Here is a 111,852-nt window from a genome sequence, read left to right as displayed (position 1 = left end):
GGCGGGGCGGTGGTAGAGGTCGGGCAGGTCGAAGACGTGGCCGGTCTCGTGGGCGAGGACGAGACGGTCCGGGGGGTGCTGCTCGAAGACCGTGACGACCCGGCGGATGTCCTTGCCGTCGGCGTTCAGCGGGGTGTCCAGGTTGACGACCTTCGTCGCGTCCGAGTCGACACCCGGCGCGTCCGGGTCGGCCACGAAGTAGACGAGGTCGTAGCGGGAGAAGTCGACGTGGGGGTCGGCGGCGGCAAGCGCGTCGTGCAGGTAGGCGGCGCGGCTGTCGGCGTTCCAGTCGCGCTGTATGGCGTACGCGGTGGACGGCTTCGGCATGCGGATCCAGCGCTTCAGCGGATGCGCGCGCAGCTCGAACTTGCCGTAGGAGGCCTGCCGGAAGTAGCGGCTGGTGGCCGGGAAGTGGTCGGCGGTCAGTTCGTCGGGGGAGGTCGTCGGGAACCGGTCCGGGAAGGACAGGAAGACCATCACCGCGTCGAGGGACCGGGTCGGCCGGGGGTAGGCGGTGTTCCAGGTGTCCACGCCCTCCGAGTGGTGGGCCGCGGTGCGGGTCAGGGCGCACGGGGCGGGCGAGAACGGCTCGGCGACCGAGGGGCCGCCGATGAGCGAGTTCGCGACCAGCGCCGAGAAGGTGGTGAACACGGCCGCGGTACTGCGCAGCGGGGGGCGCGGAAGCAGTCGCACACGTCGCGGCAGTCGCGGCAGTCGCGGCACAGGGGACCTCCGGAAGGCGGTTCACGGGACACCGCCACCCAGCCTGTGTGAATTTGTCGTACTACGCCCTGTTTGTCTGCCCCAGACGAGTGAGAAGGCGGAAAGCGGGCATCACCTCGACACCCCCGGAATTCTCACGGAACGTCACAAGCGGTCGTCCCCCCACAGAACCGGGCCAGGTGCGGGCAGAAACGATCTGTCAGAAAGGCGGGTTGTTCGGGGACACTGGGCAGTGGCTGCGCGGGTCCGGGGGCAGCCTCTATGATCGGCAGACTTTCCTGCACGGACAGCGATCGAGTGCACTGCGGGAGCGAGCGGTGAGCGGAACGTCCGAAGGGCCGACGCCCGCGGCAGACCTCGACCGGTCAGCCGTCACAGAGAGTGACATCGACAGCACGGAAAGCGGGCTCCTGGTCAACCGACCACCGGCCTACCGTTCCGTCTTCGCCGTGGCGCCCCTCGCCATGGCCGTGGTCGACGGCGAGGGTCGCGTCGTCGACGCCAACGACGCGCTCGGCACGCTGCTCGGCGTCCGGAGCGCGGACCTGGTCGGGCGGGCCGCCTCCGACCTGCTGGACCTCGTCTCCGACCCGCGGACCTGGCACGCCTACCGCGAGGTGCTGCGCGGCCGCCAGGCGAAGCTGCGCTGCACCCGGCGCCTGAAGCAGCCGGACGGGCGCTCGCTCTGGGCGCAGGTCACCGTCTCGCCCCTCGACCCCGACACGCCCGGCGTGCTGCTGTCGGTGGCCGACGTGAGCGCGCACCGTGACCTCCAGGCGAGACTGCGGCATCTCCAGATGCACGACCCGGTGACCCGGCTGCCCAACCGGACGCTGTTCTTCGAGCGGGTGTCCGCCGCGCTGGAGGCGGAGGCGTACGAACAGAGCGGGACCGGCCGGATCGGCCTGTGCTACCTGGACCTGGACGGCTTCAAGGCGGTCAACGACACCCTCGGTCACCGGGTCGGCGACCTGCTGCTGGCCGCCGTCGCCGAACGGCTGAACGAGTGCGCCGAGCAGGCCGGGCGGAACCGGCCGAGCGTGCCGCTGGTGGCCCGGCTGGGCGGGGACGAGTTCGCGCTGCTGGTCGAGGACTCCACCGGCACCGAGCAACTCGCCGACCTCGCCGAGTCCGTGCTCAAGGCGCTCCAGGCGCCCTTCGACCTGGCGGGGCACCGGTTGAACGTCTCCGCGTCGATCGGGGTCGTGGAGCGGCACGCGGCCGGCACCACGGCGACCGGTCTGATGCAGGCCGCCGACACGACCCTGTACTGGGCGAAGGTGGACGGCAAGGACCGCTGGACGCTGTTCGACCCGGAGCGCAACGCGCATCTGATGACCCGGCAGGCACTGGCCTCCACTCTCCGCCCGGCCATCGAACGCGGCGAGTTCCGGCTCGACTACCAGCCGCTGGTCGGCATGTCGGACGGCCGGCTGCGCGGTGTGGAGGCGCTGGTGCGCTGGGACCACCCCCGGTTCGGGCTGCTGTCGCCGAATCGGTTCGTCGCGCTGGCCGAGGAGGACGGTTCGATCGTGCCGCTCGGCCGATGGGTTCTGGCCACCGCCTGCCGCCAGGCACGGCGGTGGCAGCTGGACAATCCGGACGATCCCCCGCTGTTCGTCAGCGTCAACGTGGCGGTGCGTCAGGTGTGGGACTCGGACCTGGTGGCGGACGTGGCGGAGATCCTCGCCGAGACCGGGCTCGCGCCGCACCTGCTCCAGCTGGAACTCACCGAGTCGGCCGTGATGGGCTCGGCGGGGCGGCCGCTCCAGGCGCTCCAGGCGCTCAGCGACATGGGCGTGGGCATCGCCATCGACGACTTCGGCACCGGCTACTCCAACCTCGCCTATCTGAGCCGGCTGCCGGTGTCGGTGCTGAAACTGGACGGGTCCTTCGTGCGCGGCTTCCAGTACGAGGGCGCGGGCTCCCCGCCGAACCCGGCCGACCAGGTGGTTGTCGAGGCGATGATCGACCTCGCCCACCGGCTGGGGCTGACCGTCACCGCCGAGTGCGTGGAGACCTCCGCGCAGGCGACCCGGCTGCGCAGCATCGGCTGCGACACCGGGCAGGGGTGGCTGTACTCCCGTCCGGTGTCGCCGGACCGTATCTCCGAGCTGCGCGGGACCGAGACCTACGCCGTCGGCAACCCGTAGGCGTCCGCGACGAGTTCGTAGGAGCGCAGGCGCAGCTCCCCGCGGTGGGCGTGGCTGGTGAGCATCAACTCGTCGGCGCCGGTGCGCTTGTGGAGGTCGTCGAGGCCGGAGCGGACCTCGTCGGCCGTGCCGTGGATGATGTTCGCGCCCCAGGATTCGACGAACTCCCTTTCCAGGGCGCTGAATTCGTGCGCCTCAGCCTCCTCGGGGGAGGGGAACAGCCCGGGGCGGCCGCCGCGCAGCCGGACCATGTTGAGGCCGGTGGCCAGGACCTGGCGGCGGGCCTCCCGCTCGTCGTCGGCCGCCAGCACGGAGACGCCGATCAGCGCGTACGGCTCGGCGAGCACCTCGGACGGCCGGAAGGACTCCCGGTACAGGTCGAGGGCCGGGACGGTGTTCTGCGCCGAGAAGTGGTGCGCGAAGGCGAAGGGCAGGCCGAGCACGCCGGCCAGCCGGGCGCTGAAGCCGGAGGAGCCGAGCAGCCAGATCGGCGGCCGGTGCGACGACTGCACCCCGCCGGGGGACGTGCCCTGGACCGGGCCGGGGATCGCGTGGATACGGCCGTAGCGGTGGCCGTCGGGAAAGTCGTCGTCCAGGAAGCGGGTGAGCTCGGCGAGCTGCTCGGGGAAGTCGTCGGCGCCCTCGTGCAGGGTCGCCGTGCGGCGCAGCGCGGCGGCGGTGGCGCCGTCCGTGCCAGGGGCGCGGCCGAGGCCGAGGTCGACGCGGTGCGGGGCCAGCGCCTCCAGGGTGCCGAACTGCTCGGCGATGACGAGAGGCGCGTGGTTGGGCAGCATCACGCCGCCCGAGCCGAGCCGGATGCGGTCGGTGTGGGCGGCGAGGTGGGCGAGGATCACCGCCGGCGAGGAGGAGGCGACGCCCGGCATCGAGTGGTGCTCGGCGACCCAGTAGCGGTGGAAGCCACGCGACTCGGTGAACCGCGCGAGCTCGACGCTGGTGCGCAGGGCGTCGGTGGCGGTGCGACCGGAGCCGACGGTGACCAGGTCCAGTACGGAGAGCGCCACCGGCGCACTGCCCCGGGCCGCCCCTCGGATCTCGTCCGCCGAGGCCGTCACATCGCTCGCCGTCTCGTCTGCCGCCACGGGGGTCCTCCTGTTGTCGGCCGTGTCCTGTCCCGCTGTCCTCCGGCCGATAACAGGAGGGTGTCCCCGTTTATTCCCGGTCCCGACCGTGGCGACCGGCTCGCCGCCCGGTTCAGACCTGCACGATCGGTTCCCGGGTGAAGAGGGCGCCCAGGCCCGGGGCGTTCACCCGGCGGTCGGTGAGGCGCAGGGCCTCCCAGACCGTGACCTGGTTGGCGGTGAGGACCGGCTTGCCGAGCTCCTTCTCCAGGGCGGGGAGGAACGCGGCCGTGTGCAGGGCGGTGTCGGGCAGCAGCACCGCCCCGGCGTCGGGCGCGTCGGCCGCCCGCGCGAGGGCGAACAGCTCCGCCTCGCCCCAGGCGCCGACCTCGGCCGCGGTGACGATCCCGGCGCTGTGGACGCCGGTCACCTCCAGGCCGCCCGCGCGCAGGAACTCGGCGAACAGCCCGGCCACGTCGTCCGGGTAGGTCGCCGCGACGGCGACCCGCCCCGCCCCGATCTCCCGGGCCGCGTGCACGAACGCGAAGGAGGTGGAGGAGGCCGGCATCCCTGCGGTCGTGGCCAGAGCGCGCACCTGCTCCTGGGCGCCCTCCCAGCCGTGCACGAAGCCACCGCTGGTGCAGGCCCACACGATCGCCTCGGCGCCGGCCAGCCGCAGCTGCTCGACGCCCTTCGCCAGCCGATCCGGCGCGCCCATCTGGCGCAGCGCGTCGACCCGGTGCGCGTCCTCGCCGATGTCCGTGTGGGCCAGGTCCAACCGGACGTCGCTGCCCAGCAGCTGCTCGATACGGGGGTAGTCGTCCTCGGCCGATCGGCCCGGGTAGAGGAATCCGAGTGCGGTCATGTCCAGCCTTCCTGCTGCTCTTCTTCCGGCAGGACCGGGGGCTCCTGCGGCACGGGAAGTTCCCGCGGTACCCGGGTGTCCGGCAGCCCGGGGGGCCACACGCGTGCCGAGGTGTCCAGCAGCGCTTGATACGGTCCCACCGCTCGGGTACCCAGTCGGCGCAACGCCGCCCACATGGTCACCTGGTTGGCCGAGATCACCGGTATCCGCAGCTCGGCCTCCAGTTGGGGGATGACGTCGTACGTCGGCAGGTTGGTGCAGGAGATGAACAGCGCGTCGGCGGTCGCGGGCGGGCGCACCGCACGGTGGGCCATCTCCACCACCTCGCGGTACGGCACCTTCCAGATGTGCCGGGTCAGGCCCATGAACGCGCGCCCGGTGACCGTGCCGCCCGCCTCGGCCACGTACGCCTCCAGCGACCGCGTCACCGACTCCGTGTACGGCGTCACCAGGGCCACCCGGCGGGCGCCCAGCTCCGTCAGGGCCTCGACCAGCGCACCCGAGGTGGTCACGGACGGCGTCGCACCGGCCCTGGTCATCGCCTCGCACATCGCCCGCTCCCCCGCGAGCCCGCCGACGAAGCTGCCCGAGGCGCAGGCGTAGGCGACGGTCTCGGGGGCGACCGCGATCAGGGTGCGGACGGCGTCCTTGAGGGTCTCGTGCTCGCTCACCCGGCGGGCGAGATCCAGGCTGACCTCGACGGGGACGTACGGGGTGCGGGTCAGATGGAGCGAGACGTCGTCCGGCGTCCATCGCCACAGCTCACGATCCAGCGCGAAGTCGAAGGGGGCGACGACACCGAGGCCGCGCTGCGCGCGGGGGCCGCCGAGAAAGGTGACGTCCATTGCGGGCACCGCCCTCACGGGAGTCGGAATGCGCAACGAGCCGCACGAACGGCCGTGTTGACGACGGTAGGTTCGGGTGCGAACGTGGTCAATCCGCGCACGTCAGGCACTTGGTCACGGACGGAGGGGACATCGGATGGCCGTCGTCCCCGCAGCTCTGCCCACGCTCCTCGTGCTGGACGCCGATCCCCTCCCCCGGCTCGGGCGCCTCACCGGGCGGGCCCGGGTGCTGCACACCGACGAGGCCTCCCTCGCCGCCCGGCTGCCCGCGGCGGACGTCCTGCTGGTCTGGGACTTCGCCTCGCACGCGGTGCGCGCCGCCTGGCCCGGCGAGGGGCCCCGGCCTGGCTGGGTGCACACGGCGAGCGCGGGCGTGGACCACCTGATGTGCCCCGAGCTCGCCGCTTCGGACACGGTGGTGACGAACGCCCGCGGGATCTTCGACGAGCCGATCGCCGAGTACGTGGCCGCGCTGGTCCTGGCGATGGCGAAGGATCTGCCGCGGAGTTGGGAGCTTCAGCGGCGGGGCGAGTGGCGGCACCGCGAGAGCGCGCGGGTCGCCGGGACCCGGGCCGTCGTCGTCGGGTCCGGGCCGATCGGACGGGCGGTCGCCCGCACCCTGAAGGCGCTCGGCATGACCACGGCCGTCGTCGGCCGCGTCCCGCGCACCGGCATCCACGGCCCCCAGGACCTGGACCGGCTCCTCGCCCGCGCCGACTGGGTGATCGCGGCCGCCCCGCTGACCGAGCAGACGCACGGCATGTTCGACGCCCGGCGGTTCGGCGTGATGCAGCCCTCCGCCCGCTTCGTGAACGTCGGCCGCGGGCCGCTGGTCGTCGAGGACGCGCTGGTGCGGGCCCTGGAGCGGCGGTGGATCGCGGGCGCGGCCCTGGACGTCCTGACCACCGAACCCCTCGCCGCCGACAGCCCGTTGTGGCATGTCCCGGGGCTGCTGATCTCGCCCCACATGAGCGGCGACACGGTCGGCTGGCGGGACGAGCTCGGCGCGCAGTTCGTGGAGCTGTTCGAGCGGTGGGCGGCGGGCCGGCCGCTGCGGAACGTGGTCGACAAGCAACGCGGATACGTGCCCGGACACTGACGTCCCCGGCCTCGGGAGGGTGCATGACCGACCTCACCACACTCACGGCGACCGAACTCCTCGACGGTTACCGCAAGGGCGGGTTCAGCCCCGTGGAGGCGACCCGGGCGGCCCTGGACCGGGCCGAGCGGATCCAGCCGGAGGTGAACGCGTTCGTACGGCTTCTCGGCGACGAGGCGCTCGCGCAGGCGGAGGCCTCGCGGGAACGGTGGCGGCGCGGGGAGCCGGCCGGGCCGCTCGACGGGGTGCCGGTGACGGTCAAGGACATCCTGCTGCTGAAGGGGCACCCGACGCTCAAGGGCTCCAAGTCCATAGACACCGTGGGTCGTTGGGACGAGGACGCCCCGTCCGTCGCCCGGCTGCGCGAGGCGGGCGCGGTCTTCCTCGGCAAGACCACCACTCCCGAGTACGGCTGGAAGGGGGTGACGGACTCCCCGCTGACCGGTGTGACCCGCAACCCGCACGACCCGTCGCGCACCGCGGGCGGTTCCAGCGGCGGCAGCGCGGCCGCCGTGGCGCTCGGCGCGGGGCCGCTGTCGCTGGGGACGGACGGTGGGGGCAGCGTCCGTATCCCGGCCGCGTTCTGCGGCATCTTCGCGCTGAAACCGACGTACGGCCGTGTGCCGTTGTACCCGGCGAGCGCCTTCGGCACGCTGGCGCACGTGGGCCCGATGACCCGCGACGCGGCGGACGCGGCGCTGCTGCTCGACGTGATCGGGGTTCCGGACTCGCGGGACTGGTCGGCACTGGGCCCGGCGGACGGGTCGCTGCGGGCGGGGCTCGACCGGGGTGTGCGCGGGCTGCGGGTGGCGTACTCGCCGTCGCTGGGCGGACAGGTCGCGGTACAGCCGCAGGTCGCGGCGGCGGTACGGCGGGGCGTGGAGCGGCTGGCGGAGCTCGGCGCGTACGTCGAGGAGGCCGACCCGGACCTCACCGATCCGGTGGACGCCTTCCACACCCTGTGGTTCGCCGGGGCGGCCCAGGTGACCCGGCGACTGCGGGCCGACCAGCGCGACGCGCTCGATCCGGGGCTGCGGGAGATCCGCGCCGCGGGCGCGCGGTACACCGCCCTCGACTATCTGGCCGCGGTGGACGTCCGGATGGAACTGGGCCGCCGCATGGGCCGTTTCCACGACACCTACGATCTGCTCCTCACCCCCACGCTGCCGATCACGGCGTTCGAGGCGGGGGCGGAGGTGCCGGCGGGGTCGGGGCATCGGCGCTGGACGGGGTGGACGCCCTTCACCTATCCCTTCAACCTCACCCAGCAGCCCGCGGCGACGGTCCCGGTGGGGACGGACGACGACGGGCTGCCGGTGGGCTTGCAGATCGTGGCCGCCCGGCACCGGGACGACCTGGTGCTGCGCGCGGGGCACGCGTTGCGCCACCGGTCGTAGCCCTCGCCCACACAACCCTCGCGAGCGCGCGCCCTTGCAGCCCTCCCCCTATGGCCCTCCATGACCCTCGCCTCGGCCCGATCGCCCGGCGGGATCGCCCCCGGGCGGGCCGGATCGGCGGAACCGGAGCGTCTCCCCCGCCGCGCCCGTCCGCCACAGGTCGTTGCACGCCACCGCCATCTCCTCCAGGCCCGTCACGATCCGGCCCCAGACGATGCCGGGCACCCAGCCGACGTCGCCGTTGAGGAGCAGGTTGTTGCGTTCGTAGAAGAGGGCCAGGTCGACGACCGTCGTGTCCGGGCGGACCTCGCGGTCGTAGCCGTAGGCCTGGGTGCCCAGTTCCGTTCCGGCGAAGGAGAAATAGCAGAGATCTCCCGGAATGGGGGTCACCGTCGGGTTTTCCAGCGGTGGCTCCGATGCCGCGAATCCCGGAAAGAGGGCGTAGATCTCGTTACGCGCGTATTTGGCGTGATAGACGTCTCCGGCGAGCGGAAGGGAATCCCAGACGGCCGCGCAGGTGATCGGCGCTCGATCGTCGAGGAGCTGCGCCGTGGCGGTGATCCCGCGCTTGACCAGCGAGACTTCGATGTATCGGTCAGCCATGCGTTCCATCGTCCCCCCGTGGTCAAGGCGGCCTCGGTGACGGCCGGGGCCGAAAGTGGTCCGTGTAACTCGCATGAAGTCGGGTAGCCGCGCGCCCATGGCTCGACCACACGCATATCGATCAGGAACCGACAACGGACCCCACAGAGGACTCAGCCGCCGCTCGCTGCTCGCCGGAGCGGTGTCGCTGAGCACGGCGGGAAGTCTCGGGGTGGTCGGCTGCAGCCGCGTCCCGGATGACGGAAAGGTGCTGGGGGGAAGCCTCCTGGACACCTTGCGGGATCAGGGATCCGTGAAGATCGGCATCGCCAGCGAGCCACCTTTCGGATATGTCGGAGACGACGGACAGGCCACCGGGGAATCACCCGCGATAGCGAAGGTGATCTTCAAGAAGCTCGGCATCGACGAGGTCAAGCCGGTGCCCGTGGACTTCGGCGCCCTCATACCCGGGCTGAAGGCCCGGCAGTTCGATGTGGTGTCCGCCGGGATGTACATCAATCCCCTGCGGTGCGAACAGGTGCTGTTCGCCGACCCGGACTACCTGATGCTGGACGCCTTCATCGTCAAGAAGGGCAACCCGCACGGCATCAGGACGTATGCGGACGTCAGGAAGAAGGGCCTCAAGCTCGCCTCCGGGAAGGCCTACGCCCAGATCGACTACGCCAAGGCCGCCGGCATCGACGACGTCCTGATCCTGCCGGACCAGGTGGCCGGGCTCGACGCGGTGGCCCAGGGCCGGGTGGACGCCTTCGCCGGCACCCGCATCACGGTCAAGGCGGCGGTGGCGGATTCCGGACGCGTGTCGGCGACCGAACCGTTCCAGCCCATGGTCGACGGCAAGCCCGCCTACGGCGCCGGCGGATTCGCCTTCCGGCAGTCCGAGAAGAACTTCCGGGACGCGTTCAACAAGGAGCTGCTGAAGCTCAAGGAGAACGAATACGAGCAACTCCTCCGCATCGTCGGCCCCTTCGGCTTCGCCAGGGCCGACATGACGGACCTCACGGCGAAGGAGTTGTGCGGCTGATGATGAGTTCCGAGTTCTTCACCACCTGGTTCCTGCCGGGTATCTGGGTGACCGTGCAGGTGACGGTGTACGCCGCCGCCCTCGGCGCCGCCATCTCGTTCGGCATCGGGCTCGCCCGCGGTTCGCGGTACTGGATCGTCCGCTTCCTCGCCGGAACGTACTTCGAGGTCTTCCGCGGCATGTCGGCGCTGGTGCTGATGTTCTGGATGTTCTTCGCGCTGCCCCTCTTCGGCTGGCAGCTGGTGCCCATGTGGGCCGGCGTCAGCGCGCTCGGCCTGACGTACGGCGCCTACGGCTCCGAGATCGTGCGGGGTTCCCTGGCCGCCGTCACCCCGGCGCAGAAGGAGGCGGGCATCGCCCTCAACTTCACCCGCTGGCAGCGGCTGCGCCTGATCGAACTGCCCCAGGCATGGCCCGAGATGGTGCCGCCGTTCAACAACCTGCTGATCGAGCTGCTGAAGGGCACCGCTCTGGTCTCGGTCATCACGGTGGCCGACATGACGTTCGCCGGCAGTCTGCTCCGGCTGGGCACCAACGAGACCACCCCGGTCTACAGCCTGTTGCTGGTCCTCTACTTCGTCCTCGCCTTCCTCATCACCCGCGGTATGCGGCTGCTGGAGCGCAGGGCGAAGGCCGGGATCGGGCAACTGCCGGAGAAGAGCGGCGGCACCACCACCAGGAAGCTCGGCGCGCGCGGGGAAAGCCTGCAGGCCGGTTCGCAGTCCGCGGGAGGTATGGGATGAACTGGGACTGGAACGTCGTGGACGACTTCATGCCGCGGTTCTGGGACGGCGTGCTCGTCACCCTCCAGGCCCTGGTCATCGGCACCCTGATCGCCTTCGCGCTGGGTCTGGTGTGGGCGCTGGCCCAGCGGTCCGCGCGGGTCTGGGTGCGCTGGCCGGTCGTCGCCGTCACGGAGTTCATCCGCAACACGCCGCTGCTGGTGCAGCTCTTCTTCCTCTTCTACGTGGTCCCCACCTTCGGCCCGTCGATGTCGCCGCTCACCACCGGCATCGTCGGCCTGGGACTGCACTACTCCACCTACACCGCCGAGGTCTACCGCGCGGGCATCGACGGCGTTCCCGCCGGCCAGTGGGAGGCGGCGACCGCGCTGAGCCTGTCCAGGGGCCGCACCTGGCGGGCGGTGATCCTTCCGCAGGCGATCCGCCGCGTCGTCCCGCCGCTGGGCAACTACGTCGTCGCCATGCTCAAGGACTCGCCGATGATCGCGACCATCGGCGCCTTCGACATGCTCGGCGAGGCCCAGGCCTTCAGCAACGAGACCTTCACCACGGAGGCGCTCACCGTGGTGGGCGTGGCCTTCATCGTCATCGCCTACCCCGCCTCCCTCCTGATCCGAGCCCTGGAGCGACGCCTTGTCCGCTGACACCCAGCCCACAGAGAACACCGACCTCCTCGCCAATCCGCCGGTGGACGGCAGCGAACTGATCCGCTTCGACAAGGTCACCAAGCGCTTCGGCGACAACACCGTCCTGGACCGGCTCGACTTCTCCGTCGACTCCGGCAAGCACGTCACGCTCATCGGCCCGTCGGGCTCGGGCAAGACGACCATCCTGCGGCTGCTGATGACCCTGGCCACGCCCGACGAGGGCACGATCAGGGTGGGCGGGGACTATCTGACCCACGAGGAGCGCAACGGCAAGCTGGTCCGGGCCGGCGAGAAGCACGTCCGCGAGGTCCGCAAGAACATCGGGATGGTCTTCCAGCAGTTCAACCTCTTCCCGAACATGAAGGTGCTGCGCAACATCACCGAGGCCCCGGTCACCGTCCTCGGCCTGTCCAGGGACGAGGCCGAACAGCGGGCCCGCGAGCTGCTCGAACTGGTGGGCCTGACCGAGCACCTCGACAAGTACCCGAGCCAGCTGTCCGGCGGTCAGCAGCAGCGCGTCGCGATCGCCCGCGCGCTGGCGATGCGGCCGCAGATCCTGCTCCTCGACGAGGTCACCTCGGCGCTGGACCCCGAGCTGGTCGCGGGCGTCCTCGACGTGCTCAGGGACATCGCCCGCACCACCGACATCACGATGCTCTGTGTGACGCACGAGATGAGTTTCGCCCGGGACATCTCGGACCAGGTCCTGATGTTCGACTCGGGTCGCGTCATCGAGTCGGGCCCGCCGGAGAAGATCTTCAGCGAGCCCGCGCAGGACCGGACCCGGGAGTTCCTGAGCGCGGTGCTGTGAGCGCTTTCCCTGTTTCCGGTCCGGCCCCGGGCCGGAAACAGGGCCGGCTTCGGGAGGTGAATCCGCTCAAGACCCCAGCTCTCGGCGACGGGGCATGACCTTGGCATATGCCACAGTGCCAGCGCCGCAGTTGAGGGCGGCGAAGGTGGAACACATTCTCGCCGACAACCCCTCCCATCGGCCCCCTTGGCCGTTATCGTGGAGATGATTCACTGCCAGGATCAGGGATCACGGCCATGAAGCGACCAGGGGGGAAACCGTGGCGCTGAAGCACGAGCCGACCGCGCCGTACCACTCGGCACAGGAAGCGTTACGCGTCCTGGAGACGGTGGCACAGCACTCCACCGGTGTCACCGATGCCGAACTCGCCCGCCAGACCGGACTCACCGCGGAGCGGCTGACCACGCTCCTGCGCATGCTGCGCCGCGAGGGCTACGTCGAGCAGATCGCCGACGGGGCGTACGTCACGGGCGACGCCCTGACCCGGCTGGGCTCCGCGCACCACCGCGAGCAGGCCCTGCGCGACCAGCTCCAGCACACCCTCGACCGCCTCCGGGACTCCGTCGGCGCCGCCGTGTACATCAGCCGGTACGTCGACGGCGAGGTCACGATCACCCAGTACGCCGACGGCCCCGCCACACCGTCCGTCAACGAGTGGGTCGACTTCCGCTCCTCCGCCCACGCCACCGCGCTCGGCAAGAGCCTGCTCGGCCAGCTCGACCACAACGGCCGGCGCGACCACCTCTCCCGGCACCGGATGGCCCGGCTCACCTCGCGCACCATCACCAGCGACAAACTGCTGCTCTCCCGCCTGGAGGCGCAGCCGCCCACGGTCCCGATGCTCGACCTCCAGGAGTACGCGATCGGCACGGTCTGCGCGGCCGTCCCGATCACCGCCGGCTCCATGGCGGGCTGTCTGGCCCTCTCCCTGCCCGTCGAACACGCCCACCGGCTCCGCCAGGCCGCCGAGACCCTGAACAGGAACGCGGCCCCGGTACTGCTGTCACTCGCGATCTGAGAGCCGCCCCACGGGTGGTCCGGAGCACCCGCGCGGACCAGGTAGTATTTTCTCCGTCGTCAGCCGCCGAAAGCGGAGGGCGGGAGTCATGCGCCGCTAGCTCAGTTGGTTAGAGCAGCTGACTCTTAATCAGCGGGTCCGGGGTTCGAGTCCCTGGCGGCGCACCGAAGAAGGGCCCCTCGTGGACACGAGGGGCCCTTCGGCTTCCCCGGCCCTGAGTCTGCGGTACGTCGCCTCTCCCGGGGGGCGCCACCACACCGGATCGGCGCACCGGACCCCCTCCCGCCGCAGCAGCGCCCGGTGGATCTTGTTCGTGGCGGTGACGGGCATCGACTCCAGCACCCGTACGAACCGGGGCGCCATCTTCGTCCCCAGATCGGGCTGGGCGAGCAGGAACTCGGCGAAACCGAGCGGCTCGAAGGAACCGGCCAGCGCCGCCATCACCTGGTCCCCGGTCACCGGATCCGGCACCGCGTAGACGGCCACCGCGGCCGCCCCCTCGTACCGGGCGAGGATGTTCTCGATCATCGCGGCGGCCAGATTCTCGCTGTCGACGCGGAGCCGGTCGTCGGTGCGGCCCGCGAAGTACAGGAAGCCCTCGCCGTCGCGGTAGAAGAGGTCGCCGGTCCAGTACTCCCCGTCCTCCCTGCGCCGCTCCGCCTCCGCCGCCGGGTTGCGCCAGTACCCCTCGAAGGGGTGGGGGCCCCGGTTGACCAGCTCACCGATCGCCTCCTCACCGTTCAGCAGCCGGCCGGCCGGGTCGAGAACGGCCGGCGGACACTCGGCGCGTGTCTCCTGGTCGAGGACGACGAGACCGGGCCCCGCCCGCCCGACCGCCCCCGCCGGTGTCCCCGGCGACCACTGCACGGCCGCCCCGCCCTCCGAGGAGCCGTACCCCTCCACCAGCCGTACCCCGAAGCGCCGTTCGAAGGCGGCCGCGTCCACCGCCCCCGCCTCGGTGCCGAAGCCGAGCCGCAGCACGTGATCCCGGTCGTCGGGTCCCGGCTCGGTGGCCAGGACGTACTGGATCGCCCGCCCCACATAGGTGAAGTACGTCGCCCGGTAGCGCCGTACGTCCGCGAGGAACCCGGACGCCGAGAACCGCCGTCGCAGCGCCACCCCGGCGCCGGCCGCCAGCGCGGGCGCCCAGTCGGCGATCACCGCGTTGCCGTGGAACATCGGCATGCAGACGTAGTGCACGTCGTCCCGGCCCACGGCGAACTGTCCGGCCAGGGAGCGCCCCGCGGCGGCGAGCCGCCCCTGGGTGCAGATCGCGGCCTTGGGCGCGCCGGTCGAGCCGGAGGTGAAGTAGAGGAGGAGCCGGTCGGCGGGGGTGGCCCGGGAGGGGTCGGGGCGGGCGTCCGCGTACGGGGCGAGCAGGTCGTCGTACTCCGGGGTGCCGGTGACGAGCAGGCGGACTCCGGGCAGGTCGAGGCCCCGCAGGAGGGCGAGGTGGGTGTGCTCGGTGATCAGCAGCCGGCATTCGGTGTGCAGGATGTCCCGGGCCAGTTCGGGGCCCCGCCGGGTGGGGTTGATCCCGGCGACGGCCGCGCCGGCGAGGGCGGCGGCCGACAGCCAGAGCGGGAACTCCGGGGTGTTGTCCAGCAGGACCCCGAGATGCGGCGGGCCGCCCGAAGGCAGCAGGTCGGCCAGCAGCGCCGCCCGGGCGGCGGCACCGGCGGCGACCTCGTGATGGGTGAGGACCGCGTCCTGCGGGCTCTCGGCGTGCCGGCACCACAGCCCCGGACGGTGGTCGCCCCACCGGGACGCGACGAGTTCGGCGACGGACTCCATGGCGGCGCACGGTAGTTGACATACCGTCAGATGTGGAGGGCTACGGCATGAAGTCGTCCGCCTCCGCGAACATCGCGTGGGCGGTGACCATGAAGAAGACGCAGAAGGCGATGGCCACGCCGAGGAAGAGCAGCAGAGCGCCCGACTCGGCGAAGAGCCTGTTCCGGGCGGGCGTCCTGGCCGTGGCCTCCTCGGGGTGCTCGGCCGCGTAGTGGACGGTGACGATGTCGCCCTCGACGGTCGTCCCCGGGCCGTTCGCCTCCTCGAAGCGGACGACCCGGCCCGCACGGGTGCCGAACTCGTAGACGTGGTGCAGGGTCGTGCCGACCGCGGTGTCACCGCCGCCGCTGGTCGTCGTGTAGGCCCGCAGGCAGCGCGCCTGCGCGGTGAGGCCGCCGTCCCAGGCCCGGACCACCCGCCGGGAGCGTCGGACCAGCCCGAACACGCCGAACAGCAGGCCGGCGATCATGACCGACGGCACGAGGTAGAAGAACGCTTCCATGAGCTCCCCCGAGGTCCAGGCGCCGGCCTGGTCGTGCCGGCGTGCAGGGAACGTACCCGCGCGCGGACCCGGGGGAGCTCAAGCGATGCTCAGAACGTGACGTCGGAGCAGGCGTAGAACGCGTTGGTCGTGTCGGCGACCGTCCACACCGCGACGATCACGTGCCGTCCGCTGAGCCCGGACGGCAGCGTGCCGCTGTGCGAGAGGGTGGACGGGGGCCGCTGACCGCCGTAGGGCACGGTCAGGAACGGGGTGAGGTCGAGGTCGGAGCGGGCCAGGTTGTGGTTCTGGTTCCAGCCCTGCCTCGTGACGTAGTACTTGAAGTCGGTCGTGGCGTGCATGGCGGTGAACTGCCACCGGAAGGTGTAGCTCTGACCACCGGTCACCTTGGTGGCCGGCCACGCCGTACCCGAAGGGGTCTTCGGGCTGTCGAGCTGGGCGAACCGGGTGTTGTTCGCGGAACAGATCCTTCCGTCGGCCGCGCCGGACGCCGGGAAGCCCTTGGGGCCCTCGACGCTCTGCGGCTCCCACTGGATGTCACCGCAGTTGGCGACGGAGCCGTTCTGGCAGAGCTTCTGCCGGCTGATGGGGAGGTCGGTGTAGCCGTGGCCGCTCGCACCCCCGGCGGTGAGCACGAAGGCTCCCGCCGTGGTGAGTCCGAGCGCGGCGGCGTACCACTTGGTCTTTTTGCGCATGCTGCCGCTCCTGGAGAACGTGGGGAGTTCACTGAGCCGAGCTGTGCAGGTCTAGACCAAGTTCGAGATTATTGCCGATTCTTGGCTGTGTCCATATCAAAGACGTCTCCGAACCGGTACGGCCGCGCCGTCACGGCCCCTGTTCCCCGCGCCCCGAACAGAACGCGACGGTCAGGTCCTTCACCAGCGCCTTGCGCTCGTAGTCGTCGAGTTCCACGAGTCCGCGCATCGTCAGCCGGGTCACCGTGTCCTCCACCGAGTCCACGACCGACGTCAGCATGCTCGCCCGGTGCTGGGCGTCGAGCGCGGCGATCCGCCGACGGTTCATCGCGGCGGCCACCTCGGGGGCGTACTCGATCCGCAACGGCCGCACCGAGAACACCTCCAGGCCGATCGCGCCCGCGTCCTGCGCGACCCGCCTGGTCAGCACCTCGCTCGCCGCCTCCACCGAACCCCGTCCCGCGCCCGGCGTCTCCACCGGGATCCGGGCCAGGGCCGCCTCGACGCACTCGCGCAGATACGTCTCGTGGTCCTCCACGCCGAGCGTGGCCCGCGCGGTGTCCCGCACCCGCCACACCACGAGCGTCACCACCCGCAGCGCGACCCCGCTGCCGTCGGCGGCGGGCATCGGTTCGCTGCGCCAGTGCCGCAGCCGTACGTCCACCCGACGCCGCAGCAGCAGCGGGTTGACCCACAGCAGGCCGGTGCGCCGCACGGTCCCCCGGTAGCGGCCGAACAGACCGAGCACCCAGGCCCGGCCGGTCCGCCCGCGGGCAAGACCGCCGAAGCCGAACAGCCCCAGCGCGCCCGCCCCCGCGTACACCGCCCACTGAGCCGGACCGAGCCCGGCGCCGGCGAACTCCGGCAGCCGCAGCACCTGCGCCGCGTGCGGCGGCAGCACCCCGGCCCACCACGAGGCGGCCACACAGCCCACCGCCCCGCACATCCCGGCGAAGACGCCCACCACGCCGGGCAGCACCCGGCCCGGCCGCTCCACCAGGTCCGGGTCGACCTGCGCCACCGGCCGGGGCTTGGCCGGCGTCGGCCGGCGCAGTCGCGGCTGCTCGCCGGTGCCCGCCCGGCTGGCCACCACCGCGGGCCCGAGCGGCACGGACCGCGGCTCGGGCTCGTCGCGGAACAGCAGATGGACGGGGATCTCGGTGGTCGCCTCGTTCTGGATGAGCCGGGTGGGCCTCGGTGGCCCCTCGGACTCGGGTGTCGGTGAAGAAGTGGTCGTGTTCATTGCGTGCCTCCAGCCTCCGCGCCAGATACGCCATGACAGTGGGAGAGGATCCCCTTCCGGTGAGAAGGGGATCAGGCGAGCGAGTGGTCCCGAGCAGGTCCCCTGGCGGGGCCCGAGCGGGTGGTGTGCAGGTCCCGCGCCGCCGGTCTACGAGAAGAGCCGCCGCCAGGTCTCCGGACCCGGGTAGCCGTCCGCCGCGCCGCCGCGCCAGCCCTGGGCGCGCTGGAAGGCCTCGACCCCGCGCCGGTCCGCCTCGCCCCAACGCGGCCCGGGACCCGTCGCGTAGTACCTGCCGAACCCCTTCTTCACCAGCTGCCTCCCCAGCCGGGTGACGTGCGCGTTCTGCGCGCCGGGCCGGAACATGCCCCGGCCGGGGTAGGCGGGGACGCCCGGCACCGAGGGTGCGGCGGGCGCGCCGGCCGCCCCGGTCGCGGGATACCCGCCGCCCCCGCCGCCGGAGCCCATGCCGGTGCTGCTCGCCGGGGCCTGCCCGGGCGTGATGTCCCTGCCCCGGCCGGAGATCAGCAGGGCCCAGGTGCTCGGGCCCGGGATGCCGTCGGCGTCGGCGCCGCGCCAGCCCTGGGCCTCCTGGAAGGCCAGGGTGGCCCACCCGTCGGACGCCGACCACCTCGGGCCCGGACCCGAGGCGTAGAAGCGTGCTCCGCCGCGCTCGACGAGGAGCCGGCCGAGCTGGGTGACGTACGGGTTGTACGCACCGGGACCGAAGGCCGACCGCCCCGGGAACGACGTTGTCGCGGCACCCCCGGCCGCGGGCTCGAAGCCACCGACGGCGTCGGAACCGACCTGTTCCGCGGAGCCGGCGGCGACCGCCGTGAGGCCCTTGTACCGGTAGGGCACGTAGCGGTCGGAATGGCTCCAGTAGGCGTAGGGAGTGGGCTGCCGGCGGCTCGTCGGACGGGTCTGTTCGTAGACGAGGTAGGAGCTGTGCGTGTAGTCCGTCCAGCCGCCGAAAAGCACGACGTGCGAGCCTTTCTCGGGGTTGGACGGATTATGGAACAGCAGAATGTCGCCGGGCTGGAGCTCCTCCTTGGTAATCCGTGTCCCGTACTGGTGGAGACTGCCCGTCCACTCGTTCCCGGGCAGGTTCCAGGCCATGGAGACGAAGCCCGAGCAGTCCTGCCGGTAACCGTCGTACCAGTAGGTGCTCATGCTGTACGGCACTTCCGCCGAAACCCATTGCTTGGCCCGTCTGATGATGTCCGCCCGGGTCGTGGGCGGTGTCTTCACCGGCCCCGCGAGTCCCCCCGGCCTGGCCGGCTGCCCGGCGGGACCGTGCAGCGGCGCCTTGCCGCCCTGGGGGGTCTCGGGTTCGTCACCTGCGGGTACGCCGGGCCGGTCGGCGGTCTGCGGGGCCGCGACGGCGGGCACCGCGTGGGCGGCGCCGAGGGTCGCGGCCGCCGCCGCGGCGACGACCACGACGCGATGGGCGGCCGGGCGACCGCCGAACGGGGCGGGCGGGGAATGCGACCCCGCCCACCGTCGGGATACGCATCCTGGGCACTCGCAGTCGCTCTCGGGATCGAATTCCTCGAATACCGGAGAGCCCATGCGATTCCCCTCACACTCCAGCTGGAAATGTCCGCGACTGTGCACGTTCGCCAGTTTCTCAACTGTCTTCCCGACGCGCATGCTGACGGTCCGAATGATGTACGCGGCACCCGCCCGGCCCAGTGGTGCGGCGGCCCGGCGGCCGGGTGGTCCGGCACACCCTCGGAGGTCCTGTAGAGTTATGACGTCAGCAGGCGCCGCTAGCTCAGTTGGTTAGAGCAGCTGACTCTTAATCAGCGGGTCCGGGGTTCGAGTCCCTGGCGGCGCACAGACACCGAAGGCCCTTCGCGCGAGCGAGGGGCCTTCGTCGTACGGTCGGGCCGGTCCCGGACCGCGTCGCCCGCGTGCGGCGGACTCGGTGAACAGAGTGCCGGAACGCGGTCGTCACCACCGTTCACGGGGTAGGTGAACCTCACAGCCTCCCGCGCCGGTCGCCGGGCTACTCCCGCAGCCCGGGCGCGCGCGGTCGAGGACCGGCCCGGTCGGCGGTTTCGGGGGAGCGGGCCGTCGACCGGGCCAGGTGACGTACGGTCAGGCGCCCGTGCCCGTCAGATACGCCGAGACGATCACGTTCGCCGTGTAGCTGCGGCTCACCCGGTCGAAGGTGCCGCCGCAGGTGATCAGGCGCAGTTCGGCGCGGTCCGGCTGTCGGGGGCCGTAGGCCTGGCGGGCGTCGAAGCGGTCACGCCGGACCACCTCCACCTCGTCGACGGTGAACTCGGCGACCTTCCCGTCGTCGCGGACCACCCGGATCGTCTCGCCGGCCCTGAGCGTGCTGAGCTTGTAGAAGACGGCGGGCCTGGTCTCGGTGTCGACGTGTCCGACCAGCAGGGCCGTGCCCCGGGCGCCCGGTTTCGCGCCGTCCGCGTACCAGCCGACGACGCCCGCCTGGTCGAAGGGCGGTGGGTCGATGCCGCCCTCGGTGTCCAGCCCGCGGGCGACGACCGGGGCCTGCACGCCCAGCTCGGGGATGTCGACGCGTTGCGGCAGCGCCTGGCCCAACGGCTTCGCGGCGGGCGGGAGTCCGGCGTCCGGTGGGCGGCCCACCGCGGCCATGTCACCGGTGGCCGGGGCGGATATGCCGTGCCGTACGTCGGTCACCTCGCGTCCCCACAGCCACAGCCCGAGCAGCAGCACCGCCCAGGCCAGACCGGTGAGGAAGCGGCCGGAAGCGCGTTCGCGGTCGGGCATCGCTCAGTCCGCCCTGCGTCTCCGGTGCACACCGCGGAACACGACGGCGGCCGCGGCGACACCCGCGAGCACCAGCCCGACGACCGCCTGCGCGGCACCCGGGCCATGGCCTTCCAGCTCGGCCTCACCGGCGGCGGCCAGGGGAGCCGGCGGGGCGGCGCCACCGCCGCCGGCCTGGACCGGGGCGACGGGAGAGGCGGGCGCGGACGGCCGGTACGGCTCCGCCGACCCGAGGTCCGACGGCTCCGACGGTTCCGAGGACTCGGCGGACGACGAGGCGACGACCTCGATGTGGCCCTTCACCTTGAAGTCCACGCAGGTGATCCGTACGTCGTAGGTGCCCGCCCCGATCGACGAGCGGACCCGGGTGTCGCCGACGAGCGTGCCGCCGACGTCGGCGAGCCGCGCGTCCGCGACGAAGGCGTCCGAGGCCGCGGTGGCCGTCCTGCCGCCGCAGCCGCTGACCTTCAGGGTGACCTCGGCGCCGGGAGCGGGCCTCGACGGCGTGATCGAGACGCTGCCGCCCTTGTTGCCACTGCCTTCGTCCGAGGCGTACGCCGTCGGGATGAGTACCGCGGCGACGACCGCGGTACCCGCACAGAGTGTGATTTTCAGTGAACCCATCGTGAACCTCCAGCTAGATGGAGACTCCCCCGCCGGGACCCGGCGCGCATCCCCGGGCGGGGATCACTGCTCCGTACGAGTGGCTCACGCCGTGTAACGGGTTTCAGATCCGGTCGACGAGATCCGCGATCGAGTCCACGATCTTCGACGGGCGGTAGGGGAAGTTCTCGACCTGCTCGGGCCGGGTCAGACCGGTGAGCACCAGGAACGTCTGCATACCGGCCTCCATGCCCGCGAGGACGTCGGTGTCCATCCGGTCGCCGATCATCGCGCTGTTCTCGGAGTGGGCGCCGATGGCGTTCAGACCGGTGCGCATCATCAGCGGGTTCGGCTTGCCCGCGAAGTACGGGTTCTTGCCGGTCGCCTTGGTGATCAGCGCGGCGACGGCTCCGGTGGCCGGGAGCGCGCCCTCGGCGGAGGGGCCGGTCTCGTCCGGGTTGGTGCAGATGAAACGGGCGCCGTCGTTGATGAGCCGGACGGCCTTCGTCATCGCCTCGAACGAGTAGGTGCGGGTCTCACCGAGGACCACGTAGTCGGGCTCGTGGTCGGTGAGGATGTACCCGATGTCGTGCAGCGCGGTGGTCAGACCGGCCTCGCCGATGACGTACGCCGTGCCCTCGGGCCGCTGGTCGTCCAGGAACTGGGCGGTGGCCAGCGCGGAGGTCCAGATGTTCTCGATCGGCACGTCCAGGCCCATGCGGCGCAGCCGGGCGTGCAGGTCGCGCGGGGTGTAGATCGAGTTGTTGGTCAGGACCAGGAACGGCTTGCCCGAGTCGCGCAGCTTCTTCAGAAAGGCGTCGGCCCCGGGGATCGGTACGCCCTCGTGGATGAGCACACCGTCCATGTCGGTGAGCCACGACTCGATGGGCTTGCGGTCTGCCATGTGCGGGATCTCCCTGCCGTACACGAACGCGAGTACGCGGTTGCCGCGCCTGTACGCGGTGCTGCGCCTGCACGCGGTTGCTGCGTGCGCCCCAGCCTAAGCACAGGCCCGATCTTGAGGGAATGGCCGGTGGCCGGGCGTCCACCGGCTGGGATGCGGCCGCGGTTCAACGGCGTCGCCGGGCCAGTCGGCGGGCGAGCAGCAGGAGGGTTCCGGCGGCCAGGAGACAGGCGGTGGCGCCGACGAGCACCGCGGGTGAGGTGAGGCCGGTGCGGGCGAGCTCCTCGGCCTCGTCGGCGAGGGAGAGCCGGCCGGTGTCCGTGGCGGAGGCGTCCGGGGCGGGAGAGGGGACGGAGGTGGCGCCGGTGCCGGCGGTGGCGGTGGCCGTGGCGTGGCCGGGGTCGGAGGTGGGGGCGGCCGGGTCGTGGCCGGGGGCGGTGCCGGCGTCGGCGTCGGCGTCGGGGCGCGGATCGGTGCGGGGGGCTCGCTCGGCCTCGACGGCGAAGCGGTAGTCGTTCGACTGTCCGATCCAGTCGCCGTCGTCACCGTGCCTCTGGACGACCGCCGCGTTGGCGGTGACGTCGTTGGGCGCGGTGTCCGAGGTGAGGGCGAGGCGCAGCTTGACGGTGAGGGTCCGGCCCGGCCCCACGGTGAAACCGGCGAAGCCGTCGGCCCGCCCGTCGCCCGGTCCGTCGGTCCGCCCCTCGGCCTCTCCGTCGGTGGTTCCTTCGGTGGGCCCGTCGGTGAAGGCACCGACCAGTTCGTCGGCGTCGGTGGATTCGAAGCGGACGGGGTGCGGTCGGCCGTCGGCGTAGAACTCCAGACGCGCCTGGGACGGCTTCAGGGAGCGTCCGGCGTCGACCAGGACGACGACCGGATGGATTCCGTCGCAGGTGAGGCGGGTGGTGTTGGTGAGGTCGAGATACCAGATGCCGAATCCGCCCCCCGCCCGGTAGGAGGTCGGGCCCCCGCGCAGCCGGGTGGTGAGGGGGAAGTCGGCGCCGTCGGCAACAGCGCAACTCGGGCCGGCTTCCGCGTGGGCGGGCACGGGCAGGAGGGCGGCGGCCACGGCGAGGCAGAGGGAGACAGGCGGGCACAGTCGCATGAACACGTGAGCCTGTACGACGGAACGCGCCCCGTGGGGACGGCACACCGTACGACCGTACGTATCCCCTCGTTCGGGTCAGCCGTCCCCCCGCCCGAAGACCGGTGCCAGCAGCAACTGGGCCGCGCCCTCCGCGACGCCCCGGGCTCCGCCGGGCGCGAGGCGCACCGGAACCGCGCCCTCCCGCGAACCCTCGCGGTGCGCACGGGCCTCGAGCACGGCGGCGACTCCCCGTACGAACGGCTCCGGTGCGGCCGCGATCGTACGGCCTCCCAGCAGCACGGCGTCGATGTCGAGCAGGCCGACCAGGTTCCCGGCCCCCTCGCCGAGCACCCGCGCCGCCTCGGCCAGGTCCCCCCGGTGGATGGCCGTCAGGCACAGCGCCTCCACACAGCCCCGGTTGCCGCAGGTGCAGGGCGGCCCGTCCAGCTGGATGACCTGGTGGCCGAACTCCCCCGCCCCGGTGCGGGCACCGCGGTGCAGGGCCCCGCCGATCACCAGGCCGGCGCCCAGACCCGTACCGAGGTGCAGGCAGGCGAAGGAGCCGCGTTCGCCGCCGACGGCGAGACCGAGCGCGGCGGCGTTGGTGTCCTTGTCGACGACCACCGGCACCCCGAGCCGTGCCGCCACCACGTCCCGCAACGGGAAGCCGTCCCACTCGGGAAAGCCGGTGACCCGGTGCAGCACCCCGCGGGCGTGGTCGAGAGGCCCGGGAAGCGCCACCCCGACGCCGAGCAGCGTCGCCGCCGTACCGCCGCCGAGGACCTGCGCCACCTCGTCCACCAGTGTGTCCGTCACCTCCATCGCCCCGGCGCCCAGGGACAGTTGGCAGCTTCGCTCGCCCATCACGCGCCCGTCGAGGTCGACCAGAACGACCCTCAGCTCGTCCCGGTCGAGATGCACGCCGATCGCGTGGCCGGCCTCGGGGACCAGCCGGAGGACCGTGCGCGGCTTGCCGCCGGTCGACGCGCGCTGTCCTGCCTCGGCCGCGAGCCCCTCCTCCCGCAGCCGAGCGGTGATCTTGCTGACCGCCTGCGGGGTGAGGCCCGTGCGCTCGGCGAGCTCCAGCCGGCTGATGCCGTCCGGGCCCGCGGTGCGCAGCAGGTCGAGCACCAGCCCGGTGTTGTGGTTGCGCAGGGCGAGCAGGTTCACCCCGGCCGTGCCACTCGTCGGGCGGCCCGTCGTGGGGTTCGTCGCGGGGTCCGGGCTGCTTCCGCCGTTCGTCCTGTTCACTCCTCCATTGTCTCGCGCGCTTGCACTTTAGCAACAGCGTTGCCAAAGTGGGCGGCATGACTGGACGCACCACTGGCGAGACCGACTCCGACACCGGGGCCGGCGCCCGCACCGACCCGGCCGCCCCACCGCTCCGCGTGGGCCTGATCGGCTACGGCCTCGCGGGCTCCGTGTTCCACGCCCCGCTGATCGCCGTCACCGAGGGCCTGGCCCTCGACACGGTGGTCACCTCGAACCCCGAGCGGCAGGAGCAGGCCCGCGCCGAGTTCCCGGACGTACGCCTCGCCGCCACCCCCGAAGACCTCCTCGCCCGCGCCGGCGAGCTGGACCTGGTCGTCATCGCGTCCCCGAACAAGACGCACGTCCCGCTCGCGACCGCCGCGCTGAAGGCCGGCCTGCCGGTCGTCGTCGACAAGCCGGTCGCCGGCACCGCGGCCGAGGCGCGCGAGCTGGCCGCGCTCGCCGAGGAGCGCGGTCTGCTGCTCTCCGTCTTCCAGAACCGCCGCTGGGACAACGACTTCCTGACGCTCCGCAAGCTGCTGGACGAGGGCGGACTCGGCGACGTGTGGCGCTTCGAGTCCCGCTTCGAGCGGTGGCGGCCGCTGCCGAAGGGCGGCTGGCGGGAGTCCGGCGACCCCACAGAGATCGGAGGTCTGCTGTACGACCTCGGCAGTCATGTCGTCGATCAGGCGCTCGTGCTGTTCGGTCCGGCGGTCTCCGTGTACGCCGAGGCGGACGTCCGGCGGCCCGGCGCGGAGACCGACGACGACACCTTCATCGCGCTGACGCACGCGAGCGGAGTCCGCTCCCACCTCTACGCCTCCGCGACGACCTCGCAGCTCGGCCCCCGCTTCCGGGTCCTGGGCTCGAAGGCGGGCTATGTGAAGTACGGCCTGGATCCGCAGGAGGCGGCCCTGCGGGAGGGCGAGCGGCCCGACGGCACTCCCGGCTGGGGCACCGAGCCGGAGGAGCTGTGGGGCCGGGTCGGCGCCGGGGAGTCCCCCCTGACCGGCGGCGGACGACCCGAACGAACCCTCCCGGGCGACTACCCGGCCTACTACGCTGCGGTGGCCAGGGCACTGATCGACGGCGGACCCAATCCGGTGACCGCCGCCGAGGCGGCCGCCGCCCTGGACGTCCTGGAGGCGGCCCGCCGTTCGGCACGAGACAAGGTGGCGGTGACGCTGTGATGGGAACCCACCAGATGACCCCGAAGTTCACCCCGGAGATCACCCCGACCCTGGAGGAGCTCCAGGCGCAGGAACGACGGCTGGTCTTCCGCCAGTTCACGAACGACGACGCGTGGGAGCTCGGCTCGCTGCTGGTGGAGCTGGCCCGTGAGCGCCAGGCGCCGGTCGCCGTCGACATCCACCGGGCCGGCCAGCAGCTCTTCCACGCGGCGCTGCCCGGTTCGACGCCCGACAACGACGCCTGGATCGCCCGCAAGCGCCGGGTGGTGGAACGCTTCGGCGCCTCCTCCTACCTGGTGGGCTCCCGCTTCCGCGCCAAGGGCACGACGTTCGAGGACTCCTCCCGCCTCGACCCCGACGAGTACGCGGCGCACGGCGGTTCCTTCCCCGTCCACGTCGAGGGCGTGGGCATCATCGGCGCGGTGACGGTGTCGGGCCTGCCCCAGCTGGAGGACCACCGCTTCGTGGTCGGAGCCCTGGAACAGTTCCTGGAGAAGTACCTGGACTGAAACGCGCCGAAGGGGGCGCGGGACCGTGACATGGTCGGCTTCGCCGCGTGGGCGCGACCGGCCACGGACCGGCCCGCAGCCGACAACCGACAACCCACCCCGGTTCCCCGCCCCCGGCGGAGCGCTTACGCGTCCTTGAACTCCTGGCGCTGGCGTCCGAGCCCCTCGATCTCCAGTTCCACCACGTCCCCGGCCCGCAGGTACGGCTTGGGCTCCGGCTCGCCGAGGGCGACCCCGGCGGGCGTCCCGGTGTTGATGACGTCCCCCGGGTACAGGGTCATGAACTGGCTGACGTACCGGACGACCTCCCCCACCGGGAAGATCTGTTCGGCCGTGGTCCCGTCCTGCTTCAGCTCCCCGTTGACCCAGAGCCTCAGGGAGAGGTCCTGCGGGTCGGCGACCTCGTCGGCCGTCACCAGCCACGGGCCCAGCGGATTGAACGTCTCGCAGTTCTTCCCCTTGTCCCAGGTCCCGCCCCGCTCGATCTGGAACTCCCGCTCGGACACGTCGTGCGCGACGGCGTACCCCGCGACATGCGCGAGCCCCTCCCGCGCCGACTCCAGGTAGCGGGCCGTGCGCCCGATGACGACCGCCAGCTCCACCTCCCAGTCGGTCTTGGTGGACCGGCGCGGCACGAGGACGGTGTCGTAGGGCCCCACGACCGTGTCCGCCGCCTTGAAGAAGACGACGGGTTCGGCGGGCGGCTCGGCCCCGGTCTCCCGGGCGTGGTCGTGGTAGTTCAGCCCGATGCACACGACCTTGCCGATCCGGGCCAGCGGCGGCCCGATCCGCAGCCCGGCCGCGTCCAGCACCGGAAGTTCCCCGGACTCGACGGCGTCCCGGACCCGGCCGAGCGCCTCGTCGTCGGCGAGCAGCGCCCCGTCGATGTCCGGGACGATCCCCGAGAGGTCCCGCAGGGACCCCTCCGGGTCGAGCAGCGCGGGCCGCTCCCTGCCCGCCGTACCGACTCGCAGCAGCTTCATGGTCACTCTCTCCCTCGATCGCGGGGCACCCGCCCGATGGGTGCAGCCATCGGAGGACTGGTCGATCCTCCAAGCTCGCGATGCGGTCCGCAAGCCCCCGTTCACGGACTGGACCGCCCCCTGCGCGGGACGGTCCCGGTGTCCGGGACGGTCACCTGTAGAGAACGGCCCGTTCGAGCGCGCTCCAGGTCGTACTCGTGATCACGTACAGCGCGGCGGCCAGCGGTACGACGGCCACCGTGACCAGCGTGAAGAAGGACAGGAACGGCATGGCCTTGGCGATCGTGCCGACCCCGGGCACCTCCTCGCCCCCGCCGACCTGGGGCAGCGGCACCCGCTTCGCGCGGACGAGGTTGAAGGAGGCGACGGCCGCGACGACGGCGAACAGCCCCAGGTAGACCAGTCCGGCCGCGCCGAACATCCCGCCCCCGGCCAGCGCGTCCGTCCAGCGGTCGCCCAGCGGCGCGGCGAACAGCCGATGTCCAAGCAGGCCGTTGCCCTCGCCGCCGATCGAGGAGCTGGAGAAGAGGTGGTAGAGCAGGAAGAAGGCCGGCATCTGGCAGAGGCTCGGCAGCAGTCCGGACAGCGGTGACACCTTCTCCTCGGCGTGCAGTTCCAGCACCGCCCGCTGCAGCTTCTCGGGGTTCTCGGCATGCTTCCTGCGCAGTTCGGCGATCCTCGGCTGCAATGCCGTACGGGCTTTCTGGCCGCGGGCGGCCGCCCGGGACAAGGGGTGCACGAGGAGCCGTACGAACGCGGTGAACAGGATGATCGCGGCGGCCGCGGCGGTGGCGCCGAACGCGGGATGGAGCAGGTCGGCGAGTCGCTCGACCAGGCTGGCGAAAACGGACATGGGTGGTGAGCCCTCCGGGGGTCTCGTCGTGCCGGGAAAACGGACGGCGGCATGACGACCCGCGTGGGTCACCCACGTGACGGTGGAGAGCGGCCCTACGCGACGGTCGTCGGGAGGGCGCGGCCGGGTGCCCTGGGGCGGCGGCGGCCGGAGGCGTCGGGATCGCGTTGCGGCAGGAAGGCCGTACGGCGCGCCCGGTCCCTGATGGCCGTACGCACCCGGGTGGGCGGGACGGCGGGGGCGCTGCGCGCGGCGACGAGGGTACAGACGGCCAGCGCGGAGCCGGCCGCTGCGGTCGCCGCGAGTGCGACGGCGGCGGAGAGGCTGCCGGCGTCGAGGAGCACGACGTCGAGGAAGAGGAGGAGGAGCACGAGAGCGGGACGCGGCACGAACCGACTACGGATCACGCTCATTCCCCCCCGTTCCCTTCCGCCCGCCTCTACGTGTGGTCGGTTCGGTTATACCTGACCGACCTCGATCGGCTCCAGCAGTCTTCTCGGCTTCAGCAGCGCCCGGCTGACCGGATCCGCCGGGTCGGGGTCGAGCCCCGGCCCCGGCACCATGAGGACGTCCGGGACCGGTACGACAGTTCCGCAGGCGGGACATTCGCCGTAGGGACCGAGTTCGGTGCCGCAATCCGCGTGCCGGAAGATCCGCAGCCTGGCCTCCCCGAAGTGCTCGCGGCCCCAGAGGCCGAGCGAGCGCAGGGTCGGCCACAGGGCGATGGCGCGGTCGGTGACGACGTACTCCTCGCGCGGCGGGGACTCCTGGTAGCGGCGCTTCTCGAGGATGCCCTCGGCGGTCAGCGCCTGGAGGCGGGCGGCCAGCACGGCGCGCGGGATGCCGAGATGGACGAGGAAGTCGTTGTAGCGCCGGACTCCGTAGAGCGCGTCGCGGATGACGAGCAGCGTCCAGCGTTCGCCGACGACCTCCAGTGCCCGAGCGATCGAGCACTCCTGTGTCGCGTAGTCCTTGCCGAGTGCCATGCCGCCCACTGTAGCCATTTACCCTCGGTTGGTTCAATGACCGAACCAAGGGTGCTAGCGTGCGGAGACATGAGCAGGTTCATTGAACGAACTGACACGCGTGCCGAGCCGGTCCCCGCCCTCGACGCGAAGCCGCCGGCACCGGTCCGGCCCCGCGCCACCCTCGCCGTGACCAGCGCGGCCACCGCCCTCGCCCTGATGACGTACACCGCGCCGGCGGTCACGCTCGTGGACACCGCCGCCGCCCTGCACACCGCGCCGTCCGCCCAGGCCTGGCTGCTCAACGGCACCCCGCTCGGACTGGCCGCGCTGCTCCTGGTCGCCGGCAGCCTGGCCGACGACCACGGCCGCCGCCGGCTCTTCGTGTCGGGCACCCTGGCCCTCGCCCTCACCACCCTGCTCGGCGCACTGGCGACGACGACCTGGCAGTTCACCCTGGCCCGGGTCGCGCAGGGCGCGTCCAGCGCGGCGCTCCTGGCGAGCAGCCTGGGCCTGCTGGTGCACGCCTTCCCCACCCCGCGCGGCCGACTGCACGCCACCGGGGTGTGGGGCGCGTTCGTCAGCGCGGGCATCGCCGTGAGCCCGGTGCTCAGCGGCGCGCTGCCCGGCTGGCGCCTGGTCTACGTCCTGCTCGGCGTCGCCACCCTGCTGGTCGCCGCCGTCGCGCCCCGCGTACTGACGGAGTCCCGCTCACCGCGCGGCGGCCGTCCGGACCTGCCCGGCGCCGCGGCCTTCGGCGCGGCGACCGTCGCCCTGATCGCGGCCCTGACCCTGGGCAGGGACGGCTGGCTGCGGGCGCCGGTGGGGCTGCTGCTCCTGGCGTCGGTGGCCCTGCTGGGGCTCTTCGTGGTCGTCGAGCGCCGGGTGGCCACCCCGATGATCGACCTCTCCCTGCTCCGCAACCCGGCCTTCCTGGCCTCCTCCACCGGCGGACTGGTGACCGGCCTCGCGGTGATCGGCCTGTTCAGCTTCCTGCCGACGGTGCTCCAGACGTCGCTCGGCATGTCCCCGATGGCCACCGCCTGGCTGTTCCTCCTCTGGTCCGGCCTGTCCTTCGTGGTCGCCCTCCAGGCCCGCCGCCTGGCCGGCCGCGTCCCGACCCGGGTCCAGCTCGCCCTCGGCTTCGCCCTGCACGCGGCGGGTGTCCTGACCCTGCTCGGCGCGGTGCACGCGGACTCCTGGCACCGGATGCTGCCGGGGCTCGCCCTCGCCGGCGTGGGCAGCGGCCTGCTGAACGCGGCGCTTCCTCTGCTGGCGGTCGAGTCGGTTCCGGCGGCGCGAGCGGCGATGGGGTCGGGTGCGCAGCAGACACTGCGCTACGTCGGCTCGTGCGCCGGAGTGGCCCTGACGATCGCCATCGCCACCGGAACGGGCGGCGGTCTCGCCCACGGGACGGACGTGGCGATGGCGGTGTCGGCGGGACTGGCCGTCCTCGGCGCCGTGGGCGTACTCGGCGCCCTGGGCCTGGCCCGAGGAGCGTCCGCCGCGAGGGGCCTGGCGGCCACGGCGGATTCCCGGGGCCGGAACTGACCCGACGGGACCGACGGGACCGACGGGAGTGAGGGGACCGACGGGAGTGAGGGGAGTGAGGGAACCGACGGCACCACCGGGGCCACGGGACCGGTGGATGCGTCGGACGATCGCTCCGGCAGGGCACTTGTATCAACCGATTGACACAAGATCCGGCTCCCGGCATCTTGTACTCACCACTTGATACAAGTACGCACCGGGGGACCCGACATGCTGGACACCGTTCCACCTGAGCGACTGCTCGCCCGCGCCGAACTCTGCGCCCGCTGGGCCGGCCTGACCCTGGGCGTCGTCGTCGCCCAGCAACTGGCGGTGCGGGACAGCGACGACGGGGCGATGACCTTCCTCAGCGCGGTCACCGCGTTCGGACTGTGCGCGGTCGGTGGCGTGCTGCTCGGCGACTCCCTCACCCCCGCTCCCCTCGAAGCGGTCCGCACCGCCAGCCTCGCCCCGCGCCGGGTCCGCGACCACGTACCGCCCCGGATGGCCCCGCTGCTGCTGTTCCAGACCGCGTGCCTCGTCGCCCTCCTGGCGATCGGGGCCGCCGCGGCCTCTCCCGACAGCGTCGGCCGGGCAGGCCGGGCCGTCACCGTGACCTGCAAAGGCGTGACCAGACCCCTCGGCCCCTGGCCCGGCATCTTCTACGCCACCCCGATCCTCGCCTCCATCGCCTTCGGCACCGCCGCCTGCGTGTGGGCCCTGCGCCGTATCGCCCACCGCCCGGGCGAGAACCAGCGACGCCACGACCGCTCGTGGGCGATCACCGCGGCCTGGGGCCTGCTGGTCTCCAGCCAGCTGCTGCTCGTCCTCGGCATGATCGGCAGGGTGCTGTCCCGCACGACCTGCGCCGGCATGCTGGGCAACATCACCGCCCTGGTGATCTACCCCTTGGGCCTGCTGAGCCTGTTCACGCTGGGATGGTGCCTGTTCACCATCGTGATCCCCCGGGCCGTCGGCGATGAGTGAACCCGCGGTCCGCGTCGACACCTCGAGCCAGGTCCCGCCGTTCGAGCAGATCCGCGCCCAGCTCGCCGCCCTGATCGTCACCGGGCGGCTGACGGAGGGCGAACGCCTGCCGACCGTGCGCCAGTTGGCGTCCGACCTGGGACTGGCCCCGGGGACCGTGGCCCGCGCCTACCGTGAGCTGGAGGCCGCCGAGCTGATCCGCACCCGGCGCGGGGCGGGCACCCGGGTGGCGGCGCCCCCGTCGGAACCGGCCCGTCCCGATCCGGACCAACTCGCGACCCTGGCACGGGACTTCACCGCCTCCGCCCGCGCCCTCGGCGCGGACACCGAAACCGTCCTGACCGCCGTCCGGGAGGCCCTGGAGGAGGGCTCGTAGACAGAACCGACAGGATCAGGCGCCGTGCGCGACGGGTCGGCGCGCTACCCCCGGGGCAGGGTGGCGACGAGCCTGCCCCAGACGACCAGGCGGTACCGGGAGGTGTACTCGGGCGTGCAGGTGGTGAGGGTGAGGTAGCGGCCGGGGGCGTCATAGCCGTAGGCGGGCTCGGTGAGGGAACGGGGCACGGGCCGGATGACGCCCGAGTCGCGGGGTGAGGTCTGCGGCAGGGTCTTGTCGACCAGGTAGGTGTAGGTCGCGTCGCGGGTCTCCACCTCCACCTTGTCGCCCTTCCTGAGGCGGTTGAGATACCGGAAGGGCTCGCCATGGGTGTTGCGATGCCCGGCGACCGCGAAGTTGCCTTCCTGGCCCGGCTGTTGGGATCCGGAGTAGTGGCCGACATACCCCTTGTTGAGCACGTTCTGCTTGCTGGTGCCCTCGGCGACGGGGACGCGGAGACCGAGCCGGGGGATGCGGAGCACGGCGTACGCCTGGGAGGAACTCGGGTTCGAGGACGACGACTTCGTCCCGCCCTCGGATCCGGTGCCGGTGCCACCACCGGCACCGGAGGCAGCACCCTCGGTCCCGGCGGCCGGGCCGGCCCCCGGTTCGCCGGCATCCGTCCCGGTGAGGCCGCCGTCACCTGCGCCGGTCCCCCACTCCCGCTGCAACGCCTCCACTCTCCGCTCGGCGCCGTCCTTCGCCTCCCGGTTGGTCCACCACAGCTGATGCGCGACGAGGAGCAGCAGCAACACCCCGACGGTGACGAGGACTTCGGCTCCGCTCCAGAGCACTCGCCGGTACCGGGCGCGTCGCCGCCGGGTGCTGTGCTGCACGAGGGGGATCCGCTGCCCGAGGACACTCCGCTGCACGAGGGGAATCCGCACGCGGGCACGATAGGCGGAGAGGGTCGAGGTCTCCAGACGTTCGCCCCCTCGAACCCTTCCCCGCCCTTTCTCCATTGGTTTGAGAAAGGGCTGTCGGAACTTCTGTCAGAACTCTCGACAACACCACGGAGCACACCCGATGCTTCGTGACGCACCGAGCACGAAGGCATGAACGCACGAAGGCGTGGACGTACGAAACCACGAACGTACGGAAGCACGGACGCATTGACGCACTGACGCACTGACGCACTGACGCACGCACCGGTGCACTGCCGCACACACCCACCCGTGCACCGACGTATCCGACGACGCCGATCGGGACGACCGGCGGTCGATCGCTGTCACGAAGCGGAGAAGCCATGATCCGACGCAGAACACTGCTGGCGGCCACGGGCGGCGCGCTCTTCGGGAGCGCGCTCGCGACGGGCACCGCCCACGCCGACGCCACGATTTCCGTCAACCCGTCGACGACGTACGGAACCTGGGAGGGCTGGGGCACTTCCCTCGCCTGGTGGGCGAACGTGTTCGGCGCGCGGGACGACTTCGCCGACATCTTCTTCACGACCAAGTCGGTGTCCTACAACGGCAAGACCCTCCCCGGTCTCGGCCTCAACATCGCCCGCTACAACCTCGGCGCGTGCAGCTGGAACACGGTCGGCGGCGCGAGCATGGTGGCCTCCGCCAACATCCCGGCGTTCAAGCAGATCGAGGGCTACTGGCAGGACTGGAACAACGAGGACCCCACCTCCTCGGCGTGGGACTGGACGGCGGACGCGGCCCAGCGGGCGATGCTGCAGAAGGCGACCTCGCGCGGGGCCACGACGGAACTGTTCGCCAACTCCCCCATGTGGTGGATGTGCTCGAACCACAACCCGTCCGGGGCCTCGGGCGGCGGCAACAACCTCCAGACCTGGAACTACCGTCAGCACGCCTCCCACCTGGCGGCGGTCGCGCTGTACGCGAAGTCGAACTGGGGCGTGAACTTCGCGACCGTCGACCCCTTCAACGAGCCCTCTTCGTCCTGGTGGACGGCGACCGGCACGCAGGAGGGCTGTCACATGGACGCGACCGTCCAGTCGGCCGTCCTGCCCTACATGCGCAGCGAGTTGGACAAGCGCGGCCTGACGGCGACGAAGATCTCGGCGTCGGACGAGACGAGCTACGACCTCGCCCGCACCACGTGGAACTCCTTCTCCTCGACGACGAAGGGGTACGTGAACCGGGTCAACGTCCACGGGTACCAGGGCTCGGGCGGCCGCCGCGACCTGCTCTACACCGACGTGGTGACCACGGCCGGCAAGGCGTTGTGGAACTCGGAAACGGGCGACAACGACGGCACCGGCCTGACGATGGCGAGCAACCTGCTCTACGACTTCCGCTGGCTGCACCCGACGGCCTGGGTCTACTGGCAGGTCATGGACCCGTCGACGAACTGGGCGATGATCGCGTACGACGCGAGCACGCTGGCGGCGGGCGCGGTCACCACGAAGTACTACGTGATGGCACAGTTCAGCCGGCACATCCGCCCCGGCATGACGATCCTCGACACGGGCGTGAGCTACGCGGCGGCGGCGATCGACAAGGCGTCGAAGCGCCTGGTGATCGTGGCCGCGAACACCTCCACCTCGGCCCAGACCCTTACCTTCGACCTCTCCCGCTTCACGACGGTGACGGGTGGCTCGTCCGGCCTGGTCCCCCGCTGGAACACCGTGACGAACGGGTCGGGCGACCTCTACACCGCCCGCTCGGACACCTACCTCAGCGGCAAGACGCTCAGCGTGCCGTTCGCGGCGGGCGCGGTGCAGACGCTTCAGGTGGACGGGGTGACGATCTAGGAGGCGCGCCAGGGGGCGGCCCCTGGCCTGCACCTATCTCCTTTTTGTCAGCGGCGGGCAGTACGGTGTCGTGCATGCGCCCCGACACGCCCGCCGAGAACGTCGACCACACCGCCGAAGCGGCACGCCTGGAGCGGACCGCCGGCCTGTATCCCGAGGACGCGGAAGCCCTGCTGTTGCAGGCCGCGGCCCACCTGGAACTGTCCGGCGACCGCCCCGCCGCGACGACCCTCTACGACCGCCTGCTGTCGGCGCCGGGTGGGCTGGACAACCCCCACCTGGTCCGCGCCCTGAAAGCCTCCAACCTGTGGGAGTACGGCCACGAGGCCGAGGCCCGAGCCATCATCGACGGCATCCGGGCCGCGGCCCCCCGCGACCCGGCCCCCTGGGTGATCGTCGCGGAGTCGCTGGAAGCGCACGACGAGCTCGAAGCGGCGCAGAAGACGTTCACGGAAGGGGTGACCCTCCTCCTGGCGGACGTACCGGAGCCCCCGCCGCACGCCGCCCACCCCCTGCTCTTCGGCCGCCACCGGGTACGCCGCATGCTGGGCGCGGGCCACGACGACTGGGACGTCCTCGCCGACACCCTCCACTCGTCCCCCGTCTCCCTGGACGAACTCCACGACCCGAAGCGCGTCTGGTCCCTGGGCTCGGACAACCCGGCGGAACTGGCGGCGGAGATCTCCCGCCTCCGCGCCGAACTGGGCACCTACCGCGAGGAGCTGTCCCGCCCGTTCCCGGTGGCCGTCCTCCACTGGCCGGCGGGCGAACTGGCGGAACTGGTCGCCGCGTACCCGTCCCTGTCCGCGGAGTACCCCTCCCACGAGGAGCACCTGACAGGCATAGAGGCGTCCCTGAAGGAACTGGCCGCCTCGGGCACGGCCAACCTCGGCATCGTCACCGGCACGGTCCCGTCCTACGAGGCCTTCGCAGCCTCGGAGGGCACGTCCCCGGCAGACACGGACCTGCTCCCCCAGTACGCGACAACACTGGCGGCCCGAGGCCGCGCGACGGTCTGGCCTCCGGAGCGGGGGGCGGGGTGCTGGTGCGGGTCGGGGCGGCTGTACTCGGCGTGCCACGGGGCGAGTGTCTGAGGGACCGGCGGCACGCCCGTCCGATGGGAACCAGGTGTGAGGTTGCCGGGTTCGGCAACCGAGCCCACGAAGAACGAGAGGCTCGACGGAAGGTGCAGACCACCCCCGAGACCCGTGCGCGGATGAGTCGGCAGAAGAGTCGCAACACGGATGTCGAGATGGCATTGCGACGAGCTCTGCACGCGGCGGGTTTGCGGTACCGGGTACACCGCAGGCCGCTGAGTAAGGTGCGGCGCGAAGCCGACATCCTTTTCGGCCCGGTGAAGGTCGCCGTATTCGTGGACGGGTGCTTCTGGCATGGGTGCCCGGAGCACGCGACCTGGCCGAAGAGCAACGCCGAGTTCTGGCGTACGAAGATCGAGGGCAATCGACTGCGGGACCGCAACACCGACGATCTACTGGCCGCGGCTGGTTGGTTGGCGGTGCGAGTGTGGGAGCACGAGGATCCGATCAAGGCAGCCATCCGCGTACAACGGCTCGTGATGGCACGGCGTGCGGAGATCGCGAAGGCCGTCGGCCTGTGAGGAAGACCAGGCATCCCTACCACGCCGATCGCGGGTGTCAGATCCTTTTTGACACCCCCTTGTCGGTCAAAGGTGCCTGCTAGCCTGAGCGATCAACACCACCACACACCTCCCAGGGCCCAATCCTGCGACAGGAGGCACGACTCGCGATGCCCGAATCCTCGGATTCCACGGCCCATGGTGAGGCCTTCGGCCCTTGGCTGGGACGTCAATTGCGACGAGCCGAAATGTCTCAGGCCGAATTGGCCGCCAAACTGGGCAAAACCCGCGCCGCCGTTTCTGCGTGGATCACCGGTCGCGCCGAGCCTCGTGAGGAAACGAAGGCGCGCATCGCCGAGATACTGGGCACCGACCTCGCATCCGTCGTCACACGTACCGTCGACGTGCCGACCGGTCGTCCCGTGCGCTGGCACCATCGCCCCGCACACGCCGACGGCGGTCGCGAGTACGGCAACGCCGCCGCGTTCGCCTTCGATGCCGACTTGTCGGTTCTCGCGCGTGAGGCGACCCAGAACTCCCTGGACGAGCGCTGCGACCATCGTTCTCCGGTACGGGTCCGCTACACGTTGCAGGAACTGGATGGCGAGCACCTCGACTCCTTTCTCGAGGCCCTGCGTTGGGACGAACTCCTGCCCCACTACAAAGAGGCCTCCCAGGGCAACCAGAAGGTGTCCCGCAGTCTCCGGGCCGCCTTGGACGACCTCTCCCAGGAACGCCGTCTGCGCCTGCTGCGTGTCGACGACTACAACGCCGCAGGGCTGACCGGCCCCGAATACAGGGATGGCCGTTTCGCCGCAGTGGTCCGCCGCCAGCTCGACAGCCACAAGGTCACCGACGGTCGGGCCGGCGGCTCGTACGGTCTGGGAAAGGCGACCCTGTGGGCGACAAGCCGCCTCGGCCTCGTACTGATCAACTCGACACTTTCCGAGCCCCACGAGGGGCGTACCACCGGGCGCATGATCGGGCGCCTGGACCTTCCCTGGCACGAGGTGGACGGGGAGGCATACGCGGGGCCGGCCTGGCTCGGCGAGCCCGACACCGAGCCGGAGCACGAAGGCGTCTCCCGCTCCTGGTGGGCAGACGACAATGCCCTGGAAAGCCTGTACCTGGGCCGTGCCGGTGACGAACCCGGCACGTCGTTCCTCATTGTCGGCGCACACGACGCCTCGGGAGCGGCGGAGTCCCTGGAAGAGATGCACGACAAGCTCGTGCGGTCGCTCGCGGACGACTTCTGGGCGGCGATGATCGGTGGGCGAACAGCCGGACCGCTCCTCGAAGCGCGTGTCACCACCCTGCGCAACGGCGACGTCTACATCCCGGAGCAGCAAGTGGACCCGCACGCCCACCACCCTTCTCTCAGCCGGGCTCTGCAGGTCTACCTGGACGGGGACACCGTCGCCGAGTTGACCGCCGCGGGCCAAGTGGTCCAAGTCGACGTCCCTCTGGTGGTCACCCCTCTGAAGGATCAAGGCCGCCCTCGCGACAAGGGACGCGAACACCGAGCCGTACTGCTGGTCACCCCCGCCGACGACAACGACGTGCAGATCAACCACGTCATCTGCATGCGCGGCAACCGCATGACCATCACCCGGCAACGACCGCGCGACCTGCCCCTGGGCACTCCACCGTTCCAAGCCGTCCTGCTCGCCGGCTACGCGACCGGACGGGACGGTGAGGACGTGGCACTCGCCGAGGCGTTCCTGCGTGCCTCCGAACCGCCCGAACACGATCGGTGGGATCGCACGGAGGAACTGACCACGGCCTACCAACGCGGCGCGCTGACGAGGCTGAAGGAGTTCCGCGGCGAGATCGACAGAACCCTCCGCTCGCTTCTGGGCAAGCGCGATGTCACACGCAACGGTGGCCCGGCGGTCCTTCGAGAGCTGTTGAGACTCGACTCAGGAACCGGTGTCGGCGGCGGGCGTCGTGCCCAGTCGTTTCCCACCGTCCGGAAGGTCGAGGCGCGGATCGACGATCGAGGTGCCTGGCACGTCACCGTCCACCTGCGACTCCCCGACGCGGACGATCCATGGGTACTGAGCCCCGTGGCCAAGTTCGATGTGCGCTCGGGTGGCCGTCCCTCCGTGGCCTGGGATCTACTCGTCGGATCGGAGACCTGTCGTGCCGACAACGGCAGGATCATCGTCGAGGCGGGTGTCCGCACCGCTGTGTTCAGCGGTGTGACCGACCCTGCGACCCATCCGGTCCGGGGCGGTTATGCCCGGCTGACGGTGGATGTGCCCAAGGCACGAGGAGGTGCGGCGTGAAACCGGTGTTCCCCTACCCGACGCTTCTCGGTGACGTGGTGTGCGACGTCGTCTCCGTCCGTATCGACGGCAGGCCGCTCCCGTACACCAATGTGTCGCCCACCGAGCGTGTGGTCGCGCTGCACCGGTCCGGACGCACCGAGTGGGAGGAAGCCGTACTGGAACTCCGCGCCACCCTCCCGGAGGATGAGCTGAGGAGCGGTCCGTGGCAGGACGTGACGTGCCTCGCCGTCCTGACCGAGAAGGCGACCAACGCCCGCACGACAGCCCCTCTGCGCCTCACACCGGACGGCTCCCGAACCGGCTCGATCGCTTTGACCCGCGTGTCCCACCTACGGCGCGCGACCCTTGCGCTGTGGGTCGTCGCGACCGTGGACGGTACCCGGGGCCGACTCGTGGGCTCCGACGAGCAGGACTGGTACATCGATCTCGAGGAGGCCACGCCGGTCCGCCAACGCGAGATCGAGATCGTGGAGGTCGACTTCCGGGACGGTCCCCACAAGTGGCTTCATCAGTACAAGGAGTCGTCGTGGATCGTGGAGACCTCGGGTGGCATGCCGACCGTCTACCTCAACACCACTGCCGTCGATGGCCTCATGGAGGTACTGAGCGGACGTGGCGGCAGCCCCACCGAGAAGGTGGTGCGGGAGATGACGGCCTCTCAGGTCGCACAAGACGCCTGGACGGCCATGTTCCACACCGCCGCCGGGGACCTCGACACCGACGAGGACGGCACACCGGTGATGCCCTCCGGTTGGCGCGAAACCGTCCTGCGCTCGATGTTGCCCGACGTGCTGCCCGGACGACAGCTCACCGATGCGTTGTACGAGATCAACGAGCGGCGGGCGAAAGGCTTCGGCTGGTCGGAATTGCAGACCGGCATCCAGTACGCGGCGGGTCGCCGCGCACAGATCACCAAGAAACTGACCCACGCGGTACGTGCCGCCGACCGTGTCGAGAGGAGCGTCGACTGATGCCCCGCCACGCGCCGTTCGACCATCCTCCCGTACTCGGCCTGCTTCCCGATGCGGCTGTTGCCAAGCATCTGAGCCGCGGCATGCAGTCCGGTCAGGAGAACCCGCCCCAAGTCGCACTTCGCAAGGCGAGCGTTCCCCTCCCCGAGCACGAGGCACGCCGGCGCACCGCTCCCATCCGGGAGCTCCTCGGCCAGGCGATGACACGGTTCGACGATGAACGCACGGCTGCCGACGGCTGGCTCGCCCCGCGCCTGCACGCCACGTTGCGCATGACGCGTTCCGAGGCAGGGGACAGCGGCCTCTGGAACCACCTGGCCATGCTCGTCGCACCCGACTACGTGGTGTGGCGCCACAAGGGCGCCGAGATCGCACAGAGTTCCCGCTTCTCCGGCCCTCACTACACCCAGTGCTTTTCGCGTTTGTGGTGGGCCGCCGAGCTGTTCCGCGACGGGCTCGACTACCGCCCGGTCGAGGTCGCCTGCAGAGTGCAGGACGTCCTCAACACCACGCTCCGTCTGGACGTCATCGACCATCGCCCTACCGCGCAGGCACTGCTGCGTGTCCTGGAGAAGTTGATCTCGAGTGGCAGACCGCGCCTCGGTGACCACGTGAACGCGCTGTCCTCCGCGGTCAACGCTGCCGGCAGCACCCTCGTCTACGACGTGCTCGCCCCCGATTCCCCGCCCCTGGTGGAAGAACTCCAGGATTGGATCGCCCAGGCCGAAGAGGCCCCGCCCGTCGGCTGGGAGAGCCTGCCGGAGGGCCCGGACGACGGCCGTGTCCCCGTCGCCGCCATCGAGGCCTTGGTCCCGCTCTTCGACAAGCTCCTGGCCGAGGCCCCTCTGCGGCACCGCAGCCATCCGCCCGAGGAAGAGGCCGAGCCTTCGCCCGATGCGCAGGTGCCACGGCAGGGAGTCACCCTGGAGAAAGACCTGCCCGCTTGGATGAGGTGACCGAGCCGGGAGCGACGGGTCTCAGGCGGGAGTTTCGGCGCCCGCGGTCGCCGGGTCATCCTCCTCGGCCTGCTTGGGCCGCCAACACAGCAGCCTCTCCCACACGTCGTCGCCCGGAGGATCAAGGGCGAGTGCCGCGCTCAGGACGTGCACGCCGAATCGCGGCGGTACGGCATTGCCGATCTGCTGGGCCTGGTCGTTGCCCCGCCACGGATAGCGGTACGGGAAGCTCTGGAAGACTCCGGCCTCCTCGTTGCTCAGGCGTTCCATCTCCGTCTCGCGCGAGTCGGCGCTGACGATCCGGTTGCGCTTCCATTTGCCGGTGATGGTCGCGGATGGCTGGTCGGAGACGCGTCGACCTCGCGCCTTCGGGTCACCGCCGCTTCCATAGTTGGAGACCACGCAGAACGGAACGGCGCGCCGATCGGCCTCGTCCACGTGCTTGTACACGTCGTCGAGGGCATTCTCCATCGAGACCCACGCCCCGCGACCGCCGGCGAAGAGACCTTCCACAGGCGCCGCGCCCTTGCGGTATTGCTGGTGCGTTGCCGACAGGAAGTGCTTGGGAAACTCGTCGTACCGCGCCACCAGCACGGCGCGGCGACGCGTTTGAGGGACGCCGTACTGCTCCGTGTGGAAGACCTTCGCGTAGGTCTTGTAGCCGACCGCGCGCAGCACCTTCTCGTACTCGTGCCACACCTCGATGACCGCGGGGACCTGTTCGAGGACGATCACCTCGAAAGGCTCGGGGGTCTCCCTGCCGTGGCGAGGTCGGAGCATCGCTTCGAAGACCCACCGCAGAGGCTGAAGGACCAGCCCCGTGCGTACGTCGTCGAGCTTGTCCAGCGCCTGCTGAATGTCCTCCCAGGTCTCACCCCTTTTGCCCGCCTTCTCCCGTTCGTACCAGGCGTGCATGCGATGGATGAAGCCCGTGACCAAGTCGAGCGCCTTGCGCCCGCTGCCGCTGCCCGCGATGGAGAACGTCTGACACGGCGGCCCCCCGGCCAGCACATTGCAGTCCTCGAATCCCGGATTACCCGGCCCGAAGAGGCGTACGTCACCGGGTTCTGTCGGCAGGCCTGCGGCCAGCCTGGTGGCCACGGCGTCGTCATCCCACTCGATACCGATCGACGGAATATTCAGGATTTCGGCCGCCAGATCCAGTCCACCAGGACCGGCAAATAGGTCAACAAGGTGGAAATGACCACGTTGTGGCTGGTCGGACGGCGCATTGCTCATGGTGCGGAAGTCTATCGGCCGCCCCGGGGCGATGCGCCGCGCGATCATTTCCCCGTCACTCGGATCGGGTCCTCGTTCGCCTTCCGCAGGACAGATCCGATCGCCTCCCCCAACGCCCGCGCGAGGGGAGGCGGCGTGGCATTGCCCACCTGCCGGTAGCGTGCCGTTTTGCGTCCCGCGATCCGCCAGTCCACGGGAAAGCCTTGCAACAGTGCCACCTGTTCGACGGTGAGCGGAACGAGCCCCGCGCGCCCGAGATTCGGGTCCCACACGAAATCGGCGTCCGGGACCTGGTCGGCCACCGTCACACCGTCGACGCCGACACGAGCCCACTTCTGCTTGGCCCCCGTGGGCCCGAGATCCGCTCCACCCCGATCCCAGGAGCCTCCGACGATCGTCGGAGCGATCACGTCGGCCTGTGCAGCCCACTTGGCGGCATCGCGCCACCCACGACCCCTCATCGACGGCAGCAAGGTCTCCGCCACGCTACGGCGTGCACCGGCCTGCGACCGCGGCCACTCGAACCGGTCCATCAGGTCACCCTTGAACGCGACGAGCAGCCCGACCTCTCGGCTCTGGGGCACGCCGTAGTCCTTGGCGTTCAGGATGTGCCACCGAAACCGATAGCCGAGATGGCGGAGTTCCTCGCCGACGACCTTGCGGATCGGTTCGTAGTCGCTTTTCCTGACCAGGTCGGGCACGTTCTCGAGAAGGACCGCCTGCGGTTGAACACCGTAGACGAGATCGACAGCGGCTTTCAGGACGGATAGTTCGGCATCGTCTCCGCGAGTGCGCGCGACCGTGGCAGGCGACTTCACGCGAGGCAGACCGCCGGAAAGCAGGTGGACGTCGTACACCTGTTGATGGTCGACGGGATCGAAGTCGAGGACGTCGAGCTCACGCACATCCCATCGCGGGCGGTTGGTGCGCACCGTCTCACAGGCGATCGACCGGTTGTCGAGGAGCAGCACGGGATCGAAGCCGGCCTGCTCGAGACCGAGGGCAAGACCGCCTGCACCCGCGCAGATCTCCAGCGAGGTGAACCGATGCGGCGCCCCGACGGCCCCCTGATCCTGCTCCACGGTGGATCCCCCGCTCCCCCGGATCATTTGCCGAGAGTCTCCCGTCGTCCCGGCGCGCAGCTCGCCGAGACGGTGTCCGGCCCGGACGACCTGCAAGATCAACCCTCATCGAGGGTAGTGGTCGGCCGGGCGGGACGGCGGTGAATTTCCGGACCTACCAGGCGTCGATGATCGCCTTTCCTTCCTTGGCCGAGTCAACGGTCGTGAAGCGCAGGACACGGCCGTCCGATCGGCGGGCGGTGGCGGGAGCCACGAAGGAGAACGCCATGACGATCTTCTCGGGTGCGAGGCGGCCATCCGCGGTGATGTCGGGTCGGTGCTCGGCTTCGACCACGGGATAAACGATCACCGCGCCCCTGCGGGCGGCCACCAGATTCTCGGTGCCGGGGTCGCTCGAATCGGTGAGGGCACCGGCGATGCGCAGTGGCACGCCACGGTGTTTGGGTTCGCTGATGGCTCCGAAGAGCGGTCCACGCCGGCGCTCTCGGCCGAACCAGGCGAAGGTGCGCTCCCCATTGCCCAACACCAGGCGTTGTCCGCGCTTCGTATGTTGGGGGGCGATGACCAACCAGTCGTCGATCTCGGATGAGTCGGCCGTGATCTGTGCCAAATAGGCGAGGTTGGGCGCGAATTGGGAGGGAGCCTCCCAGCGCGCTTGACGAACGAGGTCGAGGAAGTCCGTCGGGGCCAGCCGCCCCACCAGGGCTTCGAAGCTGTGGGTGACGGTTGCCCGCCCGCCCTCGGCGGGGAAGTGGTAGGCAAGTGGCGTGGAGGACTCGGGCAGTGCGGTGAGGACGGGAGTCCACAGGTTGGTGTTGAACCGAAGGTCGGCGACCTTGGTCGGATAGGCGGTCGGCTCCTGCCACTGGCCGGGCGAGTGGATTTCGACGAGCTTCGCGTTGTACATCTTGTTGGGGCTCGTCGGCTTGAGCCACGGCAGATGTTGGGAGACCAGCGGCGGTACCTGAGCCGGCGTCACCTGGGGCTTTCCGTCGACCATCGTGGCGTACTGCTTCAGTTCGGCCCGGAAGTTCTCCTCGTCCAGACAGATCGCCTCGAACGCCGCGTACAGGTCGATCTCCTTGGCCCCCAGCTTCTCGGCCCGGCCGAGGAAGAGACGTACAAGATCTCGATAGCCCTCACGGAATCCGAACCAACGGCCCATCTGCATCAACGTGGAGGCGTTACCCGCGCGGCGGCGGAAGTAGGAGACGGTCAGCCCTTCGACCGTGAATCCGCGGGCCAACTTCTGACCGCCGATGAGGATCTTCCAGATGGAACGCTTGTCGAAGTCCGCCTGGCCGGTCTCGATGTCCTTGTCACTGTTGACGACGATGATGGGATTGTCATCCCCGCCGATCCGGGTGACGGCCGGACCGACGTAGGGGGCCAGCGCCTCGTACGAGGGTGGAACGGCGTGACCGTCGGCGCGCACCGCCGACACGCAGGCAAGGTCGGTCTCGAACAGTTCACGCAGACGTTCATGGCCACTCGGCCCCATGTATCCCGCGTTCCACCACATTCGGGACACCTTGCCCAGGAGCTCGCGTTGCTCGTGGGTGCGAACGGACTCGTGGACGAGCATGGTGTGATGCTGGAAGTACCTGTCGCCGAGCCCCCCTTCGGCTTCCCGATACAGCTTCATGGCCCCCGTGAGCACGAACGTGTCCATGGCCCGCTGCAGGCAGATGTCATCCGCCTCCTCGCCGTCCAACGTGATGCTGCGCACGTGAGCCAATTCGTTGGAGTTGGCGACGGTGGCGCCCTCGTCCGGGATGACCGAGTCGAGATCGTGGAAGTCGCGGGCCCCCATGTATCCCTGCGGGCGAGGCAGCGAGACGATGAAGTCCTTCGGGAAGATGTCCTCTGCGTCGCTCGGGTCGACGAAGACGTTGGCGAACGGAGTGGCGGTGTAGCCGACGTATTGGGCGCGGGGAAGCATCCGAAGCAACTCCGAGATCTTCCCGTTGATCGCGGGGCGCTCGGCGTCGGGCTTGGCGAGGTTGGCGGTGTTGACGGAAGCCTCGTCCGATTCGTCGTCGATGATCAGTACGGGGATTTCGGCGAGCGGCGTCTTGAGCTTCTTGAGGTCGTTCACCAGCTTGGTGAGGACGCTCTTGTTCTTCTTGACGATCATGAGTCGAGCCGCCGAGCGATGCAGGTTCCTCGGATCGAAAAGCGGGAGCGCGGGCTCCTGCTTTTCCTGTTCGAGTGCCGTGATCCCTTGGAGCAAGCTCTTGTAGTCGTCGTCGAAGGTGGTGAGACGCACGATGTCGAACGCGCCGAGCGACGACGGCAAGGCTCCGAAGGTCACGAACTTGCCCTGGGCCCATGCCGGGTCGGAAGCGTAGTCGGATTCGTACTCGCTCGCTCCCCTGAGGATGTTCTCGCGACCGACTAGTTCCATGTCGAGGCGACGCTGGGTCTGCGCGCGGAGCATGTTGAGGGTGCCGCCGAGGACGATGACCAGTCGGTAGCCCGCGTCGACGGCCTTGGCGATCACGCCGGTGAAATTGGCGGTCTTCCCCGACTGTACGTAGCCGACGACCAGCCCCTTCGCCTGGTACGTCACCGTTTGGGTCGGATCCGCGAGGCGCTCGACGACCGCATCTGTCGCCACATCGAGGCCGGCTACGGCCTCCGGAGTCCACCCCTTGCCCTCCAGATGGGAGCGGTACGACGGCCAATACCAGGGACGGCCATGCTGTGACTCCGGGGTGTACCACGGCGTGAACTCATCCGTGATGACGACCGGAGCCTCGACCTTGGACACCGGAATGAGGTTGTCCAGCAGCTTGCGGGATTCCTCGGAGAGGCCGAGGAGGTCGTAGACATGCCCACGTCGCGCCTCGGTCCGCTCGGCACTATCCGACCAGGAAGGAGTCGGCGCGAAGTCCCAGTCCGTGAGTTTCTTGCGCCACATCTCGACCAACCGGTCCGTCGGAAGCGCCCTCTCCAGTGCCTCCCTCAAGGCACCTTCGGTGGCCGACATCGCCGCTTCCGGCGCCAGTTCCTCCGCTTGATAAGCCAGCGCTCTCGTCAGGTTCTTGGGACGGCTGGTCTGCATGTCCGAGAGGGCGGCGTTGTGCAACTGCAGGAGTAGCTCGTCAGTGGAACTGCTGGTCATGGTCTTCCTCAGGGTGCCGAACTGTGGACGAAGGACGTGCGGGCCGGGTCAGGGAAGCTCGAGGTCGGACAGATCCATGATCGGGGATTCCTCGGCCGGCGACAGCCCGGTGACGTCGACGACGTAAGTGACGTCATCGATACGTCCGACCGAGCCGTCTGGCAGGTCTTCCGACCTGAGGCGTGGCATGTCGGAGGCTCGCAGCAACAAGGGGCTGTCGCGGGGCGTCCAGCGTTCGTCCTCGGGCTGTTCCGGATCCCAGCCCGCAGCCGCGAGGAGCCGATCCACGCGCCGCCCCTGAGCGATGTTCTCGGCAGCGGCGGCGTCGCGCGTGGCCTTGATCGACTCCCCCAGACTGCGGCCTCCTGCACCGCCTCGGGTGAGACGCAGCGAAGCGAACCACAAGGGACGCCCAGGAGTTTCCGACAGCTGACCGAGGCCGTGGACGGTGTGTCGTCTGAGTTCGGAGGCGGTCGTCTTGACCTCGAGGTCGGCATTGCCGAGCGCGAAGTCATGTTGCTCACCCACCGGCCCGACCCATGAATCGAGTGCGGCACGCCATCCGAGGAGTTGCGCCAGCCTCCCGAGCACGGCAAGTTCACCGTGGAGGCCGATACGTTTCTGCGGCGACATGCCCCGGGGCCTGCCGAGCAGGGCACTCCAGCCGTGCACCGTCTCGTCGAATGCGTGATCCAAGTCCTGACCATCGACGACGATGCGGTCCGCCACTGCCAGCAACAGGTCGTGGAAGTCGCGGAGGAACTCCGGCTCCGGAGTGGTGAGGCGTGCCAGACGCCGCCCGGCATGAGCGATCTGATCGATGCGTACGGCGGGCAACGGCGAGCGGGGGAGGCGGTGACGGCCGCTCAGCTCTACATGCAAGGCGATACCCCGCCCACCGCCCGCGATCTCATACGAGACGAGCGGACCGTGGGCTGCGGAGAGCCGATAGCTCGCGCCGAGGTTGCGGCCGAGGTAGTGCTCGACCGTGGTCCACGGCAGGTCGACCGGCTGATGCGGCGAGGCCGCGGTGCCACCGGTCGAGGGATCCGCGCCGTTGCCTTCAGACACATTCATCAGTCGGCCACCCGATCGAGTTCGGCACGGGCGGCGGCGACGAGGACGGATTGCCACAACTCGATGTTGTCCTTGAGGCGGCTTCCCACGCGTTCACTCTGAAATGCGTCCTTCATGAGGAGGTACATGAGCGACTTGACCATCGGAGCATCGTTCAGCGAGCCGTCGCGGCCGCCGAGCAAGGCCGCCCGGTAGTGCTGGTTGAGCAGGAGTACGTGGGCGTCCTGGTCGATTTCGAAGAATTTGTCGTTGGACAGCTTCTGCCAGCGAAAATTCAGTGGATCCGCATGCGCGAGTACCGGCAGTTCCTCCTCGATCACCTGGCGAACCTGGGGATCGATACCATGCCCTGGTGGAACAACGGCCTTACGTGCCACGCCGGCGCGCTTGCGTGCCTCCCTGTAGACACGTTCCGCATCGTCCACATACCGGGCGAAGGTTCGACCTTGGTCGTCCTTGGCATCTTCGAGGGAGCCGATGAACTCCGGGGATGCCTGCACCCCTTCCTTCTTCACCGTCAGCCGGAAAACCGTGGCCTCGGGATCGTTGGGCAGGTCGATGGCCACACGAGCCAGGGCCAGGTGTTGTTCGGGCTGTCGGAAGTTGTTCCAGCCTCCGGCCTGAACGAGGCGGTCGTTGCGATAGAAGTAGAACCCCTCGCGATCCAGGACCGTTCCGAACGCCTTGTACTCGTCGAGCGAGGAGCGAGGAGGCCACACATGGGCGTCGAGCCGCACCGGGCCGAGATCGGCGACATCGGCGGTAAAGGTGCTCGGATAGGTGGAATCTCCGGAGACCGGGTAAGCGAAGGGATCGAGCGACTCCACCCCGTAGTTCGCGTATTCGACGCCAGTACGGACATCCTGGACCGAGATCGTGATGTGGAAGTCGTCCCTGGCGAGAAATCGGTGCAAGTACAGCCCGAGGTGCAGACCCAGCTTGTTGACGCTCCGATGCAGATAGCGATCCGTCTGACCGCCACCGCCATGCCTGGGGAAATCCTTGACGCCGTCCCACCGAACGATCGTGCCCTGGAAGAAGATCGGGCAGCCCTGGTAGAAATCGACGAAGTCCTGCGCGTAGTCCGCGTCGATGATGTCGCACTCGAATCCGTGTTTCGCGCGCTCCATAAGCCAACGCCTACCGACCGGGCGGGTCCGCTTGGTCCGACTCACCACGGTGAGGGAGTTGGCATGGCTCAGCGACGCGGACTTCAGACCGGTGCCGAACATGCCGAGGGACTTCTCGTCGTAACCGCGGCGGCCTCCGACCGTCATGGCTACATCGAGATCTTCCTCACCCATGCCCTTGCCGTCGTCGACGACGACCAGGCTGACCAGTTGCTCTCCATCGCGCAAAAAATGGATGAGCACATTCTCGGCTCCGGCGTCGATGGAATTGTCCACCAGGTCGGCGATGGCGACTTCGAAGCCGTACCCCTGACTGCTGAGCGCCTCCATGTAGCGCCCATCGGGAGGCAACAGCTTGCTGCCGGCCGTGGGAACCTCGAACTGCCACTCGCTGACCATGACCTGCCTTTTCGGTGCACACCCGCTCGCGTACGGATCCAGAGCCTCCCCATCATGCGATGGGGACATGACCGTAGTCGACAGCGGTGACAGCGCCGCGGGCAACCGAACAGAGTCGGGTCGAGGAGCTGCTGCGCTCCCATGAGACGTTCGTCGAGGACCTCTTCGACGCGCTGCTGGACGCGTTGGGATTCCCTCAGGCCGTCGTCCCGTCGTCCCGTCGTCAGCGGAGTCGTGACGGTCAGTGATTCGAGCGTGCGCGACCCGTCCGGAAGGTGGGGGTCTCCCGGTCCGGGGGCGGGGCCGACCGGCCCTCCTCCGCGAGCGGCTGTGGACCCAACACCGCCAGGAGTTCCAGGCGTTGTGCGTCCTGCGTGTCCGGTTCGGCTGTGTAGATCATGATGCGGAGGTCGCTGCCGGCGACGGTGAGGACGTCGCAGTCCAGGGTGAGGGTGCCTACCTGGGGGTGGTCGATCGTCTTGCGGGAGGCCTCGTGGTGGCCCACGGCACCGGAGTTCCAGAGTTCGGCGAAGCGGGTGCTGTGGGTGCGGAGGTCCGCGACGAGGTCCCGTAGGCGCCGGTCCGCCGGGTAGCGGTTCGCCGCTGTGCGCAGGTCGGCGGCCACCGCGGCCTCCAGGGCCCGGCGGGACTCCGGGGTGTGGCGGACGCGGTCGCCGGTTCCGAGGAACGCGCGCCAGGCGCCGTTGCGCTCGCGGCCGTGGCGTTCGCCCATGAGCGCCGTGTAGAGCGGGTTGGTGAGGAGGAGCGTCCAGGACGCGTCCGAGACGGCTACCGGAGTGCCCGTCAGGCGGTCCAGCATCCGGTGGACGCTCGGTGCGATGTACGCCGGGACCGTGCCCCGGCCGGGCGGTACCAGGCCGGCCGAGTGGAACAGGTGCTCGCGCTCGGCCGGGGAGACGCGCAGCGCCCGCCCGAGGGCCTCGACGACCTGCTCCGACGGGTGCTCGGCCCGGCCCTGTTCCAGGCGGGTGACGTAGTCGACCGAGATGCCCGCCAGCATCGCCAACTCCTCCCGGCGCAGCCCGGGGGCGCGCCGGTGGCCGCCCGACGGCAGTCCCGCCGCCTCCGGAGAGACCCGGTCGCGCCACCGTCGTACCGTGCGTCCGAAGTCGGTGCCCCCGTCGCCCGCCGTGCTCGCCATGCTCGCCATGTCCCCACTGTGCACCGCTCGGCCCCCGTCTTCCTGGTACCGGTGATCCCAGGAAGACGGGGCTCCTGGCTGCCGACCGCCACCCGCCGCAGCCTGGAGGCATGACAACCGACTCCGGAACGACCACGAGTACGAGTACGACCACCAGCACGACCACGACGCTCATCACCGGGGCCAACAAAGGGCTCGGGTTCGAGACCGCTCGGCGGCTCGTCGGCGCCGGGCACATCGTCTACGTCGGGAGCCGTGACGCCGAGCGGGGACGGCGGGCCGCCGAGCGGCTGGGCGCGCGGTGGGTCCGGCTCGACGTCACCGACGACGTCTCCGTCGAGGCCGCGGTCAAGGCGGTCGAAGCCGACGGCGGGCTGGACGTGCTGATCAACAACGCGGGTATCGAGAGCCGGGGCGCCGGCAACAGCGTGATCGGGGCAGCCGAGGTGACCGCCGACCACGTGCGCGAGGTGTTCGAGACGAACGTCCTCGGCACCGTGCGGGTCACCCACGCGTTCCTGCCGCTGCTGCGCCGCTCCTCCGCGCCCGTGATCGTCAACGTCAGCAGCGGTCTGGCCTCGCTGAGCCGCGTCGCGGACGCGGAGACCCCGGCGTACGCCTATCCGGGCGTCGCCTACCCGGCCTCGAAGACGGCGGTCAACATGATCACCTTGCAGTTCGCGAAGGCGTTCCCGGACATGCGGATCAACGCGGTGGAGCCCGGTTTCACCAGGACCGACCTGAACGGGAACATCGGCGTCCAGACCGTCGAGGAGGGCGCCGAGATCATCGTCCGGATGGCCCGGGTGGGCACCGATGGGCCGACCGGCCAGTTCCTCGACGCTGCCGGACCGCTTCCCTGGTAGGAGGAAGGGGCCCAAGCGGCCAGGGTGGCCTAGGAGACCCAAGCGGCCCAAGCGGCCCGGGTGGTCCGGGTGGCCCAAGCGGCCCGGGTGGCCCGGGTGGCCCAAGCGGCCCCCCAAGCCCGGTAGACCCGGTAGGCCAGGTGGACCCGGCAAATCTTGCGTCAGGCCCCGCGCGCCCCCTCGACAGATAGTCTGCGCGCAGATAGTCTATGGACACATCATCTGGTCGAGGAGGCCCCGCATGTGGGAGTACGAGCACAGCATCGAGACCAGTGCCACGCCTGAGGCGATCTGGCGGCTCTGGGCCGACGTCGAGAACTGGGGGGCCTGGAACGCCGAGATCGAGAAGATCGAGATCAGTGGCCCGTTCGCGGCAGGGAGTCGGATCACGATGACGCCGCCCGGGGACGACCCGATCCTGCTGCGGATCGCCGAGGCCGTCGAAGGCGAACTGTTCGTCGACGAGGCCGTCTTCGGCGACCTGCTGCTGCGGACCACGCACCGGGTCGACCGGATCGATCACCACCGGAACCGGGTGGTGTACCGGATGGAGATCACCGGCAAGGGTGCCGAGGAAGTCGGGCCCCAGATCGGTCCCGGCATCACCGCCGACTGGCCCGACACCATGGCCTCGCTGGTCGAGCTGGCTCGGCGCTGATGTCCCTCAGCCCCGGCGAGAGTCCAGGATTCCTCCTGTGGCACGCCACACTTCGCTGGCAGCGCGACATCGCGGCGACCCTGGCCCCCCTCGGTCTCACCCACGTGCAGTTCGTGCTGCTCGCCTGCGCCTGGTGGCTCAACGGCCAGGGTGAGCGGCCCAACCAGCTGACCCTCGCCCGCCAGGCCGGCACGGACGTCAAGATGACCTCCCAGGTGCTGCGCGCTCTGGAGGGCAAGGGACTCGTCGAGCGGGAAGTGGACCCGGCCGACACGCGCGCCAAGCGGCTTCGCGTCACCGAGGCCGGCGCCGAACTGGCCCCGCGCGCGATGGCCGCGGTCGAGCGCGCGGACGCACGGTTCTTCGAGCCGGTGCCCCTCGACGACGCCTTGGCACTGCTCGGCCGGCTGGCCCATCCGCAGCAGTGAAGGGCCCGCCGATCGGGGGCCGTACCGCCTCGCCTCGTGCCGATGAGCGCGGCGGCCGGTCCCGTGCGGTGCGGTGCCGGTGTGAGCCATGCCACGGGAACTCTCCGTGTGGCCCGGAGAGGTAGAGGTGTGAGGTCCAACAGAGAGAGCGCAGAGGCCGACGGCGATGGCGATGGCGATGGCGACGGCCGTGAACACGACCGCGGCCGCGGCGACGACCGGGACCACGATCGGTTGCGCGGGCGGGTGCGGGGCGGGGAGCGGGCGGCGTTCGCCGAGCTCTACGAGTTGTACGCGACGGCCGTGTACAACCATGCCCTCCGGCTGACCGGGGACTGGTCCGTCGCCGAGGAGGTCATGTCGGAGACGTTTCTCGCCGCTTGGCGGGGGCGGGGTGAAGTGGCCGTCGAGGGTGGGTCGTTGCGACCCTGGTTGTTCGGGATCGCGACGAACAAGGCACGTAACGCCGACCGGAGCCTGCGACGGCGGCTCGCCTTTCTCGCCCGGCGGGCGGAGGCGGGGGCCGGGTCGGGCACGGGGGCCGACGAAGCCGTCGGCGATTTCGCCGAGGAGGTGGTGGGGCGGATCGACGATTCCCGCCGGCTCGCCGAGGTGCGACGGGTGCTCGGGCGGTTGCGGCGGCACGAGCGGGAGGTCATCGCCCTGTGCGTGTGGGGCGGGCTCGACTACACGCAGGCCGCCGAGGCGCTCGGGGTTCCGGTGGGCACCGTCCGGTCACGCTTGTCCCGGGCGCGGGCCCGCCTTCGGGAGATCGTCGAGCGGGAGACGCGGCAGTCGGGGCGCGAGGAACGGCGTACGGAACGGCGTACGGAACCCCGCTCCCGTCGCGGAGAGGTAGAGAGTGAGGCCGCGTTCGCGGTCCTGCCCATTCAGGAGGAAGCCCGATGAACGCCACTCCCGCCGGGTCCAAGCAGGAGGAGCGCGCGGAACTCGCGGAACTGGAACGGCTGTTGCCGACCGGCCCCGGCGAGCAGGTGCTGTCCCCCGGGCGTCGCTCCCATCACAAGGACGTTCTGATGCAGCTCATCGACCGCGATCACCACGACCACCGTGATCACCGCGCTCAGGAGAGAAACAGCGGCGTTCCGCCGGTCCGGCTCCGGCCCCGCCTGCGGCCGGCGCGGCCCGCTCTCGTCGCCGCATCCGTCGCCGTCGCCGTCGCGTTGGCCGCCGGGCTCACCGTCGGGATCGGTGCGGGGCGGGACGACGGGGGTACGGCGGCCCGGCCCGGGGCGAGCGGTACGGCGGGTGGGAGCCGGGGCGCCGTCGTGACCCTCGACCGCATCGCCGCCGTCGCCCTGCGGACGGACGTCGAGCCCGTGGACGACGGCCAGTTCGTCTACGTACGCAGCAAGGGTGCCGGGAACGAGGGGGCCTTCGACGGGCCCGTCGAACCGGGGAAGATGCACGAGCGGCAGGTGTGGTTCTCGCAGCGGCAGGGGCCCGTGACCGATGTCGGGTTGATCCGCGAGTACGGGCAGGACTGGCCGATCGAGGTCGGCGTGCCGGACGGTACGGATCCGAAGGACGCCGCGGTACCGGCCGGGTTCGACCGGCCCACCTACGCCTGGCTCGCCTCCCTGCCCACCGATCCCGGGGCCCTGTTGAAGCTGCTCTACGCCGACACCACCGTCGAACAGGGGGAGGACGAGGACCAGGAGGTCTTCGGGCGGATCGGTGATCTCGTCGGCGAGCAGATCATGCCGTCCGCGACCGCTGCCGCGTTCTACAAGGCCACCGCCCGGATCCCCGGGGTGACCGAGGTGGCCGACGCGGTGGACGCCGTCGGGCGGCACGGCATCGCCATCGCCCGGGAGGACACCCGGCACGGCACCCGCACCGAGTGGATCTTCGATCCGGACACCCTCGACTACCTCGGCGTACGCACCGTCTTCAGCCGGGACACCGGGCGGGCCGAGGCGGGGACGGTCTACGACACGAGTGCGGTGCTGGAGCGGGCCGTCGTGGACCGGCGCGGGCAGGAACCGGACGAGCGGCGCCGGGCCGGCCGGAGTTAGCCGGTAACGCCGGACCCCGGGGGCACGCCCTCACGCGTCGGTGACCTCACGGGTCGGGCTCGGGGGCGGGCCTGGAGGGTCGGGCTCGGGAGAGCGGCGGGTTGCGGCCGCTGCACCGGCGCTCTCCCGAGCCCGTTCGGACACTCGTCACGTCACGTCAGGTCGCCCACGTCGTCGTCAGGGCCGTCGTCGTCATCGCCGTCGTCGTCATCCGCTCAGCTGCTTCCGGTCGCCCCGGGCACCGCCCGTGATCCGGATGCGGCGGGGCTTGGCCTGCTCGGCCACCGGGATGCGCAGGGTCAGGACGCCGGCCTCGTAGGACGCGTCGATGCGTTCCGTGTCGAGGGTCTCGCCCAGGAAGAGCTGGCGGGTGAACGTGCCGGTCGAGCGCTCGGCGACGATCAGTTCGGCTCCCTCGGGGGCGGGGGAACGGCGCTCGGCGCGCACGTTGAGGACGTTGCGTTCGACGTCCAGTTCGATCGTCTCCGGGTCGATGCCGGGGAGGTCGAAGTGGACGAGGAATTCGTCACCCGAGCGGTAGGCGTCCATCGCCATCGCCGCGGGGTGGTGGTCGGTGCCTGTGCCCGTACCGGGGCCGAGAAGCTGCTGGGCGAGTCGGTCGAATTCACGGAACGGGTCGGTTCGCATGAGCATCACTGGTCACTCCTTCCAGGGACATTGGATGCGATGCCTCACGCCTTCTTATATAGCTCACACGAGGAAAGTTGACAAGCCTCGACTCAGGTTCGCGGGATCGGTGAGGCGTCGGGTTAGCCTCGGGGCGATCGATGCCGACCGATGAGAAGGCAGGCGGACATGGCGAAGGTTCCCGGTGCGGTGATCGCCGCGGGCGGGCTGGTCGGCGGGTACGGCGTGGCGCGGTGGACCAGGAAAAGGCCGCTGGGCGGGGCCGTCCTCGCCGTCGCGGGAGCCGCCGCGGCGCGGCAGTGGCGAGAGCAGGCGGGCGGGAAGGCGGCAGGAGCGCTGACCGTCGCGTACGTCGCCGCGTTCGCGGGGTCGCATCCGCTGGCGAAGAAGGTGGGCGCCTGGCCGTCGGTGTTCGGCATGGCCGGCGCGGTCGCACTCCTGTCGTGGGCGGTCGCCGACCGGCGCGACTGAGGCAGGAACGCCGGTCGGCGCGGCTCAGCAACGAAGGCCACCGACCGGCGGGACTGAGCAACCGTCGCCGACGAGCCGGGTTCACCCGGGGGCGGAACGAGCCCGGTTCACGCGGGCCCGGGCGAACAGGTTCGCGGGGCCGGGGAGCCTAGCGGCCCAGTGCCGACCGCAGCGTCACCCCGTGCCGTCGGCGCAGGCGCCGTACCTCCCACACGGACAGCAGCGTGACCGAGAGCGGGCCACCCACCAGGAAGCCGTAGAGGACGAGGGGTGGGGCGGCCACCTCGGGGTCGTCCAAGAGGCCCAGGCCGAAGAGCGACCAGACCAGCAGCGGGGAGATCAGCGCCGGCAGCAGGTCGTGGACGTCGCCGAGGCGGAAGCAGGAGTTGAAGGCGTACACCAGCGCCAGCACGGTCACGGGGATCGCGAGGAGCAGCGCGGCGGCGCAGGCCAGTGTGCCGAGGAAGAACACCACCATCAGCAGGATGCTGAAGAGAATGCCGTGGTAGTCGAAGTCGGCCAGCGTGATGATCTCGCCCTTCAGCAGACGGACCAGGAACCAGCACACCGCGGCACCGAGCGCGATCGCGGACACGGTCAGCAGCGGGCCCGGCAGCCGACGCGCGTACACCCGGCCGAGCGGTGAGCGGGCCGTGGCGATGAACGCCGTCACGGCGACGAAGGCCGTGCCGAAGGTGATCCCGCAGCCGATCAGCAGGTCCTCCAGCTTGTCCATGACGAACTTTTCACCGCCCTCCCGCAGCGGGTACGCCATCAGCAGCCAGACCGTCGCGACCAGCCCCACCGCCGTCCGGGCCCAGGCCAGGACGCGCACCGTGGGGTCGTCCACCCGGTCGGCGCGGGACGGTTCGGCCAGTGCCGAGGCGACGGCGAACGGGTTGGGCAGGACGCGCAGCGCGCCGGAGCGGCCCGGGCCGCCGGTGCTCACGTGTAGGTCTCCCCCGAGTACGGTCCACGGTTCACGCGTTTGCGCGTGCCACGGCGCGTCACCTTATACGATCTTCGCTTTCCGTGGCTCGGCTCCCGGCCCCGGCCCCTCCCCCGACCGGAAGGCCCGCCGATAGCCCTGGGGGCTGGTGCCGACCACCTTGCGAAAGCATTCACGGAAGGCCGTCGGGGAACCGAAACCCGCCTGGGTGGCGATGCGTTCCACCGGGTACGCCGTCGACTCCAGCAGGTACTGCGCGCGCCGCACCCGCGCCCGGTGCAGCCAGCGCAGCGGCGTCGTGCCGGTCTGTTCGCGGAAGCGGCGGTTGAGGGTGCGGGTGCTCATGCCGGCCCGTCCGGCGATCTGCTCCAGGGTCACCTCACGGCCGCAGTTGTCCTCCAGCCAGGCCAGCACCGGCTCCAGGGTCGCCCCGGCGGGCGCGGGCGGCAGATCGTGGACGATGAACTGAGCCTGACCGCCCTCCCGTTCGAGCGGCATGACCGACATCCGGGCCGCCTGGGCGGCGACCGCCGAGCCGTAGTCGGCGCGGATCATGTGCAGGCACATGTCGAGGGCCGCGGCGGCGCCCGCGGAGGTGAGGAACTGGCCGTTGTCGACGTAGAGGACGTTCGGGTCGACGGTCACCTTCGGGTAGCGCTCGGCCAGTTCGCGCGCCGCGATCCAGTGGGTCGTCGCCCGCAGTCCGTCCAGCAGGCCCGTCGCGGCGAACAGGAACGCGCCGACGCAGACCGAGGCGATCCGGGTGCCGCCCGCCGCCGCGTCCCGCAGGGCCTCCGCGACGTCGATCGGCAACTCCTCCTGCGGGTTCGCCACCCCGGGCAGGATGATCGTGTCCGCCTCGGCGAGCGCCTCCAGCCCGTGCGGCGCCCGTACGGTGAACGCCCCCGCGCCCACCTCTCCGGACGCGGACGGCGAGCAGACCCTGACCCGGTAGGCCGGGCGTCCGTCGGGCAGCCGCGGCCAGCCGAAGGCGTCGATCGGGGCGGACAGATCGAACGGGACGACCCCGTCCAGGGCCAGTACGGCGACGGTGTGCATGGCAAGAGCGTAGGCATACGACGGATTACGGCCACCACGGCCCCCTGGCCATCGGCGGTCGCTGAACCGGGCCCTCTCTGGACGACGGGGTGGAGTGCGGGCGGGTAACAGGTGGGGCGCGGGCGGGGACCGGAGGGAGTGTGGTGGCGGGAATCCGTCGGCCTCTGGCATTTCCGCCGCTTCTGCGAGCCGCCGGCGCCGCCTAGCGTCGGGGCGTGACCAAGTTTCTCCTCGCCGTGCACGTCCTCGCCGCGATCGTCGCGATCGGGCCCGTCACCGTCGCCGCCAGCATGTTCCCGCCCGCCGCGCGACGCGCCCTGGCCGCGCCCGACGACGCCCGGGCGAGCGAGACCGTACGGCTGCTGCACCGCATCTGCCGGGTGTACGCGGCGGTCGGTCTCGCCGTCCCCCTCTTCGGGTTCGCCACGGCGGGCGCGATGGGCGTGATGGGCGACCCGTGGCTGATCGCGTCGATCGTGTTGACCGTGCTGGCGGCCGGGGTACTGCTGGTCCTCGTACTGCCCCGACAGGAGGTGCTCGTCGAGGGCGAGAGCGCCGGCGGGGTCGAGGGCGAGAGCGGGGGGATCGGCACGGACATCCGCCATGGCACGGCCACGGGGACGGACCCCGCCCCAGGCACCGCCACGGGCGCCTCCACGGAGACGGTCGCGGCCACCGGCACGGCCGCGGACCTGCGAAAGGCGACGGTTCAACTCGCCATGTTCACGGGGGTTTTCAACCTGCTGTGGGCGACCGTGACGATCCTGATGATCGTCCGGCCGGGTTCGACGACGGGAGCGTAGTCCGACGGGGGCGGGGGCCGGGTTTTCGTTATCGGGCCGGCCTCTCGTCCGTCTCCCCGTCATGCATCTGCAACCGCACCCCACCCGACCGGGACAGATCGGCCCCCACGACACCGTCCCCCACCGGCTCGCCCCCCGGCAGATCAGCCGTCGCGGCCTGCTCAAGGCCGCGGGCACGGCGGCCGGGGCCGTCGGTGTGGCCGCGGCCCTCCCCGCGGTCCCGGCCGCCGCCGTCGGCTACGCGCACCCGGGTCTGCTGCACACCGGCGCCGACCTGGCCCGCATGGCCGCCAAGGTCAAGGCCGGCGCCGCGCCCTACACGGCCGGGTACGCGAAGCTCACCGCCAACCGGCACGCGCAGAGCGGCTGGACGGCCAACCCGCAGGCGATCGTGTACCGGGGCTCGGGGTCGCCCCAGAACTACGCGACCCTGTACAACGACCTGCACGCCGCCTACCAGAACGGCCTGCGGTTCCACGTCAGCGGTGAGAGCGCGTACGCCGACACCGCCGTGGCGATCCTCAACGCCTGGTCGGCGAAGCTCACCTCGATCGAGGGCTCCGCCGACCGGTTCCTCGCGGCCGGGCTGTACGGCTACCAGGCCGCGAACGCCGCCGAACTCGTCCGCGACCACGCCGGGTTCGAGCTCGAACGCTTCCGGAAGATGCTGTCCACCGTCTTCTCACCGCTCAGCGAGAGTTTCCTCGTCGAGCACAACGGCGCCGTGATCACCAACTACTGGCCCAACTGGGATCTGGCCGCCATGGCCTGCGTCCTCGCCACCGGCATCTTCTGCGACGACAGCGCCAAGGTGGGACAGGCCGTCGACTACTTCAAGAACGGCTCCGGGCTCGGTGCCGTCAGGAAGGCCATCCCGGTGGTGCGGGACGACGGTCTCGCCGAATGGCTGGAGGCGGGCCGCGACCAGGGACACGCGCTGCTCGGCGTCGGTCTGATGGGCACCTTCTGCGAGATGGCCTGGAACCAGGGCATCGACCTCTACGGCTACGACGACAGCCGTTTCCTCAAGGGCGCCCAGTACGTGGCCAAATGGAGCCTCGGCGGGGAGGTCGCCTACACGGCGAACACCCGGGCGAAGGGCGCGATCAACGGCTGGTCGGGCAGCGAGACCGCGTCCGACGCGGCCGGCGTCGACCCGGCGATGACCCGGCCCATCTGGGCGATGATCGCCCACCACTACACCAAGCGCCGGGGGCTGTCGGCCCCGTATCTCACCCGGATCGCCGCCAAGGCGGCGCCCGAGGGCGGCGGCGGGGACTACGGGCCCAACAGCGGCGGCTACGACCAACTCGGCTTCGGCACGCTGGCGTTCACCCGGGACAGGTCGACGTCGGCCGTGAGCGGATCGGCGGCGGGCGGTTCCTCGGCCACCGCGTCCCCGTCCGCGCCCGCCGGCTCGTCCCCTTCCGCGTCCGGCGCCGGGGCCCCGGACGGATCGGCGGCGCCCGCAGGCTCGGCGGCGCCGGCCGGGGCACAGGCCGCCGCGAAGGGCGGCGACCTCGCCTCCACCGGTTCCACCGACCTCGTCGCGTGGACCGCGGCCACCGGCCTCACCGCCCTGGCGGGCGGTCTGCTGTTGCTGCGTCGGCGGGGGCGCGCCGGAGGCGGGGCCGAGTAGGAGAAGCGGCGAGGAACAGCCGCGGGCGGCGCGGTCACCTGGCCGAGGTGACCGCGCCGCCCGTGTGCCTCGGGTGAGCGCGCCGGGGTGCGTCAGGTGGCGGCCCCGCGCGGCCCGCCCGGCGTCGTCGCGCCGGGTGTCGTCGCTTCGCGCGCCGTCGACGCCGCCGCCGTCAGCGGCCGGGCGATGTCCTCCAGGGAACGTCGCTCGGCGTTGACCGCCAGGAACACCGCCACCAGGCCCGCCGCGCACATCAGGGCCGCGCCGATACAGAAGGCGAGGACCGTGTCGCCGACCTTGCCCGTGTCGGTGAGCTCGGCGAACAGCAGCGGGCCGCTGATGCCGCCGGCCGCGGTACCGAGGGCGTAGAAGAAGGCGATGGACATCGCGCGGGTCTCCATCGGGAAGACCTCGGACACCGTCAGGTAGGCGCTCGACGCGCCCGCCGACGCGAAGAACAGCACCGCGCACCAGCAGGCCGTCATCGTCGTCGCGTTCAGCGAGCCCTGGTCGAACAGCCAGGCCGTGCCGAACAGCAGCACACCGGAGAGCAGATACGTCGAGGAGATCATCACCCGTCGGCCCACCGTGTCGAACAGCTTGCCCAGCAGCAGCGGACCGCAGAAGTTGCCGATGGCGATGACGGCGAAGTAGTAGCCGGTGTTGCCGCTCGGCACGTCGAAGAACTTGGTCAGGATCGCGCCGAAGCCGAAGGTGATCGCGTTGTAGAGGAAGGCCTGCCCGATGAAGAGGGAGAAACCGAGGACCGCGCGGCGCCGGTAGGACGAGAACACCGTGCGGGCGATCTCGACGAAGGAGACGCTGCGGCGCTGGTGGATGGTCAGTTCGCCCTCGGCCCGGGGCAGCCGCTCCCCCTTCTCCTCCTCGATCTGCCGTTCGATCGAGGTGACGATCTCCTCGGCCTCCCGGTCCCGGCCGTGGATCAGCAGCCAGCGCGGGCTCTCCGGGACGTGCCGCCGTACGAGCAGGATCACCAGGGCGAGGACGGCGCCCAGTGCGAACGTCAGCCGCCAGCCGACGTCCGCCGCGAAGATGTCCGTGTTCAACGCGACGATCGACAGCAGCGAACCGGCGACCGCGCCCAGCCAGAAGCTGCCGTTGATGATCAGGTCGACGCGGCCCCGGAACTGCGCGGGGATCAGCTCGTCGATCGCGGAGTTGATGGCCGCGTACTCACCGCCGATGCCGAAGCCGGTGAGGAACCGGAACAGCAGGAACCACCAGGTGTCGAAGGAGACCGCGGTCAGGGCGGTGGCCGCCAGATACACCGCGAGGGTGATCATGAACAGCTTCTTGCGGCCCCACTTGTCGGTCAACCGGCCCCAGAACAGGGCGCCGACGCAGGCGCCCGCCACATACAGGGCGGCCGCGATACCGGTGACCTGCCCGGAGGTGATGGGCAGGCCGCTTCCCGGCTCGGACAGCCGGCTCGCGATGTTCCCGACGACCGTGACCTCCAGGCCGTCCAGGATCCACACGGTGCCGAGCCCGAAGACGATGGTCCAGTGCCAGCGCGACCAGGGCAGCCGGTCGAGACGGGCGGGAATGTCGGTGGTGATCATACGGTCTCTCTCGGCCGGCACGGCGGCTTCGGCGCTGGTCATGGGCTCCCTCCTCGGCACGCTCCCCAGCGGGCGGCACGCGGATCGGGTTCCCGCGACCGGCCGATTCAAGCGACCGGCCGATCTCAGGCCCCGAGCGCCCGCGCCACCGTGTAGATCAGCAGCCCGGCCAGCGAGCCGACCACCGTGCCGTTGATCCGGATGAACTGGAGGTCACGGCCGATGTTGGCCTCGATCTTGCGGGTCGTGTGCTCCGCGTCCCAGCCCGCCACCGTGTCCGTGATCAGCGAGGTGATCTCCTTGCGGTACGTCGTCACCACGTGCACCGCAGCGCCCTCGACCCAGCTGTCCACCTTGTCCTGGACCTTGCGCTCGGTGGCCATCCGGGCCCCCAGCGACAGCAGCGAGGCCCGCACCCGCAGCCGCAGCTCACTGCGTTCGTCCTCCGCCGCCGCGACGATCATGGAGCGCACTGCGGTCCAGGCGGACGCGATCAGATCCTGCACCTCGCCCCGGCCCAGCACCTCGCCCTTGAGCCGCTCCACCCGCGCCCGGGTGTCGGTGTCGGACTGGAGGTCGCGGGCGAAGTCGGTGAGGAAACGGTCGAGGGCGCCCCGCGCCGGGTGCGACGGCATGTCCCGCATCTCCGCGCAGAACCGCAGCAGCTCCTTGTAGACGCGCTCGCCGATCCGCTTGTCGACGAACCGGGGCGTCCAGCCGGGCGCGCCGCCCTCCACCGCGCCCATCACCGAGTCGCCGTGCAGCACCAGCCAGTCGTACGCCCGGGTCACCACCAGGTCCACGGCCCGCCGGTGACCGCCGTCCACGACGACCTTCTCCAGCATCTTCCCGATGCCCGGCGCGATCTCCTGCGCGTCCGCGCGACGCGTGATCGCCTCCCCCACCACCGCCTGCACGTCCGAGTCGCGCAGCACCGTGAGCGCGCCCCGCAGTGCCGTCGCCAGTTCGGCCGTCACCCGGTCGGCGTGCTCCGGATCGGCCAGCCAGGCACCCAGCCGGGTGCCGATACCGACCGCGCGCAGCCGCTGCCGTACGACATCCTCGGAGAGGAAGTTCTCCCCTACGAACTCACCCAGCGAGACACCCAGTTGGTCCTTCTTGTTCGGGATGATCGCGGTGTGCGGGATCGGTAGGCCGAGCGGGTGACGGAAGAGCGCCGTGACCGCGAACCAGTCGGCGAGCGCGCCGACCATGCCCGCCTCCGCGGCGGCCGCCACATAGCCGGCCCAGGGACCCGCGCCCCGGTGGGAGGCCCACTCGGCGAGGACGTACACCACGGCCACGAACACCAGCAGCCCCGCCGCGGTGAGCTTCATGCGGCGCACTCCGCGCTGCTTCTCCTCGTCGGCGGCACTGAAGACGGTCATCGTGCGCGCCGCCCCGGTGCCGGCCGGCTGCTCCGCTTCCGTACGATCCATCCGCTCCATCCGTTCCGGTCCACATCCCGTGCCGGTCCTGCCCCGCACGCAGATATTGTCCCTACTTGACCGACTCCTGGAACGGAACAAGAGTTCCCGGCGTCTGTCAGGTGGGGAGCTCGACGGCGAACTCCTACCCGAACGCGGCAACGCACCGACGCGACCGCGTGCCCCGGAGCCGCACCGCTCCCCTCCCCGAGGAGAACCCCCGCATGACCAGGCGCCACGGTGCCCTCCTGTCGGCGATCGTCGCCCTTGTCGTGGGCCTGTCCGCCGCCATATACGTCTCCGCCGCCTCCGACCACGGTCCCGGGCTCGACCGCGCGGCCAGCCGCGCCGCGGTCCCCGGCCCCGGCAGCGCCGCCCCCATCTCGACGGGCGTGTGGGTCGGCACCTGGGCGGCCTCCCCGGTCAGCGGCGAGCCGGGCACCGAGACGGACGGCATGGCCGGCCGCACGGTCCGCAACGTCGTACACACCAGCGTCGGCGGGACGAGTGCCCGCATCACACTGTCCAACCTCTACGGCACCGGCCCGCTCACCGTGACGCACGCCACCCTCGCCGTCGCGGCCGGCGACGGGAGCGCGGCAGCGGTCCCCGACACGCTGCGCCGGCTCACCTTCGGCGGCGCCACCACCGTCGTCGTCCCGGCCGGCGGACAGACGGTCAGCGACGCCGTGACCCTCGCCGTCCCGCACGACTCGGACCTCCTGGTCAGCACCTACTCCCCCACCTCCGCCGGGCCGGTCACCTACCACCCGCACGCCCGGCAGACCAACTACGTCGCCGAGGGCGAGGCCACCGAGAACGTCACCGGTTCTGCGTTCACCGGGGCCGGCGAGTACTGGCGCTATCTGACCGCCCTCGACGTGCTCAGCAACGAGGCCGACGGCACCGTCGTCGCCCTCGGCGACTCCATCACCGACGGCGTCAGCTCCACCGAGGGCGCGAACCGCCGCTGGCCCGACCTCCTCGCCGACCGGCTGCGGGCGAGCGTCACCGCCGCCGGGGACGCGCCCCGCTACGGCGTCGTCAACGAGGGCATCAGCGGCAACCGGGTCCTCGCCGACGACTCCCGTCGCGGCGCCGCCGGCCTCCACCGCTTCGAACGGGACGTCCTCGGCCGTCCGAACGTCAAGGTGGTCGTCATCGACCTCGGCATCAACGACATCCTGCGCGACCCGGGACTCGCCGACCCGCAGGCAGTCCTGGACGGCCTGCGCACCCTCGTCGACCGCGCCCACGCGCACGGCATCAGGGTCGTCGGCACCACCCTCACCCCGTTCCGCGGCCACCGCGGCTACAGCGACGGCCGCGAGGACGTACGGCAGCGCGTCAACCAGGCGATCCGGACGGGCGGCGTGTTCGACACGGTCGTCGACCTCGACCGGGCGCTGCGCGACCCGTACGACCCGCGCAGCCTGCGCCCGGAGTACGACTCGGGTGACCATCTGCACCCCAGTGACCGGGGCTACCGCAAGATGGCGCAGACCGTCGACCTGACGAAGCTGGAAGGACCGGCACCCGCTCGGCTGTGACACCGGCCGGGCCACCGCCGGTCACCTGCCGGACTCGACCCTCGCGACGGTCCTCGCGACAGCCCTCGCAACGGCCCCGGCCGCCGGTCCCCGCGGTTGGCTCGGTCCCCGTGGCCGACCCGGTCTCCGTGATCGGCTCGGTCTCCGTGATCGGCTCGGTCTCCATGGCCGGGCGATCCCCGTGGCCGGCTCAGTTCTCGGAGCGGCGCTCCCGCTGTTCCTCCCGGGAGCCGGCCCCCGCGCCGTGGCCGTGGCCGAGCCCATGGCCGCGCAGGATGTCCTTGTGGCCTTCCAGGGCCCTCCGGTGGGCCTCCCCCTCGTCGTCCCGGGACGACGAACGCAGCTCGCGCTTCGCCGCCTTGCGGTCCAGCTTCTCCTGCCGCCGGGCGGCCCGCGTCTTCTTGTGCTCGACGCCGACCCCACCCCAGAAGGCGAACCCGCCGACGACCACCCGCGGCGCGCCCGGCTCACCGGGAACACCGCTCCCCCGCTGGTCGAAGCCGCCCATCACGCCGATCCCGCGGACCACGACCTCCACCCCCGGTGGCACCGTGATCTGGACCCCGCCCATGATCGCGACACAGTTGATCTCGACCTCACCCGCGGCGAAGTTCGCCTCCCGCAGGTCGATCTCCCCGCCGCCCCAGAAGGCGAAGCAGTCGAACCGCCGGGGGACGGTCCAGCGGCCCCGGCGCTGGAACCCGGACAGGATGGCCACCGCCCAGGTCGACGACCCCTCGCCGCCCACGATCCGCCCGGCCCAACTCCCGTCCTCCAGCGGCCCCTTGTGCAGCGACACCGCAGGTGGGGGCGTGATCCCGGCGACCGGCAGATCCCGGGTGATCGGCGCCAACTCCCCGTACGTGCGCGCCTTGTAGGTCTCCTCCAGCCGTTCCTCGAACTCCGCCATGTCGAGCCGGCCCTCCGCGAGGGCGTCCCGCAGAACCTCGGCGACCCGCTCACGATCGGCGTCGGAGGCACGGAGTTCCGGCAGGCCCGGGGCTGCGTCGTCGGTCATATCAGCAGCCTACGAGTTCCCGGGCGCCGGCACTACGGTCTCCCGCGAGGGCTCCCGGCCCGGCGGCACTCCGGGCACGTCCCCCGGCGGGTACAGCATCTTGGCGATCACCGCCTCGATGTCCGGCTCCCGCACCGACAGGTCCACCAGCGGGTACTCCGCCGCGATCCGGGCGACGAGCGGAGCCGCCGACTCCGACGCCGGGAACGCCAGCCACTGCCTCGGTCCGTCCACCTTCACCACCCGCGCCGCCTCCCCCACCTCGACCGGCGGCAGCTCCCGCTCCAGGTCCACCACCAGCGTCCGTTCGCTCTCCCCCGCCTCGTGCAGCCCGGCGAGCGCACCGTCGTAGACCAGCCGGCCGTGGTCGATGACCATCACCCGGGAACAGAGCCGCTCGATGTCCTGGAGGTCGTGCGTGGTGAGCAGGACCGTCGTACCGCGCTCGGTGTTCAACTCCCGCAGGAACTCCCGCACCCGCACCTTGGAGACCATGTCCAGACCGATCGTCGGCTCGTCCAGGTAGAGCACCTCGGGATCGTGCAGCAGGGCCGCCACGATGTCTCCGCGCATCCGCTGCCCGAGCGACAGTTGGCGCACCGGCACATCCAACAGGTCGGAGAGATCGAGGAGTTCGACCAGCCGGTCGAGGTTCTCCCGGTAACGGCCGTCGGGGATCCGGTACATGCGGTGCATCAACCGGTAGGAATCGATCAGCGGAAGGTCCCACCACAGCGTCGTACGCTGCCCGAACACCACCCCTATGCGATGCGCCAGCCGCAGCCGCTCACGGGACGGGTCGATCCCGGCGACCCGCAGCCGGCCCCCGCTCGGCGTCAGGATCCCCGTCAGCATCTTGATCGTCGTCGACTTCCCCGCGCCGTTCGGCCCGATGTAACCGACCATCTCACCGCGCGCCACGGTGAAGGAGATCGAGTCCACCGCCCGCACCCGCCGCAGCTCCCGCTTCAGGAAACCGGTCCTCCTCCGCACGTCGAAGACCTTCTCGACCCGCTCCACCTCGATGAACGCGCTCTCCGACACCGTCGCACCCTCCGACACGGCCACCCTCAACTTCCCGTACTCCGATACGTCCGCAGCCCCGCCCGCCACGCCAGCCCCGCCACCGCACAGCACGCCACCGCCACCAGCGGCGGAGCGAACGCCGCCCACTGCGGCAGCCCCAGCGGATACGGCCGCCCCAGCACATAGGACGACGGCACCCAGTTGACGAACGCCAGCGGCAGCACGAACGTCACCCCGCGCACCAGCTCCCTGCCGAACACGGTCGGCGGATACTGCAACAGCGTCTGACCGCCGTACGTGAACGCGGCCTGCACCTCCGACGCGTCCTGCGCCACGAACTGGAACGCCGCACCCACCACGAACACCGCCGAGAAGATCGCCCCGCCGCACACCAGCATCACCGGCACCAGCGCCACCTTCACCGGCGTCCAGCCGACGTCCAGCACGGCACACGCGTAGCCCAGCACCAGCGTGCCCTGGATCAGCCGGGCGACCCGGCGCAGCGCGAACCGGTCCGCGGCGACCTGGGCCAGCACCGGCGCGGGCCGCACCAGCAGCGTGTCGAGCGTGCCGTCCCGCACCCGCGAGCCCAGCCGCCCCGCCGAGCCGATCGACAGGTCAGCGAGCCCGAACGACGTCGCCGACACCCCGTAGAGAAAGGCGACCTCCGGCAGCGTGTAGCCGCCGAGCACGTCCACCTGCGCGAACATCAGCAAGATCGCGACAAAGTCCAGCCCCGTCACCAGCAGACCACCGACCACCGTCAGCACGAACGACACCCGGTAGGCCAGCGTCGAACGGATCCACATCCCCGCGATCAGCCGATAGGCCCGCAACCCCTCCGCCAGCCGGCCGCCGTCACCCACCCTGCACCACCACCCGCCGCGTCGCCGCCCCCTGCACCAGCCGGCCCACCGCCAGCAGCACCACCGCCCAACCCGCCTGGAAGGCGAACGCGAGCAACGGATCGGTCCGCCCCATCAGCACGTCGGCGGGCATCTGCAACAACGCCGACCACGGCAGCAGCGTCACGAGGTCACCGAACGGCTGGGGAAACGCGTTGAGCGGCAGCGCCATCCCCGAGAAGAACATCCCGGTGATCATCAGCACCTGCACCGCGCCCGTGCCGTCCATCAGCCAGAACCCGCTCAGCGCCACCAGGAACCGGATCCCGTAACTGACCACCATCGCCAGCCCGATCGTCACCGCGAAGGCCAGCCAGATCACCGGATCGTGTGGCAGCGCCGTCGGAAAGACCAGCGCCCCGAAGACGAACGGCAGCACCCCGCGGCCCAGCAACTGGAACAACGCCCGCCCCACGTCACTCGCCAGCCACCAGGTCTGGAGATCGGCCGGCCGGTACAGGTCGATCGCGATCTCACCCGTGCGGATCCGCTCCATCAACTCGGTCTCGAAACCGCCGCCCTGGATCGCCAGGGTCGCGAACAACGCCTGCCCCAGCCACACATACGTGACCGCCTGTGCCTGGTCATAGCCCCCGAGGTGCGGCCGCTCGTCCCACAACGCCAGATATGCGTAGACGAGGATCAGGCCGAAAACGGTGTTGGTGAACACCCCCGCGGCCGTGGCCACCCGATAGGTCGCGTACCTTCTGAAACCCCCCGCCACGACGGCCGCGTACAAACGCGCCGATCCCAAGGCAACCGTCCTCCTCGCCCACTAGTCACCCCTGGTGCCCGCCTCGACACCGAAGCGGGCGAGCCTAGTGCGCCGCTCCGGAGACGTGCCACGCGTTTTCCGGGCACGAGGTGTGACCCAACGCGCGCCGATTGTCGGGAACGGAACGCTTGGTGCGAGAGTCTTCAACAGGGGGCGCACAAGGCGTACGAGGCTTAAAAGGCTTACGAGGCGTACGGGAACGTACGACGCGAAACAGGAGTCCGGCGACACATGAGTGACGAGCCACAGCCGCAGCAGCCCACCGAGGGCACGGCACCCGGAGCACCTCAGGCGGGTGACGGAGGAAGTGGCGAGGAAGGCAAGAAGATGAAGCGACCCAGGCGCACCGGCTGGCGCCGGCTCCTGCCCACCTGGCGGATGGTGCTCGGCACGTTCGTCCTCGGTGTCCTGGTGCTCGGCGGACTCTTCTTCCTCGGCTACTCCATGGTCGAGATCCCGCCCGCCAACGCGCTCGCCACCAAGCAGTCCAACGTCTACCTCTACGCCGACGGCACCGAGATCGCCCGCGACGGCACCGTCAACCGCGAGAACGTCGACCTCTCCCAGATCTCCAAGGACGCCCAGCACGCCGTCCTCGCCGCCGAGGACCGCGACTTCTACACCGAGTCCGCCATCGACCCCAAGGCGATGCTCCGGGCCGGCTGGAACACCGCCACCGGCAAGGGCAAGCAGTCCGGCTCCACGATCACCCAGCAGTACGTGAAGAACTACTACCTCGCGCAGGAACAGACCGTCACCCGCAAGGTGAAGGAGTTCTTCATCTCCATCAAGCTGGACCGCGAGACCTCCAAGGACGAGATCCTCGAGGGCTACCTCAACACCAGCTACTTCGGCCGCAACGCCTACGGCATGCAGGCCGCCGCCAAGGCCTACTACGGCATCGACGCCGCCAAGCTCACCCCCGCCCAGGGCGCCTACCTCGCCGCCCTGGTCAACGCGCCCAGCGAGTACGACGTCATCGCCCACCCCGAGAACCGCAAGGCCGCCGAAGCCCGCTGGAACTACGTCCTCGACGGCATGGTCACCAAGGGCTGGCTCAGCGAGGCCAAGCGCACCGGGCTGAAGTTCCCCGCCCCCAAGGAGACCTCCGGCGCCGACACCGGCATGTCCGGCCAGCGCGGCTACCTCGTCAACGCGATCAAGGACTACCTGCGCGACAACAAGATCGTCACCCAGGACGAACTCGACGCCGGCGGCTACCGCATCACCACCACCATCGAGAAGAAGAAGCAGAAAGCCTTCGTCGACGCCGTCGACGACAAGCTGATGAAGAAGCTCGACACGAAGAACCGCAAGGTCGACACCTACGTCCGCGCGGGCGGCGCCGCCGTCGAACCCAAGACCGGCAAGATCCTCGCCCTGTACGGCGGCATCGACTACATCAAGCAGTACACCAACAACGCCACCCGCCAGGACTTCCAGGTCGGCTCCACCTTCAAGCCCTTCGTCTTCACCTCGGCCGTCGAGAACGCGTCCGAGACCCAGGACGGCCGCCAGATCACCCCCAACACGATCTACGACGGCACCAACAAGCGCCCCATCCAGGGCTGGAGCGGCGGCACCTACGCCCCCGAGAACGAGGACTACGTCAACTACGGCAACATCGACGTGCGCACCGCCACCGACAAGTCGGTGAACTCGGTGTACGCGCAGATGGCCGTCGACGTCGGCCCGGCGAAGGTCAAGCAGACCGCGATCGAGCTCGGCCTGCCCACCGACACCCCCGACCTCCAGCCCTACCCCTCCATCGCCCTCGGCACGGCCAACGCCAGCGTCCTGGACATGGCCGAGGCCTACGCCACCCTCGCCAACCACGGCAGGCACGGCACGTACACCCTGATCGAGAAGGTCACCAAGGACGGCTCCGACGTGGTGGAACTGCCCGAGCAGAAGGCCTCCCAGGTCGTCAGCCGCGAGGCCGCCGACACCACCACCTCCGTCCTGCGCAGCGTCGTCCAGAACGGCACCGCCACCGCGGCCCTCGCCGCCGACCGGCCCGCCGCCGGGAAGACCGGCACCGCCGAGGAGGACACCGCCGCCTGGTTCGCCGGCTACACCCCCGACCTGGCCACCGTCGTCGCCGTCATGGGCCAGGACCCGAAGACCGCCGCCCACAAGTCCCTCAAGGGCGCCATGGGCCTGCCCCGCATCAACGGCGGCGGCGCGCCCACCGAGATCTGGGCCCAGTTCACCAAGAACGCCCTCAAGGGCACCCCGGCCTCGGACTTCAACCTCCAGATCCAGGAGGGCGGCGAGGAGTCCGCCTACCCGTCGTCCCCGCCCTCCGAGGACGAGCCCGGCGACGAGGCGAGCGACGGCAGCACGCCGAGCTCCGACGCCACCACGGGCCGGACCCAGGGCCAGACCCAGGGGCAGACGGGCGGCGGCACGACCACCGGCGGCACCACCTCGGGCACCACCTCCGGCACCACCACCGACGGCGGCACGACCAACGGCAACACGTCGACCGGCACCACCGACGGCACGACGAGCAGCGGAACGACCTCGGGCACCAACTCCGGTACCACCGACGGCAACACGTCCACCGGCACCACCGACGGCGCGACCGGCGACACCGGCAACACGGTGGGCACGACCACCGGCCCCCAACTGACGGCCACCGGCTGGGACTGACGTACCGAGCCCTGACCTACCGAGGCCCGACGAACCGAGTCGTGGCGTCCCTCAGTGACCGCTGGTCGCCTTGAGCCCCACCACGGCGACCAGCAGCAGACCGACGAAGAAGATCCGGGCGGCGGTCGCCGGCTCCCCCAGCACCACCATGCCGACCACCGCGGCCCCCGCCGCACCGATCCCGACCCACACGCCGTAGGCGGTACCGATGGGGAGGGAACGGGCGGCGTACGACAGCAGCAGCATGCTGGCGACGATGCCGGCGCCGGTGAACAGACTCGGGACGAGCCGCGTGAAGCCGTCCGTGTACTTCATCCCCACCGACCAGCCCACTTCCAGCAGACCGGCGACGACGAGCAGAACCCAGGCCATGGAAAAAACCTCCGAGACGCGAACGCGAACGCACTGACAGCCATGCGTCGTCTTTTCCTGCGTCCCGGTACGGCGCGTCTCGTCGGGCTCCTTCGAAGGTAGCAAAGGCACAGCAAAAAGGGCTGGTGACGATGGTCACCAGCCCTCTTGGTCGGCCGTATCGAGGCGCCGGACCGATCAGAGATACAGACCGGTCGAGTCCTCCGAACCCTCGAACCGGTCCGCCGCCACGGCGTGCAGATCGCGCTCGCGCATCAGCACGTACGCGACACCGCGCACCTCGACCTCCGCACGGTCCTCGGGGTCGTACAGCACCCGGTCCCCCGGCTCCACGGTCCGCACGTTCTGCCCCACCGCGACGACCTGCGCCCACGCCAGCCGGCGACCGACGGCCGCGGTGGCGGGAATCAGAATGCCGCCACCCGAACGCCGCTCACCCTCACCGGCCTCCTGCTTCACGAGCACACGGTCGTGCAGCATCCGGATGGGCAACTTGTCGTGCGTGGTACTCAGGTCGTCTCTCTTGGCGCTCACACCACTGAACCTACCCCGCGCGGATACGCGAGGAGCGCAGGGGATCAGCGCTTGCGGCGCCGCCCGCCGAACGTGAGCAGCCCCACGACGCCGACCACGAGCAGCGCCACCGGCACGACCCGCTCCAGCCGGGGCGCGCCCTCCTCGTCCACGAACTGCGCCTTCACCTCGCTCACCGCGCGGTTGACCTGGACGTAGGCCCTCCCGAGCGTGTGATCGACGTTGGCGACGACCTTCGCCTTGGCGTCACCGACGATGGTCTTCGGGTGCACCCGCACCCCGATCTCGTCCAGCGTCTCCGCCAGCACCTCGCGGCGGGCCCGGATGTCCGCCTCGATCTGCGCCGGGGTTCTGGTGTCCGACGTCTCCGCCACGGTAAGGCCTCCGAAGTCAGCTGTGTCTTGTTCTGGACAGTCTGTCAGCTCTGCCCGCCGCCGCACCGCCAGGACCCCCGGTTACGCTGGCCCGATGAGCGAGCGACTCCAGCCCGGGGACGTGGCCCCCGCCTTCACCCTCCCCGACGCCGACGGCAACCAGGTGTCCCTGTCGGACCACAAGGGCCGCAAGGTCATCGTCTACTTCTACCCGGCCGCGCTTACCCCCGGCTGCACGAAGCAGGCCTGTGACTTCACGGACAACCTGGAACTCCTGGCCGGCGCCGGGTACGACGTCATCGGCATCTCCCCCGACAGCCCCGAGAAGCTGGCCAGGTTCCGCGACAAGGAATCCCTGAAGGTCACCCTCCTGGCCGACCCCGAGAAGACCGTCACCGAGGCCTACGCCGCGTACGGCGCGAAGAAGAACTACGGCAAGACCTACATGGGCGTCATCCGCTCCACGATCGTGGTCGACGAACAGGGCAAGGTCGCACACGCCCTGTACAACGTCCGCGCCACCGGCCACGTAGCCAAGATCATCAAGGACCTGGGCATCTGAGCCCCGCCTCCCCCGAAGAGCGGCCCGCGTCGGACCGACCCGACACGGGCCGCTTTTACCCGTCGGAACTCGGGCGCGACTGTCCGATAAACGGTTCGCTACTCCGTACGAGACCGCGAACGGGTGGTCGGGGACGGAGGGGGCAGGGACGTGCGGAGCGCCACCGGAGGATCGGACGCGTACAGCAAACAATCGCGTGGAGAACCTGCGCCACCTGTGCCCCAATTGCCATGCGCCGACGAAGATGTGGTGTCGGCAGAAAGACAGGACGTCGCTCGCCGGACAGCTGCGGGCCCCCGTACACTTGCAGGCACCCGTCGCTCGACGACGGGCGGCCGGCGGCCTTGGCGGAACGGCAGACGCCTCGCGTTTAGGGCGCGATGGGAGAAATCCCGTGAGGGTTCGAATCCCTCAGGCCGCACTTACCTTCACCTGCAAGGTCCGGCGCGCGACGTTCGCAATCCGGACCTTGCTGGTGGGTGGTCCTCAGCCCAGCAGCTCCCGTACCACCGGTACCAGTTCCCGGAATGCCTTGCCTCGGTGGCTGATTGCGTTCTTTTCTGCCGGTGTCAGTTCCGCGCAGGTGCGGGTCTCGCCGTCCGGCTGGAGGATCGGGTCGTAGCCGAAGCCGTTCGTGCCGGTGGGGGCGAAGCGCAGGACGCCTCGCAACTGGCCCTCGACGACGCGTTCCGTGCCGTCCGGGAGGGCCAGGGCCGCCGCGCAGGCGAAGTGGGCGCCCCGGTGTTCGTCGGCGATGTCCGAGAGCTGGGCCAGCAGCAGGTCCAGGTTGGCCCGGTCGTCGCCGTGTTTGCCCGCCCAGCGGGCCGAGAAGATGCCGGGGGCGCCGTTGAGGACGTCGACGCAGAGGCCGGAGTCGTCGGCGACCGCCGGGAGGCCCGTGGCCTGCGCGAGGGCGTGGGCCTTCAGGAGGGCGTTCTCGGCGAAGGTCACGCCGGTTTCCCTGACGTCGGGGATGTCGGGGTAGGCGTCCGCGCCGACGAGGTCGTGGGGCAGGCCTGCGTCGGCGAGGATCGACCTCAGTTCGGTGATCTTTCCGGCGTTGCGGGTGGCGAGGATCAGGCGGGTCATGTCGACCAGTATCCCGGCCGCCCCGGCCGCTGCGGTCCTATGGGGTGCAGACCTTCGTCAGTTCGCCCGCCGCGTCGGTGACGGGGCTGAGGTCGGGGGTGTTGTCGCCGTTCTCGACGGCGGTGCGGACGTTGGCGACGGCCGCCTGGAGGTCGTCGACCGCCTTGTTGACGTCGGTGTTGTCCGTCTTGTCGCCTATCTTGTCGAGGTTGTTCTCGATGGAGGTCAGCGACTGTTCGGTCTGCGTGGGGTCGTTCGCGGCGTTCTCCACGGCCTGCTGGAGGTCGGTGACGCTGTCGGCGATGGAGTCGGCGGTCTGGACGCAGTCCAGGGCCTTGTTGACTGCGTCGCAGCCGGTCGCCGTCAGTCCCACGGTGAGGGCGACGGCCGCCGTGACGGTGGCTATGACGGTACGGCGACGCCGCTGCGGGCGTCGGCTCGCGGCCGTGGACATAAGTGGTTCCTCCCCTTGCCAGGCCCAGGAGGCCCCCGTTGGTGTACTGGCCAAGACGCGTCGGCGGGCGGGCCGGTTGCTCGCGCCCGCCGCACCTCTTGGCGTTCCCTTTACTTTTCGAGGACCGTATCAAGCGCCGTGCGCTGGATGACACTCAGTTCCGTGCAGCCCGAAACGGCCAGGTCCAGAAGGGAGTTGAGTTCGTCGCGGGCGAACGGCTCGGCCTCGGCGGTGCCCTGCACCTCGACGAAGCGGCCGTCGCCGGTGCAGACGACGTTCATGTCGGTCTCGGCGCGGACGTCCTCCTCGTAGCGGAGGTCGAGCAGGGGCACCCCTCCCACGATGCCGACGGAGACCGCGCTCACCGTGCCGGTGAGGGGCTGGCGGCCGGCCTTGACGAGCTTGCGGCCCTGGGCCCAGGTGATGGCGTCGGCCAGCGCGACGTACGCGCCGGTGATGGCCGCGGTGCGGGTGCCGCCGTCGGCCTGGAGGACGTCGCAGTCGAGGACGATGGTGTTCTCGCCCAGCGCCTTGTAGTCGATCACCGCGCGCAGGGAGCGGCCGATGAGGCGGGAGATCTCGTGCGTGCGGCCGCCGATCTTGCCGCGGACGGACTCGCGGTCGCCGCGGGTGTTGGTGGCGCGGGGCAGCATGGAGTACTCCGCGGTGACCCAGCCCTCGCCGCTGCCCTTGCGCCAGCGGGGGACGCCTTCGGTGACGGAGGCGGTGCAGAAGACCTTCGTGTCGCCGAAGGAGACGAGGACGGAGCCCTCGGCGTGCTTGCTCCAGCCGCGTTCGATGGTGACGGGGCGGAGCTGTTCGGGGGTGCGGCCGTCGATTCGAGACATGGCGCCGAGCCTAGCCGTACCTGCGGAAGGGGCTCCTCCCGGTGGTGGGAGGAGCCCCTGAAGAGTGAGGGTTCGGCGGTGAGCCCTCAGGCGTGGGCGCGGTGGCTCACATCATGTCTTCGATCTCGGCGGCGATGGGGTCGGCGTCGGTGCCGATGACGACCTGGATAGCGGTGCCCATCTTGACGACGCCGTGGGCGCCGGCGGCCTTCAGGGCGGCTTCGTCGACGAGCGAGGGGTCGTTGACCTCGGTGCGCAGCCGGGTGATGCAGCCTTCGATCTCTTCGATGTTGTCGAGGCCGCCGAGTCCGGCGACGATCTTCTCAGCCTTGGTGGCCATGTTCCGTCTCCCTGAATTCCCTGATGCGAACCGCGATGTGAACCGCTTTTTCGCAGTAACCCACAGTTGGCCCAACTTCGCGAGCGATTGTGCCGGGTGTGCCGAAGGATGACGTCAGTGATGACGTCGCAGCAACCCAATCGTCCGTAGCTGGTCTACACCACCTGACAGGCGGTCGCCAAACGATGAGTGCCGAGAGCGCCGATACCGAGATCAGCCCCGCACGTCGGCGCTGGCACAGCGCGTTCCAGGGTCTGCAGAAGATGGGGCGCAGTCTGCAGCTGCCGATCGCGGTGCTGCCGGCCGCGGGCATCCTCAACAGGCTCGGTCAGCCTGATGTGTTCGGGGACGACGGGCTCGGCTGGACGAACGTCGCGAAGGTGATGGCGGGTGCGGGTGCGGCGCTGCTGGACGGTTCCCTCGGGTTGCCGCTGCTGTTCTGCATCGGTGTGGCCATCGGCATGGCGAAGAAGTCGGACGGTTCGACGGCCCTGGCGGCGGTGGCGGGTTTCCTCGTCTACTACAACGTGTTGCGGCAGTTCCCGGAGGACTGTGCGCCGGGTTCGAAGGTGATCCCGAACATCGGGTGCCAGGCGACCGACAACACGGTGGGGGCCTTCGCGTACCAGAATCCGGGGGTGTTCGGCGGGATCGTCATGGGGTTGCTGACGGCGTTCTTCTGGCAGCGGTACCACCGCACGAAGCTGGTGGACTGGCTGGGGTTCTTCAACGGGCGGCGGCTGGTGCCGATCATCATGGCGTTCGTCGCGATCGCGTTCGCCGCGCTGTGTCTGTGGGTCTGGCCGCCGATCGGCGACGCCCTGGAGAACTTCAGCGACTGGCTGGACGGGCTGGACGCGTGGGGTGCGGGCATCTTCGGTGTCGCGAACCGGGCGTTGCTGGTGATCGGTCTGCATCAGTTCCTGAACGTGCCCATCTGGTTCCAGTTCGGCAGTTTCACGAAGCCGGACGGCACGGTGGTACACGGTGACATCAACATGTTCCTTGCGGGCGATCCGGACGCGGGGCAGTTCACCTCCGGTTTCTTCCCGATCATGATGTTCGCGCTGCCCGCGGCGGCGCTCGCGATCACGCACTGTGCGAGGCCGGGGCGCCGCAAGGAGGTCGGGGGGCTGATGCTGTCGGTGGCGCTGACGTCGTTCGTCACCGGTATCACCGAGCCGATCGAGTACTCGTTCCTGTTCGTGGCGCCCCTGCTGTACGCGGTGCACGCGGTGCTGACGGGGGCGTCGATGGCGGTGACGTGGGGGCTGGGGGTGCACGACGGGTTCAGCTTCTCGGCCGGGCTCATCGACTACGTCATCAACTGGAATCTGGCGACGCGGCCGTGGGCGATCGTCCCGATCGGCCTGGCCTTCGCGGCCGTCTACTACGCGATCTTCCGTTTCGCCATCACGAAGTTCGACCTGAAGACCCCGGGCCGCGAGCCGGAGGAGGAGCGGGAGGACGTCACGAAGGCATAGCCCGGACGCAGTGGGGCGACTCTCGGGCGGTAGTCAGGGTGTAGCGGAACGTAATACCACGATTACGCGAATCGTGGGTTCCTTATGCCACCTTCATCGTGCTACAACATGGTCTACACCACTGAGTGGTGTAGACCACCACCCGATGGAGGAAGTCCATGAGCACCGCCACCGCGCCCCCGGCGGCCCCCGCGAAGAAGTGGGGATCCGGCCTTTTGCAGGGTCTTCAGAAGGTCGGCCGCAGCCTTCAGCTCCCGATCGCCGTACTGCCGGCGGCGGGCCTGCTGCTGCGGCTCGGACAGTCGGACGTCCAGGAGAAGCTGCATCTGCCCGACAAGGTCACGGCGGTCTTCGCCACGGCCGGCGGTGCCATCTTCGACAACCTCCCCATGCTGTTCTGTATCGGTGTCGCGATCGGCTTCGCCAAGAAGTCGGACGGCTCCACCGCTCTGGCCGCGCTGGTCGGGTTCCTGGTCTACAGCAACGTCCTGAAGGCGTTCCCGGTCGCCGAGGCCAAGGTCCAGGCGGGTGCGGACATAGCCGCGACCTACAACAATCCCGGCGTTCTCGGCGGCATCGTGATGGGTCTGCTCAGCGCTGTGGTCTGGCAGCGGTACCACCGCACGAAGCTGGTGGACTGGCTCGGCTTCTTCAACGGCCGCCGTCTGGTGCCGATCCTCATGGCGTTCGCCGGCACGCTCATAGGCGTCTTCTTCGGCCTGGTCTGGGAGCCGATCGGCGAGGTCATCTCGAACTTCGGCGAGTGGATGACCGGTCTGGGCGCGTTCGGCGCGGGCCTGTTCGGTCTGATCAACCGCGCGCTGATCCCGGTCGGCATGCACCAGTTCGTCAACTCCGTCGCCTGGTTCCAGATCGGCGACTTCACGGACGCCACCGGTGCCGTGGTGCACGGCGACCTCACCCGCTTCTTCGCCGGTGACCCGACCGCCGGTCAGTTCATGTCCGGCTTCTTCCCGATCATGATGTTCGGTCTGCCGGCCGCCGCCCTGGCCATCGCGCACAGTGCCCGCCCCGAGCGCCGCAAGGCCGTGCTGGGCATGATGATCTCGCTCGCGCTGACCTCCTTCGTCACCGGTGTCACCGAGCCCATCGAGTTCTCGTTCATGTTCATCGCACCGCTGCTGTACGCGATCCACGCGGTGCTGACGGCCCTGTCCATGGCGATCACCTGGGCCCTCGGTGTCCATGCGGGCTTCACCTTCTCCGCGGGTGCCATCGACTACGGGCTGAACTGGAACCTGGCCACGAAGCCCTGGCTGATCATCCCGATCGGCCTGGTGTTCGGCGCCGTCTACTACGTCGTCTTCCGCTTCGCCATCACGAAGTTCAACCTCCCCACCCCGGGCCGTGAGCCCGAGGAGGAGGTCGAGGACCTCACCAAGGCGTAGGCACACCAGCCCGCGCAGGACATGCGAAGGCCCCCGGAGCCCTGAACCGCTCCGGGGGCCTTTCGCGTGCGCCGGGGTCTAGATCTCGTACGTCACCCGTGGTGCGGCCAGATCGACCGGGCCGTCGAAGACCGCGCGGGCGTCCGCCAGGTTGACCCGGGGGTCGGTCCACGGCGGGATGTGGGTCAGTACGAGTTTCCTCGCGCCCGCCCGGCTCGCCGTCTCGCCGGCCTCGCGGCCGTTGAGGTGCAGGTCGGGGATGTTCTCCTTGCCGTGCGTGAAGGCGGCCTCGCACAGGAAGAGATCGGTGTCGCGGGCGAGTTCGTCCAGCGCGGGGCTGATGCCGGTGTCGCCGGAGTAGGTCAGCGACCTGCCGCCGTGTTCGACGCGGATGCCGTACGCCTCCACCGGGTGCGCCACGCGTTCCGTGTGCACGGTGAAGGGGCCGATGTCGAAGGTGGACGGCTTGACCGTGTGGAAGTCGAAGACCTCGCTCATGGAGGAGGCCGACGGGGTGTCGGCGTAGGCCGTGGTCAGGCGGTGTTCCGTGCCTTCCGGGCCGTAGACCGGAATGGGGTCGCAGCGGCCGCCGTCGTGCCGGTAGTAGCGCGCGACGAAGTAGGCGCACATGTCGATGCAGTGGTCGGCGTGCAGATGGCTCAGGAAGATCGCGTCGAGGTCGTAGAGACCGCAGTGGCGCTGCAGCTCGCCCAGGGCGCCGTTGCCCATGTCGAGAAGCAGCCGGAAGCCGTCGGCCTCGAGGAGGTAGCTCGAGCAGGCCGATTCCGCGGAGGGGAACGACCCCGAGCAGCCGACGACGGTGAGCTTCATGAAGGCGAAACCTCCGCTGGCGGGTAACCGAGAAGTACCGGGTGAGGTCCGGGGGACGGATCGTGGAACGAATGATCGTTAAATGGGGCGACCGGGGGTCGTGCGGTGCGTCGAGCGTAAGGCGCAAAACCCCGGGTCGCTCCTCCGCCAGGGGCCGTTGTGGGGGAACTCACCTGTGGTGTCACCGGTTTGGCTGGACCGGGGGCATGTGAAGTGACGATGGGGCGCGCGGCGGCTCTCGCGCGCCGGTAACGTCGTCGTATGGACACGTCCTGGTGGCTCGCGCTCGCGGCGGTGATACTGCTCGCGCTGGTCGCGACGCTCGTGGACGGCTGGGGGCGGAGCCGGCGACCGCAGCGGCGCAGGACCCGGCCGCCGGGCCGGGCGACGGGCCGCCCTCCGGGTCGGTCGACCCGGGGCCAGGGCTTCGCCGGCCGTCCCCAGCCCGCGGAGATCTGGTGGGCGGACGTGCCGTTCGAGGATGGGCCGGGGGTGAAGGACCGGCCGTGTCTGGTGCTCATGGTGCGCGGTGACCGCGCCACCGTCGCGAAGATCACCAGCAAGTACCACGACGAGCGGGCCGGGGTGATCCCGCTGCCGCCGGGTGCCGTGGGGGACGCGCAGGGGCGGCCGAGTTTCCTGGAGACGGACGAGCTGCGCCAGGTACGGGTGAGCGATTTCCGGCGCAGGGTGGGCGTGGTGGACCCGGTCCTGTGGGACCAGGTCCGTCATCTGGCTACCTGAAACCCTACGCCCAGAGCTGGCCCTGCACGGTCTCGATCGCTTCCTCCGTGGTGGCCGCGGTGTAGACGCCGGTGGACAGGTACTTCCAGCCGCCGTCGGCCACGACGAACGCGATGTCCGCGCTCTCCCCCGCCTTCAGCGCCTTCCTGCCGACGCCGATCGCCGCGTGCAGGGCGGCGCCGGTGGAGACGCCGGCGAAGATGCCCTCCTGCTGGAGGAGTTCCCGGGTGCGGGTCACGGCGTCCGCCGAGCCGACCGAGAAGCGGGTGGTGAGGACGGAGGCGTCGTACAGCTCGGGTACGAAGCCCTCGTCGAGGTTGCGCAGGCCGTAGACCAGGTCGTCGTAGCGCGGCTCGGCGGCGACGATCTTCACGTCCGGCTTGTTCTCGCGCAGGTAGCGGCCGACGCCCATCAGTGTCCCCGTCGTGCCGAGGCCGGCGACGAAGTGGGTGATGGACGGGAGGTCGGCGAGGATCTCGGGGCCGGTGGTGGCGTAGTGGGCGCCGGCGTTGTCGGGGTTGCCGTACTGGTAGAGCATCACCCAGTCGGGGTGCTCGGCGGCGATCTCCTTGGCGACGCGGACCGCGGTGTTGGAGCCGCCCGCGGCCGGGGAGGAGATGATCTCGGCGCCCCACATGGCGAGCAGTTCCCGGCGTTCCTGCGAGGTGTTCTCGGGCATCACGCAGACCATGCGGTAGCCCTTGAGCTTGGCCGCCATGGCGAGGGAGATGCCGGTGTTGCCGCTCGTCGGTTCCAGGATGGTGCAGCCGGGGGTGAGGCGGCCGTCCTTCTCGGCCTGCTCGACCATGTGCAGGGCGGGGCGGTCCTTGACCGAGCCGGTGGGGTTGCGGTCCTCGAGCTTCGCCCAGATGCGGACGTCGGCGGACGGCGAGAGCCGCGGCAGGCGCACCAGAGGGGTGTTGCCCACCGCGGCCAGCGGGGAGTCGTAGCGCATGGGGTTCGGCGGCCGATCAGGCCATGCCGCCGGCCACGGCCGGCAGGATGGTCACGGTGTCGCCGTCGGTCAGCTTGGTGTCGATGCCGTCGACGAAGCGGACGTCCTCGTCGTTCAGGTAGACGTTGACGAAGCGGCGCAGCTTTCCGTCGTCCACGATGCGGGCCTGGATTCCGGCGTGGCGGGTCTCGAGGTCGGTGAACAGGTCGGCGAGGGTGTCACCGTTGCCCTCCACCGCCTTCTGACCGTCGGTGTACTGGCGGAGGATGGTGGGGATGCGGACCTCGATGGCCATGGCTCAGGGCTCCTGTCGGAAGGTGTGGGCAGCGCGGGTTCGTGCAGGGTGAGGCTCCCCACGCTCGGCTGCGCTCGCGCGGGCGGTACCCCCATCGGCTCACGGCCGTACGGCGGCGGGTGGTGCGTCAACAGATGGCGCTGGCGAGCCTGCACAGGTCGACGTGCAGCCGCGCCACGAGCAGTGCGCCCGGCGTCTTCTCGCTCACGTCGTTCAGAACCATGCGCTCATCGTATCGATTCCCGGTCCGGCTTCCGGAATGTGATCCCACATCGCGGACGATCGGGGGCCGGGGAATGAGACGCCGCCGCGTCGTCAGGCCGATGCGCGGCGCACCAGGCGGGTCGGGACGATCACGGAGGGGCCGCCGTCCGGGGCGTCCGGCGCTGTGCCCGCGGGTGTCGGGTGCTGTCCGGCGAGCAGCAGCCGGGCCATCAGCCGGCCCATCTCCTCGATGTCCTGGTGGACGGTGGTGAGCGGCGGGTCGGTCGTCTCGGCGATGGAGGTGAGGTCGTCGAAGCCGACGACGGCCACGTCCTCAGGGACCCTGCGCCCGTGCTCCCGCAGGGTCTGCAGAGCGCCGGACGCCATGAGGTCGGAGGCGACGAACACGGCGTCGAGGTCGGGTCGGCGGTCCAGCAGCGCGGCCATGGCGTCGGCGCCGCCCTGCCGGGTGTAGTCGGCCCGCTCGACGAGGTGGGGCGAGGCGGCGTCGCGGAGCACGTCGCGGTAGCCGACCAGCCGGTCCGCGGCGGAGTTCTCCTGGTCGTAGGGTCCGGTGACGGTCGCGATCCGGCGCCGCCCGAGGGAGACGAGGTGCTGGACGGCCAGCCGGGCGCCGCCCCGGTTGTCGCCGTCGACGTGGGTCCGGCCGGGCCGTGCGGGGTCGTCGTCGCGCGGCAGGGGGCGGCCGCCGAACACGGCCGGGAGGCCGAGCCGGTCGACGATCTCGGCGAGCCGGTCGCCGGGGCGCAGCGAGAAGAGGATCGCGCCGTCGACGTGGCCGCCGCCGAGGTAGTCGGCCATGCGCGCGTAGTCGTCGGGTTCCTCCAGGAAGAGCAGGACGGCCTGGGAGCCGTGGAGCGCGAGTTCGCGGCGGATGCCGCGCAGGAGGAGGTCGAAGAAGGGGTCGATGAAGAGCCGGTTCTCGGGCTGGGCGGCGACCACGGCGACGGCGTTGGTGCGGTGGGTGACGAGTTGCCGGGCCGCCTGGTTCGGGACGTATCCCAGCTCGGAGATCACCCGGCGGACCCGGTCGACGACCTCGGCCCGTACCCGGGCCTCCCCGTTGATCACCCGGGACACGGTCGACTTCGAGACCCCCGACCGCCGGGCGACGTCTTCGAGCGTGGGCCGCCGTACGTGCGAGCGTTGCGTCAACACCATCTCCGTTGGGGCGAGTTGTGCGTGCACCTTGCGGAAACGGTAACCGGCGGGCGGGGGGTGGCGCCGGAGACTAGACGACCGGCTTGCCCGTGAGTTGTACGCCGGCCGCGCGCAGTTCCTCCAGGGCCCGGTCGGTGCTTTCCTCGGCGACGCCGGCGGTGAGGTCCAGCAGGACCTGGGTGCGGAAGCCCTCGCGGGCCGCGTCGAGGGCGGTGGCCTTGACGCAGTGGTCGGTGGCGATGCCCACGACGTCCACCTCGTCGATCTGGCGGTCCCGCAGCCAGTCGCCCAGGGTGGCGCCGTTCTCGTCGGCGCCCTCGAAGCCGCTGTAGGCGGCCGCGTAGGCGCCCTTGTCGAAGACGGCGTCGATGGCGCCGGAGGCGACGGCGGGCGCGAAGTTGGGGTGGAAGCCGACGCCCTCGGTGCCCGCCACGCAGTGGGCGGGCCATGAGTGCGTGTAGTCGGGGTTGTCGGCGAAGTGGCCGCCGGGCGCGATGTGGTGGTCGCGGGTGGCCACCACGTGCCGGTATCCGGCGGGCGCCTGCCCGATCAGCTCGGTGATGGCGGCTGCCACGTCGGCGCCGCCGGCCACCGCGAGGCTGCCTCCCTCGCAGAAGTCGTTCTGCACGTCTACGACGATCAAGGCGCGGCGCATGGTCGGTGTCCTTCGACTGAGGGTGAAGTAATCGAGCGTAGAGACTTTGTCGGTCCGGCGGGAGGGGGCGTCGCCCGGTGTGTGCCGGGCACACGCCCTAGTTACCCGACAGGTCCTGTGCGTACTCCGTGGGAATGACGGGTTCCCCGCGCGACAGCTGGGTCGCGGAGAGGGGCAGGCCGGCGCGGGCCGCCGCGTGGCGGTCGCGGGCGGCGTCCAGGGACTCGCGGCCGACGACCTCGCCGCCCCTGACCAGCTCGACGAGCAGCTGGTGGCCGGCCAGTGCGGCGGGGACGGTGCCGGTGCCGATGACCTCGGCCTCGGCCACTCCGTAGGCGTCGGGCCGGCGCGCCGCCCATTTGCGGCCGCCGATGGAGGTCTTGCCGCCGGAGGACTTCTTCGCCACCGGTACCAGGGGGGCCTGCGGGTCGGCGGATCCGGTGCGGGCGACCAGTTTGTAGACCATCGAGCAGGTCGGGTGTCCGGAGCCGGTGACCAGCTGGGTGCCGACGCCGTACGCGTCGACGGGGGCGGCGGCGAGCGAGGCGATGGCGTATTCGTCGAGGTCGGAGGTGACGATGATCCGGGTGTCGGTGGCGCCGAGGTCGTCGAGCTGCTGGCGCACCCGGTGGGCCACGAGGAGCAGGTCGCCGGAGTCGATGCGGACCGCGCCGAGCTCGGGGCCGGCGATGTCGACGGCCGTCCGGACGGCCTCGGCGACGTCGTACGTGTCCACGAGCAGGGTGGTGCCCCGGCCGAGCGAGTCGACCTGGGCCTGGAAGGCGTCCCGCTCGCTGTCGTGCAGGAGGGTGAAGGCGTGGGCGCTGGTGCCCACGGTGGGGATGCCGTAGCGGAAGCCCGCGGCCAGGTCGGAGGTGGTGGCGAAGCCGCCGATGTAGGCGGCGCGGGCGGCGGCGACCGCGGCCAGTTCGTGGGTGCGGCGGGCGCCCATCTCGATCAGGGGCCGCTCGCCAGCGGCGGAGGACATGCGGGAGGCGGCGGCCGCGATGGCGGAGTCGTGGTTGAGGATGGAGAGGATGACGGTCTCGAGGAGTACGCACTCGGCGAAGGAGCCCTCGACCCGCATGATCGGCGAGCCCGGGAAGTAGACCTCGCCTTCGGGGTAGCCCCAGATGTCACCCGAGAAGCGGTATGCGGCGAGCCGGTCGAGGGTCTCCTCGTCGACGATGTCGTGCTCCCGCAGGAAGCCGAGGACGTCCGCGTCGAAGTGCAGGTTCTCGACGGCGTCCAGGACCCGTCCGGTGCCCGCGACGACGCCGTAGCGCCGGCCCTCCGGCAGTCGCCGGGTGAAGACCTCGAACACGCTGTGCCGTTCGGCCGTGCCCGCTTTCAGGGCGGCCTGGAGCATCGTGAGTTCGTACTGGTCCGTGAAGAGCGCCGTCGAGGGAACTTCCACCGGCAGCCCAAGGTCCGCTGTGTTCATGGCAATGGATCGTACTCCCTTTTCGTCGGTGTGACGATTTCCCCGCCGCGTGGCAGCATGGACGACGTGACGTCACCCGCTCCCCTTGAGATCGAACGCACCGAGTCGGCGGAGGAGGTCTTCGCCGTACCCGAGCCGGACGTCCCGTGGGTCACGATCGTCCACAACGACCCGGTCAACCTCATGAGCTACGTGACGTACGTCTTCCAGTCGTACTTCGGGTACACCAAGGACAAGGCCACCAAGCTCATGATGGACGTCCACCACAAGGGCCGGGCGGTCGTCTCCAGCGGTTCGCGCGAGGAGATGGAACGCGACGTGCAGGCGATGCACGGTTACGGCCTGTGGGCCACCCTCCAGCAGGACCGGAAGTAGCCTGCCCTCCTATGCCTGGACACTTCGAACCGCTCCCCGGCGGCGGCGCGGCCGTCGCACTCGACAACGTCGAGATCTCCATCATCCGGTCGCTGGCCGTGCAGCTCCTGGAGCTCATCGGCCCCGGCCCCGCCGAGGACGCCCCCGACGACCCGCTCGCCGAGCTCTTCGCCGAGGGGCCGAGCGAGCCGCCCGCCGACCCGGTGCTGCGCCGGCTCTTCCCGGACGCCTACACCGACCCGGAGGGCACCCCGGGCCCCGAGCGGGCCGGTGAGCAGAAGGCGCACTCCGCCGAGTTCCGCCGCTACACGGAGAACGACCTGCGGGCCGGCAAGCGCGAGAACGCCCTCACGGTGGTCCGCTCGCTGGACGCGCTGGCCTCCGAGGCGGCCGGCGAGGGCGGGGCGGTGCTGAAGCTGACGCCCCAGGAGTCCCAGCAGTGGCTCCGCGCGCTGAACGATCTGCGCCTCGCGATCGGCTCCCGTCTGGAGATCACCGACGAGGACGACACCGACCTTCTCTACCGGCTGCCGGACGAGGACCCGCGCAAGCCGATGGTGATGGCGTACCTGTGGCTGGGCGGCCTCCAGGAGACGCTGGTGACGACTCTTCTGCCCTAATTCGTACGCACTTTTGTTCGCTCAGAGGACGCTCAAATCCGGATAACGATCGCGTCAACGCGACGGCCGGGAGTGTCCTCTTTGTGTCTCGTTCATCCGCTTCTTCTTGTGTCGTGCGCCACAGGCCACCCCGGCGATCCATATTGCGGGCGTGATAAATCTTCACGACCGCCCGGCGAACACCACCCGTATGTTCGGCCGGGTGCGCCACCGAGCCGGTTGATCGCCGGCCAGGCATCGCTCCATCAATCCGGGGGGATCGAAACCCGATCCGAGGCCGACGAGAGGCCCGGTTCGGCATGGAGAAAGGCGCACCACACATGACCCCTGAGAAGGTCACCGACACCGCTGTCACCGACACTCCCGAAGAGGGGTACGAGCGCGGACTCGGCAGTCGCCAGGTCCAGATGATCGCGATCGGCGGCGCCATCGGCGTCGGGCTCTTCCTGGGCGCCGGGGCGAACATCGCCAAGGCCGGTCCCAGCCTCATCCTGATGTACGCCCTCGCGGGCGGGATCATCTTCTTCATCATGCGGGCGCTGGGCGAGCTGCTGCTCTACCGCCCCGTCTCGGGTTCCTTCGCGGAGTACTCGCGCGAGTTCCTCGGCCCGTTCTTCGGCTACTTCACCGGCTGGACGTACTGGCTGATGTGGGTCGTCACCGGGATGGCCGAGCTGACCGCCGCCGCGATCTACGTGAACTACTGGTTCCCGGCCGTCCCCCAGTGGGTGACCGCACTGGTCTTCCTGGTGATCCTCTTCGGGGTCAACCTGATCTCCGTGAAGCTCTTCGGTGAGCTGGAGTTCTGGTTCTCGATGGTGAAGGTCACCGCGCTGATCGGCATGATCGTCATCGGCCTGGGCGTCCTCACCTTCGGCTTCAGCAGCGCCGGCGACACGGCCGCGGTCTCCAACCTGTGGGCCTTCGACGGCTTCTTCCCCAAGGGCGTGGGCTCGTCCCTGATGACCCTCCAGGGCGTCATGTTCGCCTACCTCGCGGTCGAGCTGGTCGGTGTCACGGCGGGCGAGTCGCAGGATCCGGAGAAGACGCTCCCGAAGGCGATCAACACCCTGCCCTGGCGCATCGCGCTGTTCTACGTCGGCGCGCTCACGGTCATCCTCTGCGTCGTGAAGTGGACGGAGTTCGCGCCGGGCGTGAGCCCGTTCGTCGAGGCGTTCGCGAAGATCGGCATCCCGGCGGGCGCCGGCATCGTGAACTTCGTCGTGCTGACGGCGGCCCTGTCCTCCTGCAACTCGGGCATGTACTCCACGGGCCGCATGCTGCGGAACCTGGCCGACAGCGGTGAGGCCCCCGCGGTCTTCCGCAAGCTGTCGTCGACCAAGACCCCCGCCTTCGGCATCACGGTCTCGGTGCTGTTCATGGGCATCGGCGTGGTCCTGAACTACGTCGTCCCGGAGAAGGCCTTCGGCTACGTCACCTCGGTGGCCACCGCGGCCGGCATCTGGACCTGGCTGATGATCCTGATCAGCCACGTCCTCTACCGCCGCGCGGTCGTCGCGGGCCGGCTGCCCGCCTCGTCCTTCCCGGCCCCGGGCGGCTCGGCGTTCAGCTGGGTGGCCATCGTCTTCCTGCTCTTCGTCACCGGCCTGATCGCGTACGACGCCGACTCCCGGGTCTGCCTGTACGTGATGGCGGGCTGGGCGGCCGCGCTCGGTGTCGGCTGGGCGGTCCTGAAGAGCCGCAACCCGGAGATCACCGCCCGGCGCGAGCCGGAGTTCGAGAAGGTCGGCTGACCGGCCGTTCGACCACCGCCGGGACGTCCGGCCGTAGGGAGCACTCGTGGCGCCCCCTGCGGCCGCCGCTCAGGACGTCCGCGATGTGGGCCGTTCCGTACCACTCCTCGGTACGGAACGGCCCCTTTGTCTATTCTGGCGACCATGCTGACCATCACCCAGGCCCTGCACGACCAGATCGTCGCCCACGCGCGCAAGGACCACCCCGACGAGGCGTGCGGCGTGGTCGCGGGTCCGGCGGGCACGGACCGACCGGAACGTTTCATCCCGATGCTGAACGCGGCCATGTCACCCACGTTCTACGAGTTCGACTCGGGCGACCTGTTCAAGCTCTACCGCGAGCTGGACGACCGCGACGAGGACCCGGTGATCATCTACCACTCCCACACGGCCACGGAGGCGTACCCGTCCCGCACGGACATCTCGTACGCGAACGAGCCGGGCGCGCACTACGTGCTGGTGTCGACGGCGGACACGGACGGCGGGGGCGAGTTCCAGTTCCGCTCGTTCCGCATCGTGGACGCGGTGGTCACGGAGGAGGACGTGCGGGTGGTCGAGGCGTACTGAGGCGCGGGCGCGCCTACGCCGCCGCCGCGCCCCGCAGCAGCGACCGGATGGGGCGCCACAGCTCCGGTACGGCCACGACGTCGATCGGGACACCGTTGCCCGCCGCCGTGCGCCAGATCAGGCCGTCCGGGTGGTGGAGCACGGCCGTGACCTCGTCCGGGGTGGGCGGCGCCGCGTTGCCGCGCAGATAGACGGCCCGCAGGCCCAGGTTGCGGAGCCTGGTCAGGGCTCGGGCCCGGTTGTGGGCGTGGACCAGCACGCGGACGTCCGTGGAGGGGCCTGGCAGGCCCTCTCGGGCGGTGGGGCTGGGCAGGTTCAGCGCCACCACCACCATGCCGTCGGGCAGCTTGCAGAAGCCTCCTGCGGCCATGCGGTCACACCCCCGTGCGCGTCGGTATCGAGGTCGTCGCCGGGGTCGGCGCCGAGGTCGCTGTCGATGTCGGTGTCGATGCAGGTGTCAATAAGAAGGGCACAGGAGGCACCTAAACACGATCGGCGGCAACCCGCCAGGGGGTTGCCGCCGATGTGCGTCTGACCTGCCAGAACGTCGACTACTTGGTCGACGGACCGACCTTCACCTTGATCGTCGAGCCGTTGCCGGCCTCGTTGACGATCTTGATCGAGGTGTTGGTGTCAGTGACCTTGACGCCCGCGAGCGGGGTCGCCGCGTCGTAGTACGTCGACCGGCCGTCGTCGAAGACCGGGACGCCCGGACGCGACTTGATCTTGACCGCGACGTCCGCCTTGTGCAGCGTGATCGCGTCGGTGCGGTACAGGCTGAACGGCGAGTCGAAGCTCTGCAGACGGGCGTTCATCACGGAGCCGTCGGCCCACTTCAGCGCGGTCGGGTGCGAGTCGACCGGAAGGATCAGGCCCTCACCCGGGTGCTGGCTGGTGTTGTCGTCCCCCTGCGAGGTGTCCCACTTCCAGATCAGCAGACCGTTCTGGTACGGGTAGTGCTCGACCCAGTCGGGGCGCGTCGTCGAGAAGCCGAAGTTGTACGGGCCGACCTTGAGGGTCTTGTCGTACGACACGTACTGGCGGTTCTCGGCGATGTAGTACTGCGCGTAGTCGTCCGTGATGGACGCGCCGATGCGGGAGAACCCGGTCGCCGTCCACGCCGCGTCCGCGCTCTCCGCGTTGTCGGAGAAGACCGCGGCGCCGTCCGCCGTCACCGTGATCTCGTCGGCCGCGAAGCCCTTCTGGGCCACGCCGCCGTCGGTGGCGTAGCGGAAGCGGACGCTGATCTTCTGGCCCGCGTAGGCGTTCAGCGGGAAGGTCAGCTTCTGGTAGGCGTCGACCGTGCCGGTGAGGGCGGGCTTGCCGCTGCCGTCGCGCGGGATGGCGCTGCCGTCGGCCAGGGTGCCGTCGATCGGCGTCCAGTTGGCGCCGTCGGTGGAGACCTCGGTGTACAGGTAGTCGTAGTCCTGCTCGATGTCCCACCAGCCGTCCAGGGACAGCGAGGCCGACGTCTTGCCGGTCAGGTCGACCGCGCGGGTCAGGGTGTTGCGCAGGTCGTCACCGCTGCCGCTCCACCACTGCGTGGCGCCCTGGGCCGGGGCGACCACCTCGGTGGTGACCTCCTTCTCCGGCAACTGGACCACGAGTGCCTGGGCGTTCTTGGTGTTGTACTCCGCGACGCCCAGCGTGTGGGTGGACTTCACGCCCGCCGCGGCCACGTCGTAGTCCAGCCAGCCCAGCTGGAGCTTGTCCCAGGCGTTCATGTCGCCGGGCAGGTTGCCGATGGCCTCCTTGCCGGTGCCGAGCCAGGAACCGGAGGACATCAGGGTCCAGAACCCGGTGGAGTTCTCGCCGCCGCCGGAGGTGTCGTACTCGTCCGGCAGGCCGAGGTCGTGGCCGTACTCGTGCGCGTAGACGCCGAGTCCGCCGTTCTCCGGCTGGATGGTGTAGTCGCCGATCCAGATGCCGGTGTCGCCGACCTGGGTGCCGCCGAGCTTGTTGGTGTCCGGGCCGGTGGCGCCGGCGTCGGTGCCGAAGGCGTACCAGCGGTGGGCCCAGATGGCGTCCTCGCCCTGGGCGCCGCCGCCCGCGGACTCGTCCTCACCGGCGTGCACGATCTGGAAGTGGTCGATGTAGCCGTCGGACTCGTTGAAGTCGCCGTCGCCGTCGTAGTCGTAGCGGTCCCACTGGTCGAACTCGGCCAGCTCCGCCTTGATCTCGGCGGCGGTGGCGCCGGCCGCCTCACGCTGGGCGACCCAGGCGTTGACGCCGTCCTGGACGGCGTACCAGGCGCCGGTGGAGGCGTCGTTGGAGCCGTACCGGGCCTCGTTGTACGGGACCTTGACCCAGTCGGTCACCTCGCCCTCGACCGAGTAGCGGCCCGAGGACTGCTTCTCGTAGTACTTCTTCAGCGACTCGGTGTTCTTGCCGGTGCCGAAGTACAGGTCCTGGAAGTGCTCCTGGTTGTAGTCCGCCTGCCAGGCCGTGCTGTTGTCCTTCTTGCGGTCCGGGGCGGCTATCTGGTTGTGCAGCGGGCCGGCCGTGCCGCCGTAGCGGCTGTCGACCTGGTCGCCGAACTCGACGAGGATCGTGAAGATCTTGTCGGTCTTCTCGCGGCCGAGCTCGACGTACTTGCCGTCGCCCTTGCGGCTCTTGAGCTGGACGACCTTCGAGCCGTCCCGCTCCTTGACCGACGCCTCGCCGGATATGACCTGCTTGAGGGCCTCCTCGCGCTGCGCCTCCTGAGTCTTGCTGAGCGGGCCGTCGAAGTCGTGCTCCTTGGCCTTGGCCGGCTGCGGGTCCTGCCGGTCCACCGCCGGGGCCTTCGCCGAGGTGTTGTCGGCGGCCTGTGCCACGGCGAACGTCGAGAACGTCGCCGAGGCCGCCGCAAGGGCGACGACCGTCGAGGCCGTCCTGAACGTCCAGGATCTACTGGTCACTTGATGTCCTCCCACGCACGCGTCCGGACGCGCGGAAAGGGGGGATCCCTGTCAAGGAAGGTCCGCGCGCTGTTATACGCGTGTAGTCAAGTGACGCCATTTGACTACTGGTTTACGAGAAAAGACAGACCTTGACTTGGACAAGTCAACTGCATTATTGGGAGCGCGTGTTCGCATTGCGGACATGTGACGGTAACGCGACAGAAGCCGCGACAGGCGCGCGGGGCAGTCCACTTGATGGACGTCATGACTCCGTGCGCCCCCTGTGCACCGGCACCGTGGGTTAGGTCACGCTTACCGCTCGTCCCGCTCGGGCATGCAGCCGATTAGAGTCGAGTCCGCCCCCGCTTCCGAGGACACCGATTGCCATGCCTCGTCCGACTGTCGCACAGCTCACGTACGGTTCCTGCACCGTCATCTTCTCGACGCTCGCCATGCTGCTGCTGTCACAGACGAGTTCGGGCCCCGGGATCGCGGTCGTCGTCGTCGCCGCGGTCGCGCTCGGCGTGCTCGTCGCCATGACGGTGCCGGTACCGAAGCCGTCGCGCGCCCCCGTGGCCCGTTCCGTGATCCGCCCCGCGAACCGACCCGCGGCCCGCTTCACGGCGAGCGTGCCCGCGAGCCGGTCCGAGTCCGTCACCGTTCCCGCCCGTACTCCCGTGCGCGCGCAGGTCCCGGCCTCGGTCGCCTCGGCGTCCGAGCCCGTCCGGGAGTCCACGGCTCCCTGACGCGCCTGCGCACGAGGGAGGGCCCGCGCCTCGTGGCGCGGGCCCTCCCTCGTGCGCACGGCGGGCTCACCGCGTGCTGACCACCACCGTCTTGGCCGCCTTGTCGTGCAGACCCTGCTTGTAGGGCTTGTCGAAGAAGCTCCAGCCGCCGCAGATCGCCGTCCACACACAGGCACAGCAGAAGGCGAACGGCACCCACAGCACCAGGGCGCGGACCAGCGAGGTCTGCGCGGACGGCGTGGAGCCGTTGTCGAGGTTGGCCACCCGCAGGCCGAGCCACTTCTTGCCCAGCGTCCGGCCGGACTTGGCGGTCAGGATCGTGTCGTACGCGACGTACAGGATCGCGGCGAGGAGCTCGCGCCCGAAGGTCTTGCCGAACTCGATGTCGTCCGCGTCCACCGTGTACTGCGCGACCCCGAAGGCCCAGGCCAGCAGGCTCACCACGATGAAGACGAGGATCATGTCGATGATCCGGGCCAGCGTGCGCTTGCCGCTGTCGGCCAGCGGGGGCATCCCGGCGAGCGGGTCGGCCGGATAGCCCCCGTAGGGGTCGCCGCCCTGCGGACCACCGCCGTACGGACCGCCACCGGGGGGCGGGGGCCGGCCCGACCCGCCGCCGTACGGATCGTGCGGCGCGTCGTACGGCGAGCCCTGCCCCGCACCGGACGGAGGCTGACCCTGACCGTACGGAGACTGCGGGGGTTCCTGCTGCGGGGGCCGCTTCCTGAACGGATCGTCCTCCGGCGGCTCGCCGCCGGAGCCGGGGGGCGGTTCGGTGGTCATGCCCCCGAGTCGACCGCGAACCCACCGGCTCCGCATCCGGCGAGCGGCCGTCCGGGGGAGGCGCCGGCGTACGGAGACACGGGGCGGGCGGGAAACGCGGAGGTCCGGGGCGGGCGTAAGGGAGTTCGGCAGTTCGGGTCAGCCGGCGACGAACGTGTGCGCCGCCTTGTCGTGCCAGCACTGCCGCCACGGCTTGTCGAACAGACCCCAGGCGACGCCCACCACACCGACCACGAGCAGACCGGGCACGCAGTAGACGAGCCAGCGGCGCAGCGCCGCCCCGAAGGACGGGGGCTCACCGCCCTCGATGTCGCGGACCTGGAGACCGAACAGCTTCTTGCCCAGCGTGCGGCCCCACTTCGCGGTCGGCACGGCTTCGTACACGATGCCGAAGACCAGCAGCACGGCCAGGACGATCCCGAGGTACACCGACGTCGTGCCGTCGAGCAGCCAGACGGTGACGGTCTCTCCGGTGAGCTTGGCGGCGTCGACCTTCTCGGTCACGTGGTCGAGGGCCTTCACGCCCAGCGGCACGGCGGCGGCGGAGGTGACGGCCGCGAGCACGAGCGTGTCCACGAGGCGGGCGGCCAGCCGCTTGCCGAGGCCCGCGGGACGGGCCTCGGACGCCCGCCGGGCGGCCGCCTGGAAGATGTCGTCGACCGGTGGCTTCCAGGGCGCGACAGGCCCGTCCTCGGCTCCCGCGAGCTGGTGCACCTGCTGCGCCCATGAGGGCTGTCCGCCGCCGGGCCCCGTGGCCATCGGGACGGCGGCCTGCGCGGCGCCCTGCGGGGGCTGCGGCTGCGGACCGGCGGCCTGCGGGGGCACGCCCGGAGCGCCCTGCCGGGGGGCGGCGGGAGGGCTGGAGGAGGGGCCGGACGCGGGCGCCTGAGCGGCGGCGGGCCGAGCGCCGGGCTGCCCGGCCGGGAACCCCGCCGGGCCCTGCGGGGCGGGGGCGGGGGCCGGAACAGGAGCGGGGGCGGGCGCCGGGGCGGCTGCCGCGACGCGGGCCGGTCCCTGCGGGGCCGGGACGCCCGGGGTGGGAGCCGCCGTCGCCGGCTGGGCGGGTGCCTTGCCGGACCCGAAACCGGGCTGGGCGGGCGCGGCGCCGGCCGGCGCTCCGACCGGACCCTGCGCGCCGAAGCCGGCGGCAGCGCCCGGGGCGGGGTGGCCAGGGGCCCCGGGGGCCGCAGGCGTCGCCGAGGGGTCGGGCCCCTGGGCGGCGGCGGGGAACGCGGCCGCGTTGCCCGCCGGGGCCGCCGGGGCCGCCGGCTGCGCGCCGGACGCGCCGTCCTGGTGGCCCGTGCGCGGCGCCGGTGCGCGGAAGGTGACCGTGCCCTTGTCGGGGACGGGCCCCGCCGGGCCGGGGGCCCCGGGCGCCGGGGCGGGGGCGCCCGCCGTCGGCCGGCGGAAGACGAACGTGCCCCCGGAGACCACGTCCCCGGCGCCTGCGCCGTCCTCCGGTTCCGCGGGCGGGATCGTCGAGGTGCCGTCGGTGCTCGTGGACAGGCCCTCCGGCGGCGCCGGGGCGGGCGAGGGCACCCTCGGGTCGGCGGCCTGCGGAGCGCCCCAGGAGACCCGGCGGTCCTGATCGCCGCCGAAGCCGGACTGGTGGGCGCGGTCGGCGCCCCACGCGGAGGCGGGCTCGGGACGGCCGCCGTACGGGTCCGCGGGCGCCGGCGCCGGGTCCTCGTCGAAGAAGTGCGGGCCGGTCTCCTCGACGGAGGCCGGGGGCGAGCCGGACGGGGGCGTGAGCGGTCGGCCGTCGGAGGGCGCCGGCCGGCTGGTGCCCGGTACCCAGGAGGCACCGTTCCAGTACCGGACGTATCCAGGGATGGACGGGTCCGGGTAGTACCCCTCGCGGGGCCTGTCGTCGCCGGGTGCCGGGGTTGGGGCGCTCATGTCCGTCGTCCCGTATCTGCTCGGGGGTGGGATGGGGGGCTCCACATCTATCAGACCGACGCAAGCCCCACTGCCAGTCCGGTCGGACCCGCCCCTTTCCGGGCAACCCCGTGCAGGCTCTTCACACGTTCGGAACCGTCCTCCGACGTCCAGGGCCGGAACGCGCCGAAAAAGGTTCGCGGAACCCGCGTAATGGTTCCGGGGCCGGCCCCTCTCCACTCGTACGGGCCCACCGCGGGCCCGCACGAGGTCCGTCTCGAGAGGAGACCGACATGCATCACACCGTGGTGGAACGCGAGCTGGAGCTCAGGCTGATCCTGTCGCCGGAGCGCGGCATCCCGGTCCCGGCCCGGCTGGCATACCGCAGCGACGACCCGTTCGCCGTCCACGTCGCCTTCCACATCAACTCCGAGCACCCGGTCGACTGGACGTTCGCCAGGGAGCTGCTCGTGGAAGGCGTGTTCCGGCCGTGCGGGCACGGGGACGTGCGGGTGTGGCCGACGAAGGTGGAGGGGCGCAGCGTCGTGCTGATGGCGCTGAGCTCGCCCGACGGGGACGCCCTTCTCGAGGCGCCCGCGGCCCAGGTCTCGGCCTGGCTGGAGCGGACGCTGCGGGTGGTGCCCCCGGGGACCGAGGCCGAGCAGCTCGGCCTCGACGCCGGGCTGGCCGAGCTGCTCGCCCCGACTCCCGCGGACGACCTGTGGCTGTGCGACCCGTGGCCGTCGGACGAGTCCGCGGACGGGGAATGAGACGCCGGCCTCAGAAGAGTTTGCCCGGATTGAGGATGCCCAGCGGGTCGAAGGCCGCCTTGACCGCCCGCTGCATCTCCACGCCCACCGGGCCGATCTCGCGTGCCAGCCACTCCTTCTTCAGCACGCCCACGCCGTGCTCGCCGGTGATGGTGCCGCCGAGTTCCAGGCCGAGGCCCATGATCTCGTCGAAGGAGTCGCGGGCGCGCCGGCACTCGTCGGGGTCGGCCGCGTCGAAGCAGACCGTGGGGTGGGTGTTGCCGTCACCCGCGTGGGCGACGACCCCGATGGTCAGCCGGTACTTCTCCGCGATGCGCTCGACGCCCTCGATCATCTCGCCGAGCCTGGACCGGGGCACGCACACGTCGTCGATCATCGTCGTGCCCTTGACGGCCTCCAGGGCGACGAGCGACGACCGCCGTGCCTGGAGCAGGAGTTCGGACTCGGCGAAGTCGTCGGCGGGGACCACCTGGGTGGCGCCGGCCGCCTCGCACAGCGCGCCGACGGCGGCCAGGTCGGCCGCCGGGTCCGGGGTGTCGAAGGCCGCCAGCAGCAGCGCTTCGGTGGTCTCCGGGAGGCCCATGCGGGCCAGGTCGTTGACGGCCCTGACCGTCGTACGGTCCATGAGTTCGAGGAGGGACGGGACGTGTCCGCCGGCCATGATCCGGCAGATCGCGTCGCAGGCGGCGGCCCCGGAGGCGAACTCGGCCGCCAGCACGAGCTGGCGCGGCGGCTGCGGCCTGAGGGCGAGGACCGCCCGGACGACGATGCCCAGCGAGCCCTCCGAGCCCACGAACAGGCGGGTGAGGTCGTATCCGGCGACGCCCTTGGCCGTGCGGCGGCCGGTGGTCATCAGGCGGCCGTCGGCGAGGACGACGTCCAGGCCGAGGACGTACTCGGCCGTCACCCCGTACTTGACGCAGCACAGGCCGCCCGAGGCGGTGCCGATGTTGCCGCCGATCGTGCACATCTCCCAGCTGGAGGGGTCGGGCGGGTAGGAGAGACCGTGTTCGTTCACGGCGCGGGAGAGCGTCGCGTTGACGACGCCCGGTTCGACGACGGCGATCCGGTCGACCGGGTTGATCTCGATGATCCGGTCCATCTTCGTCAGCGAGAGGACGACGCAGCCCTCGGAGGCGTTGGCGCCGCCGGACAGTCCGGTGCGGGCGCCCTGCGGTACGACCGGGACGCGCAGCTCGGTCGCCGTGCGCATGACGTGCTGAACCTCCTCGACGGTGCGGGGCAGCACCACCGCGGCCGGGGTGCCGGCCGGGCAGAAACTGGCCATGTCGTTGGCGTAGGAGCCCGTGATGTCCGGGTCGGTGAGGACGGCCTCGGCGGGCAGGCCGGCGAGCAGACGGTCGACGAGGTGACGGCTCATGATCACAGGTTCGCACCCGGGGCCATCGGTGTGAACCCCGTCCGTCCGAGCCTTCGGCTGACGTCGTACGGTCGTCGTACTGGCGCACAGTGAGCGCCATGGAGAACGCAGAGCGCGCCGCCGCCGATGAGCGCACCGCCCCCGAAGAGGCCGCCGCGGGCGACGCGGCTCCCGCGGCCACCGGCGGGGTTTCCCGGCTGCGTCGGCGGCTGCTCGTCGGCTCGCTCGTGGGATGTCTCGCGCTGGGCGGCGGGGTGCTGCTGCACCTGTCCGGCGGGGAGCCCGCGGTGCGGCGGCCGGCCGGGCCGGCTCCGGGGGCGCAGGCGGGCACGGCGGTCCGTACGGGGGTGGCCGCCGCGCTGGCGGATCTCGCGGTGCTGATCGACGAGCGGGAGAGCCGGGTGCGGGCGCATCCACGGGACGCGCGGTCCTGGGCGGTGCTGGGCTCGGCCTACGTCGAGCAGGGGCGGCGTACCGCGGACGCCGCCGTCCTGTACCCGAAGGCCGAGCAGGCGCTGCGGACCTCGCTGAAGGTGCGTCCGAAGGCCAACGCCGAGGCCCTCGACGGTCTGGCCGCGCTGGCGAACGCGCGCCGTGACTTCCGGGCGGCGCTGTCGTGGGGCGAGGCCGCGCGCAGACTGGCGCCGAAGCGCTGGACGACGTATCCGCAGCTGATCGACGCGTACACCGGGCTCGGCGACTACAAGAAGGCCCGCAAGGCCCTCGACTCGCTGACGGCGCTGCACTCCGGGCCGGCGGTGCGGGCCCGGGCGGCGGGCGTCTACTGGGACCAGGGCCGGCGCGAGGACGCGCAGGCCGCGCTCGCCGACGCGGCGGCCGGTGCCTCCTCCCCCGCCGAGCAGGCGGCCTGGCTGGAACGGGCGGGGCAGCTGGCCTGGGAGCGCGGTGAGCGGGCGGACGCGCTGCGGCACTTCCAGGAGGCGGTCCGGATCGACCCCGACCAGCGGGCCGCGCAGGCCGGGCAGGGGCGGGCGCTGGCGGCTCTGGGCCGGACCTCGGAGGCCCTGAACGCGTACCAGGTGGCGCTCGCCAGACAGCCGTCGCCGCAGTACGCGCTGGAGCTGGGCGAGCTGTACGAGTCGCTGGGGCTCACGCAGGCGGCGCGTGTGCAGTACGACCTGCTGCGGGCGCGGGTCCGGCAGGACGCGGCGGGCGGGGTGGACGGGCAGCTGGTGCTGGGGCGGTTCGAGGCGGACCACGGGGACGCGGCCTCGGCGGTACGGCGGCTGCGGGCCGAGTGGCTGCAGCAGCCGGGGATCGAGGTCGCGGACGCGCTGGGCTGGGCGCTGCACCGGGCAGGGGACGACAAGGAGGCGCTGAGGTTCGCCGTGATCGCCACCGACCGGGTGCACGGGGGCGCCATGCACAGCGCGCCGTACATGTACCACCGGGGCATGATCGAGCGGACGCTGGAGATGGACGGGCCGGCCCGGCGTCATCTCCAGGAGGCGTTGCGGATCAACCCGTACTTCTCGCCGTTGCTCGGCCCGGTGGCGCGGGCGGCGGTGGCCCGGCTGGGCGGCGAGCCCGCCCCGGCCGAGCTGCCCGAGTAGGGCCGCACCGCCGCCCGCCGATCGGCGCGTCACGCGCGATCGGCGTGTCCCGCGTGGTCGGCGTGTCCCGCGTGGTCGGCGTCCCTACAGGTTGCCGCGCTTCTCCTGCTCGCGCTCGATCGCCTCGAACAGGGCCTTGAAGTTGCCCTTGCCGAAGCCCATCGAGCCGTGCCGTTCGATGATCTCGAAGAAGACGGTCGGCTTGTCCTGGACCGGCTTGGTGAAGATCTGGAGCAGGTAGCCGTCCTCGTCGCGGTCGGCGAGGATCTTCAGCTCGCGCAGGGTCTCGACGGGGACGCGGGTGTCGCCGACCCACTCGCCGAGGGTGTCGTAGTAGGAGTCGGGGGTGTCGAGGAACCGGACCCCGGCCGCCCGCATCGTCCGTACCGTCTGCACGATGTCGTTGGTGTTGAGCGCGATGTGCTGGACGCCGGCGCCGCCGTAGAACTCCAGGTACTCGTCGATCTGGGACTTCTTCTTGGCGATGGCGGGCTCGTTGATCGGGAACTTGACCTTGAGCGTGCCGTCCGCGACGACCTTCGACATCAGGGCGCTGTACTCGGTGGCGATGTCGTCGCCCACGAACTCCTTCATGTTCGTGAAGCCCATGACCTTGTTGTAGAAGCCGACCCACTCGTTCATCCGGCCGAGTTCGACGTTGCCGACACAGTGGTCGACGGCCTGGAAGGTGCGGTGGGCGGGCGGTTCGACGATCGGCTCGGCGGCGGCGAAGCCGGGCAGGTAGGGCCCGTCGTAGCCGGAGCGCTCGACGAGGGTGTGGCGGGTCTCGCCGTAGGTGGCGATCGCGGCGAGGACGACGGTGCCGTGCTCGTCCTTCAGCTCGTACGGTTCGGCGACCGAGCGGGCGCCGTGCTCGATCGCGTAGGCGTACGCGGCCCGGGCGTCGGGGACCTCGATGGCGAGGTCGACGACGCCGTCACCGTGCTCGGCCACATGCCGCTCGAGGAAGTGGCCCCAGGCGGTGGTGGCCTTGATGACGGAGGTCAGGACGAAGCGGGCCGAGCCGTTGGTGAGCACGTACGAGGCGGTCTCGCGGCTGCCGTTCTCCGGTCCGGAGTAGGCGACCAGCTTCATGCCGAAGGCGGTGGAGTAGTAGTGCGCCGCCTGCTTGGCGTTGCCCACGGCGAAGACGACCGCGTCCATTCCCTTGACCGGGAAGGGATCGGCCTGCCGGGCGGTGTCGGGAGTGTGGTGTGTGGTCTGCGTCATGGCCGAAGCCTCGCGCCGGGCAGCAAGGTGCGCAATAGTTCGCTTCATCGCTGGGCAATGTGTTCAGCGGTGTGCCGGTATCGGCGGGCTTTCTGTACAGGGTGACCATCGCGGAGGCGGGCGGGTATGGCGATCGACCGACTGGACGGCCGGATCATCGTGCTGCTGGCCAGGGAGCCGCGCCTGGGAGTGCTGGAGATGTCCCGGCGGCTGGGGGTGGCCCGCGGGACGGTGCAGGCCCGGCTCGACCGGCTTCAGTCGAATGGAGTCATCCGGGGATTCGGCCCCGAGGTCGATCCGGCGGCGCTCGGCTACCCGGTCACGGCGTTCGCCACGCTGCAGATCCGGCAGGGGCAAGGAGCCGATGTACGGGCCCACTTGGGGTCCGTGCCGGAGGTGCTGGAGCTGCACACCACGACCGGTGGCGGGGACATGCTGTGCCGGCTGGTGGCCCGCTCCAACGCCGATCTCCAGCGGGTGATCGACCTGGTCGTCGGTTTTGATGGGATCGTCCGGGCCTCCACGGCGATCGTGATGGAGAACCCCGTTCCGCTGCGGATCATCCCGCTGGTGGAGCAGGCGGCCGAGGACGCCCGGGAGAGGCGACCAGGAACCTAGCCCGGACCCAGCCGGATGCGGTCGACATGGGGCGGTGAGGGCGTGTGAGCTTCTGGGAGTACCTGGGCAACCGTCACCAGCAGCTGATCGCCGACGCCTTCCAGCAGGCCAGCCTCGTCTTCCAGTGCATGCTCATGGCGACCGTGATCGGCGTCGTGATCGGCGTCGTCACCTACCGCAGCGGCTGGGCGGGCAACCTCGCCACCGTCGGCACCTCGGCGATCCTCACCGTCCCGTCGCTCGCGATGATCGGTCTGCTGATCCCGCTCGTGGGACTCGGCGTACCGCCGACGGTGATCGCGCTAACCCTGTACGGGCTGCTGCCGGTCGTGCGCAACGCGATCGTGGGGCTGCGCGGCGTCGACCCCACGCTCGTGGACGCGGCCCGGGGCATCGGGATGTCCTCGGCGATGCGGCTGCTGCGGGTCGAGCTGCCGCTGGCCTGGCCGCCGATCCTCACCGGGATCCGGGTCTCGACCCAGATGCTGATGGGCATCGCCGCCATCGCCGCGTACGCCTCCGGGCCGGGCCTGGGCAACGAGATCTTCCGGGGCATCGCCTCGCTCGGCAGCAAGAACGCGCTGAACCAGGTCCTGGCGGGCACGCTCGGGATCATCGTCCTGGCCCTGCTGTTCGACGCCGCGTACGTCCTCATCGGACGGCTGACGATTCCCAGGGGGATCCGTGTCTGAGACCGCGTCCGGGGACGGCGCCCACGGGGCGACGATCGAGCTGGTGAACCTCACCAAGCGCTATCCGGGCAACCCCAACCCCGCCGTCGACAACGTGACCATGGAGATCAAGGCGGGCGAGACCGTCATCTTCGTCGGCCCGTCGGGCTGCGGGAAGTCGACCACACTGAAGATGATCAACCGGCTGATCGAGCCGACCGGCGGCCGGATCCGGATCAACGGCGAGGACGTCACCGACATCGATCCGGTGAAGCTGCGCCGCAAGGTCGGCTACGCGATCCAGTCGTCCGGGCTGTTCCCGCACATGACGGTCGCGCAGAACATCGCGCTCGTGCCGAGGATGATCGGCTGGCCGAAGGCGCGGATCCGGGACCGAGTCGAGGAGATGCTCGACCTGGTCGGGCTCGACCCCGGCGAGTTCCACGGCCGCTACCCCCGCCAGCTGTCCGGCGGCCAGCAGCAACGGGTCGGCGTGGCACGGGCGTTGGCGGCGGATCCGCCCGTCCTGCTGATGGACGAGCCGTTCGGCGCGGTCGACCCCATCACCCGCGACCACCTCCAGGACGAGCTGATCCGGCTCCAGCACGAGCTGCACAAGACGATCGTCTTCGTCACTCACGACTTCGACGAGGCGATCAAGCTGGGCGACCGGATCGCGGTGCTGCGCGAACGCTCGCACATCGCCCAGTTCGACACCCCGGAGGCGATCCTCACCAACCCGGCGGACGACTTCGTGTCCGGGTTCGTGGGGGCGGGGGCGGCGCTGAAGCGGCTCAACCTGAGCCGGGTCCGGGACGTGGAGATCACCGACTACCCGACGGTGACCGTCGACGACCCGCTCCAGTCCATCTTCAACAAGCTCCGCTCCAGCGGCACGAACGAGATCCTGCTCCTCGACCAGCGCGGCCGGCCCTACAAGTGGCTGCGCCGCGGGGACCTGATGCGGGCCCGGGGCTCGCTGGCGCGGGCCGGAACGCAGGTCAGTGACACGGTGACCCGGGACGCCACCCTGCGGGACGCGCTGGAGGCGGTCCTCACCGACAACACCGGGCGGGTCGCGGTCACCGGGCGGCGCGGCGAGTACACCGGGGTCGTCGACATGGAGACGCTGCTGAACTCCGTGCACGAACTGCTGGAGGCCGACCGGCTGGAGGCACTGGAGGCGCAACACGAGCTGGAGGAGGCCCGGGCCGCGCAGACGCACGCGGAACAGGAGGGCCCGGGCGGGGAGGCGAAGGCGTGAACACTCCCGACCTGGACGAGAGCCGCAGCCCGGACGGAACGCACGGGCCGCTGGACGGCGCCGCGGACGCGGTCGCCGAGGGGGGCGCGCGCAACGGCACGAGACCGCCGCTGCCGCCCCCGCCCCGCCGTCGCCTCACCTGGCGGAAGCTGACCTTCCTGCCCGCCTTCCTCGTCGCCGTACTGCTCGCGACCTGGCTGTGGTTCCAGCAGGCGGACCTGGATCCCATCTCCGAGAACGCGCTGTCGAACGGGCAGGTGTCGAAGGCGCTGTGGCAGCAGGTGCGGCTCACAGTGATCTCCACCTTCTTCGTGCTGATCATCGCGATCCCGCTCGGCATCCTGCTGACCCGGGGTTCGCTGCGCCGAGCCACGCCGTTCGCGATGGCCGTCGCCAACATGGGGCAGGCGACACCCGCCATCGGACTGCTCGCCCTGCTGGTGATCTGGCTGGGCACGGGCACGAAGGCCGCCCTGATCGGCATCATCGCCTACGCGATCCTGCCGGTCCTCGCCAACACCATCGCGGGCCTGAAGTCGAACGACCCGACGCTGCTGGAGGCGGCCCGCGGCATCGGGATGTCCGCGCTGGGGGTGCTCCGCAAGGTCGAGCTGCCGCTGGCCGTCCCGCTGATCCTGGCCGGCGTGCGGACGGCCCTCGTCCTCAACGTCGGCACGGCGACGCTGGCGACCTTCGGCGGGGGCGGCGGCCTGGGCGTGCTGATCACCACCGGCATCACCAACCAGCGCATGCCGGTGCTGGTGTTGGGCTCGATCCTCACCGTCTCGCTGGCCCTGCTCGTCGACTGGCTGGCCTCGCTGGCAGAAGTGCTGCTGCGGCCGCGGGGCCTGGAGGTGGACTCGTGAAGCGCTGCCGCCGTGCGACCGCCGGAGCCCTGGCGGCACTCGCGGGCTACGGACTGACGGGCTACGGACTGACCGGGTGCGGGCTCACCAGCGGCTCCCCCATGGTCGACGACGTCTCGCCCGGGTCGATCGGGCAGGGCGAGCCGCTCAAGGGCGCCGATCTCACCGTGACGTCCAAGTCGTTCACCGAGAACCTCATCCTCGGCGCGATGATGGGCATCGCCTTCCAGGCGGCCGGCGCGGACGTCCTGGACCGCACCGGCATCCAGGGCTCCATCGGCTCGCGCGAGGCGGTCAGGAACGGCGACGCCGACGCCATGTACGAGTACACGGGCACCGCCTGGATCACCTACCAGGGCAACAGCGAGCCCGTCACCGATCCGCAGGCGCAGTGGCAGGCCGTGCACGACGCCGACCTGAAGAACGGCGTGACCTGGCTGCCTCCGTCGCGGCTGAACAACACCTACGCGCTGGCCATGAACCAGGCCAACTTCCGGAAGTACGGCACCAGGACCCTGTCGCAGGTGGCGACGCTGTCGAAGTCCGACCCGGGCGCCGTGACGCTCTGCGTGGAGAGCGAGTTCGCCAACCGGGCGGACGGGCTGCCCGGCATGGAGAAGGCGTACGGGATGTCCGTGGCCGCGTCGCGGGTCACGCAGATGGACACCGGGATCATCTACACCCAGATCCAGAAGGGTGCGTGTACCTACGGGGAGGTGTTCACCACCGACGGGCGCATCAAGTCCATGAACCTGGTGGTGATGGCCGACGACAAGAAGTTCTTCCCCAACTACAACGCGGCCCCCGTGATCAACTCCAAGACGCTGAAGAAGTGGCCGGCGATCGCGAAGGTCATCGACCCGGTGACCAGGAAACTGGACAACACGGTGGCCCAGGACCTCAATGCCAAGGTGGACGTCGACGGCGAGGATCCCCACCAGGTGGCCCTGGACTGGATGAAGAAGGAGGGCTTCGTCAAGTAGCGGCCCCATCGGGCACCGCGCCCGCCGATGACCGCGCCCGCCAAGTACCGCCCCCGGTCCAGCCGTTGGCTGCCTGTGCCGGTCTGCGGCTCGCCACCGCGCCTCGGCCCTCGCCCGTGGTCGTCTAACAGCTCGGTACCGAGCCCTTGCCCTTCTCCAGGGCGGTCAGGGTGGTCACCGTGTTCTTCAGGGTGGTGACCGGGATCAGCCGGAGTCCCTTGGGCAGTTCGGCCTTCGCGTCGGCGCACTCGGCCTTCGGCACCAGGAACACGGTCGCCCCGTCCCGCCGGGCGGCCTGCGTCTTCAGGGCCACGCCGCCGACCGCGCCGACCGTGCCGTCGGCCTCGATGGTCCCGGTACCGGCGATGGTGCGACCGCCGGTGAGGTCGCCGCCGCTGCCGTCGCCGTCGAGCTTGTCGACGATGCCGAGCGAGAACAGCAGCCCGGCGCTGGGGCCGCCCACGTCGGACAATTTCAGCGTGACCTCGATGCCGTCGTCGGTACGGTCGAGGTACGTCAGCGCGGCCTCGGTCGCGGCGTCCTGGGACTGCCGCATCTGCTCGGTGTTGTGCTGCTCGATCTCCTTGGTGCTCTCCCCGCTGGGGTAGACGGAGTCGCGCGGCATGATCGCCTGATCGGCGCTGAACCAGCCGTCGACGACATCGGAGAGCCTGATGTCCGTGTCGGGGTTGGTCGCCTCGATCGTCGTCATCCGCAGCTGCCCGCTCGTCTTCCGGGTGGGCGCGCCGGTGATCGTGATGACCGGGTTGCCCTTGTTCTCGCCGAGGACGTTCGCCGTCATGCCCGGCTGCGCCACCGAGAACGGCAGCGGCGCGAACGCGGCCGTCGCGAGCAGTGCCACGAGCGGCAGAGCGCAGACGGTGAGGGCCTTGGGGCGTGAGAGGCGTGAGAGCACGAGGTCAATCTAACGTGACGACGTGTTTCGGCCCCAAGGCCCTCGCGGAGTCAGCGCAGTGCCTCCGCCACCTCCCGCGCCGCGTCCACGACCCGTGGCCCCACCCGCTCCGGCACCGCGTCGGCCAGCATCACCACTCCCACGCTGCCCTCGACCCCGGTCACGCCCAGCAGCGGCGCCGCGGCTCCGCTCGCGCCGGCCTCCAGCTCTCCGTGCGTCAGCGTGTAGCCGGGTTCGTCCGCCGGATGCGCCGCGTGCTGCCGGGCGAAGAGGATCGCCCGGCCGGCGGCCCCGCGGTCCAGCGGATGCCGGAACCCGGCCCGGTAGGCCACGTGGTAGTCGGTCCAGGTCGGCTCGACGACGGCGACGGCGAGCGCCTCCGTCCCGTCCACCAGGGTCAGATGCGCGGTCGCCCCTATGTCCTCGGCAAGCGACCGCAGCGCGGGCAGCGCTGCCTCCCGCACCAGCGGGTGCACCTGGCGGCCCAGCCTCAGCACCCCGAGGCCGACCCTGGCTCGTCCGCCCAGGTCACGTCGTACGAGGGCGTGCTGTTCGAGGGTGGCGAGCAACCGGTACACAACGGTCCGGTTGACGCCCAGTTTGTTGGAAAGTTCGGTGACGGTCAGCCCGTGGTCGGTATCGGCCAGCAGTTTGAGGACCTTCAGTCCTCGATCGAGCGTCTGGGAGGTCTCCGCGGTCACGACGCCCACTCCTTAAGTGGTGAGGCCGGCAACCTCCATCGCGGCGGATGCGTCACCGAGTCCCGTCAGTGACGCGCTACAGAGGCCGCCGATCGACAGATGGGCCCGGCGTGTCCGGGCCCAGTCGCTTCACGGCTGCGCTCCGCGGCGGCGCTGCCACGGGGCGTGTGCGTAGCGGGACAGTAGCGAAGCAGGTTCGCTGAGCGGAAGGCTCCGTCCAGAATCCGGGCAGTGGCCGGTGTGGACTACTTGCTTTTATCCCGATACGTACGGAGCGTGACGCCGTGGCTCGCGCCCCCGGAGGACGGAGGGGCGACGAGGGCCGCCGACGGGACGCCGTGAGGACAGGGGCGCCCTCACTTCATCCGGGTCGCCCACTCCTGCACCTTGGCGATGCGCTGCCGCAGCTGCCCCGCCGTCGCCTCCGCGCTCGGCGGACCACCGCACACCCGTCGCAGCTCGGTGTGGATCACCCCGTGCGGCTTGCCGCTCTGGTGGACGTACGCCCCGACCATGGTGTTGAGCTGCTTGCGCAGCTCCATCAGCTCCTTGTGCGAGACGACCGGCCGCCGCTCGGCCGGCAGCTCCAGCAGATCGGCCTCGGTGTCCGGCCTCTTGCGGCTGTGCGCGATCTGCTTGGCCTGCCGCTTCTGGAGCAGCATCTGCACCTGGTCGGGCTCCAGCAGACCCGGAATGCCGAGGTAGTCCTGCTCCTCCTCGCTTCCCGGGTGGGCCTGCATGCCGAACTCTGCGCCGTTGTACATCACCCGGTCGAAGACGGCCTCGGACTCCAGCGCCTCGAAGGCGAACTGCTCCTGCTCGCCGGTGTCCTCGTCCTGCTCCTTGTTCGCCTCGTCCATCTCCTGCTCGGACTCGGCGTACGGATCCTCCTCGCCCTCCTTCTTGGGCTTGTCGAGGGCGTGGTCGCGCTCGACCTCCATCTCGTTGGCGAAGGTGAGCAGGTCGGGCACGGTCGGGAGGAAGACGGAGGCGGTCTCGCCGCGCCGCCGGGACCGCACGAAGCGCCCGACGGCCTGGGCGAAGAACAGGGGCGTGGAGATGGTCGTCGCGTAGACCCCGACGGCGAGCCGCGGCACGTCGACGCCTTCCGACACCATCCGCACCGCGACCATCCAGCGGTCGTTGCCGCCGCTGAAGTCGTCGATGCGGCTGGACGCGCCGGTGTCGTCGGACAGCACGAGTGTCGCCTTCGACCCGGTGATCTCCCGGATCAGCTTGGCGTAGGCGCGGGCCGACTCCTGGTCGGAGGCGATGACGAGCGCGCCGGCGTCCGGGATGGCCTTCCTGACCTCGGTGAGCCGCTGGTCGGCGGCGCGCAGCACGCTCGGCATCCACTCGCCGCGCGGGTCCAGCGCCGTACGCCAGGCCTGACTGATCGCGTCCTTGGTCATCGGCTCGCCGAGCCGCGCCGCGATCTCGTCGCCGGCCTTGGTCCGCCAGCGCATGTTGCCGCTGTAGGAGAGGAAGATGACGGGCCGGACGACCTGGTCGGCGAGCGCGGACCCGTAGCCGTACGTGTAGTCGGCGGCCGAGCGCCGGATCCCGTCGTTGCCCTCCTCGTACGTCACGAAGGGGATGGGGTTGGTGTCGGAGCGGAACGGCGTACCGGTGAGCGCGAGCCGGCGGGTCGCGGGCTCGAAGGCCTCGAGACAGGCCTCGCCCCAGGACTTGGAGTCACCGGCGTGGTGGATCTCGTCGAGGATGACGAGGGTCTTGCGCTGTTCGCTCCGGTTGCGGTGCAGCATCGGGCGGACGCCGACACCCGCGTACGTCACGGCGACGCCGTGGTAGTCCTTGCTGAGCGGGCCCGCGCTGTACTCGGGGTCCAGCCGGATCCCTATCCGCGCGGCGGCCTCCGCCCACTGCTTCTTCAGATGCTCGGTCGGCGCGACCACGGTCACCTGCTGCACGACATGGTGGTGCAGCAGCCAGGAGGCGAGGGTCAGCGCGAAGGTCGTCTTGCCGGCGCCGGGGGTGGCGACGGCGAGGAAGTCGCGCGGCTGCTCCTGGAGGTACTTCTCCATCGCCCCCTGCTGCCAGGCCCGCAGCTTGCTCGCGGTGCCCCAGGGGGCCCGGCCCGGGAAGGCCGGTGACAGGTGGTGGGAGTGGGAGGTGGAGGAAGCGGCGGTGGTAGTCACGGTCTCCGGGTTCGGGGTCGAATCAGAGGGGCCGCGCGAAGCGCGTCGGACGGGGCGGTGGGGCGGCCGACGGACGGTCGACGGACGGCTGACGGGCGGCTGACGGGCGGGCTGCTCGGCTCTCGGCTGGGTATGACAACCGGGCCACCCTACCGGCGGCCCGCCGCCGTCAACGAGCGAACGACACCGGGTCGCGTGCGGGTGGGACCCAGGTCACAGAAGACGGGTGGCGCCGGATCAGCGCGCGAAGCGCGGCAGCCGGGCCGCGATCGTCGGTACGTCGAGGACGCCCTGACACACGTCCAGCACGAACCGCTCGGCCTCGTCCACGTCGAAGTCCACGGCCAGTGGATGACCGTCCAGATGCAGATAGACCCAGGTCGCGTACCAGGCGATGCGCTTGTTGCCGTCGACGAGAGCGTGGTTGCGGGCCAGGGACTCCATCAGCGCCGCGGCCTTGCGCCACACGTCCGGATAGGCGTCCTGCCCGAACACACTCGACCGGGGGCGGGCCAGGGCGGAGTCCAGCAGTCCGTAGTCGCGCACTTCGTCCGCCCCGAGGCGCCGGGTGAGGTCCAGCAGCTCGGGCAAGGTGAGGTGGTGCATCAGGCGAGCCGCCGGTTCAGCTCGGCGCTGGCCTTCAGCACGTGCTCGGCGGCCTCGTCGAAGAGCCGCGCGTGCTCGCTCACGGCCCTGATCACCGCGTCGTGCGCGAAGGCCTGCATGCTGCGCCCCTCCGCCTGTGCGCGCTCCCGGAGGGCATCGAGTTCCTCGTCCGTGAAGCGCAGGTTCAGTCCGGCCATGCCCTGACGGTACCGGCTGGTACCACGTGGTGTCATCGTGATTCGGCCCGCAGCCGCGTCGTCACCCAGGCCCCGAACAGCGCGACGGCCGACATCGGCAGGAAGACGGCGGCGAAGGCCGCCGGATGCGAGCCGCCGGAAGCCGCTGCCGTCGTCGCGTGCGCCACGCTGCCGCCGCCGAGCGCCGCGAAGGCGGCGCCTCCCGCCGACAGCAGCAGCACGTTGGACAGCCCGTCCGAGATCTGGAGGGCCGCGGAGTTGGCCCCGGCCTCCTCGGGGGCGGACAGATGCAGCAGGAGCACGCTGCTGGACGAGATCACCAGCCCCATGCCCAGGCATCCGAAGCCCCAGGCGACGGCCACGGTCCAGACGGGTACGGACGGGATCAGGACGCCGGGCGCGGCGGCGATGGCGGCCGCCGCAAGCACCATTCCGAGGGCCATCAGCCGTTCCCGGTACGGCTCCGCCCACGGCCGTGACTGCACCCACGACCCCAGCGCCCAGGCCGCCCCGCCCGCCGCGAGCGAGAACCCGGCGAGGGTCGGGCTCAGCCCCCGCTGCGTCACGAGCATCAGCGGCACGAAGGACTCGGCGGCGATGAACGACCCCGCGGCCACGCCGCGCAGCAGCACGACGGACGGCAGCCCGCGGGCCGCCCGCCAGGTGCCGCGCGGCAGCAGCCCGAGCACGGCGGGCACGAGCAGCGCGACGCCGGCGGCTCCCGGGACGAGCGAGAGGGGCCGCAGATCCTGGGCGGCGTACTGCAGGAGTCCAGCGCCGAGTGAGATCCCGAGGGCGAGCCGGATCCGCCGCCGGTCGAAGGCCCCCACGGCCGTGCCCGCCACCGGGCCACTCGCCCGCCGCCGAATCTCGGGCAGCGCGAGCGCGAGCGGCAGCACGACGAGGGCGGGTATCCCGAGGAAGACCCACCGCCACCCCAGCCGCTCGGTCACCGCACCCGCGGCCAGCGGTCCGACCACGGACGGCACCACCCAGCAGGCGGCGAACGCGGCCATGATCGCGGGTCGCAGCCGCTCCGGGTAGGCCCGCCCGACGACCACGTACAGGGCGACGATCACCAGCCCCCCGCCGAGCCCCTGCACGGCCCGCCCGAGGATGAACACCCACATGCCCCCGGCGCTCCCGGAGAGGAGCAGCCCGGCGGCGAAGGCCGCGATGCCCCCGCCCAGCGCCCCGAGCGGCCCCCGCCGGTCCGACCACTGCCCGGCGAACACCATCCCGAACAGGCTGGTGGTGAAGTACCCGGAGAACGCGAACGCGTACAACGCCACCCCGTCGAGCTCCCGCGCCGCCACCGGCATGGCGGTCCCCACGGCGGTCGCCTCGAAGGCGATCAGCAGCACCACGGAGACGATCCCGATCGTGAGCGCCCGATGCGAACGCCCGAGAACGGTCTCCCGGGCCCCGCCGGTCGTCTCGGTCGCGTCGGGCGCGTCGGTCGCGTCGCGGCGCTCCAGGTCGGCGGAGGACAGGACATCGTCGGCGACACCGGAGTCGCGGGGTTCGAGGGCAGCCATGGTCGCCAGAGTAAGGTCCGCAACCGACATTGACCCCTGTCGGAAGGCGGGTCCGTGCCCGGGACGATGGTCCTACGACCACGATCGCGCGCCCTCGCTTCATGAACGGCGTATGGCAGTCGCGTTGCGGCCCCGGCGCTGCCCTTGAGCCCGTCCCCACCCCGCCCCTACGGTCGACCTACCAAGTTCGGAACGGGGCGCAGACACCCCGCACCCGACCCGGCCGTGTGCCCGAGTGGCCCAGGGACTCGCCTGCAAAGCGAGGTACGCGGGTTCAATTCCCGCCACGGCCTCTACTTGCCCTGCCGGGCAGGACGAGAGGGCGGTACCCCTTCGGGGGTGCCGCCCTGCCGGTTTTCAGCCTGCCGAGCAGAGGCCGCCGTCCGGGCAGAACATCACCCAGGTGAAGTTGTAACCGGTCCGGATGGTGACGGGGTTCGGCGTCGGGCCGTCGTTGACGGAGGAACCCGAGTCGGCGGTGGCGGTGAAGGTGACCGTCGTTCCGACCTCGAAGCTCGCGGTGCAGGTGCCGGTCGGGTACGGCTGCGGTTCGTTGCTCGCGTACGGATCCCAGGCCGACTGGTGGCAGTTGATGCCGGCGGGCCGGCTGGTGATGGTTCCGCCGCCCCAGCCGTCGCTGACCCACGCGGACAGTTGAGCGGTGGACTGAGCCTGAACCGGTGCGACGGAGGCGAGCGCGGCGGCCGTGGCAAGTGCGGTGACGAATCCCGCCGCACGCCAGGCGCCCCTTCTGTTCTTCCTCATGGAAGGCTCCTCGGATCGAACCCTGCCGACGACCCCTACGACCAGCCTATTCGCCCCCTCGGGTGTCTGCTACGGGAGCAAATGGCCGGCCGGACGGCCTGTGAGCCATCGGGTCCGGGCCGGTGAGGCGACCCGGCGCCGGGCGAGAAAAGCGACATCGCGTGGGTCCGGATGCGTCGGCGTCGGCGTCGGCGTCGGCGTCGGCGTCGGCGTCGGCGTCGGCGTCGGGCGGGGGCCTCCCCGTTTCTCGGTGGCACACGCTCCCTGGTGGCACAACACCCTTCCGTTCCCGCGATTTAACCTACGACCCCTTAACAACGCCCTCTCTACGCGCGTAACTTGAGCCGACTCCCCCACACCGCCATCGGCCGTACACGACGACGTACGAGGAGACCTCCAGCGTGTCCAGACCCGTAAGACCCGTAGGGAACAGCCCCCGCCGTGCCGCCTACGCGCTCATTTCCGTGGGGGTGGCGAGCGCGTTCGCCATCACCTCGCTGCCCGCCGCCTACGCGACGCCGTCCGCCACCGCGGTCATCTCCGAGGTGTACGGCGGTGGCGGGAACTCGGGGGCGGCCCTGACACGGGACTTCGTCGAGCTGGGCAACGCGGGTTCGGCCGTCTATGACCTGGCCGGGTACAGCGTGCAGTACCTGCCGGGTACGCCGTCGGCGTCCTCGCTGTGGCAGGTGACGGCGCTGAGCGGGGCCGTCGCGCCCGGCGGGCGTTTCCTCGTCGCCGAGGCCGCCGGGACCGGCGGCAGCACCCCGCTGCCCACCGCCGACGCCACCGGGTCCGTCGCCATGAGCGCCACCAGCGGCACCATCGCACTGGTCTCCGGCACCACCGCCCTGACGTGCAAGACCGCCGCCGACTGCGCCGCCGACGGCCGGATCGTGGACCTGGTCGGCTACGGCAGCGCCCTCGTGCGCGAGGGCGGCGGGCCCGCCACCGGAGCCTCCAACACCGCCGCCGTCGCGCGGGGTGCCGCCCTGGGCGACACCGACGACAACGCCGCCGACCTCACGGCCGGCACCCCCTCGCCGGTGAACTCCGCTGGTCAGACGCCCGGTTCGGGTGGCGGTGACGGAGACGGAGGGGACGGCGACGGCGATCCGACCACGCCCGGTACCGTCCGCGTCCACGACATCCAGGGCACCACCCGGCTCTCCCCGCTCGCCGGACAGACCGTCAGCCGGGTGCCGGGCGTCGTCACCGGGGTGCGGACCTCCGGGTCCAAGGGCTACTGGATCCAGGATCCGGCGGCGGACACCGACTCCCGCACCAGCGAGGGCGTGTTCGTGTACACCGGGTCCGCCGCGCCCACCGTCGCCGTCGGTGACTCCGTGCTGGTCGGCGGCAAGGTCAGCGAGTACTACCCGAGCAGCACCAGCCAGTCGGTCACCGAGCTCACCGCGCCCACCACGACGGTGCTGTCCAGCGGCAACGCGCTGCCCGCCGCCGTCGCCCTGAACGCGACCGCCGTGCCCGCCGCGTACATCCCCACCGCCGGTGGTGGCAGCATCGAGTCGCTCGCCCTCGAACCGGCCGTGTACGCGCAGGACTTCTACGAGTCGACGGAGGGCATGCGGGTCGCGTTCTCCGACGCCCGTGTCGTCGGCGCGAGCGACGCGTACGGCGAGCTGTGGGTGACCGTCAAGCCGGACGAGAACGCCACGACCCGCGGCGGCACGCTGTACTCCTCCTACGACCAGCCGAACACCGGCCGGCTGGAGGTCATGTCGCTCGACACCACGGCCTCCTTCCCCTCCGCCGACGTCGGCGACGAACTGTCGGGCACCACCACCGGCCCGCTCGACTACTCCACCTACGGCGGCTACAACGTCCAGGCCACCCAGCTCGGCACCCTGGTCGACAACGGGCTGCGGCAGGAGGTGACCCGGCGGCAGAAGGGCGACGAGCTCGCGGTCGCCACGTACAACGTGGAGAACCTGGACGCGCTGGACGCCCAGGAGAAGATCGACCGGCTCGCGCGGGGTGTCGCGGTCAACCTCAACTCCCCGGACGTCGTCGCCCTGGAGGAGATCCAGGACGACAACGGCGCCACCAACGACGGCACCGTCACCTCCGAGGCCACCCTGAAGCGGTTCACCGACGCCATCCGCGCCGCCGGCGGCCCCCGCTACCAGTGGCGCTACATCGCCCCGACCGACAACCAGGACGGTGGCGAGCCCGGCGGCAACATCCGTCAGGTCTTCCTCTTCAACCCCGAGCGGGTCTCCTTCACGGACCGGGCCGGCGGTGACGCCGTCAAGGCCACCGGCGTGGTGAAGACCAGGAAGGGCGCGAAGCTCACCGCCTCCCCCGGGCGCATCGACCCGGCCTCCGATGCCTGGGACAGCAGCCGCAAGCCGCTGGTCGGCGAGTTCGTCTTCCACGGTGAGACGGTCTTCGTGATCGCCAACCACTTCACCTCCAAGGGCGGCGACCAGCCCCTGCACGGCCGCTACCAGCCGCCGTCGCGCAGCTCCGAGACGCAGCGCCAGGCGCAGGCGGCCGAGGTGAACTCCTTCGTCAAGTCCCTGCTCGCGGCGGACAAGAACGCCAAGACGGTGGTGCTCGGCGACCTCAACGACTACGAGTTCTCCCGGACCGTCACCACGCTCACCGACGGCAAGGTGCTCACACCGCTGATCACCACCCTGCCGGCCGCCGAGCGGTACACCTACGTGTACGACGGCAACGCGCAGACCCTGGACCACATCCTCACGAGCCCGGCC

Annotated in this window: 109 protein-coding genes, 4 tRNA genes and 1 riboswitch (2 of these 114 only partly in view); of the genes, 51 read left to right on the top strand and 62 right to left on the bottom strand. The window is 70.7% G+C overall.

The window, feature by feature from the left end:
- Positions 1–693: the 5' portion of a M6 family metalloprotease domain-containing protein gene (locus OG440_RS23420; protein ID WP_406008745.1), read on the bottom strand. The gene continues 576 nt to the left of window position 1, outside the view; 693 of the gene's 1,269 nt are visible here — the first part of the coding sequence; its start codon is at positions 691–693; its stop codon lies beyond the left edge, outside the window.
- Positions 694–1,040: 347 nt separating this feature from the next.
- Here OG440_RS23420 and OG440_RS23415 point away from each other — a divergent pair, with 347 nt between their 5' ends.
- A complete protein-coding gene (locus OG440_RS23415) occupies positions 1,041–2,876 on the top strand; it encodes a putative bifunctional diguanylate cyclase/phosphodiesterase (protein WP_406008744.1) in 1,836 nt (611 codons plus the stop codon).
- Here OG440_RS23415 and OG440_RS23410 read toward each other — a convergent pair.
- From OG440_RS23410 to OG440_RS23400, 3 genes are all read right to left on the bottom strand, one after another.
- Entirely contained in the window at positions 2,855–3,976 is a 1,122-nt protein-coding gene (locus tag OG440_RS23410; protein ID WP_406008743.1) for an LLM class flavin-dependent oxidoreductase, read from the bottom strand. The genes OG440_RS23415 and OG440_RS23410 overlap by 22 nt on opposite strands.
- A 112-nt stretch (positions 3,977–4,088) precedes the next feature.
- A complete protein-coding gene (locus OG440_RS23405; RefSeq protein WP_406008742.1) occupies positions 4,089–4,820 on the bottom strand; it encodes an aspartate/glutamate racemase family protein in 732 nt (243 codons plus the stop codon).
- Entirely contained in the window at positions 4,817–5,665 is an 849-nt protein-coding gene (locus OG440_RS23400; RefSeq protein ID WP_406008741.1) for a decarboxylase, read from the bottom strand. The genes OG440_RS23405 and OG440_RS23400 overlap by 4 nt, the downstream gene beginning before the upstream one ends.
- Before the next feature lie 136 nt (positions 5,666–5,801).
- Between OG440_RS23400 and OG440_RS23395 the strand changes: the two genes are divergently transcribed.
- Together OG440_RS23395 and OG440_RS23390 are read left to right on the top strand one after the other, a co-directional pair.
- Positions 5,802–6,764, top strand: a complete 963-nt coding sequence (locus tag OG440_RS23395; protein ID WP_406008740.1) for a D-2-hydroxyacid dehydrogenase — start codon at positions 5,802–5,804, stop codon at positions 6,762–6,764.
- A 23-nt stretch (positions 6,765–6,787) separates the two neighbouring features.
- A complete protein-coding gene (locus tag OG440_RS23390; protein ID WP_406008739.1) occupies positions 6,788–8,161 on the top strand; it encodes an amidase in 1,374 nt (457 codons plus the stop codon).
- Between the two features lie 48 nt (positions 8,162–8,209).
- On the opposite strand, the gene OG440_RS23385 is transcribed toward OG440_RS23390, so the two are convergent.
- On the bottom strand, positions 8,210–8,764 hold the full coding sequence (locus tag OG440_RS23385) for a DUF3830 family protein (RefSeq protein WP_406008738.1): 555 nt from the start codon (positions 8,762–8,764) through the stop codon (positions 8,210–8,212).
- A gap of 97 nt (positions 8,765–8,861) precedes the next feature.
- On the opposite strand from OG440_RS23385, the gene ehuB reads away from it, so the two are divergent.
- The 6 genes from ehuB (at position 8,862) to OG440_RS23355 (ending at position 13,171) form a co-directional block, all read left to right on the top strand.
- Entirely contained in the window at positions 8,862–9,788 is a 927-nt protein-coding gene (ehuB, locus tag OG440_RS23380) for an ectoine/hydroxyectoine ABC transporter substrate-binding protein EhuB (protein WP_406008737.1), read from the top strand.
- Entirely contained in the window at positions 9,788–10,531 is a 744-nt protein-coding gene (gene ehuC / locus OG440_RS23375; RefSeq protein WP_406008736.1) for an ectoine/hydroxyectoine ABC transporter permease subunit EhuC, read from the top strand. Before ehuB ends, ehuC begins: the two co-directional genes overlap by 1 nt.
- Positions 10,528–11,175 carry an ectoine/hydroxyectoine ABC transporter permease subunit EhuD gene (gene ehuD, locus OG440_RS23370; RefSeq protein WP_406008735.1) on the top strand — a complete coding sequence of 216 codons (648 nt, stop codon included), beginning with the start codon at positions 10,528–10,530 and terminating at the stop codon, positions 11,173–11,175. The genes ehuC and ehuD overlap by 4 nt, the downstream gene beginning before the upstream one ends.
- Positions 11,165–11,989 (top strand): ectoine/hydroxyectoine ABC transporter ATP-binding protein EhuA, encoded by an 825-nt coding sequence (gene ehuA, locus OG440_RS23365; RefSeq protein ID WP_406008734.1) that lies wholly within the window; start codon positions 11,165–11,167, stop codon positions 11,987–11,989. Before ehuD ends, ehuA begins: the two co-directional genes overlap by 11 nt.
- Positions 11,990–12,248: 259 nt before the next feature.
- A complete protein-coding gene (locus OG440_RS23360) occupies positions 12,249–13,007 on the top strand; it encodes an IclR family transcriptional regulator (RefSeq protein ID WP_406008733.1) in 759 nt (252 codons plus the stop codon).
- A 90-nt stretch (positions 13,008–13,097) separates the two neighbouring features.
- Positions 13,098–13,171 (top strand) — tRNA-Lys (locus OG440_RS23355).
- Here OG440_RS23355 and OG440_RS23350 read toward each other — a convergent pair.
- The 5 genes from OG440_RS23350 to OG440_RS23330 form a co-directional block, all read right to left on the bottom strand.
- A complete protein-coding gene (locus OG440_RS23350) occupies positions 13,137–14,801 on the bottom strand; it encodes an AMP-binding protein (protein WP_406008732.1) in 1,665 nt (554 codons plus the stop codon). The two genes, OG440_RS23355 and OG440_RS23350, sit on opposite strands and share 35 nt — an antisense overlap.
- A gap of 40 nt (positions 14,802–14,841) precedes the next feature.
- Complete coding sequence (locus tag OG440_RS23345; protein ID WP_406008731.1) at positions 14,842–15,303, bottom strand: DUF3592 domain-containing protein; 462 nt, start codon at positions 15,301–15,303, stop codon at positions 14,842–14,844.
- Positions 15,304–15,392: 89 nt separating this feature from the next.
- Positions 15,393–15,998, bottom strand: a complete 606-nt coding sequence (locus OG440_RS23340) for a lytic polysaccharide monooxygenase (protein ID WP_406008730.1) — start codon at positions 15,996–15,998, stop codon at positions 15,393–15,395.
- A gap of 130 nt (positions 15,999–16,128) precedes the next feature.
- On the bottom strand, positions 16,129–17,241 hold the full coding sequence (locus tag OG440_RS23335; protein ID WP_406008729.1) for an SPFH domain-containing protein: 1,113 nt from the start codon (positions 17,239–17,241) through the stop codon (positions 16,129–16,131).
- A gap of 147 nt (positions 17,242–17,388) precedes the next feature.
- On the bottom strand, positions 17,389–18,810 hold the full coding sequence (locus OG440_RS23330; RefSeq protein WP_406008728.1) for a peptidoglycan-binding protein: 1,422 nt from the start codon (positions 18,808–18,810) through the stop codon (positions 17,389–17,391).
- A 194-nt stretch (positions 18,811–19,004) separates the two neighbouring features.
- Here OG440_RS23330 and OG440_RS23325 point away from each other — a divergent pair.
- Positions 19,005–19,078, top strand: a tRNA-Lys gene (locus OG440_RS23325).
- A gap of 263 nt (positions 19,079–19,341) precedes the next feature.
- On the opposite strand, the gene OG440_RS23320 is transcribed toward OG440_RS23325, so the two are convergent.
- From OG440_RS23320 to OG440_RS23300, 5 genes are all read right to left on the bottom strand, one after another.
- Positions 19,342–20,001 (bottom strand): class F sortase, encoded by a 660-nt coding sequence (locus tag OG440_RS23320; RefSeq protein ID WP_406008727.1) that lies wholly within the window; start codon positions 19,999–20,001, stop codon positions 19,342–19,344.
- Positions 20,002–20,004: 3 nt separating this feature from the next.
- On the bottom strand, positions 20,005–20,625 hold the full coding sequence (locus OG440_RS23315) for a hypothetical protein (RefSeq protein ID WP_406008726.1): 621 nt from the start codon (positions 20,623–20,625) through the stop codon (positions 20,005–20,007).
- 103 nt (positions 20,626–20,728) lie between these two features.
- Positions 20,729–21,508, bottom strand: coding sequence for an HAD-IIA family hydrolase (locus OG440_RS23310; protein ID WP_355701586.1), 780 nt, complete (start codon positions 21,506–21,508; stop codon positions 20,729–20,731).
- A 166-nt stretch (positions 21,509–21,674) separates the two neighbouring features.
- Positions 21,675–22,613: a hypothetical protein gene (locus tag OG440_RS23305; RefSeq protein WP_406011434.1), complete on the bottom strand. Its 939-nt coding sequence runs from the start codon at positions 22,611–22,613 to the stop codon at positions 21,675–21,677.
- 78 nt (positions 22,614–22,691) lie between these two features.
- Positions 22,692–23,846 carry an ROK family protein gene (locus OG440_RS23300; RefSeq protein ID WP_406008725.1) on the bottom strand — a complete coding sequence of 385 codons (1,155 nt, stop codon included), beginning with the start codon at positions 23,844–23,846 and terminating at the stop codon, positions 22,692–22,694.
- A 56-nt stretch (positions 23,847–23,902) separates the two neighbouring features.
- Between OG440_RS23300 and OG440_RS23295 the strand changes: the two genes are divergently transcribed.
- The gene (locus tag OG440_RS23295) at positions 23,903–25,036 is read left to right on the top strand and encodes a Gfo/Idh/MocA family oxidoreductase (protein WP_406008724.1); all 1,134 of its coding nucleotides are present in this window, start codon (positions 23,903–23,905) and stop codon (positions 25,034–25,036) included.
- Positions 25,036–25,545: a heme-degrading domain-containing protein gene (locus OG440_RS23290; RefSeq protein WP_406008723.1), complete on the top strand. Its 510-nt coding sequence runs from the start codon at positions 25,036–25,038 to the stop codon at positions 25,543–25,545. The genes OG440_RS23295 and OG440_RS23290 overlap by 1 nt, the downstream gene beginning before the upstream one ends.
- Before the next feature lie 125 nt (positions 25,546–25,670).
- On the opposite strand, the gene OG440_RS23285 is transcribed toward OG440_RS23290, so the two are convergent.
- From OG440_RS23285 to OG440_RS23270, 4 genes are all read right to left on the bottom strand, one after another.
- The gene (locus tag OG440_RS23285; protein WP_406008722.1) at positions 25,671–26,528 is read right to left on the bottom strand and encodes a fumarylacetoacetate hydrolase family protein; all 858 of its coding nucleotides are present in this window, start codon (positions 26,526–26,528) and stop codon (positions 25,671–25,673) included.
- 151 nt (positions 26,529–26,679) lie between these two features.
- The gene (locus tag OG440_RS23280) at positions 26,680–27,381 is read right to left on the bottom strand and encodes a YidC/Oxa1 family membrane protein insertase (protein ID WP_406008721.1); all 702 of its coding nucleotides are present in this window, start codon (positions 27,379–27,381) and stop codon (positions 26,680–26,682) included.
- 95 nt (positions 27,382–27,476) lie between these two features.
- The gene (locus OG440_RS23275; protein ID WP_406008720.1) at positions 27,477–27,794 is read right to left on the bottom strand and encodes a DUF6412 domain-containing protein; all 318 of its coding nucleotides are present in this window, start codon (positions 27,792–27,794) and stop codon (positions 27,477–27,479) included.
- Between the two features lie 45 nt (positions 27,795–27,839).
- A complete protein-coding gene (locus tag OG440_RS23270; protein WP_406008719.1) occupies positions 27,840–28,367 on the bottom strand; it encodes a winged helix-turn-helix transcriptional regulator in 528 nt (175 codons plus the stop codon).
- Positions 28,368–28,436: 69 nt separating this feature from the next.
- Between OG440_RS23270 and OG440_RS23265 the strand changes: the two genes are divergently transcribed.
- From OG440_RS23265 to OG440_RS23255, 3 genes are all read left to right on the top strand, one after another.
- Positions 28,437–29,897 (top strand): MFS transporter, encoded by a 1,461-nt coding sequence (locus OG440_RS23265; RefSeq protein ID WP_406008718.1) that lies wholly within the window; start codon positions 28,437–28,439, stop codon positions 29,895–29,897.
- A gap of 210 nt (positions 29,898–30,107) precedes the next feature.
- On the top strand, positions 30,108–30,863 hold the full coding sequence (locus OG440_RS23260; RefSeq protein ID WP_406008717.1) for a hypothetical protein: 756 nt from the start codon (positions 30,108–30,110) through the stop codon (positions 30,861–30,863).
- Positions 30,856–31,239, top strand: a complete 384-nt coding sequence (locus OG440_RS23255; RefSeq protein ID WP_406008716.1) for a GntR family transcriptional regulator — start codon at positions 30,856–30,858, stop codon at positions 31,237–31,239. Before OG440_RS23260 ends, OG440_RS23255 begins: the two co-directional genes overlap by 8 nt.
- 44 nt (positions 31,240–31,283) lie before the next feature.
- On the opposite strand, the gene OG440_RS23250 is transcribed toward OG440_RS23255, so the two are convergent.
- Positions 31,284–32,075, bottom strand: a complete 792-nt coding sequence (locus OG440_RS23250) for a class E sortase (protein WP_406011433.1) — start codon at positions 32,073–32,075, stop codon at positions 31,284–31,286.
- A gap of 410 nt (positions 32,076–32,485) precedes the next feature.
- Between OG440_RS23250 and OG440_RS23245 the strand changes: the two genes are divergently transcribed.
- From OG440_RS23245 to OG440_RS23220, 6 genes are all read left to right on the top strand, one after another.
- A complete protein-coding gene (locus OG440_RS23245; protein ID WP_406008715.1) occupies positions 32,486–33,961 on the top strand; it encodes a glycoside hydrolase in 1,476 nt (491 codons plus the stop codon).
- A gap of 74 nt (positions 33,962–34,035) precedes the next feature.
- Positions 34,036–35,055, top strand: a complete 1,020-nt coding sequence (locus OG440_RS23240; protein ID WP_406008714.1) for an SEC-C domain-containing protein — start codon at positions 34,036–34,038, stop codon at positions 35,053–35,055.
- Positions 35,056–35,147: 92 nt separating this feature from the next.
- Positions 35,148–35,579 (top strand): very short patch repair endonuclease, encoded by a 432-nt coding sequence (locus OG440_RS23235; RefSeq protein ID WP_406008713.1) that lies wholly within the window; start codon positions 35,148–35,150, stop codon positions 35,577–35,579.
- A gap of 149 nt (positions 35,580–35,728) precedes the next feature.
- On the top strand, positions 35,729–37,846 hold the full coding sequence (locus OG440_RS23230; protein ID WP_406008712.1) for a helix-turn-helix transcriptional regulator: 2,118 nt from the start codon (positions 35,729–35,731) through the stop codon (positions 37,844–37,846).
- Complete coding sequence (locus tag OG440_RS23225; RefSeq protein WP_406008711.1) at positions 37,843–38,820, top strand: hypothetical protein; 978 nt, start codon at positions 37,843–37,845, stop codon at positions 38,818–38,820. The genes OG440_RS23230 and OG440_RS23225 overlap by 4 nt, the downstream gene beginning before the upstream one ends.
- Positions 38,820–39,776: a DUF6339 family protein gene (locus OG440_RS23220; RefSeq protein WP_406008710.1), complete on the top strand. Its 957-nt coding sequence runs from the start codon at positions 38,820–38,822 to the stop codon at positions 39,774–39,776. Before OG440_RS23225 ends, OG440_RS23220 begins: the two co-directional genes overlap by 1 nt.
- 21 nt (positions 39,777–39,797) lie before the next feature.
- On the opposite strand, the gene OG440_RS23215 is transcribed toward OG440_RS23220, so the two are convergent.
- The 5 genes from OG440_RS23215 to OG440_RS23195 all read right to left on the bottom strand — a co-directional run bounded on the left by OG440_RS23215 (position 39,798) and on the right by OG440_RS23195 (position 47,830).
- Entirely contained in the window at positions 39,798–41,015 is a 1,218-nt protein-coding gene (locus OG440_RS23215) for a DNA cytosine methyltransferase (RefSeq protein WP_406008709.1), read from the bottom strand.
- A gap of 44 nt (positions 41,016–41,059) precedes the next feature.
- Positions 41,060–42,097, bottom strand: coding sequence for a DNA cytosine methyltransferase (locus OG440_RS23210; RefSeq protein ID WP_406008708.1), 1,038 nt, complete (start codon positions 42,095–42,097; stop codon positions 41,060–41,062).
- Positions 42,098–42,251: 154 nt separating this feature from the next.
- The gene (locus OG440_RS23205; RefSeq protein WP_406008707.1) at positions 42,252–45,224 is read right to left on the bottom strand and encodes a Z1 domain-containing protein; all 2,973 of its coding nucleotides are present in this window, start codon (positions 45,222–45,224) and stop codon (positions 42,252–42,254) included.
- Positions 45,225–45,272: 48 nt separating this feature from the next.
- Entirely contained in the window at positions 45,273–46,295 is a 1,023-nt protein-coding gene (locus OG440_RS23200; protein WP_406008706.1) for a PD-(D/E)XK motif protein, read from the bottom strand.
- 5 nt (positions 46,296–46,300) lie between these two features.
- Positions 46,301–47,830 carry an ATP-binding protein gene (locus tag OG440_RS23195; protein WP_406008705.1) on the bottom strand — a complete coding sequence of 510 codons (1,530 nt, stop codon included), beginning with the start codon at positions 47,828–47,830 and terminating at the stop codon, positions 46,301–46,303.
- 86 nt (positions 47,831–47,916) lie between these two features.
- Between OG440_RS23195 and OG440_RS23190 the strand changes: the two genes are divergently transcribed.
- Positions 47,917–48,078 carry a hypothetical protein gene (locus OG440_RS23190; RefSeq protein ID WP_406008704.1) on the top strand — a complete coding sequence of 54 codons (162 nt, stop codon included), beginning with the start codon at positions 47,917–47,919 and terminating at the stop codon, positions 48,076–48,078.
- Here the strand turns inward: OG440_RS23190 and OG440_RS23185 are convergent.
- On the bottom strand, positions 48,072–49,001 hold the full coding sequence (locus OG440_RS23185; protein ID WP_406008703.1) for a helix-turn-helix transcriptional regulator: 930 nt from the start codon (positions 48,999–49,001) through the stop codon (positions 48,072–48,074). The genes OG440_RS23190 and OG440_RS23185 overlap by 7 nt on opposite strands.
- A 101-nt stretch (positions 49,002–49,102) precedes the next feature.
- Between OG440_RS23185 and OG440_RS23180 the strand changes: the two genes are divergently transcribed.
- From OG440_RS23180 to OG440_RS23160, 5 genes are all read left to right on the top strand, one after another.
- Entirely contained in the window at positions 49,103–49,858 is a 756-nt protein-coding gene (locus OG440_RS23180; RefSeq protein ID WP_406008702.1) for an SDR family NAD(P)-dependent oxidoreductase, read from the top strand.
- 241 nt (positions 49,859–50,099) lie between these two features.
- Positions 50,100–50,516, top strand: a complete 417-nt coding sequence (locus tag OG440_RS23175; RefSeq protein ID WP_406008701.1) for a polyketide cyclase — start codon at positions 50,100–50,102, stop codon at positions 50,514–50,516.
- Positions 50,516–50,944, top strand: a complete 429-nt coding sequence (locus tag OG440_RS23170) for a MarR family winged helix-turn-helix transcriptional regulator (RefSeq protein ID WP_406008700.1) — start codon at positions 50,516–50,518, stop codon at positions 50,942–50,944. The genes OG440_RS23175 and OG440_RS23170 overlap by 1 nt, the downstream gene beginning before the upstream one ends.
- A 234-nt stretch (positions 50,945–51,178) precedes the next feature.
- The gene (locus OG440_RS23165; RefSeq protein WP_406011432.1) at positions 51,179–51,853 is read left to right on the top strand and encodes an RNA polymerase sigma factor; all 675 of its coding nucleotides are present in this window, start codon (positions 51,179–51,181) and stop codon (positions 51,851–51,853) included.
- Positions 51,850–52,983: a CU044_5270 family protein gene (locus OG440_RS23160; RefSeq protein WP_406008699.1), complete on the top strand. Its 1,134-nt coding sequence runs from the start codon at positions 51,850–51,852 to the stop codon at positions 52,981–52,983. The genes OG440_RS23165 and OG440_RS23160 overlap by 4 nt, the downstream gene beginning before the upstream one ends.
- 207 nt (positions 52,984–53,190) lie before the next feature.
- On the opposite strand, the gene OG440_RS23155 is transcribed toward OG440_RS23160, so the two are convergent.
- Positions 53,191–53,637: an Hsp20/alpha crystallin family protein gene (locus OG440_RS23155; protein WP_406008698.1), complete on the bottom strand. Its 447-nt coding sequence runs from the start codon at positions 53,635–53,637 to the stop codon at positions 53,191–53,193.
- A gap of 162 nt (positions 53,638–53,799) precedes the next feature.
- Between OG440_RS23155 and OG440_RS23150 the strand changes: the two genes are divergently transcribed.
- A complete protein-coding gene (locus tag OG440_RS23150) occupies positions 53,800–54,102 on the top strand; it encodes a hypothetical protein (RefSeq protein ID WP_406008697.1) in 303 nt (100 codons plus the stop codon).
- Positions 54,103–54,250: 148 nt separating this feature from the next.
- Here the strand turns inward: OG440_RS23150 and OG440_RS23145 are convergent, their stop codons facing one another.
- A complete protein-coding gene (locus OG440_RS23145; RefSeq protein ID WP_406008696.1) occupies positions 54,251–55,051 on the bottom strand; it encodes a hypothetical protein in 801 nt (266 codons plus the stop codon).
- A gap of 63 nt (positions 55,052–55,114) precedes the next feature.
- Positions 55,115–56,110 (bottom strand): GlxA family transcriptional regulator, encoded by a 996-nt coding sequence (locus tag OG440_RS23140; RefSeq protein WP_406008695.1) that lies wholly within the window; start codon positions 56,108–56,110, stop codon positions 55,115–55,117.
- A 215-nt stretch (positions 56,111–56,325) separates the two neighbouring features.
- Between OG440_RS23140 and OG440_RS23135 the strand changes: the two genes are divergently transcribed.
- Together OG440_RS23135 and OG440_RS23130 are read left to right on the top strand one after the other, a co-directional pair.
- Complete coding sequence (locus OG440_RS23135) at positions 56,326–56,913, top strand: hypothetical protein (protein WP_406008694.1); 588 nt, start codon at positions 56,326–56,328, stop codon at positions 56,911–56,913.
- Positions 56,914–56,974: 61 nt separating this feature from the next.
- Complete coding sequence (locus tag OG440_RS23130; protein WP_406008693.1) at positions 56,975–58,552, top strand: alginate lyase family protein; 1,578 nt, start codon at positions 56,975–56,977, stop codon at positions 58,550–58,552.
- Between the two features lie 92 nt (positions 58,553–58,644).
- Here the strand turns inward: OG440_RS23130 and OG440_RS23125 are convergent, their stop codons facing one another.
- Both OG440_RS23125 and OG440_RS23120 read right to left on the bottom strand, forming a co-directional pair.
- Complete coding sequence (locus OG440_RS23125) at positions 58,645–60,177, bottom strand: MFS transporter (RefSeq protein WP_406008692.1); 1,533 nt, start codon at positions 60,175–60,177, stop codon at positions 58,645–58,647.
- Between the two features lie 83 nt (positions 60,178–60,260).
- Positions 60,261–61,583, bottom strand: a complete 1,323-nt coding sequence (locus tag OG440_RS23120) for a DUF445 domain-containing protein (protein ID WP_406008691.1) — start codon at positions 61,581–61,583, stop codon at positions 60,261–60,263.
- A gap of 203 nt (positions 61,584–61,786) precedes the next feature.
- On the opposite strand from OG440_RS23120, the gene OG440_RS23115 reads away from it, so the two are divergent.
- Positions 61,787–63,112 (top strand): SGNH/GDSL hydrolase family protein, encoded by a 1,326-nt coding sequence (locus tag OG440_RS23115; protein ID WP_406008690.1) that lies wholly within the window; start codon positions 61,787–61,789, stop codon positions 63,110–63,112.
- Positions 63,113–63,302: 190 nt separating this feature from the next.
- Here the strand turns inward: OG440_RS23115 and OG440_RS23110 are convergent, their stop codons facing one another.
- Genes OG440_RS23110 through OG440_RS23095 form a run of 4 tightly spaced genes read right to left on the bottom strand, consistent with a single transcriptional unit; the run spans position 63,303 to position 66,815 of the window.
- Entirely contained in the window at positions 63,303–64,130 is an 828-nt protein-coding gene (locus tag OG440_RS23110; protein ID WP_406008689.1) for a DUF1707 domain-containing protein, read from the bottom strand.
- Between the two features lie 9 nt (positions 64,131–64,139).
- Positions 64,140–65,174, bottom strand: a complete 1,035-nt coding sequence (locus OG440_RS23105; RefSeq protein WP_406008688.1) for an ATP-binding cassette domain-containing protein — start codon at positions 65,172–65,174, stop codon at positions 64,140–64,142.
- A gap of 26 nt (positions 65,175–65,200) precedes the next feature.
- On the bottom strand, positions 65,201–65,965 hold the full coding sequence (locus OG440_RS23100) for an ABC transporter permease (RefSeq protein WP_406011431.1): 765 nt from the start codon (positions 65,963–65,965) through the stop codon (positions 65,201–65,203).
- Between the two features lie 49 nt (positions 65,966–66,014).
- Positions 66,015–66,815, bottom strand: coding sequence for an ABC transporter permease (locus OG440_RS23095; protein WP_406008687.1), 801 nt, complete (start codon positions 66,813–66,815; stop codon positions 66,015–66,017).
- A gap of 252 nt (positions 66,816–67,067) precedes the next feature.
- Here OG440_RS23095 and OG440_RS23090 point away from each other — a divergent pair, with 252 nt between their 5' ends.
- Entirely contained in the window at positions 67,068–69,491 is a 2,424-nt protein-coding gene (locus OG440_RS23090) for a transglycosylase domain-containing protein (RefSeq protein ID WP_406008686.1), read from the top strand.
- Between the two features lie 51 nt (positions 69,492–69,542).
- Here OG440_RS23090 and OG440_RS23085 read toward each other — a convergent pair whose 3' ends face one another.
- The 3 genes from OG440_RS23085 to OG440_RS23075 form a co-directional block, all read right to left on the bottom strand.
- On the bottom strand, positions 69,543–69,863 hold the full coding sequence (locus OG440_RS23085) for an SMR family transporter (RefSeq protein ID WP_362572034.1): 321 nt from the start codon (positions 69,861–69,863) through the stop codon (positions 69,543–69,545).
- Between the two features lie 41 nt (positions 69,864–69,904).
- A riboswitch (guanidine-III (ykkC-III) riboswitch) is annotated at positions 69,905–69,975 on the bottom strand.
- A gap of 65 nt (positions 69,976–70,040) precedes the next feature.
- On the bottom strand, positions 70,041–70,343 hold the full coding sequence (locus OG440_RS23080; protein WP_406011430.1) for a GroES family chaperonin: 303 nt from the start codon (positions 70,341–70,343) through the stop codon (positions 70,041–70,043).
- 98 nt (positions 70,344–70,441) lie between these two features.
- Positions 70,442–70,771, bottom strand: coding sequence for a DUF3618 domain-containing protein (locus OG440_RS23075; RefSeq protein ID WP_406008685.1), 330 nt, complete (start codon positions 70,769–70,771; stop codon positions 70,442–70,444).
- Positions 70,772–70,865: 94 nt separating this feature from the next.
- On the opposite strand from OG440_RS23075, the gene bcp reads away from it, so the two are divergent.
- A complete protein-coding gene (gene bcp, locus OG440_RS23070) occupies positions 70,866–71,333 on the top strand; it encodes a thioredoxin-dependent thiol peroxidase (RefSeq protein WP_406008684.1) in 468 nt (155 codons plus the stop codon).
- Positions 71,334–71,671: 338 nt separating this feature from the next.
- Positions 71,672–71,754 (top strand) — tRNA-Leu (locus tag OG440_RS23065).
- A 65-nt stretch (positions 71,755–71,819) separates the two neighbouring features.
- Here OG440_RS23065 and rdgB read toward each other — a convergent pair.
- The 4 genes from rdgB to OG440_RS23045 all read right to left on the bottom strand — a co-directional run bounded on the left by rdgB (position 71,820) and on the right by OG440_RS23045 (position 74,064).
- On the bottom strand, positions 71,820–72,422 hold the full coding sequence (gene rdgB, locus OG440_RS23060) for an RdgB/HAM1 family non-canonical purine NTP pyrophosphatase (protein WP_406008683.1): 603 nt from the start codon (positions 72,420–72,422) through the stop codon (positions 71,820–71,822).
- A gap of 37 nt (positions 72,423–72,459) precedes the next feature.
- Entirely contained in the window at positions 72,460–72,876 is a 417-nt protein-coding gene (locus tag OG440_RS23055; RefSeq protein WP_406008682.1) for a hypothetical protein, read from the bottom strand.
- A 110-nt stretch (positions 72,877–72,986) separates the two neighbouring features.
- Positions 72,987–73,724 (bottom strand): ribonuclease PH, encoded by a 738-nt coding sequence (gene rph / locus OG440_RS23050; RefSeq protein ID WP_406008681.1) that lies wholly within the window; start codon positions 73,722–73,724, stop codon positions 72,987–72,989.
- 106 nt (positions 73,725–73,830) lie between these two features.
- Positions 73,831–74,064 carry a glucose PTS transporter subunit EIIB gene (locus tag OG440_RS23045; RefSeq protein ID WP_009298733.1) on the bottom strand — a complete coding sequence of 78 codons (234 nt, stop codon included), beginning with the start codon at positions 74,062–74,064 and terminating at the stop codon, positions 73,831–73,833.
- A 185-nt stretch (positions 74,065–74,249) separates the two neighbouring features.
- Here OG440_RS23045 and OG440_RS23040 point away from each other — a divergent pair, with 185 nt between their 5' ends.
- Complete coding sequence (locus OG440_RS23040; RefSeq protein WP_406011429.1) at positions 74,250–75,548, top strand: PTS transporter subunit EIIC; 1,299 nt, start codon at positions 74,250–74,252, stop codon at positions 75,546–75,548.
- Between the two features lie 158 nt (positions 75,549–75,706).
- A complete protein-coding gene (locus tag OG440_RS23035; protein ID WP_406008680.1) occupies positions 75,707–76,957 on the top strand; it encodes a PTS transporter subunit EIIC in 1,251 nt (416 codons plus the stop codon).
- Between the two features lie 78 nt (positions 76,958–77,035).
- Here the strand turns inward: OG440_RS23035 and OG440_RS23030 are convergent, their stop codons facing one another.
- A complete protein-coding gene (locus OG440_RS23030; RefSeq protein WP_406008679.1) occupies positions 77,036–77,788 on the bottom strand; it encodes an MBL fold metallo-hydrolase in 753 nt (250 codons plus the stop codon).
- 261 nt (positions 77,789–78,049) lie between these two features.
- Between OG440_RS23030 and OG440_RS23025 the strand changes: the two genes are divergently transcribed.
- Complete coding sequence (locus OG440_RS23025; protein WP_406008678.1) at positions 78,050–78,532, top strand: type II toxin-antitoxin system PemK/MazF family toxin; 483 nt, start codon at positions 78,050–78,052, stop codon at positions 78,530–78,532.
- 4 nt (positions 78,533–78,536) lie between these two features.
- On the opposite strand, the gene OG440_RS23020 is transcribed toward OG440_RS23025, so the two are convergent.
- From OG440_RS23020 to OG440_RS22995, 6 genes are all read right to left on the bottom strand, one after another.
- Positions 78,537–79,487 carry a PLP-dependent cysteine synthase family protein gene (locus OG440_RS23020; RefSeq protein ID WP_406008677.1) on the bottom strand — a complete coding sequence of 317 codons (951 nt, stop codon included), beginning with the start codon at positions 79,485–79,487 and terminating at the stop codon, positions 78,537–78,539.
- A 16-nt stretch (positions 79,488–79,503) separates the two neighbouring features.
- A complete protein-coding gene (locus OG440_RS23015; protein WP_406008676.1) occupies positions 79,504–79,782 on the bottom strand; it encodes a MoaD/ThiS family protein in 279 nt (92 codons plus the stop codon).
- Positions 79,783–79,909: 127 nt separating this feature from the next.
- Complete coding sequence (locus OG440_RS23010) at positions 79,910–80,005, bottom strand: putative leader peptide (RefSeq protein WP_020132206.1); 96 nt, start codon at positions 80,003–80,005, stop codon at positions 79,910–79,912.
- Between the two features lie 92 nt (positions 80,006–80,097).
- Positions 80,098–81,168 (bottom strand): LacI family DNA-binding transcriptional regulator, encoded by a 1,071-nt coding sequence (locus OG440_RS23005; protein ID WP_406008675.1) that lies wholly within the window; start codon positions 81,166–81,168, stop codon positions 80,098–80,100.
- A 70-nt stretch (positions 81,169–81,238) separates the two neighbouring features.
- Entirely contained in the window at positions 81,239–81,823 is a 585-nt protein-coding gene (locus OG440_RS23000; protein WP_406008674.1) for an isochorismatase family protein, read from the bottom strand.
- A gap of 97 nt (positions 81,824–81,920) precedes the next feature.
- The gene (locus tag OG440_RS22995) at positions 81,921–83,267 is read right to left on the bottom strand and encodes a nicotinate phosphoribosyltransferase (RefSeq protein WP_406008673.1); all 1,347 of its coding nucleotides are present in this window, start codon (positions 83,265–83,267) and stop codon (positions 81,921–81,923) included.
- Positions 83,268–83,324: 57 nt separating this feature from the next.
- Here OG440_RS22995 and clpS point away from each other — a divergent pair, with 57 nt between their 5' ends.
- The 4 genes from clpS (at position 83,325) to OG440_RS22975 (ending at position 86,583) form a co-directional block, all read left to right on the top strand.
- Entirely contained in the window at positions 83,325–83,642 is a 318-nt protein-coding gene (gene clpS / locus OG440_RS22990) for an ATP-dependent Clp protease adapter ClpS (protein ID WP_406008672.1), read from the top strand.
- 11 nt (positions 83,643–83,653) lie between these two features.
- Complete coding sequence (locus OG440_RS22985; RefSeq protein ID WP_406008671.1) at positions 83,654–84,262, top strand: DUF2017 domain-containing protein; 609 nt, start codon at positions 83,654–83,656, stop codon at positions 84,260–84,262.
- A 320-nt stretch (positions 84,263–84,582) separates the two neighbouring features.
- Complete coding sequence (locus OG440_RS22980) at positions 84,583–86,016, top strand: amino acid permease (RefSeq protein ID WP_406008670.1); 1,434 nt, start codon at positions 84,583–84,585, stop codon at positions 86,014–86,016.
- Positions 86,017–86,160: 144 nt separating this feature from the next.
- Positions 86,161–86,583 carry a Mov34/MPN/PAD-1 family protein gene (locus OG440_RS22975; RefSeq protein ID WP_020132199.1) on the top strand — a complete coding sequence of 141 codons (423 nt, stop codon included), beginning with the start codon at positions 86,161–86,163 and terminating at the stop codon, positions 86,581–86,583.
- A gap of 13 nt (positions 86,584–86,596) precedes the next feature.
- On the opposite strand, the gene OG440_RS22970 is transcribed toward OG440_RS22975, so the two are convergent.
- Together OG440_RS22970 and OG440_RS22965 are read right to left on the bottom strand one after the other, a co-directional pair.
- Entirely contained in the window at positions 86,597–86,953 is a 357-nt protein-coding gene (locus tag OG440_RS22970) for a hypothetical protein (RefSeq protein WP_406008669.1), read from the bottom strand.
- 181 nt (positions 86,954–87,134) lie between these two features.
- Entirely contained in the window at positions 87,135–89,483 is a 2,349-nt protein-coding gene (locus tag OG440_RS22965) for an immune inhibitor A domain-containing protein (RefSeq protein ID WP_406008668.1), read from the bottom strand.
- 368 nt (positions 89,484–89,851) lie between these two features.
- Here OG440_RS22965 and OG440_RS22960 point away from each other — a divergent pair, with 368 nt between their 5' ends.
- Positions 89,852–90,211 (top strand): hypothetical protein, encoded by a 360-nt coding sequence (locus OG440_RS22960; protein ID WP_406008667.1) that lies wholly within the window; start codon positions 89,852–89,854, stop codon positions 90,209–90,211.
- A 66-nt stretch (positions 90,212–90,277) separates the two neighbouring features.
- Here the strand turns inward: OG440_RS22960 and OG440_RS22955 are convergent, their stop codons facing one another.
- Together OG440_RS22955 and OG440_RS22950 are read right to left on the bottom strand one after the other, a co-directional pair.
- Positions 90,278–90,994, bottom strand: coding sequence for an RDD family protein (locus tag OG440_RS22955; RefSeq protein ID WP_406008666.1), 717 nt, complete (start codon positions 90,992–90,994; stop codon positions 90,278–90,280).
- Between the two features lie 138 nt (positions 90,995–91,132).
- A complete protein-coding gene (locus OG440_RS22950) occupies positions 91,133–92,893 on the bottom strand; it encodes an RDD family protein (protein WP_406008665.1) in 1,761 nt (586 codons plus the stop codon).
- 272 nt (positions 92,894–93,165) lie between these two features.
- On the opposite strand from OG440_RS22950, the gene OG440_RS22945 reads away from it, so the two are divergent.
- Complete coding sequence (locus tag OG440_RS22945) at positions 93,166–93,642, top strand: SsgA family sporulation/cell division regulator (RefSeq protein ID WP_406008664.1); 477 nt, start codon at positions 93,166–93,168, stop codon at positions 93,640–93,642.
- A gap of 10 nt (positions 93,643–93,652) precedes the next feature.
- Here the strand turns inward: OG440_RS22945 and OG440_RS22940 are convergent, their stop codons facing one another.
- Positions 93,653–95,023, bottom strand: a complete 1,371-nt coding sequence (locus OG440_RS22940) for an FAD-binding oxidoreductase (protein ID WP_406008663.1) — start codon at positions 95,021–95,023, stop codon at positions 93,653–93,655.
- Between the two features lie 98 nt (positions 95,024–95,121).
- Here OG440_RS22940 and OG440_RS22935 point away from each other — a divergent pair, with 98 nt between their 5' ends.
- Entirely contained in the window at positions 95,122–96,597 is a 1,476-nt protein-coding gene (locus OG440_RS22935) for a tetratricopeptide repeat protein (RefSeq protein WP_406008662.1), read from the top strand.
- Between the two features lie 84 nt (positions 96,598–96,681).
- Here the strand turns inward: OG440_RS22935 and hppD are convergent, their stop codons facing one another.
- A complete protein-coding gene (gene hppD / locus OG440_RS22930; protein ID WP_406008661.1) occupies positions 96,682–97,827 on the bottom strand; it encodes a 4-hydroxyphenylpyruvate dioxygenase in 1,146 nt (381 codons plus the stop codon).
- A gap of 126 nt (positions 97,828–97,953) precedes the next feature.
- Between hppD and OG440_RS22925 the strand changes: the two genes are divergently transcribed.
- Genes OG440_RS22925 through OG440_RS22905 form a run of 5 tightly spaced genes read left to right on the top strand, consistent with a single transcriptional unit; the run spans position 97,954 to position 102,229 of the window.
- Positions 97,954–98,445 (top strand): Lrp/AsnC family transcriptional regulator, encoded by a 492-nt coding sequence (locus OG440_RS22925; protein WP_406008660.1) that lies wholly within the window; start codon positions 97,954–97,956, stop codon positions 98,443–98,445.
- Between the two features lie 44 nt (positions 98,446–98,489).
- Positions 98,490–99,137: an ABC transporter permease gene (locus OG440_RS22920; RefSeq protein WP_406008659.1), complete on the top strand. Its 648-nt coding sequence runs from the start codon at positions 98,490–98,492 to the stop codon at positions 99,135–99,137.
- Complete coding sequence (locus tag OG440_RS22915; RefSeq protein ID WP_406008658.1) at positions 99,130–100,380, top strand: betaine/proline/choline family ABC transporter ATP-binding protein; 1,251 nt, start codon at positions 99,130–99,132, stop codon at positions 100,378–100,380. Before OG440_RS22920 ends, OG440_RS22915 begins: the two co-directional genes overlap by 8 nt.
- The gene (locus tag OG440_RS22910) at positions 100,377–101,246 is read left to right on the top strand and encodes an ABC transporter permease (RefSeq protein WP_406008657.1); all 870 of its coding nucleotides are present in this window, start codon (positions 100,377–100,379) and stop codon (positions 101,244–101,246) included. Before OG440_RS22915 ends, OG440_RS22910 begins: the two co-directional genes overlap by 4 nt.
- Positions 101,243–102,229, top strand: coding sequence for a glycine betaine ABC transporter substrate-binding protein (locus tag OG440_RS22905; RefSeq protein WP_406008656.1), 987 nt, complete (start codon positions 101,243–101,245; stop codon positions 102,227–102,229). The genes OG440_RS22910 and OG440_RS22905 overlap by 4 nt, the downstream gene beginning before the upstream one ends.
- Positions 102,230–102,353: 124 nt before the next feature.
- Here the strand turns inward: OG440_RS22905 and OG440_RS22900 are convergent, their stop codons facing one another.
- From OG440_RS22900 to OG440_RS22875, 6 genes are all read right to left on the bottom strand, one after another.
- Positions 102,354–103,145, bottom strand: a complete 792-nt coding sequence (locus OG440_RS22900; RefSeq protein ID WP_406008655.1) for a S16 family serine protease — start codon at positions 103,143–103,145, stop codon at positions 102,354–102,356.
- 50 nt (positions 103,146–103,195) lie between these two features.
- On the bottom strand, positions 103,196–103,846 hold the full coding sequence (locus OG440_RS22895) for an IclR family transcriptional regulator (protein WP_406008654.1): 651 nt from the start codon (positions 103,844–103,846) through the stop codon (positions 103,196–103,198).
- 356 nt (positions 103,847–104,202) lie between these two features.
- Positions 104,203–106,005 (bottom strand): DEAD/DEAH box helicase, encoded by a 1,803-nt coding sequence (locus OG440_RS22890; protein ID WP_406008653.1) that lies wholly within the window; start codon positions 106,003–106,005, stop codon positions 104,203–104,205.
- Positions 106,006–106,242: 237 nt separating this feature from the next.
- On the bottom strand, positions 106,243–106,611 hold the full coding sequence (locus OG440_RS22885; RefSeq protein ID WP_406008652.1) for a type II toxin-antitoxin system death-on-curing family toxin: 369 nt from the start codon (positions 106,609–106,611) through the stop codon (positions 106,243–106,245).
- Positions 106,611–106,808, bottom strand: coding sequence for a hypothetical protein (locus OG440_RS22880; RefSeq protein WP_406008651.1), 198 nt, complete (start codon positions 106,806–106,808; stop codon positions 106,611–106,613). The genes OG440_RS22885 and OG440_RS22880 overlap by 1 nt, the downstream gene beginning before the upstream one ends.
- A gap of 32 nt (positions 106,809–106,840) precedes the next feature.
- Entirely contained in the window at positions 106,841–108,346 is a 1,506-nt protein-coding gene (locus OG440_RS22875) for an MFS transporter (protein ID WP_406008650.1), read from the bottom strand.
- 221 nt (positions 108,347–108,567) lie between these two features.
- Between OG440_RS22875 and OG440_RS22870 the strand changes: the two genes are divergently transcribed.
- Positions 108,568–108,639 (top strand) — tRNA-Cys (locus OG440_RS22870).
- A gap of 64 nt (positions 108,640–108,703) precedes the next feature.
- Here OG440_RS22870 and OG440_RS22865 read toward each other — a convergent pair.
- Complete coding sequence (locus tag OG440_RS22865) at positions 108,704–109,111, bottom strand: hypothetical protein (RefSeq protein WP_406008649.1); 408 nt, start codon at positions 109,109–109,111, stop codon at positions 108,704–108,706.
- Positions 109,112–109,575: 464 nt separating this feature from the next.
- Here OG440_RS22865 and OG440_RS22860 point away from each other — a divergent pair, with 464 nt between their 5' ends.
- A protein-coding gene (locus tag OG440_RS22860; RefSeq protein ID WP_406011428.1) for a lamin tail domain-containing protein crosses the window boundary here: on the top strand, positions 109,576–111,852 show its 5' portion. 114 nt of this gene lie beyond the right edge of the window; only the first 2,277 of its 2,391 coding nucleotides appear in the window; it begins with the start codon at positions 109,576–109,578; the stop codon falls past the right edge of the window.

The organism is Streptomyces sp. NBC_00637 (assembly GCF_045161545.1).
Taxonomy (GTDB): Bacteria; Actinomycetota; Actinomycetes; order Streptomycetales; family Streptomycetaceae; genus Streptomyces.
Note: the sequence above shows the minus strand (reverse complement) of the source record. Positions and strands in the feature narration are given on the sequence as shown.

Bases quoted from the DNA above. Each gene is read 5' to 3' on its own strand.
- bcp (WP_406008684.1), top strand. From the start codon at position 70,866: ATGAGCGAGCGACTCCAGCCCGGGGACGTGGCCCCCGCCTTCACCCTC.
- OG440_RS23120 (WP_406008691.1), bottom strand. From the start codon at position 61,583: ATGGAGCGGATGGATCGTACGGAAGCGGAGCAGCCGGCCGGCACCGGG.
- OG440_RS22970 (WP_406008669.1), bottom strand. From the start codon at position 86,953: ATGGCCGCAGGAGGCTTCTGCAAGCTGCCCGACGGCATGGTGGTGGTG.
- OG440_RS23080 (WP_406011430.1), bottom strand. From the start codon at position 70,343: ATGCTGCACGACCGTGTGCTCGTGAAGCAGGAGGCCGGTGAGGGTGAG.
- OG440_RS23000 (WP_406008674.1), bottom strand. From the start codon at position 81,823: ATGCGCCGCGCCTTGATCGTCGTAGACGTGCAGAACGACTTCTGCGAG.
- OG440_RS23030 (WP_406008679.1), bottom strand. From the start codon at position 77,788: ATGAAGCTCACCGTCGTCGGCTGCTCGGGGTCGTTCCCCTCCGCGGAA.
- OG440_RS23385 (WP_406008738.1), bottom strand. From the start codon at position 8,764: ATGGCTGACCGATACATCGAAGTCTCGCTGGTCAAGCGCGGGATCACC.
- OG440_RS23055 (WP_406008682.1), bottom strand. From the start codon at position 72,876: ATGTCCACGGCCGCGAGCCGACGCCCGCAGCGGCGTCGCCGTACCGTC.
- OG440_RS23040 (WP_406011429.1), top strand. From the start codon at position 74,250: ATGAGTGCCGAGAGCGCCGATACCGAGATCAGCCCCGCACGTCGGCGC.
- OG440_RS23130 (WP_406008693.1), top strand. From the start codon at position 56,975: ATGCATCTGCAACCGCACCCCACCCGACCGGGACAGATCGGCCCCCAC.
- OG440_RS23170 (WP_406008700.1), top strand. From the start codon at position 50,516: ATGTCCCTCAGCCCCGGCGAGAGTCCAGGATTCCTCCTGTGGCACGCC.
- OG440_RS22940 (WP_406008663.1), bottom strand. From the start codon at position 95,023: ATGAGCCGTCACCTCGTCGACCGTCTGCTCGCCGGCCTGCCCGCCGAG.
- OG440_RS23340 (WP_406008730.1), bottom strand. From the start codon at position 15,998: ATGCGCAAAAAGACCAAGTGGTACGCCGCCGCGCTCGGACTCACCACG.
- OG440_RS22865 (WP_406008649.1), bottom strand. From the start codon at position 109,111: ATGAGGAAGAACAGAAGGGGCGCCTGGCGTGCGGCGGGATTCGTCACC.
- OG440_RS23345 (WP_406008731.1), bottom strand. From the start codon at position 15,303: ATGGAAGCGTTCTTCTACCTCGTGCCGTCGGTCATGATCGCCGGCCTG.
- OG440_RS23195 (WP_406008705.1), bottom strand. From the start codon at position 47,830: ATGGTCAGCGAGTGGCAGTTCGAGGTTCCCACGGCCGGCAGCAAGCTG.
- OG440_RS23275 (WP_406008720.1), bottom strand. From the start codon at position 27,794: ATGAGCGTGATCCGTAGTCGGTTCGTGCCGCGTCCCGCTCTCGTGCTC.
- OG440_RS23305 (WP_406011434.1), bottom strand. From the start codon at position 22,613: ATGCGACTGTGCCCGCCTGTCTCCCTCTGCCTCGCCGTGGCCGCCGCC.
- OG440_RS23150 (WP_406008697.1), top strand. From the start codon at position 53,800: ATGGCGAAGGTTCCCGGTGCGGTGATCGCCGCGGGCGGGCTGGTCGGC.
- OG440_RS23155 (WP_406008698.1), bottom strand. From the start codon at position 53,637: ATGCTCATGCGAACCGACCCGTTCCGTGAATTCGACCGACTCGCCCAG.
- OG440_RS22885 (WP_406008652.1), bottom strand. From the start codon at position 106,611: ATGCACCACCTCACCTTGCCCGAGCTGCTGGACCTCACCCGGCGCCTC.
- OG440_RS23240 (WP_406008714.1), top strand. From the start codon at position 34,036: ATGCGCCCCGACACGCCCGCCGAGAACGTCGACCACACCGCCGAAGCG.
- OG440_RS23335 (WP_406008729.1), bottom strand. From the start codon at position 17,241: ATGAACACGACCACTTCTTCACCGACACCCGAGTCCGAGGGGCCACCG.
- OG440_RS22945 (WP_406008664.1), top strand. From the start codon at position 93,166: ATGCATCACACCGTGGTGGAACGCGAGCTGGAGCTCAGGCTGATCCTG.
- OG440_RS22880 (WP_406008651.1), bottom strand. From the start codon at position 106,808: ATGGCCGGACTGAACCTGCGCTTCACGGACGAGGAACTCGATGCCCTC.
- OG440_RS22935 (WP_406008662.1), top strand. From the start codon at position 95,122: ATGGAGAACGCAGAGCGCGCCGCCGCCGATGAGCGCACCGCCCCCGAA.
- OG440_RS23260 (WP_406008717.1), top strand. From the start codon at position 30,108: ATGCTGGACACCGTTCCACCTGAGCGACTGCTCGCCCGCGCCGAACTC.
- OG440_RS23220 (WP_406008710.1), top strand. From the start codon at position 38,820: ATGCCCCGCCACGCGCCGTTCGACCATCCTCCCGTACTCGGCCTGCTT.
- OG440_RS23320 (WP_406008727.1), bottom strand. From the start codon at position 20,001: ATGCCCGACCGCGAACGCGCTTCCGGCCGCTTCCTCACCGGTCTGGCC.
- OG440_RS23140 (WP_406008695.1), bottom strand. From the start codon at position 56,110: ATGCACACCGTCGCCGTACTGGCCCTGGACGGGGTCGTCCCGTTCGAT.
- OG440_RS23085 (WP_362572034.1), bottom strand. From the start codon at position 69,863: ATGGCCTGGGTTCTGCTCGTCGTCGCCGGTCTGCTGGAAGTGGGCTGG.
- OG440_RS23110 (WP_406008689.1), bottom strand. From the start codon at position 64,130: ATGACCGACGACGCAGCCCCGGGCCTGCCGGAACTCCGTGCCTCCGAC.
- OG440_RS23255 (WP_406008716.1), top strand. From the start codon at position 30,856: ATGAGTGAACCCGCGGTCCGCGTCGACACCTCGAGCCAGGTCCCGCCG.
- OG440_RS22960 (WP_406008667.1), top strand. From the start codon at position 89,852: ATGCCTCGTCCGACTGTCGCACAGCTCACGTACGGTTCCTGCACCGTC.
- OG440_RS22980 (WP_406008670.1), top strand. From the start codon at position 84,583: ATGACCCCTGAGAAGGTCACCGACACCGCTGTCACCGACACTCCCGAA.
- hppD (WP_406008661.1), bottom strand. From the start codon at position 97,827: ATGACGCAGACCACACACCACACTCCCGACACCGCCCGGCAGGCCGAT.
- ehuC (WP_406008736.1), top strand. From the start codon at position 9,788: ATGATGAGTTCCGAGTTCTTCACCACCTGGTTCCTGCCGGGTATCTGG.
- OG440_RS23350 (WP_406008732.1), bottom strand. From the start codon at position 14,801: ATGGAGTCCGTCGCCGAACTCGTCGCGTCCCGGTGGGGCGACCACCGT.
- ehuB (WP_406008737.1), top strand. From the start codon at position 8,862: ATGGCTCGACCACACGCATATCGATCAGGAACCGACAACGGACCCCAC.
- OG440_RS23280 (WP_406008721.1), bottom strand. From the start codon at position 27,381: ATGTCCGTTTTCGCCAGCCTGGTCGAGCGACTCGCCGACCTGCTCCAT.
- OG440_RS23010 (WP_020132206.1), bottom strand. From the start codon at position 80,005: ATGGTTCTGAACGACGTGAGCGAGAAGACGCCGGGCGCACTGCTCGTG.
- OG440_RS23290 (WP_406008723.1), top strand. From the start codon at position 25,036: ATGGGAACCCACCAGATGACCCCGAAGTTCACCCCGGAGATCACCCCG.
- rdgB (WP_406008683.1), bottom strand. From the start codon at position 72,422: ATGACCCGCCTGATCCTCGCCACCCGCAACGCCGGAAAGATCACCGAA.
- OG440_RS23035 (WP_406008680.1), top strand. From the start codon at position 75,707: ATGAGCACCGCCACCGCGCCCCCGGCGGCCCCCGCGAAGAAGTGGGGA.
- OG440_RS23185 (WP_406008703.1), bottom strand. From the start codon at position 49,001: ATGGCGAGCATGGCGAGCACGGCGGGCGACGGGGGCACCGACTTCGGA.
- clpS (WP_406008672.1), top strand. From the start codon at position 83,325: ATGGACGACGTGACGTCACCCGCTCCCCTTGAGATCGAACGCACCGAG.
- OG440_RS23115 (WP_406008690.1), top strand. From the start codon at position 61,787: ATGACCAGGCGCCACGGTGCCCTCCTGTCGGCGATCGTCGCCCTTGTC.
- OG440_RS23215 (WP_406008709.1), bottom strand. From the start codon at position 41,015: ATGAGCAATGCGCCGTCCGACCAGCCACAACGTGGTCATTTCCACCTT.
- ehuD (WP_406008735.1), top strand. From the start codon at position 10,528: ATGAACTGGGACTGGAACGTCGTGGACGACTTCATGCCGCGGTTCTGG.
- OG440_RS23205 (WP_406008707.1), bottom strand. From the start codon at position 45,224: ATGACCAGCAGTTCCACTGACGAGCTACTCCTGCAGTTGCACAACGCC.
- OG440_RS23025 (WP_406008678.1), top strand. From the start codon at position 78,050: ATGGACACGTCCTGGTGGCTCGCGCTCGCGGCGGTGATACTGCTCGCG.
- OG440_RS23045 (WP_009298733.1), bottom strand. From the start codon at position 74,064: ATGGCCACCAAGGCTGAGAAGATCGTCGCCGGACTCGGCGGCCTCGAC.
- OG440_RS23245 (WP_406008715.1), top strand. From the start codon at position 32,486: ATGATCCGACGCAGAACACTGCTGGCGGCCACGGGCGGCGCGCTCTTC.
- OG440_RS23005 (WP_406008675.1), bottom strand. From the start codon at position 81,168: ATGGTGTTGACGCAACGCTCGCACGTACGGCGGCCCACGCTCGAAGAC.
- OG440_RS23310 (WP_355701586.1), bottom strand. From the start codon at position 21,508: ATGGCAGACCGCAAGCCCATCGAGTCGTGGCTCACCGACATGGACGGT.
- OG440_RS22985 (WP_406008671.1), top strand. From the start codon at position 83,654: ATGCCTGGACACTTCGAACCGCTCCCCGGCGGCGGCGCGGCCGTCGCA.
- OG440_RS22995 (WP_406008673.1), bottom strand. From the start codon at position 83,267: ATGAACACAGCGGACCTTGGGCTGCCGGTGGAAGTTCCCTCGACGGCG.
- OG440_RS23175 (WP_406008701.1), top strand. From the start codon at position 50,100: ATGTGGGAGTACGAGCACAGCATCGAGACCAGTGCCACGCCTGAGGCG.
- OG440_RS22875 (WP_406008650.1), bottom strand. From the start codon at position 108,346: ATGGCTGCCCTCGAACCCCGCGACTCCGGTGTCGCCGACGATGTCCTG.
- OG440_RS23400 (WP_406008741.1), bottom strand. From the start codon at position 5,665: ATGGACGTCACCTTTCTCGGCGGCCCCCGCGCGCAGCGCGGCCTCGGT.
- OG440_RS23330 (WP_406008728.1), bottom strand. From the start codon at position 18,810: ATGGGCTCTCCGGTATTCGAGGAATTCGATCCCGAGAGCGACTGCGAG.
- OG440_RS23180 (WP_406008702.1), top strand. From the start codon at position 49,103: ATGACAACCGACTCCGGAACGACCACGAGTACGAGTACGACCACCAGC.
- OG440_RS22975 (WP_020132199.1), top strand. From the start codon at position 86,161: ATGCTGACCATCACCCAGGCCCTGCACGACCAGATCGTCGCCCACGCG.
- OG440_RS23100 (WP_406011431.1), bottom strand. From the start codon at position 65,965: ATGTGGATCCGTTCGACGCTGGCCTACCGGGTGTCGTTCGTGCTGACG.
- OG440_RS23020 (WP_406008677.1), bottom strand. From the start codon at position 79,487: ATGCGCTACGACTCCCCGCTGGCCGCGGTGGGCAACACCCCTCTGGTG.
- OG440_RS23295 (WP_406008724.1), top strand. From the start codon at position 23,903: ATGACTGGACGCACCACTGGCGAGACCGACTCCGACACCGGGGCCGGC.
- OG440_RS23265 (WP_406008718.1), top strand. From the start codon at position 28,437: ATGAGCAGGTTCATTGAACGAACTGACACGCGTGCCGAGCCGGTCCCC.
- rph (WP_406008681.1), bottom strand. From the start codon at position 73,724: ATGTCTCGAATCGACGGCCGCACCCCCGAACAGCTCCGCCCCGTCACC.
- OG440_RS23160 (WP_406008699.1), top strand. From the start codon at position 51,850: ATGAACGCCACTCCCGCCGGGTCCAAGCAGGAGGAGCGCGCGGAACTC.
- OG440_RS22950 (WP_406008665.1), bottom strand. From the start codon at position 92,893: ATGAGCGCCCCAACCCCGGCACCCGGCGACGACAGGCCCCGCGAGGGG.
- OG440_RS23230 (WP_406008712.1), top strand. From the start codon at position 35,729: ATGCCCGAATCCTCGGATTCCACGGCCCATGGTGAGGCCTTCGGCCCT.
- OG440_RS23125 (WP_406008692.1), bottom strand. From the start codon at position 60,177: ATGACCAGCGCCGAAGCCGCCGTGCCGGCCGAGAGAGACCGTATGATC.
- OG440_RS23390 (WP_406008739.1), top strand. From the start codon at position 6,788: ATGACCGACCTCACCACACTCACGGCGACCGAACTCCTCGACGGTTAC.
- OG440_RS23090 (WP_406008686.1), top strand. From the start codon at position 67,068: ATGAGTGACGAGCCACAGCCGCAGCAGCCCACCGAGGGCACGGCACCC.
- OG440_RS22955 (WP_406008666.1), bottom strand. From the start codon at position 90,994: ATGACCACCGAACCGCCCCCCGGCTCCGGCGGCGAGCCGCCGGAGGAC.
- OG440_RS23285 (WP_406008722.1), bottom strand. From the start codon at position 26,528: ATGAAGCTGCTGCGAGTCGGTACGGCGGGCAGGGAGCGGCCCGCGCTG.
- OG440_RS23315 (WP_406008726.1), bottom strand. From the start codon at position 20,625: ATGGGTTCACTGAAAATCACACTCTGTGCGGGTACCGCGGTCGTCGCC.
- OG440_RS23395 (WP_406008740.1), top strand. From the start codon at position 5,802: ATGGCCGTCGTCCCCGCAGCTCTGCCCACGCTCCTCGTGCTGGACGCC.
- OG440_RS22925 (WP_406008660.1), top strand. From the start codon at position 97,954: ATGGCGATCGACCGACTGGACGGCCGGATCATCGTGCTGCTGGCCAGG.
- OG440_RS23015 (WP_406008676.1), bottom strand. From the start codon at position 79,782: ATGGCCATCGAGGTCCGCATCCCCACCATCCTCCGCCAGTACACCGAC.
- OG440_RS23270 (WP_406008719.1), bottom strand. From the start codon at position 28,367: ATGGCACTCGGCAAGGACTACGCGACACAGGAGTGCTCGATCGCTCGG.
- OG440_RS23405 (WP_406008742.1), bottom strand. From the start codon at position 4,820: ATGACCGCACTCGGATTCCTCTACCCGGGCCGATCGGCCGAGGACGAC.